Below are 113,517 nucleotides of genomic sequence, written 5' to 3'. Positions count from 1 at the left end.
GACGAGCCGATATGCGAGTGCAGGCCGAGCAGCTCGAGCGACGCGCTGGCGCGGATGCTCGCGACGGCATCGAGCGCGGCCTCGCGCGTGAGCCCAAACTTCTGGTCTTCATGGCTCGTCGCGAGGTAGTCGTGCGTCGAGGCGTGAATGCCGACGTTGATGCGCACCATCACCCGCTGCACTCGGCCGAGTGAGGCGGCAACGTCGGCGAGCAGTTCGATCTCGCCGAGCGAGTCGATGATGATGCAGCCGACTCCGGCGCTCACCGCGCGCTCGAGTTCGGCCCGCGACTTGTTGTTGCCGTGCATCCCGATCTTGGCGGGGTCGATGCCCGCCGCAAGTGCTACCTCGAGCTCGCCGCCGCTCGCGACGTCGAGGCCGATGCCCGACTCGGCCATCCAGCGGGCGATGTCGATGGTGACAAGCGCCTTGCTCGCGTAGTGCAGCTCGACCTCGGCGCCGATCGCGCCGAAGGCGTCGGTGAACGCCGCGAGGGTCTCGGTCGCGCGACCCCGCGCATCCTGTTCGTCGATGACGTAGAGGGGCGAGCCGTGGGCGGCGAGCAGCTCACTCGCCGCGACGCCACCGAGTTCGAGCTCGCCGGAGCCATTTCGGCGCGCGGTGACGGGCCAGACCCCCTCGTCGAGCGCTGCGGTGTCGCTGGGCAGCTCGAGCCAGTCGGGCGCGAGCGGGGCGTTCTCGGAAGCGTGCATCCTCGTCATCCTACTTGGGCGTCACGGGTCAGGTGCAGCTGCCGAGTTCGGCGAACGCGGTGTCGTCGAGCGGGATGGCTTTCGTGCTGCGGAAGCTGATGTCGACGTGCTGCGCCGAGGGCTGCACGCTCGTGAGTTGGACCTCGGCGGGCAGGTGCTCGGCGAGGCACATCTCGAAGCTGAAGCGGTCGGCGTCGAGGTCGACCTGGGCCGAACCGATGCCCGAGGTGATCGAGACTTGCTCGGCCACGACGCGCAGGCGCCCGCCGCTGCGGGGTTCGAGGTTCGCGACGACCGAGAGCCCAACGGTCTCGCCAAACACCTCGATCTCGGTGCCGTACGAGATGCCGTCGTCGCGCAGCTCGATCGAGTGGATCTCGATGCCGGACTGGGCCGCGACCTCCTGCAGCAGCGCATTGAGCTCATCTTCGTCAATGCCGATCGAGCCGTTCAGGCTGCCAACGGAAATCGGCGAGCCGAGTTTCACGTCGTGCGCGTCGACACTTGCGGCGCCCGTCACGTCGCCGAACGTGACGTCATCGCTCGTCACGTGAATGCCCGAAATAGTTCCGCCGAGCAGCTCGCAGGTGACACAGGTGCCGGTCGCGGCGGCGCTCACGTCGGCCGAGAGGCCATCGGGCAGGCTCTGCTCAACCTGGTTCGCCGTGATGCGCCCGACGAGCACCCGCGCGACAATTTCGACCACGACAAGCAGCACCACCACGGCGATCACGATGATCGCCGCGACGATGCCGGGTCGGGCGCGTCGACGCGTTGCTGCCATCGACTACATACGCTCGGGCGCCGTGACGCCGAGCAATTCGAGGCCGCTGCGCAGCACCTGCGATGCCGCCTGGTTCAGCACGAATCGGCTGTGATGCAGCGCCCCGACCTCGGCGTCGCCCTGCGGCAGCACGCGCGTCTGGTCGTACCAGCGGTTGTAACGCGCCGCGAGGTCTTCAAGATAGCGGGCGACGCGGTGGGGCTCGCGTTCGAGCGCCGAGAACTCGACGATGCGTGGGAACTCGCGCAGCTGACCGAGCAGCTCGTTCTCGCTCGCGTGTGTGAGCAGCGCGGGGTCGAAGCCGCTGCCGTCGATGCCCGCCGCCTCGGCGTTGCGCGCGACGGCACGGGTGCGCGCATGGGCGTATTGCACGTAGTAGACGGGGTTGTCGTTCGTGCGGCTCACGAGCAGGTCGAGGTCGATGTCCATCGACGTGTTCGTCGAGCCGCGCACGAGCGCATAGCGCGCCGCGTCGACACCCACCGCATCGACCAGGTCGTCGAGCGTAACGATCGTGCCCGCGCGCTTTGACATGCGCACCGGCTGGCCATCCTTCACCAGGTTGACCATCTGGCCGATCAGCACCTGCAGATTGACGTTCGGGGTGTCGCCGAAGGCCGACACCATCGCCATGAGGCGACCGATGTAGCCGTGGTGGTCGGCGCCGAGCAGCATGATGCACTCGTCGAAGCCGCGCTCGCGCTTGTTCACGTAGTAGCCGATGTCGCCGGCGAAGTAGGTCGGTTCGCCGTTCGAGCGAATGATGACGCGGTCCTTGTCGTCGCCGAAGTCGGTCGAACGAAGCCAGGTCGCGCCGTCCTCGACGAACACCTCGCCGCGCTCGTTGAGCCGTTCGACGGCGAGGGCGACCGAGCCGTCCTCGTGCACGGAGTCTTCGTGGAAGAAGACGTCGAAGACCACGCGGAAGTCCTCGAGCTTCTGCTTGATCTCTCCGAACATGCGCTCGACGCCGCGGTTTCGGAAGAACTCCTGCTGCGCTTCGCGCGACTCGGCCGCCGCGAGTTCGTCGGCAAACTCGGTGGCAACCGCGGCCGCGATCTCACCGATGTAGGCCCCGCCGTAGCCGTCCTCGGGCGTTGCCTCGCCCAGGTGCGCGGCGAGCAGCGACTTCGCAAAGCGGTCGATCTGCGCGCCGTGGTCGTTGAAGTAATACTCGCGGGTGACCTGCGCGCCAGCGGCGGTGAGCACGCGAGCGAGCGAGTCGCCCACCGCTGCCCAGCGGGCACCGCCGAGGTGGATGGGGCCGGTCGGGTTCGCCGAGACGAACTCGAGGTTGATGTTGTGGCCGGCAAGGGCAGCCGAGGTGCCGTAGGAGCCGGCCGCCTCGACGATCGTCAGGGCGAGCGCACCCGCGGCCGCCTCGTCGAGCGTGATGTTGATGAAGCCGGGGCCCGCCACCTCGACGCGCTTGACGCTTGGGTCGCCCTCGAGCCCCTCCGCAATTTCCTGCGCGAGCTGCCGGGGGTTCGTGCCCACGCGCTTCGCGTAACGCATGGCAATGTTCGAGGCCCAGTCGCCGTGCTCGCGGTTACGCGGACGCTCGAGCTTCAGGTCATCGTCGCTGAGCTCGAAGGCACCGGCATCGTGACGGGAAAGCGCTGCGGTCGTGGCGGCAGCGAGGACGTGCGAAAGGTTCTGGTCAGTCATCACGCTCAATCGTACGCAAGTTGCGTGCCGGGATGCTGCTACGCTTGTCGCTTGTTCGCCTCCGTAGCTCAGTGGATAGAGCGCCGGTTTCCGGTACCGTAGGTCGCAGGTTCGACTCCTGTCGGGGGCACTCAGTTGTCGCTAGCGAACGCTCACGCAAGTTCGCGAACCTCCGATCGCAGTCCGGTCAAAAGTGCCGGCAGTTGTGAGGGCTCGCTCGACTCCGACTCCGGGTGCCACTGCACCGCGAAGACGGGCGCGCTCTCGTGTTCGAGGCCCTCGGGCGTGCCGTCGTCGGCGCGCGCGCTGATGCGCAGGCCCTGGCCCGGCTCCGCCACGACCTGGTGGTGTGCCGACTCCACCGCCTCGAGGTGCTCCCCCAGGTACTGCGCGAGCCGCGACCCCGCATCGATGTCGACGGGGTGCCGAATGAAATCGCCGTCGCGGGGCGGCAGGTACCGGTGCGCATCCGAGTTCTCGAGGTGCTGCACGAGCGTGCCGCCGCACGCCACGTTGAGCAGCTGCAGGCCACGGCAGATGCCGAGCAGCGGCGTGCCGTCGTCGACCGCGCGCCGGATGAGCTCACAACTGCGCTCGTCCGCCTCGCGCAGGTGCGTGCCCGACTCGGGGTAGTCGGTGTCCATGCCGTAGAGGCTCGGCGTCACATCCTCGCCACCCATTACGACGATGGCGTCGGCCCGTTCGTAGGCTGCCTCGATCTCCTCGACAGTGACGTCGCCGATCGCGAGGCGTTCCGGAGTGAGCTGGGCCGCCTCGCTCACGCGAACGACCTGTTGACTGAGGGGTTCGAGCTGGCCGGTGAAGCGCGTGTCGGCGCGAAGCATGGTCGCGTCGACGATCAGGACGCGTGGGGAAAGAAGTGACATGGCCACCGTTATAGCAGTCGGCAGGCGCCTGCTACATCACGGTGGCCATGTCGGGTCGTGGAGCGTGATTAGTCTCGCGGTTCGGGGTCTTCGAGGTTTCGGAACGCCGACGCGAGTCGGTCGAGGAAGTCGTCCACATCGTGCTGGTCGTACCCCTCGCTGAGGTGCGTGGGGGTGAACCGAACGTTGTTGACGAGCTGCGAGGTGATCGGCGGGTGCTCGAGGCCTACATCGCTGGTGTGGATGTCGCTGTGCACGGTGCCAGACTCGTAGATTTTGAGGGTGGCGGCCGCCCGGTCGATGAATGTGTCTACTTCTCGCTGGTCGTACCCGTAGGAGTACTTGGTTGCACGGAACTGTTGATTCAATAATTCATCACTGCGCATATTTATTTCTCCGAGATAGTCGTTGCCATCTCGCCACCAGATGGTAGCCCGGGGCCTACGGCGTGACTAGCCACACGCAGGGATACACCAACTGTTCACCTGCGTGCTCTCGCGCGGGAGTCCAGGCGAGGAGGTTCAGATAGATCCCTGCATCGTGACCTAGTTTCGGTAGGGACTACGTTTGATTCCTCTCGAATCCCCCGGTTTGCTGAGGCTCGACATCTGGAGGGACTGGATGCTCACACTCCGCCGCACCGCTGCGCTGTTGCTCTCGCTGTTCTTGGCGAGTTGCCTCGCGCTTCTTCCCGCGCAGGGCGCATCGGCGGAAGAGCCGATGGAACTGGCTGGCCTTGTCACCGACACCACGAACACCCTCTCGGACGGCGACATCTCGGAGATCGAGGATGCGTCGGCCAGCCTCGAGTCGGCCACCGGCAGCAGCCTCTACGTGGTCATCGTCAGCACCTTTGAGAGTCCGAACGTCGGCAACGACTGGGCCAGCGCCGTCGCGCTCGACAGCCAGCTTGGTGTAAACGACATCATTTTGTACATCGGCACCGATGCCGGCGAGTTCGGGCTCAATGTCGACCAGAGCCTCTCGCTCTCGAGTGCCGACCGCGAGTCGATTCAGAACGACATCCTGCCGCTCGTGAACCAGCGCGACTTCGTCGGCGCCTCGGTGCAGGCGGCAAGCGAACTCGAGCAGGCGCTCAACGGCTCGTACTCGGGCGGATCGGGCAACGATACCTCCGGTGCCACGAGCTCGAGCAGCGAGAGCTCGAGCGTCTTCACGATCGTGCTCGGCGTGCTCGTGTTGGTGGTGCTCATCGTCGTCGCGATCGTGTTCCTCAATGGCCGCCGCAAGCGCCAGAAGCAGCTGCGCGAGGCCGAGCAGAAGCAGGCTGCCGAGCTCGAGGCGCGCCTGCAGCAGGCCTCGATCCAACTCGTGCGCATGGACAACCTCATCAAGTCGTCCGACGAAGAGGTCGCGTTTGCGAGCGCCGAGTTCGGTGCCGAAGAGGTCAAGGTCTATCAGAACGAGCTCGGTATGGCGAAGAAGGCGTCGAAGGAGGCCTTCGAGCTGCAGGGCAAGCTGCTCGACCACATCCCCGATGCCCCCGAGGACCGCGAGGCCTGGATCGAGCGCATCTTGTCAATCACCGACACGGCTACGAAGCGGCTCAGCGACCAGGCGAGCCACTTCCAGGAGCTGCGCGTGCGGCAGAACGACGCCCCGAAGCTGCTCGTCGCACTGCGCCAGCGGGCCGAGGCCGCACGACCTCGGCTCACCGAGATTTCGGGCTGGTTCGACGGATTGGACAGCCACTACGACCAGGCGGCGCGCGACCGCATCGGCGCGGACATCAGCCAGGCTCGCCAGCTGCTCGAACTCGCGGACGACGAGATCGAGGGTGCCACCGCATCCGCCGAGGCCGGCAACGCCGGCGCCGCGATCGTTGACATCACCGACGCCGAGAATGCGTTCGCCCAGTTCGACGGGCTTGTGAAGGGCCTCACCGCCACACGCGAACTCTTCGAGCGCGCGCCCCGGCAGATCGCCGACGAGGCCGGCCAGCTCAAGCGAACGCTCGCGCAGGTTGAAGACCTCACCGGCACCGCGTCGGTCACGCCGTCGGCGACCACGGCCGAAACGGTCACCGAGGCGCGCAAGCTGCTCGGCGACATTGACCAGGCTGCGGGCCGATTCACCGACCCGGCCGCCACGATCGAGCGGCTCCACGCGGTGGCGGGCCGACTCGACGACGCGCTCGGCGGCCTGCTCGACGCGAAGGAACGCCTCGACCACGCGCGCGCCCGGCTGCCCGAGGCGCTGCGCAACGCAAGCGCTGAGATCAGCGCCGCGGCGCAGTTCATCAACTCGAAGCGCGGCGCCGTGTCCTCCGGCCCTCGCACCCGCCTCGACCAGGCCGAGTCGCAGCTCGCCCGCGCCGAGGCCCTCCGCAACGACGATCCGGTGCAGGCGCTGCAGCTCGCGAACGATGCCGATCACCTCGCCCGCACCGCGCTCTCGACGGGCAAACAAGAGGTCGACAACACGTACTCGTTCAGCTCGTGGGACTCGACGAGCCACTCCAGCTACGGGCGGCACCGCAGCTCATACAGCGGTGGCGGCGACCAGTTCCTTTCAAGCATGGGCGGGGCAATCCTCGGCGGCATCATTAGCGGCATCTTGAGCGACTCGGGCTCGTCGCGGCGCCACGACAATGACTGGAGCGGCTTTGGCGGCTTTGGTGGGTTCGGCGGCGGAGGAGGAGGCGGCGGTTTCTCGGGCGGCGGCGGCAGCCGAGGTGGCTTCGGCGGGGGCGGCGGAACCCGCTAGTCGCCGCTATCAGCCAATTGGTCAGACACGCAACATAAATTCAGTTCACGATCACCCACCGATCCGATCACCAAGGAGCATTCCCATGGCCCAGAAGCAGTCAATTTTCGGCCGCATCTCGCAGCTTGTTCGTGCCAACATCAACAACCTGATCGACCAGGCGGAAGACCCGCAGATCATGATCGATCAGCTGATCCGTGACTACTCCGCGAACATCGCCGACGCCGAAGCCGCGATTTCGCAGACCATCGGCAACCTGCGCATGCTCGAGGACGACGCACGCCAGGACGAGCAGGATGCGCGCGACTGGGGGCAGAAGGCACTCGCCGCGTCGAACAAGGCCGACGAGTTCCGCAACAGCGGCGACACCGCGTCGGCCGACAAGTTCGACAACCTCGCCAAGGTCGCGATTCAGCGCCAGGTCGAGGAAGAGGGCAACGTCAACACGGCCCGCCCGCAGATCGAGCAGCAGACCCAAGTCGTCGACCAGCTGAAGAACGGCCTCGAGGGCATGCGCGGCAAGCTCAACGAGCTCATCCGCAAGCGCGACGAGCTCTCGGCACGCGCCAAGACGGCAGAGGCTCAGGGCAAGGTCAACGACGCCCTCTCGAAGATCAACGTGCTCGACCCCACCACCGACCTCGGCCGCTTCGAAGAGAAGGTGCGTCGCGAAGAGGCTCGTGTCCGTGGCCAGCAGGAGTTGCAGGCGTCGAGCCTCGACAAGCAGTTCGAAGAGCTCGAGAACGTCGGCCAGATGACCGAGGTCGAGGCCCGCCTCGCCGCCCTCAAGTCGGGCAACTCCCAGTCGAGCATCGCCCAGTAACCCTTGCGACTTCGGCAACTCCTCGGTGAAGTAGCCCTCGATTCGCCACTGTCGCGACTCGGGTGCCGCTTCGCCACGGCGGTGGCGCTCCTCTACGGGGCGCCACTGTCGGTTGGTCGCATTGAGCGCCACGGCCGCATGATCGTGCTCCACGGGCTGCCCAAGTGGGCGTTCAAGCGGGGCGGCGTCTGCATCGGCCGGGTCTATCTCACCGACACGAACGTGAGCCCGCACGTGCTGAGGCACGAGCTCAAGCACGTACGCCAGTGGGAGCGGTACGGCATGTTGTTCCCGTTCCTCTACTTCCTGGCCGGCTCAGACCCGCTGAAGAACCGCTTCGAGATCGAGGCAGGGCTTGCCGACGGCAATTACGTGCGCGCGAGCGGAGGCAGGCGAAAGGCTCGCTGAGCGGCGGCGCCGCGATGTGCGCGCCGCCGCTAGTCCGCGATGGTCCACCCCGGCGCCCGGCGCTCGTGCCAGGCGAATTCGCGCTCAAGGTCGCGCGCGAGGCGCAGCAGCGTCAGTTCGTCGCCCGGGCGGCCAATCGCATGAATTCCCATCGGGAGTGCGCCCTCGTACACCGGCAGCGACATCGCGGGCAGGCCGACGACGTTCACATAGCTCGTAAACGGCGTGTACTGACACTGCTGCATGAAGTTACGCTCGCCGTCGTGCGGGTCGAACCAGCCGAGCGGTCGGGGCAGCATCGCCATCGCCGGCGTGAGCACGACGTCAAACGGTTCGTAGGCGGCGACCATGCGCCGCTCGAACGCCGACAGCGCCGACAGCGCTCGCGAGAGCTCCTGGATGGGCAGCTCGCGGCCGCTGCGCACGAGCCACGCCGTCAACGCCTCCACGCCCTCGAGCTGGGCGTCGTCGAGCGGCAGACCGGCCGCTCCCCCGCGCCAGACGGCGCGGAACGCGTCGAAGTACTCCGGCGCCGCGGGCGGAGTGAACTCCACCACCTCATGTCCGAGTGAGCGCACCGCGTCGAGCCCGGTCTCGAGCGCGGCGACCGCCTCCGAGGCAAGCTCGATGTCATACGCAGGTGCCCATGAGGTCCACGTATTCCAGGCCACGCGCAAGTTCGGGCTGCGCTCGACTTTGCGCAGAGCCTCGACGAAGCTGCGCGGCGGCTCGCTCGCGGCCGCGGTCGCAAACCGGTTCGCGGCACGACCGTCGGCGTCGCGCGCGATCATCGCGTCAAGTAGCAGCGCCGCATCCTCGACGGTGCGAGCGAGCGGGCCGGCGACGCCGAGGCCCGCCAGCGCATCCAGGCCGCTCCCGTCGGGCACGCGGCCCCGCGACGGCTTCAGGCCGACGAGGCCCGTCGCCGCGGCGGGAATGCGAATAGAGCCGCCGCCATCGCTCCCCGGCGCGAGCGGGAGCAAGCCGGCGCTCACCGCGACGGCCGCGCCGCCGCTCGAGCCGCCCGGCCCGCGCTCAAGATCCCACGGGTTGCGGGCAACGCCACCGGGCAACTCGTTTTCGCAGTAGCAGGGGAAGCCGAACTCGGGTGTGTTGGTCTTACCGAGCGACACACCACCGTGCGCGTCGAGGGTCTGCACGAGCGGATCTGAGGCGTCGGGCACGAAGCCGGCCATCAGCCGCGAGCCGTAGCTCGTCGGAACGCCGACTCGGTTCGTGAGGTCCTTGTCGCCGAGCGGGAGGCCGTGCAGCACGCCCGGGCGACCAACCGCATCCAGCTCGGCCGCGCGTTGACGTGCACCCTCGGCATCGACGGACGTGAAGGCCCGCAGCGTGGGGTTCGCTCGCTCGATACGGCCGAGGTAGTGCTCGGTGAGCTCGGTGCTCGTGAGTTCGCCCGCCGCGAGCAGTCGGACCTGCTCGCTTGCCGTGAGTTCGTGCAGCTCGGTCATGGCTATTCCTCCGGTACCTCAACCCGCCAATTGATGGGCTCGGCGCCCTGTTCTTGGAGCAGCGCGTTGACGCGCGAGAACGGCCGCGAGCCGAAGAAGCCGCGCGAGGCCGAAAGCGGCGAGGGATGCGCGGATTCGACCGTCGGCGTCGCGCCGAGAAATTCCTTCGCCTTGCGCGCATCCGCACCCCACAGCAGCGCGACCAGCGGCGTGCCGCGGGCGGCGAGCGCACGCAGGGCGGTCTCGGTCACGGCTTCCCAGCCCTGCCGCCGGTGCGACGCGGGCGCCCCTGGCCGAACGGTGAGCACGCGGTTGAGCAGCAGCACGCCCTGCTCGCTCCAGCCGCTGAGGTCGCCGTGGGCGGCCGGCGCAATGCCGAGGTCCTCGTCGAGCTCCCGATAGATATTGCTGAGCGAACGAGGCAGCGGGCGCACGTCGCGGTTCACGGCAAACGACAGGCCGATCGGATGCCCGGGCGTCGGGTACGGGTCCTGTCCCACCACCACGACACGCACGTCGGCAAGTGGCCGGGCGAACGCGCGCAGGATGTTCTGGGCCGCCGGCAGGTACTCGCGGCCGGCCGCGACCTCGCTGCGGAGGAACTCCCCCGCACGGCGCAGCTCGGACTGCGCCGGTTCGAGCGCCACCGCCCAGTCGTGGGCGATCACGCCCTCGGCGGCGAGCTCCCCCAGCGACCTCGCCGTCACACCGAGGCTCGACTCGTGCGTACGAGCACCCCGTCGTCGACCCGCAGGAGCTCCCACATGCTGCCCGGGCCGAGCAACTCGAGTGCGCCGTCGCGGATCGACAGGGTGGTCGCGTCGTCGAGCCCGACGATGCGATCGGTGAGGCCCGCCTCGATCGTCGCCACGCCGAGGCCGATGCGCCCCGATGCCGCCGCGTGCGGCAGCACCGTCAGGTCGATGAGTCCGAGCCCGGCAGCGAATTCAACCTCGCGCTCGGTCTCGCTCGTCGCCGGCGCGACGGGCACCGAGCCGACCTCGCTACCGCCCAGCAGCGCTTGTTCCGCCGCGATAGCTGCGCCCGAGCCGATACCGGCGTAGCTGGCGCCGCGATGCACCAGCCCGCGCAGATCGCTGATCGTCTCGCCAAACGCCATGAGTTGCTGCGCCGCATCCCCGTCGCCGACAAGGACACCCGCGAGCGTCAGCAAGTCGCCGGTCTGCGGGGTCTCGGACAGGTGCACCGCGTCGACACCGAGCGGCGGCGCCACGGCGTCGACGACCTCGCGCGTCACGGGGTCGCCGCTGGCGAGAACACCGAGCCGCGGCGCCACGGCACCCGCCTTGCTCGCGAGCTCTCGACAGAGCCGATCAACAACCCGGCGCACCGCCTTGCGGTCGCCACCTCCAGACAACAGCACAGTCACCCCTCCATCGTCCCACACCCGGTGTCTCCGTATTACAAGCGGATTTCGCATCCCCTCGCCGCCTCGGTGATGATTGGGGTGCGCCGGCACCCCTCCGTGTCACCGCTGCCACCTCTAGGAGATTTCATGTCACAGCGCTTCGAAACCCGCCAGATTCACGCGGGCACGCAGATTGACCCCTCGTCCAACTCCGTCATCACGCCGATCGTCCAGACGACCGCGTACGCCTTCAACGACGCCGATCACGCCGCGAACCTGTTCGCGCTCACCGAGACCGGCAACATCTACACGCGAATCACCAACCCGACTACCGCCGTGCTCGAAGAGCGCGTCGCCGCGCTCGAGGGCGGCACCGCCGCGCTCGCGGTCTCGAGTGGTCAGGCCGCCGAAACGCTCGCGATCCTCAACATCGCGGCCTCAGGCGATCACGTCGTCTCATCGACCTCGATCTACGGCGGCACCTACAACCTCTTCAAGTACACGCTCGCGAAGGCGGGCATCGAGGTGACGTTCATCCTCGACGAGAACGATCCCGAGCAGTGGCGCAACGCGGTTCGCCCGAACACGAAGGCCTTCTACGCCGAAACGATCGGCAACCCCGCCATCAACGTGCTCGACATTGGCACCGTCGCGGACGTCGCCCACGAGGCAGGCGTGCCGCTCATCGTCGACAACACCGTCGCGACGCCGTACCTCATTCGCCCCTTTGAGCACGGCGCCGACATCGTCGTGCACTCGGCAACGAAGTACCTCGGCGGTCACGGCGCCGTGGTGGCTGGCCTCATCGTCGACGGCGGCTCGTTTCCCTGGTCGCAGCACGCCGAGCGCTTCCCCGGCCTCAACGAGCCTGACCCCAGCTACAACGGGCTCAAGTACGCCGAGGCCGTGGGAGACGGCATCGCCTACATCATCAAGGCTCGCGTGCAGCTGCTGCGGGACGTCGGTGCGGCGCTCGCGCCCGCCTCAGCGTGGCAGGTGCTCCAGGGCATCGAGACCCTGAGCCTGCGCCTTGAGCGACACGTCCAAAATGCCCAAGCCGTTGCGGAGTGGCTCGATGGCCACCCGGACGTCGTCAGCGTCAATTACGCGGGTCTGCCCGGCAACCAGTGGCACGAGCTGGCACGCAAGTACGCGCCAAACGGCGCGAGCGGCCTGCTCGCCTTCGAGCTTCGCGGCGGCGTCGACGCCGGCCGTCGCCTCGTCGAGTCGGTGAAGCTGTTCCGCCACGTCGTGAACATCGGCGACGTGCGCTCGATCGCGACGCACCCCGCGTCGACGACGCACGCGCAACTGACCCCCGAGCAGCAGCTCGAGGCGGGCGTCACGCCCGGTCTCGTGCGGCTCTCCGTCGGCCTCGAACACATCGACGACATCATCGCCGACCTCGAGCAGGCGATCGCGGCCGCGGTCGCCGCCTAGGCACGGGAAGGCAATAGACTCCAGGGATGCAGTGGTCTGACGATGATTTCCGGGTCGGCGTTCGTTCGCAACGCGTCGACCTCGAGACCCGTCAGCCGGCGCGGATCCGTCCTCCTGCCACAGGCGCGTGGCTGGAGGGCGATCACCCGGGCAACCGGCAGTTTGCCGCGCTCGACGACTTCACCGTCGAACAGGGTGGCACCGTGCCGTTGCGCATCGCCTACGAGTCCTGGGGCACGCTGAACGAGGATCGTTCGAACGCGGTACTCATCTTTCATGCGCTCACCGGCGACACGCACGTCGCTGGCACCGCGGGCCCCGGCCACGCGAGCGCGGGTTGGTGGCCCGGCATGGTCGGCCCCGGCATGCCGTTCGATACCGACGAACTCTTCGTCATCGCGCCGAACATGCTCGGCGGTTGTCAGGGCACGACCGGCCCCGCTTCCATCTCGCCCGATGGGAGCGAGTGGGGTGCGCGGTTCCCGCGCACGAGCATCCGCGACCAGGTGCGGGCGCAAGCTGCCCTGGCAAACGCCCTCGGCATCCGCAAGTTCCACAGCGTCGTCGGTGGTTCCATGGGCGGCATGCAGGCCCTCGAGTGGGCGATCATGTACCCGGATCGCCTCGAAAACCTCGTCGTGCTATGCGCACCCGCGGCGATCGACGCGATGAACATTGCGCAGAACACGCTGCAGGGCGACGCGATTCGGCTCGACCCGGCCTGGCGCCACGGCAACTACTACGACGCCGGCGCGGGCGAGGGCCCATATCGCGGCCTCGCTCTGGCTCGACGCATGGCCATGCTCAACTACCGCAGCGACAGTGAGCTCGAGGACCGCTTCGGTCGCGCCTGGCAGTCCTCAGTCTCGCCCGCGGGCGGTCACGGTCGCTACTCGGTCGAGTCGTACCTCGACTTCCACGGCAACCGCTTCACGCGTCGCTTCGACGCGAACACATACATCGTGCTCGCCAACGCGATGAGCACGCACGACGTCGGCCGCGGCCGCGGCGGGGTGGATGCGGCGCTCGAGCAGGTGCGCGCCCGCACGCTCGTCATCGGCGTCGACTCCGACACCCTCTTTCGCATCGACACCCAGCACCGCATCGCGGCCGGCATCTCGACCTCGGTCACCGGCGACGTGGCATTCACGGTGCACTCGCCATTCGGCCACGACGGCTTTCTGCTCGAAATCCGCGAGGTCGGCAGCGCCGTGCGCGCATTCCTCGCGCACGAGCCCCTGCCGCCGCACGCTGCAGCGACCCCCTAGCTGGCGACCGTACCTTCTTCGGAGCTCGCGTCCGCGTCGTCCACGCTCGAGGCCGGCTCGGTCGCTGAGCCACCCACGGCCTTCGTGACTCTTTCTGCCTTGAGCGGTCGCATGTACAGGACCGCGGCCACGAGCAGCACGACGAGCAGCGCGTTGCGGATGAACAGCGCGAACGCGCCAATCGGGGCGGCGCCGACGACGGTCCAGTAGAACCACGGGTAGATGTACTGCGTGAGCCCCGCGATAACAAGCGAGATCCACGCGAGTGGCGCGAATCGACGGCCGTCCCAGACCAGCCCGAGCACGATGATTGGCGCAAGCCAGGTCATGAACTGCGGCGAGCCGACCTTGTTGAAGACGATGAACGAGGTGACGAGCGCCAGCAGCAGCGCCGGGAAGACGCGGGCCATGCCGGCGCCCTTGCGGTGCCACCAGAAACCAAGCGCGAGCAAGATCAGCACCATCACGAACATGAGCGGCGTGAGGAGGTCGCCCACGAGGTCGACGCCGGGGCCCGAGATCTGCTGCGTCAGGATGTCGTAGTCGAAACGCACCTCGTAGTCGCTGTTGCCGAGCGACTTGAACACGAGGAAGACGCTCGCGGCGGCCGATTCGAGTTGGAGGCCGCGGCCAGTCTGACCGGTGACGAAGCTAAACGCGTTGCGAAGGCCGTCGGTGCCGTTGAACACCATGACCGGAAGCAACACCACGACGCAGCCGATGAGTGCACCCTGCACGAGCTTCCAGCGCCGCTCAATGACCGCGAACGCGCCAGCAAACGCGGCGGCCGGCCAGACCTTGAACCAGGCGCCGATCGTGAGCCAGAAGCCCGAGGTGCGCACCCGCGAGCGGATCTCGAGCAGCGCGATGAGCACGATCGGCACCGTCAGGGTATCGATGCGGCCGAGGGCGATGGGCCCCAGCAGCACGAGGAACGCGAGCCACCACCACGCTGCCGTGCGCCGCATCCCTGCCGAGACGTTCGTGTTCTGCCGCATCGTGAGCCACCACAGGGCGATGCAGTCGAGCACGATGACGATGATCATCCAGGCGAGGCCATACGCCTCGCCCGGCCCGATCAGGTTGGTCAGCAGCATGGGCCCGAGCGCGCCGACCGGGTATACGAATGGTTCATGCACGCCGGGGAACGAACCCGTGGCAATCGCCGATTCCACCCAGCCGCGGTAGACGCCCGTGACGTCGTTAAACGGCACCGAGGGGTGCCACGAGGCCACCCAGCCGTATAAGGCGTGCACCCCGATGAAGAGCAGCCAGAGCGTCCAAAGCTCGTTCTCGAGCGTCCACCGGCGGGGTCGGGCCGGGGCAAAGTTCTGTGTCGTCATTTCGCGAGCACCGCCGCGATCACGCCGGGCAACGCGGTTGCGACATCGGAGGCAAGGATCGGTCCGCCGTGCGGGCCGTGGTCGAGCATGCTCAGCGGCGCGTGCACCGTCGTCGCGGCCACCTCGATGCCCGCGTTGCGCTGCGATGCAAGCCAACCGGCTCGGGCGTGCAGCCAGGCGCCGGCGGCGACCGTCGTCGCCAGGCAGAGCGGTGCGCCCCGGCCGGCCTGGCCGGCGACGATGGTGCCAATGATGCCCGCGAGCACATCCCCTGTGCCAGCCGTCGCGAGCCACGAGTTCGGTGCCCGTAGCTTGCGACGGTCGGTGCCCTCGACGACGTAGGTGACGCGGCCCTTGAGCAGCACGGTGCAACCGAGCAGCTCCGACGCCTCGATCGCGGCTTCGCCTTCGGAGCACGCGACGTCTTCGGCTGACCAGTCGGCAAGGCCGAGCCGACGCATGAGCCCTGCGAGCTCGCGGGCGTGCGGGGTCACGACGACGCCCTTCATGCCCGGTTCGACGAGCGTGAGCGCGCCGGCATCGACGATGGCCGGGACGCCCCGCTCGAGGGCTTCAGCGAGCAAGCCCGCGCGGTCGTCCTCGCGCGCATCCGGAATGCCCGAGCCGATCACGAGGCACTGGTAGTGACCGTGGCCGTGCACGACTTCGGGCCGAACCGCAAGCACGGCCGCAGCCACGCGCTCGGGGCCCGCGTAGCGAACCATGCCCGCGCCAGCGCGGCAGGAGGCCTGCGCGCTGAGCACGGCCGCGCCCGGATATGTCAGCGACCCCGTCGCCAACTGCACGACGCCCCGACGGTACTTATCGTCCTCTTCGCCTGGCAGCTCGAGGGTCGATCGCACATCGGCGGCCAGCACTGCCTGGAACCGCTGCTCATCATCTGACGCAATCATCCCAGCCAATCTACCGGCAATGACGCTAGCGCCGTGCCGTGGCGTCGTGCACTTCGCCGACGAGCACCTCGATCACGTCTTCGAGGAAGAGCACCCCGATGGTGGTGCCGGTCTTCCCGACGACCCGCGCAAGGTGCCGCCCCGTGCGGCGCAGCGAGGCCAGCGCGTCCTCGAGGTCGGTGCCCTCATAGAGTGAGGTGAGCGACCGGATGCTCGCGGGCGGCAGCGGCGCGTCGAATGCGTCGTCGGGCACATCAAGCACGTCCTTGATGTGCACATAGCCGACCGGCCCGCTCGCGTCGGCAATGACGTACCGCGAGAAGCCGTACTCGGCGACGGCACGCTGGAGGTCGTGCGGCGTGCAGTCGCTCGCGAGGGCGCGGATCGCGCCGACCGGCACAGCCACCTCACCCACGCGCTTCGACGTGAACTCGAACGTGTTCGCGAGCGTGCCGGCGTCGTCGGTGAGGATGCCCTCGCGGGTCGACTGTTCGACGATGCCCGCGACCTCGTCGAAGGTAAACGCGCTCGTCGCCTCGTTCTTCGGTTTGACCCCGACCGCCCGCAGCGAGAGGTTCGCGAGTTCGTTGAGCACCCAAATGACTGGCCGGAACACCTTCGAGATGAACACGAGGGGTGGCGCCAGCAGTAGCACCGCTCGGTCGGGCACCGAGAACGCGAGGTTCTTCGGCACCATCTCGCCGAACACGACGTGCAGATAGGTGACGAGCACGAGCACGATGACGAACGCGACAATCGTGACCCACTCGGTGCTGAGCCCCAGCCAGCTGAGCGGCCCCTCGAGCAGATGGTGCAGCGCAGGTTCGGAAACGTTGAGAATCAACAGTGAGCAGATGGTGATGCCGAGCTGCGTGGTCGCGAGCATGAGCGTCGCGTGCTCCATCGCGAACAGTGCCGTGCGAGCCGACTTCGAGCCACGGTCGGCTCGGGGCTCGATCTGCGAGCGGCGCGCCGAAATGACGGCAAACTCGGCGGCTACGAAGAAGGCGTTGCCCAGCAGCAGCACTACGAGCCAGACGATTCCCATGAAATCGCTCATCGGTGACTCCCCTGCGCGTCGTCGCCCCGCTCACGTCGAAGCTGTTCTTCTCGGCTCACGTAGCGCTCCCCCGGAATGAACGCGAGGCGGGCCGCGCGACGTCCGTCCATGGCCTCCACCTCGAATCGCCCCTCGGGATGCTCCACGACGTCGCCGACAGCAGGCACACGGCCGAGTTCCCGCATGACGTAGCCGCCGAGCGTTTCGAACGGGCCGTCCTCGTCGAGGTGCACGTTGAGTCGCTCGCGCAGTTCGTCAGGACGTAGCAGTCCGTCGATGCTGATGCGATCGCGGCGACGAATAATCTCGACCGCCGCGTGGTCGTGCTCGTCGACCAGGTCGCCCACGATCTCCTCGACGAGGTCCTCAAGCGTCACGATGCCCGCCGTGCCGCCGTACTCGTCGAGCACAATCACCATCTGGAATCCTTCGCGGCGCACCTGGCCGAGCACCGCATCCACCGCCAGCGTCTCGGGCACGAATTCGGCATCGTTCTTGATCGCGCCGACTGGTACGCTCGCCCGCCGCTCGCGCGGCACGGCGAGGGCGTGCTTGAGGTGCGCAATGCCGGTGATGTCGTCGACGTCCTCATCGACCACTGGGAACCGGGAGAAGCCCGTCGCGCGGGCGAGCTGGATGAGCTGGGCCACCGAGGCGTCAACCTGGATCGATTGCACGCGCGAGCGCGGCGTCATGACGTCCTCGGCCGAGAGCTCGCTGAACCGCAGCGTGCGGTTCAGCAGCACGGCTTTGTCGGCTTCGAGCACACCCACGAGCGCGCTGCGGCGCACGAGGCTCGAAAGTTCCTCGGCTGACCGGGCGCCCGAGAGCTCTTCCTGCGGTTCGACCCCCATCGAGCGGATCACGCCGTTCGCCGAGCCGTTGAGCACGCGAACAGCGGGGCGGAACACCGCGGTGAACGTGTTCTGAATTGGCACCACGATCTTCGCGAGTTGCAAGGGCAGCGAGAGCGCGAAGTTTTTCGGGATCAGCTCGCCGATGACCATTGAGAGCACCGTCGCGATGATCATCGCCACGATCGTGCCCACGGCCGAGACCCAATCCGCGGGAAGTCCGAGGGCGATAAAGAAGTCACCGAGCAGGTTGGTGATGGCCGGCTCCATCGTGTACCCGGTGAGCAGCGTCGTCAGCGTGATGCCGAGCTGTGCGCTCGAAAGGTGCGTCGACGTGTGTTTCAGAGCTGAGATGACCGGCCCAAGCCGCTTCTCACCTCGCTGCTGCCGCAGTTCGAGGTCGTTGCGATCGAGATTCACGAGCGTGAACTCGGTCGCAACGAACACCCCGGTGCCGAAGCAGAGAAGAATGCCGACGGCGAGGAGTAACCAGTCCATAGTCGCGCGGAACTCTACCAGCGGTGTCTACCACGACACCGGCAGCGCCTTGCCTTCCTCGTAGCCGGCGGCAGACTGCAGGCCGACCTTCGCGCGTTCGTGGAACTCTCGAATCGAGCTCGCCCCGGCGTAGGTGAAGCTCGAGCGCAGGCCGGTCGTGATCATGTCGACCAGATCGTCGATGCTCGGGCGCTCCGGGTCGATGAGGATGGTCGAGTTCGAAATGCCCTCCGCGAACAGCAGCTTGCGTGCGCGCTCGTAGGGGTCGAGCTTGCTGAAGCGACCCGCAACGGCGCGCGACGAGGCCATGCCGAACGACTCCTTGTAGAGCCGCCCCTGAGCATCGGTGAGCACGGTGCCGGGCGCCTCGACGGTGCCCGCGAACCACGAACCAACCATGACCGCGCCAGCACCCGCCGCGAGGGCAAGCGCCACGTCGCGGGGGTAGCGCACCCCGCCGTCGGCCCACACGGTCGCGCCGTACTTCGCCGCTTCATCAGCGCTCTCCAGCACCGCGGAGAACTGCGGCCGGCCGACGGCCGTCATCATGCGCGTCGTACACATCGCGCCGGGGCCGACGCCAACCTTGATGATGTTCGCACCAGCGTTCACGAGATCGCGGGTACCGGCCGCAGACACGACGTTGCCCGCCACAATCGGCACACCGAGTTCAGCGCCACGCACGCCCTCGATCGCGCGGAGCATCGTCTCCTGGTGACCGTGCGCGGTGTCGAGCACGAGCACATCGGCGCCGGCCTCGACGAGGCGGCGGGCGCGACCCACGACGTCGCCGTTGATGCCGACCGCCGCGGCGACGCGAAGGCGACCCTGCGCATCCAGCGCGGCCGGGTAGATGCTCGAGCGCAGCGCGTCGGCCTGCGAGAGCGAGCCGATGAGCTCGCCGTCGCGGCGCACCGCGGCAAATTTGCCCGGAAGTTCTTCAAGCTCATTGAATGCAGATCGGGCATCCTGCGATACCGATAGTTCGGGAGCTGCAAGGTGCGCGAGGTCGTCGAGGGTGGCATCGGCGGGGATGCGCTCGAGGTCGTTCGCTTGCAGGATCATGCTGATCTCGGCACCGCGTTCAACGGCGATCGCCTGACCGGCAACCGCGGGAACGTACGTAAGCACCTCGGCCACAGTCGTGTCCCCGCTAAAGCGGAACGGGCTCGTGACGAGGGGGTCCTGCCCCTTTACCCAGGCGAGCTGTTCGAGCACCGCCTCGTCATCAAGGTCTTGCGGCAGCACGGCAAGGCCGCCGCGGCGAGCGAGCGCTGCGGCCATGCGTTCGCCCGACACCGCGTTCATGTTGCTGGCGACGAGCGGGATGCGCATGCCGGTTTCATCGGGCGTCGAAAGGTCGACGTTGAGTCGCGAACCGACGTCCGAGCGCGAGGGCACGAGGAAGACGTCGGAATAGGTGAGGTCATGCTGGGGCACTTGGCCGTAGAACTGCATACCACCAAGCCTAATCTTTCCCACAAGTGTGCCTGGGGACTGATGTAGGTGTCCGCGAGGAAATGTCGTTAGTCTTGACAACCGGACGCTACCTCTTCTCGGTGGCGTCAAGAACGTCAATTTGAGTAGAAGGCGGCGATTTTCGCGTGTCGACGACCACCGGTCCGGAATCCACCAGCTCAGTGCCTGACTTCGGAGCCAATGACTGGCTCGTAGAAGAGATGTACGCGAAATTCAAAGAGGATCGGAGCAGTGTCGACGAGGCCTGGTGGCCGACGCTCGAGCGCTACGCCGCATCCCAGTCAGCCTCGGCACCCGTGAGCGCGTCAAAGCCGACCGCGCCCGCCCAGCCGGCAGCCCCCGCCGCGGCACCGACGCAGCCCGCCGCGAGCAAGCAGAGCCGCACGACGGCTCGCCCGGCGACCGAAGCGCCGATCCCCGCCGAGGCCCCCGCCAAGGCAGAGAAGAAGGATGCGGCGCCCGCCGCCGAGCGCCAGGCGGAGACCACGGCACTCAAGGGCATGGCGAAGGCCATCGCCAAGAACATGGACGACTCGCTGTCGATCCCGACCGCGACGAGCTACCGCGAGATTCCCGCGAAGCTCATGATCGACAACCGCATCGTCATCAACAACCACCTGCGTCGCACGCGCGGTGGCAAGATCTCGTTCACGCACCTGCTCGGCTACGCGCTCGTGCGTGCGCTCGACAAGTTCCCGAGCCAGAACGTTTACTACGACATCGTCGACGGCAAGCCCTCGGTGGTCCAGCCAGCGCACGTCAACCTCGGTATCGCCATCGATGTGCAGAACAAGGACGGCTCGCGCGGCCTCGTCGTGCCGAGCATCAAGGCCGCCGAGGAGATGAACTTCCGCGAGTTCCTCGAGGCGTACGAGGAACTCATCAAGAAGGGCCGCACCGGCAAGCTGACGGCAGCCGACCACGCGGGCGCAACGATCTCGCTCACGAACCCGGGCGGCATCGGCACCGTGCAGTCGGCCCCGCGCCTCACGCGCGGCCAGGGCGCCATCATCGGCGCCGGTGCCCTCGACTACCCCGCCGCGTTCCAGGGCATGGCGCAGGAGACGATCGACAACCTCGCGATCTCGAAGCGCCTCACGGTGTCGTCGACCTACGACCACCGCGTCATCCAGGGCGCCGGCTCGGGCGAGTTCCTCAAGATCGTGTCGGAGCTGCTCACCGGCAACGACAACTTCTACGAAGACATCTTCGCCGCCCTGCGCATCCCCTACAAGCCCATCACCTGGTCGAAGGACGTCCACGTCGACGTCGCATCGGCCGTGAACAAGACAGCCCGCGTGCAGCAGGTCATCAACATGTTCAGGGTGCGCGGCCACATGATGGCCGACATCGACCCGCTGACCTACGTGCAGCGCACGCACGCCGACCTCGAGATCGAGTCGCACGGCCTCACGTTCTGGGACCTCGAGCGTCACTTCGTCACGGCGGGGTTCGGCACGAAGCGCACCATGAAGCTGCGCGACATCCTCGGCATTCTGCGCGACACGTACTGCCGCACCATCGGCATCGAGTACATGCACATCCAGGACCCCGAGCAGCGCACCTGGTTCCAGGAGGAGCTCGAGCACCCGTACGTCGCGCCGACGCACGACGAGCAGCTGCGCATCCTCACGAAGCTCAACCAGGCCGAGGCGTTCGAGACCTTCCTGCAGACCAAGTACGTCGGCCAGAAGCGCTTCTCGCTCGAGGGTTCGGAGTCGGTCATCGCGCTGATCGACCAGATCGGTCAGGATGCGGTCGACGACGGCATCGAGCAGATCGTCATGGGCATGGCCCACCGCGGTCGCCTCAACATGCTCACGAACATCGCGGGCAAGACCTACAACCAGATGTTCCGCGAGTTCGAGGGCGCCAAGGCCGGTCGCGTGACCGGCTCGGGTGACGTCAAGTACCACCTCGGCATCGAAGGCACCTACACCTCGCCCAAGGGCGGCGAGATTCCGATCTACCTCGCCGCGAACCCGTCGCACCTCGAAGCCGTCGACGGCGTGCTCGAGGGTATCGTCCGCGCGAAGCAAGACCGCAACGACGCCCAGACCTACAATGTCCTCCCCGTGCTCGTGCACGGCGACGCGGCCATGTCGGGTCAGGGCATCGTCTACGAGACCATGCAGATGTCGCAGCTGCGCGGCTACCGCACCGGCGGCACGATCCACGTGATCATCAACAACCAGGTTGGGTTCACCACGTCACCGCAGGACGGCCGCTCGTCGATGTACTCGTCGGACGTGGCGAAGTCGATTCAGGCGCCGGTGTTCCACGTGAACGGCGACGACCCCGAGGCCGTGGCTCACGTCGCGTCGCTCGCGTTCCGCTACCGTCAGCGCTTCAACCGCGACGTCGTCATCGACCTCATCTCGTACCGCCGTCGCGGTCACAACGAGGGTGACGACCCGTCGATGACGCAGCCGCTCATGTACGACCTCATCGAGAACAAGCGCTCGGTGCGGAAGCTCTACGCGGCGAACCTTGTCGGTCGCGGTGATCTCTCTGAGGAGGAATACGAGAAGGCACAGTCGGACTTCCACTCCGAGCTCGAGCGTGCCTTTGCCGAGACGCACGAGGCGCACACCGCCTCGATCTCGGCGCAGGAGCTCTCGACGGTCGGTGCGAACGAGGAGCAGAGCCCCTCGGAGCCCGAGTCGACCGCTGTCGCGAACGACGTCGTGACCACCATCGGCGAGGCGTTCAGCACGCCGCCCGAAGGCTTCACGGTGCACCCGAAGCTGCAGCGCGTGCTCGACAAGCGCGCGAAGATGTCGCAGGAAGGCGACATCGACTGGGCCTACGGCGAGCTGCTCGCCCTCGGCTCGCTGGTCATGGAGGGCACCTCGGTGCGCCTCTCGGGCCAGGACTCGCGCCGCGGCACGTTCACGCAGCGTCACGCCCTGCTGCACGATCGCAAGACCGATCAGAACTGGATTCCGCTCCAGAACCTCTCCGAGACCCAGGCGAAGTTCACGGTGTACGACTCGCTTCTGTCGGAGTACGCCGCGCTCGGCTTCGAGTATGGCTACTCGGTCGAGCGCCCCGACGCGCTCGTGCTCTGGGAGGCCCAGTTCGGTGACTTCGTGAACGGCGCCCAGGTCGTGATCGACGAGTTCATCTCGTCGAGCGAGCAGAAGTGGGCGCAGCGCTCGAGCGTTGTGCTGCTGCTCCCCCACGGCTACGAGGGCCAGGGTCCCGACCACTCCTCGGCCCGCATCGAACGCTTCCTGCAGCTTGCCGCGCAGGACAACATGACGGTCTCGCAGCCGTCGACGCCGGCGAACTACTTCCACCTGCTGCGCCGCCAGGCGTACGCCCGCCCGCGCAAGCCGCTCATCGTCTTCACACCGAAGTCGATGCTGCGCCTACGCGGCGCGACCTCGCCGGTCGAGGCGTTCACCACGGGCAAGTTCCAGCCCGTGCTCGACGACACCCGTGTCGCCGACAAGGCCGCCGTGAAGCGCGTCGTGATCCACTCGGGCAAGCTCCACTACGACCTCCAGCAGCAGCTCGAGAAGTCCGGCGACCAGTCGGTCGCGCTCGTGCGCCTCGAGCAGTACTTCCCGCTACCCGTCGAGGAACTCAAGCAGGCGCTCGCGCAGTACCCGAACGCCGAGCTGGTCTGGGCACAGGAGGAGCCAGAGAACCAGGGTGCGTGGGGCTTCCTGCTTGCGGCCCTCGCACCGAAGCTCGACCGGCCGCTCACCGCCGTGACGCGACCCGAGGCATCCGCCCCGTCTGTCGGCACCATGAAGGCGCACCAGGAGCAGCAGCAGACGCTCATCAACGGCGCCCTCGGCCACTAACATCCACACACAAACGTCCGACTCGCAGCACCAGCTGCGGGCCGGACGTTTCGTTTCCCTGGAGCAGTAGTTCGTAACCCTTGACGAACTTCTTGTTCGGCGCGATTTCGCAACCGCCAGAGCGGTCCACCTCGCCCCGCAGGTACCGCGCCTCGAGGCCGGTGCCCTCGCGCACCTGGCCGACCATTACGCCCTTGGCCCAACGCGGCACGCCGTCGTCATCGACGAACTGCACCGTCGCTTGCATGAACGTGCCGTTGCTGAACTGGCTTGCGCGCTCCCGAGCGTCGGTCACCTTGCCCGTCGTGACAATCCCGGCGGTCTTGAGGCGGCGGCTTCGCTCGTTGCACCGGGTGGCGCGTCGCCTGATCGCCCAGGCGCCCATGGCGAGCACGCCGAGCCCCGCGCCGAGACCACGAGCAGCCGTCGCGGCTTCGCTTGCTTAGAGAAGCGGTTCGCGGGGTTCGTGGTGCTCATGCGGTTGAGCTTTCCGCGGATCTCGCCGCCGTACAAGTTGGGCCGCAGTCGCAGCAGCAACGAAGACCGGCCCCGCAGCGCGCTGCGGGGCCGGTTCAGTCTCGGCCTCGGGTGCCGAACGCGGGGTCTATGCGGTTGCGCCACCGCGCAGCGAGCTGAGGACGCGGGCGCGCAGCTCCTCCGGCGCGACCTCCTCGTTGCACGAACGCCGCACGACCTGCGTGATCACCTGGTTGACGTGAGCCTCACCAGAGCAGTCCTCGCACGTCGCGAGGTGCTCCTTGATGGCCTCACGATCCGTGGTGCACATTTCCTGACGCAGGTACTCTTCGAGTTCCTGGCGTGCTTTATCGCAGCCACAGTCGGTCATGATTCCTGCTCCCTTCCAATTCCGTATTCCCCGGCGTAGTCCCGGAGCCGATCCCGCAGCAGCTTGCGCCCGCGGTGCAATCGGCTCATCACCGTGCCGGTGGGGGTGTCCATAATTTCGGCGATTTCCTTATAGGAGAAGCCCTGCACATCGGCCAGGAGCACCGCGACCCGAAACTCTTCGGGGATCTCGGCCAGCGCATCCTTCACGGCGTCGGAGGGCAGATTGTCGACCGCTTCCGCCTCCGCCGAGCGCGAGGTGGTCGTCGAGGTGTACGACTCGGCCCCGCCGAGCTGCCAGTCCTCAAGCTCTTCGAGCGGGTTTTGGTACGGCGTGCGCTGCTGCTTGCGGTAGTTGTTGATGTAGAGGTTCGTCTGGATGCGGTACAGCCACGCCCGCAGGTTGGTGCCCTGCTTGAACGACGCGAACGACTGGAACGCCTTCGTGAAGGTCTCTTGCACGAGGTCTTGGGCATCGGCCGGGTTCCGCGTCATCCGCATCGCGTGTCCGTACAGCTGGTCGAGGAGCGGAATCGCCTGTTCCTCAAAGAGCGTTGCGAGGCTCGTCGAGTCGCTGGCTCGCCGCGGTGCATCATCACTGGAATTCATCGCAGACGAGTCTACGGCGAGAACGCTTGTTAGCACGGCGCTCATCGTCCTCCGTTCGCGGTCTGCTGGTGCGGTGCTTCATCCTTCGCGCGCGGTTGCGCGATAGTGTGTGTAACCGATGGAGATCTTCAGATATTCCGGCGATGAGTTCGATTTGTACGGCGACGGCGTGCACGAGGCGACTTCTGGCGAGCCCGGCTATTGGCGCGCGCCGATTGCCGAGGTTCCGCTCGACGCCGACATCGAGGTTCCCGGTTCGAAGTCGCTGACGAACCGCGAGCTCGTGCTCTCAGCGATTGCGCACGAGCCGACGACGCTGCACGCCCCGCTGCACGCGCGCGACACGATCCTCATGGCGCAGGCGCTCGAGGAGCTCGGCACCGGCGTCGAACGCGTGGCGAGCACGCACAACGCGGCCGACGACCTCGTCATCACGCCAGCTGAGGAGCTGTCCGGCGGAGTGTCGATCGACTGCGGCCTCGCCGGCACGGTCATGCGCTTTGTACCTCCGCTCGCGGGCCTTGCGCTCGGTCCGGTCACCTTTGACGGTGACGAGGGCGCGCGACGCCGCCCGATGGCGGCCACGCTCGAGGCCCTGCGCGGGCTCGGCATCAAAGTGAGCGGTGACTCGGGCGGGCGCCTGCCGTTCTCGGTGCAGGGCATCGGGCGCATCGCGGGTGGCGAACTCGAGATCGATGCCAGCGCATCCAGCCAATTCGTTTCGGGCCTGCTGCTCGTCGCGCCCCGCTTCGAGCAGGGCCTCACGCTCACGCACACCGGCGAATCGCTGCCATCGCTGCCGCACATCAACATGACCCTCGACGTGCTCAAGGGCCGCGGCGTCACCGCCGACGCGGTCGACGCGCGCACCTGGCGCGTCGAGCCGGGCGAGATCGGTGGCGGCGAGCTCACGGTCGAGCCCGACCTCTCGAACGCGGCGCCGTTCCTCATCGCGAGCATCATCGCCGGCGGCACGGTGCGCATCCCCAACTGGCCCGAGTCGACCGCCCAGGTCGGCGACCTGCTGCGCGAGATCCTGCCGCGCTTCGGCGCGCAGATCACGCTCGAGGATGGGCTGCTCACCTGCACCGTCGAGCAGGGCATTGTCGCGGGCGCCCGACCGGCCGGAGTCGACCTCGACCTCTCGGTCGGCGGCGAGCTCGCCCCGAACATCGCAGGCCTGCTCGCCCTCTGCGAGGGCGAGAGCGTCATTCGCGGCGTCGGCCACCTCCGCGGTCACGAGACCGATCGCCTCGCCGCCCTCGCGACCGAGCTCGGCCGCGTCGGCGCCGACGTCGAAGAGACCGACGACGGGCTCATCATTCGCCCGGCCCCGCTCCACGGCGCGCTGTGGCAGTGCTACGCCGACCACCGCATGGCCACCACGGGCGCGCTGATCGGCCTCGCCGTCGACGAGGTGCAGCTCGACGATGTCGAGTGCACCACGAAGACGCTGCCCGACTTCCCCGGCATGTGGCGCACGCTGCTCGGCGAGCGCGACGAAGCCGACGCGCCGATTTCGCTCGATTCGCTGCTGGACCTCTGATCGTGGGGTGGGACCGCACCGACGCGTTCGATGCGTACGGCGACTTCGACGAAGACCGCGTGCGCGTACGCGCGCCACGCCGCGGCTCGCGGCCCCGCACCAAGCAGCGCCCCACCCACGAGAATGCGGTGCCCGGCTTTGTCACGACGGTGAACCGCGGGCGCTACACGTGCCTCGTGGGTGACGGTGCCCCGGTCATCGCCGGGATGCCCGAGGGCTCGGCGCGCAGCGTGGTCGCGACCACGGCGCGCGAGCTCGGCAAGAAGTCGGTCGTCGTCGGCGACACCGTGTGGCTCGTCGGCGATGTCACCGGCGGCGAGGGATCGCTCGCCAGGATTGTTCGCGTCGAGGCGCGCCGCACGCTGCTGCGCCGCTCGGCCGATGACTCCGACACCGTCGAACGCATCATCGTTGCCAACGCCGAGCAGCTCTGCGTCGTGGTCGCCGCGGCGAATCCCGAACCACGCCCGCGCCTCATTGACCGGTACCTCGTGGCCGCCTTCGATGCCGGCATCTCGCCGCTCGTCATGATCACCAAGACCGACCTTGCCGACCCCGAACCGGTGCACCAGCTCGTCGAGCCGCTCGACGTGCCCGTGTTCACCTCGGCACTCGACCAACCTCCGCATGAGGAGTTTCTCGCCTCGCTCGCCGATCGCGTGACCGTGATGGTGGGCCATTCGGGCGTCGGCAAGTCGACCCTCGTCAACGCCATCTCGCCCCACGCGCAGCGCGCCACGGGGCACGTCAACGAAGTCACCGGCCGCGGACGCCACACGAGTTCGTCTTCGCTCGCCCTGCCTGTCAATCCCTCCGGTTGGATCATCGACACGCCGGGCGTCCGCTCGTTCGGGCTCGGGCATGTCTCCCCCGACGCGGTGTTCGCGCCGTTCGACGAGCTCGCGCAGATCGTCGCCGAGTGTCCCCGCGGGTGCACGCACCTCGCGGATGCACCCGACTGCGAACTCGACGCCGCGGCCGCCCGCGGCGATCTCGACGCGCTCGGGCGGGCCCGCGTCGCCTCGCTGCGCCGACTCATTGTGTCGATGAGCGCGTCCGAGGGCTAACTTCGCGGGCCTGCTGCGATAATCCAGCTATGGCCCTCGAACTCCTGCATCCCATCACCGCCGACCTTCGCCTCGCCCGGCAGCTCGCCGATCTCGCGGACGAGATTTCGATGCGGTACTTCACGTCGCGCGACCTCGGCGTGTACGTCAAGGAGGATCGCACGCACGTCACCGACGGCGACCGGGCGGTCGAACAGGCCATTCGCGAACGGCTCGAGCAGGAGCGCCCGAGCGATTCAGTCTTTGGCGAGGAATACGGCACCCAGGGCAACTCGCGCCGTCAGTGGATCATCGACCCGATCGACGGCACCGCAAACTTCATGCGCGGCGTGCCCATCTGGGCGACGCTCATCTCGCTCGTGATCGACGGCCGCCCCGCGGTCGGCGTCGTCTCGGCGCCCGCGCTCAACCGCCGCTGGTGGGGCGCCACCGGGCTCGGCGCCTACCTCGACGACGACCTCGCCGACTCGAACACCGCGACCGACCGCCGTATCGAGGTCTCGGGCGTGGAGTCGTTCAACGAGGCGCAGATCAGCTATGGCTCGCTCAAGTACTGGCAGGAAGAGGCCTCGGTCGAGCCGATTCTCGAGCTCAACGAGCGCGCCTGGCGCTCACGCACCATCGGTGACTTCTGGCCGTACATGCTCGTGGCCGAGGGCTCGTTCGAGCTCGCGTGCGAGGTGGGCCTGCAGCCCTACGACATGGCGGCCCTCGTGCCGATCATCGAGGAGGCCGGCGGCACCTTCACGGCAATTGACGGCGCCGAGGGCCCCTGGCACGGCACCGCCCTCGCGACGAATGGCCTCCTGCACGACGAGGCCCTGCGCCTCTTCCGCAGCTAGTCGAGCCCGCCTGCCGCGTCGCGTCCCCCGATGGCCCGCGTCGAGCGTCGGTGGGCGGCGAAGTCGAGCGCGGCGATGATCACGGCCACCACCGCGACGCCGATGACGAACACCATCGCCCACGAGAACGCGGAGCGGTATGCGGTCTCCGTGCCCTCGTTCGAGAGGGCGAAGTAGATCGAGGTGCCGATCGCGATGCCCATCGCGTTGCCAAGGCGCTGACCAACCTGCATGAACGAGCCGGCGACGCCCGCGGATTCGAGCGGCACATCCTTCACCGTGCGCATCTGGTTGGCGGGCATCACCATGCCCGGCGCGACACCCGCGGCGGCGAGCACGATGGCCATGAGGATGGGCATGGTCGCGCCGTCGGCAAACGCGCTGAGCAGCGCGAGTGCGACCAGCGCGAGCGTGAACAGCGACACTCCGATCAGCACCATCGAGGCAGCATGCCGGTAGGTATACCGACCCGCGAAGGCCGAAATGATCGCCGAAATGATCGCGTAGGGAATCGTGATCATGCCGACGACGACCGCCTCGTGGCCGAGACCCTGCTGGTTGAACAGGGTCATGAGGAAGAACATCGGGGGCATGATCGCGAAGAACAGCGAGGTGAAGATGACGCCGTATCGGTACGACGGATGCTGAAAGAGCGTGAAGTCGATGACCGGGCTCTTGCCCGCGCGCACGTACCGGCGCTCCCACAGGTAGAACGCGACGGCGAACGCCACGGCGCCGAGCAGCATCCACCAGCGCGCCGGGCTGTCGGCCGACGTGCCGGTGGTCAGCACGAACGGCAGCATGATGAGCAAGACCGTGCCCGCCATGAGGAAAACACCGGGCAGGTCGAGGTCGTTGCTCGAGTTGTGGCGCTGACGCCCCGGCAGCAGCCAGATCGCGAACGGCAGGATGACGAGACCGATCGGCACGTTCATACCGAAGATCCAGCGCCAACCCCATTCGTCGCCAAAGGCGCCGATGAAGAGGCCGCCGATGGTCGGGCCGAACGCCGTGCCGAGGCCGATCGCGGCGCCGAAGATGCCGAAGGCCGACCCGCGCTCCTTGCCCTGGAACAGGTTCTGAATGAGGCCGATCACCTGCGGCATGAGGATGCCCGCGGCCACACCCTGGAGCAGGCGCGACAGTACGAGCACGCCCGAAGTGGGGGCGAGCATGCACGCGAGGCTCGCGGTCACGTAGACCGAGAGGCCGATGACGAACATCGCTTTCCTGTTCCAGATGTCGCCGAGGCGGCCCGCGGGAACCAGACAGATGCCGAAGGCGAGGATGTACCCGGCGACGATGAGCTGCGCTTCGGACGACGATGCCCCGAGCGTCGTCTCGATCGGCGCGATGGCGACGTTGACCTTCGCGAGGTCGAGAATCGTCGCGATCGCGACGGCGATGCAGACGATGAAGGCGGGCCAGCGGTTCTGCTCAGTCGAACGGGTTTCTTGCACCTGTGCAGTCTAGGCCGCCGCGGCGACACCATAGGACATCCGGCGCTGCAAACGAAGCTCGTTGTGGAATGTGACCGAGTTTGACACCGTGGCCGGCGGCTCAGGCGCCGGGCGATACGGTGAACGAACCAAGACTGAAGGGTAATTATGTCGATCGAACGGATCCGCACGAGCCACGTTGGCTCGCTCCCCCGCACCAAGCGCCTGCTCGAAACGAATGCGCGTCACCACGAGGGCGCGCTCAGCTGGGATGAGTTCACCGGTGTTCTGCATGAAGAGGTCGTCGGCGTCGTGAAGCGCCAGATCGACACCGGTATCGACATCGTCAATGACGGCGAGTACGGCCACCTCATGACGCAGTCGGTCGACTACGGCGGGTGGTGGAACTACTCGTTCACGCGCCTCGCGGGCCTCACCCCGAGCGACAGCGCCGACCGCTGGGACGACACCGACGAGGTCATTACCTCGGAACCTGGCAAGGTGCGCCTCGCGGCCTTCGCCCACCGCCGCGACCGCACGCTGTTCCGGGACGCCTACCTCGACCCAGAGAACGGCGTGCTGGCCGGCCGATCGAAGGCAACGCCGCCCGCGATCACCGGCGAGTTGAACTACATCGGCCAGGACGCCGTCGCCGCCGACGTCGCGGGCCTCCGCTCGGCACTCAACGAGCTCGGCGTCGCGAACGACGGCTTCGTTGCTGCGCTCTCGCCCGGATCGGCCGCGCGCCTCAAGAACACCTTCTACGAGACCGACGAAGACGTCGTCTGGGCGAGCGCCGAGGCGCTCAAGGAGGAGTACAAGGCCATCGTCGATGCTGGCTTCATCGTGCAGATCGACGACCCGTCTATCGCCGAGAGCTGGGACCAGGTCGTGCCCGAACCGACCGTCGAGGACTACCTCGCGTTTACGCAGGTGCGTGTCGACGCGCTCAACCACGCGCTTGAAGGCCTGCCCGAGGATCGCGTGCGCTTCCACCTCTGCTGGGGATCGTGGCACGGCCCGCACACGACCGACATCGAGTTCCGTCACCTCATCGACCAGATGCTCACCATCAACGCCGGCACCTACTCGTTCGAAGCGGCCAACGTCCGTCACGCGCACGAGTGGAAGCTGTGGCGTGACGTGAAGCTGCCCGCCGGCAAGCAGATCGTGCCCGGCGTCGTGTCGCACTCAACGAACGTGGTCGAGCACCCGGAGCTCGTCGCCGACCGCATCGAGAACTTCGCGTCGGTCGTCGGCGCCGAGAACGTCATCGCCTCGACCGACTGCGGTCTCGGCGGTCGCATCCACCCCGACATCGCGTGGGCGAAGCTCGAGGCGTTGACCGCGGGCGCCGAGCTCGCGTCGCAGCGACTCTTCGGCTAGACCCCGCGAGGGCTAGGCCGACGGGTTCTTGTCCTCAAAGGTAATATCGCGCAGGTCCTTGATGCGGTCGAACGGCAGTCCGTTCGACCGGGTCGAGGGCGTGTCGCGTTTCTGGTGCCGCTCCACGAGGTATTCGATGGCGAGCTCGTAGCCGAGCGTGCCCGCGCCGGCGATCACCGCATCCGACTGCGGTGAAACGTACGACGTGCGCCGGAACGCCTCGCGCCGGTGCACGTTCGAGATGTGCACCTCGACGGTCGGCGTCTCGGCGTACTCGAGCGCGTCGTGAATCGCGACGGAGGTGTGCGTGTAGGCGCCGGCATTGAGCACGATGCCCTCGGCCTCGCTGCGGGCGCGCTGGATGAGCTCGACGAGCTCGCCCTCGTGGTTCGTCTGGTAGCACTCGACGGTGGCCCCGTGTTCCGCCGCGCGGCGCGCGCAACGCGCCTCGACATCGTCCAGGGTTTCGGTGCCGTAGACCTCGGGGTTGCGGGTGCCGAGCGTGTTGAGGTTCGGGCCGTTGAGAACGAAGATGCGCATGCTCGCAGTGTAGGCGGGCGACGCCGCTTCCTCGCGCGGCCAATCGGTATGGCGCGCGACGACACGAAAAAACCCGAGCCACCTCAGTGCTTTCACGCTGAGGCGGCTCGGGCTGTTGGTGGAGGTGGAGGGAATTGAACCCTCGTCCATCGCGACGAGTCTGCGGCTTCTCCGGGTGCAGTCTGCCAAGCGCTTTACTCGGTTCCGACCATTGGGGCAAACACCTTGGTCGACGAACCCAGTCACAGTGAGAGTCCCACGAAACCCTGCAACACAGTTTCGCAGCAAGCGTTCAAAATGACGCCAGGATCTAGGTCGAACGCAAACCTAGGCTGACGGACTCGGGCTCGCTACTTAGGCAGCGAGGGCGAAGTCAGTGCGCTTGTTATTGGCACTTATGTTTTGCGAGGGGCGTTTACGAGATAACCCCGCGTCCTCGACCCGCTTCACGCAGTTTCCCCAACGATGTCGAAACCGATCACCCCCGAGACTGCGAAGCTCGTGCATCGCTATTGAGTTGTACCCGATGAAACATCGGGACGTTCAACTCTATTCCATTTCGACGTGCAACCCAAGCCTGATTTGTGCACAGACCAACGTCATTTCGCCCGCCGACTCCGTAGAGTTAGGTCTATGAGTTGGAACGATGGCAGCGCCGGGCCGTTCGGCCGCAACAATAACGACGACAGGCCCGAACACGAGGCCGAGCAGAACAACCCCGTGACGGGTGACGCGAGCGACGACGCCGCGGCTTCGACCCCCGCGATGCCCGACCTTCCCCCGCTGCCTCCGCTCGCATCCCCCGAGCCGGATGCGGCGAGCGAGACCCCGGAATCGCCCGAGACCCCCGCCGGCAGCGACGCGCCGCAGGGCGACTCCTCGGGCGGCGGTTGGTCGGCCTTCGCCCCGCCCACGTTCGGGTCGAGCTCAAACGACTCTGCCGAATTCGGCGACGCAGCCGCGCAGGGCGAGCCGGCACCAGCTCCGTCGATCGGTAACGACTCGAGCAACGCCGACGACAACGCGAACGAAGGCTCATTCGCGGCTGCCCTCGGCGCCAACGGCGATGCCCACGCTGCGCGGGAAGAGGCGCCTCACGACGAGGGTGCAACCCAGTCGTATCCGACCGCCGGGTTCCCGGCCGGCGTCGCGGGCGATGCGCCCACGACGCCCTACGACCGCGAGCACCTCAGCGAGGGTGCAGCCTCGTCACCCGACGCGCAGCCCACGCAGGCCTACAACATGCCTCCGTTCCAGGCTGAGGCTCCGGCAACGCAGTCATTCGGCGCTCCGCCGGCCGCGTTCCCCGGCGACTCGGGCAACCGCCCGGGCGCAGCGTACGGAGCGCCGGTGGCTGGCCCAGGCGGCCCCGGTGGCGCCGGCGGCAACGAGCCACCCCGCAACGAACCGAAGAAGAAAAAGCCGTGGTTCCGCCGCACCGGCTTCATCGTGACCGCAATCGTGGCGGTCGTGGTTATCGCCGCCGCCGCGATCGGCATTCCCTGGTTCATTCACAGCCAGAACGTCCAGCGCGGTGACGACCTCGCCGCCGCGTTCCAGCAGGAGCTGAGCGATTACAACGGCTCGTGGAATGCCGAGAACCTGGCCGCCGTGACCGCCCCGGAAATCTCTTCGGTGCTCACGGCCTCGAGTCAGACGTTCTTCGACCTCACGACCGACGGCGTCGACTCGCTCAGCGCCGCGTGCGGTGACATCGCGGGCGGCCAGGACACGCGCCAGCACCTCGCCGACACGACGGTGCCGGAACTGCCCGCCGACGAAGGCGCCGAGGCGTCCGAGGCGTACCAGCAGGCGCAGGCTGACGCAGATGCGCTCGCCTCGTCGCGTGAGCAGGCCGAGACCTTCCTCACCCAGTCCGACTCCTACCTTGCCGCTCAGCAGCAGGTCTGCGACTCACTGCCGGCCTACGCCGAGTTGCAGCAGAACTACCGCGACGACCTCAACACGACCATGCCCGACGCCTACGTCATTGAAAATGGTGGCGAGATCACGACGAACGACGGCGCGATCTACTTCCCCTGCTCGAACGCCTCGGGCTGCCCCGACCTCTACAACGACGACACGCGCGAGACGTTCGCCTCGGCCTACGAGTCGACCTACGTCGACTACTACGCCGGCCTCGCGAAGCAGTACAGCGAGAACTGCTTCCTCGACGCGTTCCAGTCGGTCTGCGATGTCGCGGCGACCGAGTACCAGAACGCGGCCGATGCGAACCAGGCGGTCGTCGACCACCTGCGCAACACCGAGCCGACGGTCGAGGTTGGCCAGACCCTCTACCCGGACCTCGACGGCCTGATCCAGGACGCCCAGTCGGCTGAGGACGCGGCGAACAGCGCCGTGCTCACCGAGTGGCAGTCGGTCGAGCCGAACGTCGGTTCTTCGCTCACCCGCACGGGTGCTTCGCTCGCGACCTACCTCGACGGTCTGAAGAGCGACGCGGACTCGACCGCGAGTTCGATCGTCGGCTAGCGCCGCACGAGTCCCAACGCAGAAGGGGGCCGCACCAGATGGTGCGGCCCCCTTCTGCGTTGCCGATCGTCGTGACGCGCCTGCGTGGTTAGCCCTCGCCCACGTAACCGCGCGACCGCATCGCGCGGCGCGCCTCGAGGCTATCCTGTCGCTCGCGGAGCGCCTGGCGCTTGTCGAACTCGCGCTTACCCTTGGCCACCGCGATCTCGACCTTGGCGCGGCCGTCGATGAAGTAGAGCTGCAGCGGCACGATCGTGTAGCCACCCTCACGGGTCTTGCCCGCGATCTTGCGGATCTCGTCACGGTGCAGCAGCAGCTTGCGCTTGCGTCGGGGCGCGTGGTTGTTCCAGGTGCCCTGGAAGTACTCGGGGATGAAGACCGCCTCGAGCCACATCTCACCGTTCTCGACGTGCGCAAAGCCGTCGATGAGCGACGCGCGACCCTGCCGCAGCGCCTTCACCTCGGTGCCAGTGAGCACCATGCCGGCCTCGTACGTGTCTTCGATGTTGTAGTCGTGGCGAGCCTTGCGGTTCGATGCCACGACCTGGCGACCGTCGTCCTGCTTTTTCGCCATTGCGTCCTCCTCTCCCGGCTCGTCGTTTTTCCGGGCAAAGTCCTAGCTTAGGGCCTTGCCACGGAACCGAACAACCGCGACGTCAGACGCGGAGGTAGCGACGAATCGAGATGCTCGATGCCAGCCCCGCCAGCAGGACGCCGATGGCCACCACTACCCCCGCCGAGATGGCGGCCTCGGGCCAAATCGAGACCAGCTGCATCCCCGGCATTCTGGGTTGCAGGTAGCCCTGCACGAAGAAGTGCGTGCCGCCGAACACGGTTGCCGCCGCGAGCAGCGAACCCACCAAACCGGCGAACACGCCCTCGAGGATGAACGGGGCTTGGATGAAGCTGTTCGACGCGCCGACGAGGCGCATGATGCGCAGCTCGCGGCGGCGCGAGAAGGCCGAGAGCCGGATGGTCGTGGCGACAAGGAGCACGGCCGCGACGAGCATGACGAGCGCGATCGCGAACGCGGTGATGCTCGCGCCGTTGAGCACCGCGAAGATGCCGTCGAGGAACTGCCGCTGATCAGTGACCGACTCGACGCCCGGCATGCCGGTGATCGACTGGATCACGATGTCCGAGTCCTCGGGGTCAACCATGTTCACCCAGAACGCCTCATTGAGCTGGTCTGGGGTCACGAACGACACGAGCGGGTCGTCCTGGAACTGCTCGACGAATCGCCCGTACGCATCGTCCTGCGACTCAAAGAAGTACTCGTTCACGTAGGGCGAGAGCGCCTCGCCCTGCAGCTCAGTTTCGACCGCGTCGATCTGATCCTGCGTGGCGATACCGCCGGTGCAGTTCGGTGACTGGGACTGCTCGGTGCAGAAGTCGATCGCGACCTGAGCCCGGTCGTACCAATACGTCTTCATGCTCTGGATTTGAAACTGAAGCAAGATGGCGGCGCCGACGAACGTCAGCGACACGAACGTGACGAGGATCACCGAGATGACCATCGAGGTGTTGCGACGCAGGCCCTGCCACATTTCGCTCATGATGAAGCCGAACATTAGCGGTCACCCCCGTCGCTCGTGGTGCCGTCGATGTCGTGCTCGAGCTCTTCGCCGTCGTCGTGCTCGGTGAGGCGGGACGTCGGCGAGTCAATGTCCGAGTCGGCCCGGTGTGCCCGCTGGTCGGGCTCAGCGACCCGCGCGGCCATCGACTCGGCGATGGTCGGCTTGCGTTTCGTCGCGACCTCAGGGGCCTCCGGCTCTTCGTAGATGACGATCTCGGGCGTGTAGACGCCGCCCGCCTCGTCGCGGACGAGCTCGCCGTCGGCGAGTTCGAGCACACGCTGGCGTTCCTCGTCGACGATCGAGACGTCGTGGGTCGCCATCAGCACGGCGGTGCCGTTCTTGTTGATGCGCCGCAGCACACGCATAATCTCGCGCGACGTCGTCGGATCGAGGTTGCCGGTGGGCTCGTCGGCGAGCAGGATCGCGGGCTTGTTCACGACCGCGCGGGCAATCGCGACGCGCTGCTGTTCACCGCCTGAAAGTTCGTGCGGGAAGCGATCTTCTTTGCCAGCCAGACCAACCGTGTCCAGCACATCCGCCACCGAGCGACGAATGTGTGCGCGTGAGCGACCGATCACCTTCTGCGCGTACGCGACGTTCTCGTAGACCGTCTTGTTCACGAGCAGACGGAAGTCCTGAAACACCATGCCGACGTTGCGGCGGTAGAACGGCACCTTGCGGTTCGAGATCTTGCTCAGATCTTGTCCGAGCACGTGCACCTGGCCGTCGGTCGGGTGCTCTTCGAGCAACACGTGCCGCAGCACGGTGGATTTGCCGGAGCCCGAGGGCCCGACCAGGAAGACGAATTCGCCTCGGAGAATCTCGAAGGTCACGTCGTCGAGCGCAGCGCCGTGCTGCTCGCGGTAGACCTTGGAGACGTGATCGAATCTAATCATGACGCCCCATACGCTACGGGGCGCCACCGCGATTAGCCGCGCGACGCGCGGTTAGTCGTCACCATCTGTTCCGCGCTGGCGCAGGTTGAAGAAGGCTCCAACCATGCCGCCCCAGATCACGACGATTGCCACGACCATCATGGTGATTGCTTCGCCGCTCATGAGCTGGCCTCCGTTCCGTTCTTACTGCCGCCCTCGCCGAGTTCGCGGGCGAGTCGTGCTTGATAGATCGTCTCGATCTCGGCGTCTTCCTCCGCCTCGTCGAAGCTCGTGTCGATGCGCCTCGACCACGGCAGCGCGGCGAGGATGATCGCGACCACGACGAGTGCGATGACCATGCCCCAGCCGAACACCGCGACAAACTCGGGCGGGTAGCCGCCGTAGACCTCCGAGAGGTCCTTCGTGAGCTGCGTGTAGAGCATGTAGGCGAGGGCGAGCGGCACGATGGCGCCAACGAAGAGGATCCAGACCCAGTTCGCGGGGATGCTCGAGAGCTTCGAGAGGTGACGCGAGAAGAGCGGCAGCTTGCCGCAGATCCAACCGACGCAGATGATCGCAACGAGCGCGGCAGCGAGGATGCCGTACTGGTTGACGAACGCATCGAAGACGTCGAGGAAGTAGAGGCCCGCGGTCGTCGGGAAGAGCAGCAACGAAATGATCGCCATTGGCACGATGACGACAAGCGCCGCGACCTGACGAGTCAACCCGAGCTTGTCGCGCACGCCAGCGACGACGACTTCGATGATCGACACCATCGACGTGAAGCCGGCGAACACGAGCGAGCCGAAGAAGAGCACGCCGATGAGCGCGCCGAGGGGCGCCTGCGAAATGATGGTCGGAAACGCGACGAACGCGAGACCGATGCCCGATGTCGCCGTCTCAGACACCGAGGTACCCGCGGCCTGCGCCATGAAGCCGAGCGCAGCGAAGACGCCAATGCCCGCGAGGATCTCGAACGCCGAGTTCGAAAAGCCAACGACGAGGCCCGACCCGGTGAGGTCGGACTTGCGCTTGAGGTACGACGCGTAGGTGATCATGATGCCGAAGCCGACCGAGAGCGAGAAGAAGATCTGCCCCACCGCTGCGGCCCACACCTCGCCGCGCCCGAGCGCCGACCAGTCCGGGGTGAAGAGCGCGTTGAGGCCGTCCATCGCGCCCGGAAGGAAGAGAGCCTGCACGACCATGATCACGAGCAGCGGCATGAAGATGAGGTTGGCGCCGGCGATGCCCTTGTTCACGCCAAGGAAGATGACGATGAAGGTCACGATCCACACGAGCAATTCTGGCCAGAAGATGTGGCCGACGAACTCGCCCGTGAAGGCGACGGTGTCGCTCATCTGCAGGAAGTCGCCGAAGAAGAAGCCGTTCGCGTCGTCGCCCCATGCCCCGGTGACCGAGTAGATCATGAACATCGCCGCCCACGCGACGATGACGGCGTAGTAGAGGCCGATGATGAAGCAGATAAGCACCTGCCACCAGCCGATGCTCTCGAGCCAACGCGAGATGCGGGCCATCGACAGCGGCGCCGAGCCACCGTAGCGGTGCCCGATCACGTAGTCGAAGAACAGCAGCGGGATGCCCGCGCAGACCACCGCGATGACGTACGGCACGATGAAGGCGCCGCCGCCGTTCTCGTAGGCGACGTAGGGGAAGCGCCAAATGTTGCCGAGACCAACGGCCGAACCGATGGCGGCGAGGATGAACATGTTGCGTGAGCCGAAGAACTCGCGCTTCTGGCGTGGCTGCGGCGTATCTAGTTCATGCGACACGGTCATGCTCCTTTGCAGTGGCCGGCTGGCTCGTTCGAAGTTACCCGTTCGCGCCGATGCTACATCGATTCCGCCTGCGTCGTCTTTCGCCAGCGGATGCCCGACGAGATGAACTCATCGAGGTCGCCGCCGAAGACGCGGTCGGGGTTGCCCGACTCGTGGCCGCTGCGGAGGTCCTTCACCATCTTGTAGGGGGCCAGCACGTAGGAGCGCATCTGGTCGCCCCAGCTCGCGGTGATGTTGCCGGCCAGTTCTTTCTTCTTCGCCTCTTCTTCTTCCCGGCGCTGCAGCAGCAGACGCGACTGGAGCACGCGCATCGCGGCCGCGCGGTTCTGAATCTGCGACTTCTCGTTCTGGCAGCTCACGACGATGCCGGTGGGCAGGTGCGTGATGCGCACGGCGGAGTCGGTCGTGTTCACCGACTGGCCGCCGGGGCCCGACGAACGGAACACGTCGACGCGAATGTCGTTGTCGGGGATGTCGATGTGGTCGGCCTGCTCAATGAGCGGCACGACCTCGACGGCCGCGAAGCTCGTCTCGCGCGAGCCGGCCGAGTTGAACGGGCTCATGCGCACGAGACGGTGTGTGCCGGCCTCGACCGACAGCGTACCGAAGGCGTAGGGCTCGTCGACCTCGAAGGTAGCCGACTTCACGCCCGCCTGCTCGGCGTACGAGGTGTCGAGCACGTTGACGCGATAGTCGTGCTGCTCGGCCCAGCGAGTGTACATGCGCAGCAGCATCTCGGCGAAGTCGGCGGCGTCGACGCCACCGGCGCCGGCGCGAATGGTGATCACTGCGGGGCGCGGGTCGAACTCGCCGTCGAGCAGCGTCTGCACCTCGAGGTCGCCGATCACCTTCGTGACCGACTCGAGCTCCTGCCTCGCCTCGTTCGCGGTGGCCTCGTCGTCGCCCTCGTTGGCGAGTTCGACGAGCACCTCGAGGTCGTCGAGCCGTGCCTCAATGCTCTGAATGCGCTTGAGGTCGGTCTGCGCGTGCGAGAGGTCACTCGTGACCCGCTGCGCGTTCTCGACGTCGTCCCAGAGGTCGGGTGCCGAAGCGACGGCCTCAAGCTCTTGTGCCCGAGCGGCGAGCGCCTCCGGGTTGAGCACCTCGGTGATCGAGGCAAACGTCGACCGCAACTCGGCGATCTCGGCGGAAAAGTCGAGATTGATCATGATCCCCTAAGCCTACTCGGCGAGGCGGGGTCAGTCGTCGTGTTCGCGTCGCGCGGCCGAGGCGAGCAGGTGTGCCCGCATCGCCGCGTTCGCACCCACCGCATCCTGCGCCTCAATGGCGGTGAGCACGGCACGGTGTTCGGCGAGCATCGCGGCGGTCGCCGCGCGATGCGCATCGGTCAGCCGCGAGGGTGGCAGCACGATAGCGCGAGGCCCCAGGCGGTCGATCGCCTCGAGCAGGTAGCGGTTCGCGCCCGCTTCGGCGACGGCGCGGTGAAACGCGATGTCGGCCTCGACGGTGTCGGCCGGTCGGCTCGCGTCGCCGAGCCGTTCGAGCGCGCGGGCGATTGCCGCCCGCTGCCGACTCGTGGCGCGGCGAGCCGCGAGGGCCGCCGACTCTGCCTCGAGCGCGATGCGGAACTCGTGCAGTTCGGCTCGCTCTTCCGAACCGGATGCGCTGAGCCAGTCGGCGTCGTCGGCGCGGGGCGCAGGTGGGGCCAGGGCATAGCTGCCCGACCCCATCTTGGTGTGCACGAGCCCCTGAGACTGCAGCCGGTGAACGGCTTCGCGGATCACCGTACGGCTGGCGCCGTACGCCTCGGTGAGTCGCTGCTCGCTCGGCAGCCGCTCCCCGGGTGCGATCTCGCCCGCGATAATCTTCGCGGCGAGGTCGTCGGCAATCTCTTCGGCTCGCGTCATGCGATTAGCTAACCACGCTCGGTGACGGTGACCGACTCGGTCACCCAAGCGCGAGCCTGGTCGCTGAACGTGATGCCGAGACCCGGACGCTCGGGCACGAACATGCGGCCGTCGCGGGTTTCGAGGCGTTCCTCGAACAGCGGGTCGAGCCAGTCGAAGTGCTCGACCCAGGTCTCGCGCGGGTAGCACGCCGCGAGGTGCACGTGGATCTCCATCGCGAAGTGCGGCGCGATGTCGAGGCCGGCCTCGTCGGCGAGGGCGAGGATGCGGAGGAAGTTCGTGATGCCGCCAACGCGCGGGGCGTCGGGCTGCAGCGTGTCGCAGCCGCGGGCGGCGATGAGCTGCTTGTGGTCGCCGACCGAGGCGAGCATCTCGCCGGTCGCGATCGGGGTGTCGAGCGCGCGGGCGAGCTCGGCGTGGCCTTCGAAGTCGTAGGCGTCGAGCGGCTCCTCGATCCACACGAGGTTGTACTCCTCGAGCTGGCGGCCAAGGCGCATCGCGGTCGCGCGGTCCCACTGCTGGTTCGCGTCGACCATCATCGGCACGTTCGGGCCGATGTGCTCGCGCACGCGGCGCACGCGCTCCATGTCCTCGTTGCGGTCGGGCAGGCCAACCTTGATCTTGATGCCGCCGATGCCGGCCTCGAGCGACTTCGAGGCGTTCTCGACGACCTCGTCGATCGGCGAGCTCAGGAAGCCGCCCGAGGTGTTGTAGGTGCGCACCGAGTCGCGGTGGCTACCGAGCAGCTTCGCCAGCGGCAGGTTCGCGCGGCGTGCCTTGAGGTCGTAGAGCGCAATGTCGATCGCGGCGAGCGCCTGGGTCGCAACGCCCGCGCGGCCGACAGAGGCGCCGGCCCAGAGCAGCTTCGTGTAGAGCTTCTCGATGTCGTTCGGGTCTTCGCCGATGACGCTCGAGGCAACTTCCTTGGCGTGGGCGTACTGGGCGGGGCCGCCGGCGCGCTTGGAGTAGCTAAAGCCGTGGCCCTTGAAGCCCTGCGCGGTTTCGATTTCTGCGATGAGGAAGATGACCTCGGTCATCGGCTTCTGCCGGCCGGTGAGGACCTTCGCGTCGGAAATCGGGCGTGCGAGGGGCAGCCGCAGCGTCGAGAGCGTGATCGAAGAAATGGTGTCGGGCGTGTATGTCATGGTTCCTTCGCCGTTGAGGTGACCTGTCTGATCGCTTCCAAAGTTATCAGACAGATATCCAATTAGTCATACAGATTCGGTATTGATGGCGAAGTTGTTGGGCAACTACTGCAAATCGGCCACGGCAATCGCCGTGACGGTGACTTCGATGGCGGCGGGAACGACATCGTTGACGAACGGCGCCTGCCAGGTGCCGGTCACTGTGATCGCGACCGTGTCACCGTCTACCCGCACCTGCGTCACGCGAGCGTCGTCTGGCCCGTAGCGCTCGACGTAGTCAGCCGCGCGCTCCCGCACCTGTTCCGGATCGAGTTGCACCCGCACGCCGTCGCCGTCGAGGTGCACGGCGTCGAGGTCGAAGGACTGTGCGGCGGCCAGCGCGGCCGCATCAGCAAGTTCCAGCAATTGCTTCCGCTCGAGATAGAGGCTGCCGGCCCCGGCGAGCACGAGCGCCGCCAACAACGCGACCGCGACGTAGATGATCGCGAGCGGCGTGATCGAGCCCCGCTCGCGGGCAAGCAGTTGCCGCATCACTCCCCCGTCGCGAATCGCTGTTGCGGGAAGGTGCTGCTCGCCTCGATGGGCACCCTGAGCCACTCGCTCGTGCCCGCAAGCAGCGGCAACTCGAGCTCGTAGCGCACCGTGACGGTGAGGGTCTCCCCCGCCACCGTGCAGTCAGGGGTCGGTGAGCAGCGCACCTCGACGCTCGCGGCGTCGGGGTCGAGTCCGTGATTCTCGAGCGCGAGGGCGATGTGCTGCTCGGCGGTGGCGAGCGCCACGGTGCCGTCAGCCGCCAGCACGCGCGCGGCGTTGCGTGCCCCGAGCTCGCTGCCGAGCACCGCCTGTTCGACTTGCCCGAGCGTCAGCGCACCGTAGGCGAGCGGCACGAGTAACAGCACGCCGACGCCGAGAAACTCCAGGCTTGCCGACCCGCGTTCCTCGCCGAGTCGGCGGCGGAGTTGCGCCGCGAGATCATTCCAGCGGGGCATGCGCGACCACCTCCATCCCATCGGGAAAGCCAAGCAGACCAATAAACGGCAGGGGCGCGGTCACGCGCACTTCGATGAGTCCGCCGGTTTGGGCGACTACGATGTCGTCCGCATAAGCCGCCGACAGCGCCGTCGTCACAAGGTATTCCGTGCGTTCGGCGCCCGCCTCGGGCGAACTCTCGCGCAGCCCGGCGACGCGGGCTCCCTCGGCGGCGGCGTCGATGATCGTCGTGCGCACGTGCATGACGAAGGCGAGCTGCAGCACGGTGAGAAACAGGATCGTCAGCAGCCCCGCGACGAGCGACCACTCGGCTGGCGCCGCGCCCCGATCAGAAGTTACTCGTGACGCGATTGACCGCATCTTCGAACACCTGCGTGAGAAGCGGGCCGGCGAGCGCCCAGATGAGCACGACCAGCCCGGCGCTCATAATCGCGATGAGAATCCAGCCGGGCACATCGCCGCGTTCCTCGTCGCGCGCACGCGCGGACACGCTGATGAGGGTGGTCTGGAGCCAGAGAAGAAGTTGCACGGTGGTTCCTTTCAGGGGAGTAATTCGAATAGCAGCGACTAGAAGGAGGTCGAGATGATGAAGAACGACGGGTACAGGGCAAACAGCACGGTGACGGGCAGGATGAGCATGACGAGCGGCACCATCATCCGTAACTCGTTGCGGCCCGCCACTTCGAGCAGCTCGCGTTTGCTCAGGTCGCGCGCGTCGCTCGCTTGTGCCTGGAGCACTTCCACGAGCGGAGCGCCGCGCTCCATGGCCGTGAGCAGGTGATCGCACGTGCGGGCGAGCGGCACGTAGCCAAGGTCTCGTCCCAGCTCGCGCAGCGATGGCCCGAGCGCCGCTCCCGCGCGCACGCGGCGCACCACGCCAGCGAATTCGCGCCCGAGCTCGCTGTTACCGAGAGAACTCACCCGCACGAGCGAGTCGAAGATGCCTTCGCCGGCTGCGAGCGAGAGGCTCAGAAACTCGAGCACGGTCGGGTACTCACTCGCGATTCGACGAATGCGCGAGCTCGCCGCGTGCCGCAGCAGCAACTCGCGCGCCCCGACGGCGATCACGCCGCCGAGCAGTGGCATCAGGGCAAAGACGAGCACCTGGTTGGCCGCGCTGCGAAAGCTCGCGAGGGCGAACACCAGTCCAAGCACGACACCGACGAGCGCCCAGACGGCCTGCTGTGTGCGAAACCGTTCGACACTCACCACCTGGCCCGCCTGACGCAGGCGCGTCGACACGAGCTCGTTGCCGCCGATCACCTCGCCGAGCACGCGGCGCAGCCACCCGATCAGCGGCGACAGGAGCTGCCCGAGGATCGGGAGCGGGTCGATCACCCGGCGCCGCGCGTGCTCGCGGGCCGCCGGGGCGATGTCGACCAGGTGGGGTGCGACCCGGTCGATCAATCGCGGACGCCGCAGCTGAGGCAGGGTCGCGACGACCGACCACAGTCCGAGTCCGAGCACCGTGCCGAGCAGCAGTGCCAACGCGAGCGGTTGCGACGAGATCACGCGAACCACCGCCCCTCTTCGGGGATCCGCCCGAGCATGATCATGAGGCGGTACGCCAGCACCGTGACGACCAGTCCAATCAGAATCACGACGAAACCGACGGGCGTGTTGTAGGCGGCCGCGGCCTCGGGGCGGCTCACGAGCAACAACAGCACGAGCCACGGCGCGACCGCACCGAGGCGCGCGGCGTTCACGACCCATCCCTGCCGCGCCTCAGCCTCGTGGCGCACCGCCTGCGCCTCGCGCAGATGCTCCGAGAATGCCCGCAGCACCGGCACGAGCTGGGTTCCGCCGACATCCCGCGCCATCCGCAGCGTTTCGAGCAGCCGGTCGCCGATCGGGTCGGCGAGGCGCTCCTTCACATCGTCAACCGCAGTGGCGAACGAGCCGGTGGCCCGGTAACGACGCACAAACTGCGCGAAGTCCTCGCGCAGCGACTCGGGGCCGTTGGTCGCCAGCTGAGCCACGGCATCCGGCAGGCCGAGGCCGCTGCGCACCGACGCGATGAGGTGGTCGACCGCGTCGGGCCACGCACCCCTGTGCACCGCGCGTCGCTTGCTCGCCCGCACGCGGATGGCGAGCACCGGCAGCCAACAACCGGCGACGGCACCGAGCACCCCGAGCGCAATGACGCCGCTCAGCGCCAGCGCGATCGCGGCGCAGGCGATGCCACACACGAGCACGAGGGCGAGAAAGGCCAGCGCCGGAAACTTCGGCAGGCCGGCGCGGAGCAGTGCCTCTTCGACAAAGCCGAGGCGGGATCGCGCAATGAGCTCATCGTCGTGTTCTCGCGGCCAGATCCACGCCGACACGCAGAGAGCGACCCCAAGCGCGGCGACGACCGCGAGCAGCCAGGCGGTCATCTGCTGGCCCCGATCAGTTGGGCTGCGTCGATGCCGTGGCGACGGAGCTTGTCGTCACGCTGCAGGGTCATGCCGGTCGCGATCAGTTCTTCGCGTTCACGGCGGAACAGGCTCGTGGCTTCGATAACCCCGGCATGCACCGCGCCCGTCGGCGCAAGTATCTCGGCCACGCGGCGCCCGCCGCGCGGCGTGTGTTCGAGATGCACTACGAGGTCGATGGTCGAGGCGATGGTTGGCACGACGAAGCTCGCGTCGATGTTGCGGCCCGCGAGCAGCGGTAGCGTCGCAAGTTTCACGAGCGCATCGCGGGCGGAGTTCGCGTGGATGGTGCACATGCCCGGGATACCCGAGTTCAGCGCCACGAGGAGCTCGAGCGCCTCGGCCTCGCGCACCTCGCCGACCACAAGCCGATCGGGGCGCATGCGCAGCGCCTCCTTCACGAGCCGCCGAAGCGTGATCTCGCCGCGGCCCTCGAGCGAGGGCGGTCGGCACTGCATCGCGACGACGTCTCGCGCGACCACGTCGAGTTCGAAGGTCTCTTCGACGGTGATGACGCGATCGCTCGCCTCGCCCGCGGCGAGCAGTGCGCCGACCATGGTGGTTTTGCCCGTGTGTGTGGCGCCAGAGACGAGGATGTTCAGGCCGCAGCGCACTGCACCACGAAGAAAGACCGCGGCCTGCGGCGTCAGCGAGTCGCGCTCGACGAGGGCCTGCAGGTCGCGGATGCGCCGGATGAACTTGCGGATGTTGATGGCCGGGTGCCGCCGCGAAATCTCTGGGATGGCGACGTGCAGCCGGCTGCCGTCGGGCAGCGAGGCGTCGACGAACGGACTGCTCAGGTCGAGTCGGCGACCGGTCGACCGCAGCATGCGCTCAACGAGGTCGCGGAGCTCGCTCTCGGAGATGAGCGTGTTCGTCAGCTCGGACTGGCCGTTTCGCGCGACAAAGATGCGGCTGGGTGCGTTCACCCAGATCTCTTCAATTTCCGGGTCGTCAAGATAGGGCTGCAGCGCGCCGAACCCCGTCACGTTTGCCAGCACGTCGCGCACCGCCGCATGCTCGTCGTGGAGCAGCCGGGCTTCCTCGCCAGTCGCCTGCTCACCGTAGGCACGCACTTCGGCGCGCACAAGGTCGACGGCTTGCTTCGACCCGGGGGCAAGTTCGATGCCCTCGCGTTCGACGCGGTCGCGGACCCGGTCGGCGATGGCGCTCACGGCAATGTTCACGAGAGCATCATGACGAAATCGCGAAATCGATGTTCGAGTTATCCACAGGCGGCGCAAATGCATAGACTGGCCAGGTGATTGACTTGCATGCTCGCCGGCTGCCCGTCGTTCAAGCGCCGATGGCAGGAGGCCCCACCACGCCGGAGCTTGTTGCCGCCGTGAGTAATCTCGGCGCCCTCGGGACTCTGGCAGGTGGCTACCTCTCAGCCGAGGCATTCGAAGAAAAGCTCTCCGCGACGCGCGGCCTCACCGACGAGCCGTTCGCTGTCAACCTGTTCGCGCCCGAGGCCACGGCCCCCGATGTTCCGGCGGCCGAACGATTCCGAGAACGGCTCCTCCCCTTGGCCGAGCGACTCGGCGTCGAGGTGCCCGAGGTCCGAGTGCCGGGCGACGACACATTCTTCGAGAAGCTCGCGACGCTCGAGGCGTCGCCGGTTCCTCTCGTCACCTTTACCTTCGGCATGCCCGATCACGCTGTCGTCAAGCGGCTGCGCGCGGTCGGAACCGCGGTCGGCATCACCGTGGCGAGCGTCGAGGATGCGGTGCTCGCGTTCGAGGTCGAGCCCGAAGTGCTCATCGTGCAGGGACCGTCTGCGGGCGGGCACCGCGCCAACTTCGATCAGGCCGCGCTCCCCGACCAGCTCTCGCTCGACCAGCTGCTCGCGCGCATTCTGCCCCTCGCCCGCGTCGCGCGGGCGAGCATCATCGCGACCGGCGGCATCGACACGCCAGAACGCGCCCGCACGCTCCTCGATGCCGGCGCGGATGCGGTGGCCCTCGGCACCGCGTTCCTCACCGTTCATGAGTCGGGCACGCGCCCACCGCACCGCGAAGCGCTCCTGGCGGGCACGCGCGAGACCGTTGTGACCCGCGCGTTCTCGGGCCGAAATGCCCGGGGCCTCCGGAACCGATTCATTGATGAGTTCGACCTAGTTGCCCCGGCGAGCTACCCGATCGTGCACTTCTTGACCAAGTCGATCCGCGACGCCTCGAGCGACGGACCCGAGTACCTCAACCTCTGGGCTGGCGAGAACTACCGAAGCTGCCGCGACGAGACTGCCGAAGAGCTGCTCGGTCGCTTCGCGGAAGCCCTGTGACGCCGCAGCAGCCGACAAACCCTTAAGATGGGGAGTTGCGCGGGAGTGGTGAAATTGGCAGACACGCAGGATTTAGGTTCCTGTGCTTTCGAGCGTGCGGGTTCAAGTCCCGCCTTCCGCACTGAGTGTGACGGCCCGACCCATCAGTAGTTCACTGGTAAGTCGGGCCGTCTCCCGTTTCCGGCAATTTCGCTTGCCCACAAGCTGCCCACGGTCGTCGCTCTCGAGTTTGCTCAGGCGCCGGACGCGTGTGTCGCTACGCCTCGCTGAGTACGCGCTGCAGCTGCGGCGCAATCGCCTCGAAGGCGCGGCGGCGGTGGCTCAGGCTGTCCTTGCGCTCCGGTGACATCTCGGCGGCCGACTGCGATTCGCCCTCGGGCAGAAACACCGGGTCGTAGCCGAAGCCGCCGGCGCCGCGAGCCTCGCGCACGATCTGCCCCGGCCATTCGCCGCGCACCGTGAATTCGCGGCCGTCCGGCAGCGCCACCGCGGCGACCGCAACGAACTGCGCGGCGCGGGCCGAGTCGGGCACATCGCTCAGCTGCCAGAGCAGCAGGTCAACGTTGTCGGCATCCGAGCGATCGGGCCCCGACCAGCGGGCCGAGAAGATGCCGGGCATGCCGCCGAGCACCTCGACGCAGATGCCCGAGTCATCAGCGATCGCCGGCAGGCCGGTCGCCTGCGCGGCCGCCCGGGCCTTGATGAGCGCGTTCTCCTCGAAGGTGAGCCCAGACTCCACCGGCGCCTCGCCGTCGTACGGCAGCAGTTCGAGCTCGGGCAATTGGGCCCCGAGGATGCGCTGCAGTTCCGCCAGCTTGTGGGCGTTCTTCGACGCGAGCACTGCCTGCAACGTCATCGGGCGAGCACCTCAGACTGGATACGCGCGAGGTCCGCATTGCCCTTGATCGCGAGGGCGAGCAGTTCGTTCAGCTCGGTGCCGTCGAACGGAGCTTTCTCGGCCGTGCCCTGCACCTCGACGAACTTACCGGTACCCGTCATCACGACATTCATGTCGGTCTCGGCCCGAACATCCTCGTCGTAGGGCAGGTCGAGCATCGGTGTGCCGTCGATGATGCCCACCGAGATGGCCGACACCGACGCCGTGAGCACCTCGGCTTTGCGCGGGATGTGCTTCTGCGAGCGGGCCCAGTCCACGGCATCCGAGAGCGCGACGAACGCGCCCGTGATCGCAGCGGTGCGCGTGCCGCCATCGGCCTGCAGCACATCGCAGTCGAGCACGATCGTGTTCTCACCGAGCGCCTGCATGTCAATGGCGGCGCGCAACGAGCGGCCGATAAGCCGCGAGATCTCGTGCGTGCGGCCGCCAATCTTGCCCTTGACCGACTCGCGCTGCGAACGCTCGTTTGTGGCGCGCGGCAGCATCGAGTATTCGGCCGTGACCCAGCCGGTCCCCTTCCCAGTGAGCCACCGCGGCACCCCGGGCGTGAACGACGCGGTGCAGAGCACGCGGGTGCGACCGAACGAGATCAGGGCCGATCCTTCGGCCTGCTCGCTCCAGCCACGCTGGATGGACACTTCGCGCAGCTCGTCGACGGCGCGACCATCAGCACGAGTGGTCATGAGTTCTCCTTCAGAGTGTGCCCGGCGAGGTCAATCACGCCGGTCGGATGGTGTTCAACTCTCGACACCTCGCCACCAAGGATGCGGCTCGCGAGGGTGACGAAGGCAGCGGTGTTCTCGCCGGTTGCCCGGTATTCGTAGGTGGCGTTGGTGGTGCCGTCGTGCAGTAACCCGCGCGTGAGCAGCGTGCGGTAGACGTCTTTCGCCGTCTCCACATCGCTCGACACGAGCCGCACGTCGCCGCCCATGACATAGCCGAGCACGCCCTGCAGCAGCGGGTAGTGGGTGCAGCCGAGCACGAGGGTGTCGATCTCTTCCCGCTGCAACGGGGCAAGGTACTCGCGCGCGATCGCGATGAGCTCCTGGCTCGTCGTGTCGCCGGCCTCAACGTGTTCAACGAAGGCCGGGCAAGCCTGCGAGAACAGCTGCACGTTCACGGCGGCGGCGAACGCGTCGTTGTACGCGCGCGAACTGATGGTTGCGTGCGTGCCGATCACACCGACGCGGCCCGAGCGGGTGGCGCTCACCGCGGCGCGCACCGCCGGCGCGATGACCTCGATGACCGGCACCGAATACCGTTCTCGGGCGTCGCGCAACACGGCCGCGGAGGCCGAGTTGCAGGCGATCACGAGCATCTTCACGCCCTCGTCGACGAGCTGGTCGAGAATCTCGAGCGAGAACTTGCGGATCTCGGCAATCGGCCTCGGCCCGTACGGCGTGTGCTCGGTGTCGCCGATGTACACGATGGACTCGTGCGGCAGTTGGGCGCGCACTTCGCGTGCAACCGTGAGACCGCCGACTCCCGAGTCGAAAATGCCAATCGGTGCGTTACTCACAACCGGCAATCGTACCCGGCCGACGCGCGCAATGTCTGCGGATGCGACCAGGTACAGCGGCGCTCCGCCCCCGATTCGTTACTCTGTGCCTATGTCGAACCCCGAAGCACGACCGGCGCTCCCCTCAGCCACGTCGCTCCTCACCGACCACTACGAACTCACGATGGTCGAGGCCGCCCTGCAAGACGGCACCGCCGACCGCGAGTGCATGTTCGAACTCTTCGCGCGGCGCCTGCCGAACGACCGCCGCTACGGCGTCGTCGCTGGCTTCGGCCGCGCCATCGAGCTGCTCGAACGATTCCGGTTTGAGGATGCGGAGCTCGAGTTCCTGCGCGACGCGAACGTCGTGTCGGCGACGACGCTTGACTGGCTCGCCAACTACCGCTTCTCGGGCTCGATTCGGGGCTATCGCGAGGGCGAGGTCTACTTTCCCCAGTCGCCACTGCTCGAGGTGCACGCAACGTTTGCCGAGGGCGTGATCCTCGAGACCCTCCTGCTCAGCGTGTTCAACTACGACTCCGCGGTCGCGTCGGCGGCCGCACGCATGGTCTCGGCCGCGGAGGGCAGACCGCTCGCCGAGATGGGCTCGCGCCGCACCGGCGAGCGCAGCGCCGTCGCCGCCGCGCGCGCCGCCTACATCGCCGGCTTCTCGGCCACCTCGAACCTCGAGGCCGGCCGCAGCTGGGGCGTGCCGACTATGGGCACCGCCGCCCACTCCTGGACCCTGCTGCACGAATCCGAGCGGGCCGCATTCCAGGCGCAGGTGGATGCACTCGGCGTCGGCACGACGCTGCTGGTCGACACCTACGACGTCACCGAAGGCGTGCGCCTGGCCGTTGAGGTCGGGGGCACGGAGCTCGGCGGCGTGCGCCTCGACTCGGGCGACCTGCCGGTGCTCGTGCGCGAGGTGCGCGAGCAGCTCGACGACCTCGGCGCCGTCAACACGAAGATCACCGTGACGAACGATCTCGACGAATACACGCTCGCCGGCCTCGCCGCGGCGCCCGTCGACTCCTACGGCGTCGGCACGAGCGTCGTCACCGGCTCCGGCTCGGTCGCCTCCGGCATGGTCTACAAGCTCGTCGCCCGCAAGAACGACGCCGACGAGTGGGTTCCGGTCGCCAAAGCCTCGCCCGGCAAGAAGTCGGTGGGCGGGGTGAAGTTCCCGCTGCGCCGCCGCGAGAACGGCGTCGCGACCGGCGAACTCATCTCGCTCGGCGGAGCACCGATCGGTGACCACGACGACCGCCCCCTCTACGTCGACTACGTCGTTGACGGTGAGATCGACCGTCAGTGGCTCGGCCACGCCGGTGTCGCCGCGGCCCGCGAACACTGCGCCGCCGCCCTAGCCGAGCTGCCGCGCACCGCGCGCCGCCTCGGAAAGGGTGATCCCGCCCTCACGACGCTCTACGTCTACGAGGACGGGACCACGACCCGCGCGTAACGACTACGAGTCGCGCATCCGTTCGTAGATGCGCTTGCAGTCGGGGCAGATCGGGAACCGGTCGGGGTTCGAGTTCGGCAGCCACTTCTTGCCGCACAGGGCTCGGACCGGTTTGCCGGTCACGGCCGACTCGACGATCTTCTCCTTGCGCACGTAGTGCGCAAATTTGTCGTGGTCGCCGTCATCGTACTGCTCATCTTCGATGAGCTTTTCGAGTTCGCGGTCGAGCACATCGGTGCTGCCGCCCGACCCAATCGAGCCGGGATCTTCGGTCCGTGCGAATCCAGTCATGGCCCAAGACTACTCGGGCCGTCGGATCTCAGTCGATGAGGGTTGCGCGGTTGAGCAGGTGGGTTCGCCGAGCGGTGAATACTTGGCCGCCGATGAGGATGCCGGCGACGCACGCGAGCACGCCGGTGCCGAGCGCCACACCCATCGCGAGCAGCGCATCCGCCCAATCACCCGACAGCAGGGCGAGCACGCTGAGCCAAATCGCTGGCGCGCAGATGGCGAGCTCAACAAGCAGGCTGATGCCGTGCACGGCGAACGAGCCGCCCCACGTCGAGACGGGTTGCGACCAGGGCGATTCGCCGGGTCGTGCGACGGGATACGGCGAGACGGCCGACATGATCGACGAGCCGCCGACCCCGGTGCCGAGCAGCGCCAGCGAACCCGCCGCGACGAGCGAGGCCCGCAGCGCATCGTCGGTGACCCAGAGCACGAGGGCCGAGCCGGCAAGGACGAGCACGACGCCGGTAATGAGCGTTGGGATGGCGCGGCCGAGTCGGTCGGCGCGGCCCGGCAGCCCGCCGGTGACGTGGAGCCAGAGCGCGGTCGAGTCGTAGGCGATGTCGTTGTGCAGGGCCCAGCCGAACAGCAGCGCGAAGATCGGCACCGGCAGCAGTACGAGCTCGGCGGCGCCGACGCCAGCAATCCACGAGGGAATCACGAGCAACGGCGGCAGGATCGCGATGGTGATGAGTGTCAGGCGGTATCGGTCGTCGCGCAGCCAGGCGAGCCAGGTGCGCGCCGCGATCGACCAGGTGGCCGAACCGGGAGCCGACGCGAAGATGCCGAGATTCACACGGCCGCCGCTGCCCCGCACGTACATGGCGCGCTGCGCATCGCGGCGTGAAAGCAGCCATTCGAGCAACCCGACCAGCACCACCACGGCAACGTTGACGCCGACGATCGTGCCGAGGTCGCCCACCGAGCCGGCCAGCGCCAAGCTCGCTCCGGGCACCCAGTCGAGGCCGCGAGCGATAAGCTGGGCCGCCTCGTCGGCGACCTCCTGCCAGGGCAGGAACAGCAGCGCGAATGCCACGGTCGCGCCGAGCAGCGACACCGCGTACCAAAAGACGGCGCCCACCTCGCGGGTGGTGCGACGCGTCGACACCGCGCGGCCGGCACGGGCGCCGAGGCGATGCGCGAGCACGCAGCCGATCCACCCGACGACGGCGAGCAGCCAGGCGATGCCGGAATCAACGCGTTGCTGCAGTGCGAGCCCGAGCACGCCGTATGGCACGAGGGCGACGAGCGAGGTCGGCTGCACGAAGCCCAGCGCGAACGTGGTGCTCGCCGCGCGGGCGGCGCCGCGACCGTGCACGGCGATGCGGCGCGCGTCGAGGGCATCACTGGGATGCCCGAGCACGCCGAGCCCAAACGCCGCGGCCGGCATGAGCAGCACCAGGAGCGGGGTCCAGAGCAGCGCGACGGCGCCACTGCCGGCGGTGCCGAGGTAGATGAGCGCGCCCGCGGCGAGCGAGCCCACCACGGTGAGCAAGAGCATCCAGAACGTGGCGGCCCCGACCTGCGCGCGCGGGCGCAGGGCTGCTGCAACGCTCCCCCAGCTCACCCGAAGGAGATTTCGAGCCAATCCAGCCCCTCCGTCTGCCCCGGGCCGCGAACGAGGTCGCGGAATCGTTCTTCGAGCGACACGTTGCCGCGAACGTCGTCGACGGTGCCCTCGGCGAGCAACTCGCCCTTGGCGATGACCGCGACGTGGTCGCACACTCGCTGCACGAGGTCCATCGAGTGGCTCGAGAGCACGACGGTGCCGCCGCGGTTGACGTAGCTATTGAGCACGTCGATGAACGTGCCGGCCGACACCGGGTCGATCGCCTCGAACGGCTCGTCGAGCACGAGCAGCTTCGGGGCGTGGATGAGCGTCGCGGCGAGCGCGAGCTTCTTGCGCAGGCCGAGCGAGTAATCGACGACCAAGCGATTCGCCTCGTCGCGCAGCCCGAAGTCGTCGAGCAGGTACTCCATGCGCTCGCGCAGCGTCTCGCCCTTGACCCCGCGCACCGCAGCGACATACGACAGGAACTGCGCGCCCGTGAGCTGGTCGAACATTCGCAGGCGGTCGGGCAGAATGCCGATAAGCTGCTGGGCCTTCGCACGGTCGCGCCAGGCGTCGATGCCAAACACTTCGACGGTTCCGTGGCTCGGCGGCAGCAGGCCGGCGATCATCGACAGCGTCGTGGTCTTGCCCGCCCCGTTCGGGCCTACGATGGCTGAGAACGAGCCCTGCGGAATCGTGAAGCTGAGGTGATCGACTGCCGTGCGCCGACCAAAGTTCTTCGTCAATTCGGCAAGAAAGAGCGCCTCACCGCCGTGCGTTCGCTGCTCTGCCTCGGTCTGACGCGCCATCGGCGTCATGGTCGACAGGCCCTCGGCCGTCTTCTTGCCGAGGCCGAGATCGCGGTTTTCCCCGCGCTCTCCCTGTTCGTCTGTTTTCGTCACATCTTCCAAGCTAGCAATCCCCCGCAGCCAACTTAGTCGGACGCGCGCACCGAGTACTTACGAAGGCGTAACGCTGGGTTCTGGTCACGAGCCGAGGCGACCTCTTCCGGGTCCAGCCAGGCCAGGGCCACGCCGTTGTCGGTGCCGAGCGTCGCGATGGTGACACCGCGCGGGTCGACGATGCTGCTGCCACCCACCCCGATCGGTGCGGGGTGGTCGGCCGCGACAACGTAGGCAACATTCTCGATCGCCCGCGCGCTGAGCAGCGTGCGCCAGTGGTGTTCCTTGAGTGGACCGCGCACCCACTCCGCCGGCACCGCGAGCACGTCGGCACCCGCGTCGACGAGCCGGCGACTCGACTCCGGGAACCGGAGGTCGTAGCAAGTCTGCAGGCCGATCGTGAGGCCGTACGCCTCGAACACGGCGGGATGCTCGCTCGGGTCGCCGGCGGTCAGCCACTCGCTCTCGCGCCCGGCAAACGCGTCGTAGAGGTGCACCTTCCGGTAGGCCGCGAGCCGCTCACCCGTGTCACCGAACGCGACGAGCGTGTTCGCGACGCCGTCGCCTACTTGCTCGAGCATCCCCGCCACGAGCGTGACGCGGAACTCGGCCGCAAGCTGCCCGAGTGCCGTAGCGAACTCGCCGTCGAGCGGCTGCGCGACCGAGTGCATCCAGTCGCCGTAGTCGCGGTCGAAACCCGAGCTGTACTCGGGGGCCACGAAAATGCGGGCGCCACGGTCGGTCGCGATCGCGAGGTGGTCGCGGAGCAATCGCAGATTCTTCGACGCGTCGAGGGTTGGTGCGAACTGACTCACTGCGCATGCGATTGACTCAGACATGCCGCCAGCCTACGGGCATTTCCCTAAATCCCCTGCGCGGCCACCGAGTCACTTGTTTCCCACGGAATAGCGCGCTAGCGTCAGTCGTGGTCGCGACGCACCGGGTGTCGCCGTTGAGAGGAATCCCCCATGCCGAAGTATGCCGTGATGCTGCGGTACGAGGTTGTCTCGGGTCTCGTCGTCGAGGCCAAGGACGAAGACGAAGCCGCCATGCTCGCGACCGAGCACGAAGCAAACTTGCACGACAGTCTCGAGGACACCGAGGAGATCGAGGTCGTCGTGCGCAGCTGGGGCGGTGGCGACGTCGAGATCGAAGAGGCCGCCGACGCCGACGAGGCTGCCGAACTGCTCGACGAGTGGGCCGACGACTACGAGGTCGGCGACGATTACGACGAGGACGACCTCGACGACGAAGAGTTCGACGACATCGACGAGGGCGACGTCGAGCTCGATGAAGGCGAAAAGCGCGACTAACGCGCAACACCAAGGGGCGGCGCCACCGATCGGTGGCGCCGCCCCCTTTATGTCGTTGCCGTGCCTAGGAGGCGAGCATCGTCTTGTCGTCGATGACCGCGCCCTTGATGGCGGCGAAGCGACCGAGGAGGTCTTCGACGGTCGTCTTCGACTTCGCCTCGTCCGCGACCTCATAGATGATGCGGCCGTCGTGCATCATGACGAGGCGGTTGCCCAGGTCGATCGCCTGCTGCATGTTGTGCGTCACCATCAGGGTCGTGAGCCCCGACTCCGACACGATGCGGCGCGTCAGCTCCGACACGTGCGCAGCACGCGCCGGGTCGAGGGCCGCGGTGTGCTCGTCGAGCAACAGGATGGACGGGTTAGTAAAGCCCGCCATGAGCAGCGACAGCGCCTGCCGCTGGCCACCCGAGAGCAGCCCGACCAGCGTGGTGAGGCGGTTCTCGAGCCCGAGGTCGAGGTGGGCGAGTTCGTCACGGAACAACTGCTTGCGCTTCGAAGTGATGCCCATGCCGAGGCCGCGGGGCTTGCCGCGACGCAGCGCGAGGGCAAGGTTCTGTTCGATCGTAAGATCGGGCGCCGTGCCCGCCATCGGGTCTTGGAACACGCGGCCGATGTAACGCGCGCGGCGGTAGTCGGGCATCCGCCGCACCGAGGTGCCGTCGATGCGCACATCGCCGCGGTCGACGTTGAGCTTGCCCGAGACGGCGTTGAGCAGCGTCGACTTACCGGCGCCGTTCGAGCCGATGACGGTCACGAAGTCGCCGTCGGCAAGGTGCAGGTCGAGGTCGACCAGCGCCTTTTTTTCGTTAACGGTGTTCGGGAAGAACGTCTTGGAGATCTTGTCGATGTCGAGCATTACTGCTGTGCCTCCTTTGCCGGAACGCTTGCGGCCACGGACTCGCGTGCGGGCGGAACCTCGGCCGGTTGTGTCTGTTTGCCGCGCATGAGGCGGTCGAGGCCGAGTCGCTTGCCGATGCCGAAACGAGGAATCAGCAGCGCGATGACCACGATGACCGCGGTGATGAGACGGACGTCGGTGTTGCTGAGGCCCGCCGAGAGCGCCGCGAAGATGACGAGGCGGTAGAGCACGGCGCCGACGATGACGCCAAAGCTCGCGAGCCACACCCAGCGGTTACCGAAGAACGCCTGGCCGAGAATCACCGAGGCGAGACCGATCAGGATCAGGCCGACGCCCATCGAGATGTCGGCGGAGCCGGTGTACTGCGCGACGAGCGCACCGCCGACGGCGACGAGGCCGTTCGAGAGCGCCAGGGTGAGGATCTTCATGGCGTCGGTGTTCACGCCAAACGAGCGAATCATCTGCTCGTTGTTCCCCGTCGCCTGAATTGACAGGCCGAGGTCGGTCGACAGGAACCAGTCGATCACGAGCTTGAGCACGAACACGGCGACGAAGAGAATGCCGACGGCACCCCAGGTGCCGAGCAGGCCGGCCTCGCGCAGACCGCTAAACGCGCTCTCCGAGCTGCGAATACCGACGTTCGACAGCGCGGGCGTTCCGTTCGATATGCCCATGATGCGCAGGTTGACCGACCAGAGCGCGATCATCGTCAGGATTCCGGCGAGCAGGCCGTCGATCTTGCCGTAGGTGTGGAGCACCCCGGTAATGGCTCCCGCGATGGCTCCCGCCGCGAACGACAGCAGGAGTGCCAGGACGGGGTTCATGTCGTAGCTCAGGCACACGGCGGCAACAGCGGCACCGGTCGTAAAGCTACCGTCGACCGTGAGGTCGGGGAAGTTCAGGATGCGGAAGGTGAGATACACGCCGAGCGCCACCACGGCGTAGATCAGGCCGAGTTCAAATGCACCAATCACGTGCGTCTCCTCTCAAAAATGGTTGGTTTTGAGCACAAACGGGTGGCCGCAATTGTGGCGCGGCCACCCGTTTGCACGTGGTTGTGAAGTTATTCGACGACCGTCGCGGCCTCGTCGAGCAGCTCCTGCGGAATCTCGAGGCCGACGGCCTCGGCACCCGCGGGGTTGACGACGAGGTCAAACTCGGTCTGCTCCTCGACGGACATCGTCGCGGGGTCTTCGCCGTCCTGGAGGATGCGAATCGCCATCTCGCCGGTCTGCACGCCGAGCTTCGTGTAGTCGAGGCCGAGCGTGGCCACGGCACCCGACTCGACCGGGCCGGTGTCGCCCGAGACGACGGGCACCTGGTGGTCGGCGGCGTAGGTCAGCACGGTGTCGATGCCCGAGACCACGGTGTTGTCGGTCGGCACGTAGATCGAGTCGACGTCACCGAGCGAGTCAAGCGCGGTCGGCACCTCGCCCACGTTCGTCACGGTGGCGGTCTTCAGCTCAAGGCCGAGCTCGTCGGCCTTCTCCTGTGCCAGGTCGACCTGCACCTGCGAGTTGACCTCGCCCGAGGAGTACACGACGCCCACCGACTCGACCGACGGATCGAGCTGGGTGATGAGGTCGATCTGGTCGGCCACCGGGTTGAGGTCGGTGGTGCCGGTGACATTGCCACCCGGCTCCTCCGCGCTCGCGACGAGGTCGGCGGCGACCGGGTCGGTAACGGCGGTGAACAACACGGGCACGTTGGTGATGGCCGTCGCGGCGGACTGCGCAGCGGGCGTCGCCACGGCGAGCACGAGATCGATGTCCGGGTCGCCGGCGAAACCAGCGGCGATGGTTGCCGCGGTCGACTGCTCGCCGTTCGCCACCTGCACGTCGAATTCGACGTCGATTCCAGCATCGGTGAAGGCCTGCTCAAAGCCCGCGGTTGCTGCGTCGAGCGCCGGGTGCTGCACGAGCTGAATCACGCCGACCTTGAACGAGTCGCCCGAGGCAGCGCCCTCAGTCGAGGCGGCGTCGCCGCCCCCGTTCGAGCAGGCGGAAAGCGCCAGCGAGCCAACAGCCAACATGCCGAAAGCGGCAAGAGATTTACGGATACGCATTTTCTACGACCCCTTTGTCAAATACGTGTCTGTCCCTAGTGGGATTAACACTGAAAACTAGCAGGAGATTGCCGGGATGGCCCAACTAGTTATACATTCTGTCAACAGTCCTCATGAATGCAAAGGTGCACCTATGGATCGACTCGACTTTCAGATCGTGGAGCTGTTCACACGCCGGCCCGAATCCAGTGTGTTGTCGGCTTCGCGGGACTTAGGCGTCGCCCGCCCTACCGTGCAAGCGCGCCTGAATCGCCTGCGCGAACGCGGGATCCTCGTGGACATCCTGCCGAAACTCCAGCCGAGCCAGATGGGCTATCCGGTCCAGGCCATGGTGATGTTGCAAATTGATCAGCGAGTGGGCCATGAAGGCTTACACGATCGACTCTTAGCCATCCCCGAGGTGATCGATTGTTCGACCATGGCTGGCCCCTGGGACATGCTGCTTCGAGTCGTGGCACACTCGAACACCGACCTGCAGCGCGTGATCGACCGGATCGGATCGCTCGAGGCCGTCGGCCGAACCAGCACCTCAATCGTGCTGCGAGACCTCGCCCGTGACCGAGTGCTGCCGCTCATGGATGACGCGACACAGGACGGAAAGATCACCGAATAAATGCCCCTTCCCCACACCGGCACTCACCCCCTGCCCGACGGTCGCTGGCTGCAGTGGGCGCGCTTCGGTGATGCGCAGGCACCTCCGGTCCTCTCCTTCCACGGCGCGCCCGGCTCGCGCTTCGAGGCCGCCATGTACACCCGCGCGGCCGCACATTTTGGCGTTCAGGTCGTCTGCCTCTCGCGCCCCGGGTTCGGTCTGTCGACTTGGCGCCCGCAGCGCCGGATTGCGAGCTTCGTTGAGGACGTTGCCTCATTCGTCGACGCGAGAGATTGGCCTCGATTTGCCGTCGTCGGCTATTCCGCCGGCGGCGCATACGCGCTCGGAACCGCGCTCGCCATGCGAGAGCGCGTCAGTCGCGTCGGCCTGCTCGCGCCAGCGGGCCCGATGCAATACACCGGGATGCCCATGGGCCCGAACCTTGCGATCTTTGCGGGCGCCGCGGCGAGCGTTGGCGCGCTCGGCCACAACTCGCTGTTCACCTCCGCCCGACACCGCGCCGGGGTTGGCCTCGACCGCAGATTCGGTCTGCCAGACGCGTCGGGCGACGCCTTCCTCGACTCGGTCGTCGGTGCGTTCCGGCGCGGCCCACGCGGGGTGGTGCGTGATTTGTCGTTGGTGCTCTTCGACTGGGGGTTTGATCCGGCAGAACTCGACCCGAGCATCGCGGTGATCATGTGGCAGGGTAAGCGCGACCTTTCGGTGCCCTGGCGAGGGAGTATGCAGCTCGCCCGCCGCATCCCGAACTGCGAGTTTCATCTCGACCGCACTGCCAATCATTTTTCTGTCTATACCCGGCACGCCGACGAGGTTCTCGGGAAGTTAACGCGCTAGCGTTGCGCGACATGACTGAGCCATCCGCTACTGAACGAACCTCATCGCGCGGCGACGTTCTCGTGCGCGCGCTCGATCAGGCGCTCAGGGTGCAACGCCCTGCAGCGCTCGCCTTCGCGCGCCGACTCCGACGGGTGGCCCCTGACGCGACGCCCGACGACCTCCTCCGCATCGCAGAAAAGTGGTACCGGCGCACCGCGATGGGCGCAGGCGGTGGCGTCGGCGCAGCGAGCGCCATTCCGGGCATCGGCACCGCGACCGGCATCGCCCTCATCAGCGCCGAGGTCGTCTCCTTCCTCGACCTCACGGCGCTGTACGCCCTGACCGTGGCAGAGCTCCACGGTGACGCTACCGACGACCCCGACCGCGCGCGGGCACTCGTCACCGGCATCCTGCTCGGCGACCGGGGGCGCAAACTTGTCACCGAATTTGTGCGCACACGCGCACCGCAGACCCTGCTGAAGAACGCTGCGTGGGGCGAACTGGTCACCGAAGCGCTCCCCCAGGTGTTTGTGGGTGAGCTCGGCCAGCGCCTCTCAACGTCGTTCCTGAGCAAGTTTGCGGGCACGCATCTCGGCGGACTCGTGGGCAAATTGCTGCCATTCGGCATCGGCGCTGCCGTCGGCGCACTTGGCAACCGCGCGCTCGCCAACGAGGTGATCCGCACCGCTGACGGCGCCTTCGGCCCGGCACCACAATGTCATGTAGGCGATCTCAGCGATGAGACGCTGGCCGAGCTCGATGCCGCAAATCCGAGATTTCAGCGGAGGCAGGCGAAGCTGCAGGCCAAGCTTGAGCGTGGCGCTGAACGCAAACAGCTTCGCGCAAAGAAGTCGAAATAGTCACAAATTTACTTGTTTCTGCAAGTAAATTTGTGGCAGAATCGGCCTATGGCGCGAGAAGAACCACAGTGGCTGTCCGTAGAAGAACGTGCCGCATGGATGCGCCTACTCGGCGTCCTGCAGCTTCTACCGAGTGCCCTTGACTCCCACATGCGCAAGCACGCGCACCTCACCCTCACCGAGTATTACGCACTCGCGATGCTTTCGGATGCGCCGGCGCACCGCATCCAAACCAAACAGCTCGCGGTGTTCACGAGCACGACACTCTCACGCCTCTCTCGGGTGATTTCGGGCCTCGAGGACGAGGGTCTGCTTCGCCGCGTGCCGAACGAGAATGACGGCCGGGCGACCGACATCGAACTCACCGACGCTGGGGCGGCGCGCCTCATCGAATCGGCGCCTGCCCACGTGAATTTCGTGCGTGAGGTGGTATTTGCCCCGCAGGGGCGTGACGGCATCGGCGAGTTGCGCCGCTCGATGGATGCGATCCTCAACGAGCTCGACCCCGAGCAGGAGCTGCATCGAGACCCCCTCGAGCTGCAGCCGGGATGCTCTGGTGGCAACCCCGAGGAGGCCACGACTTAGCAAGCTCCGCGCGCGGGTTGGTGAACGTCGTTCAAAAAACTTGAACGGGAATTTTGACAGAATTCCGAAGGACCACTCTGGGTTGATCCCACCTGCAAAGGAGCTTGCTACATGGAACCCCCTGCCACTGGCGCGATTCCGACGATTGACGTCGTCACCGCACAGATGAACCAGCTAGTCGAGCGCAAATCGGCCGGTCATCAGATCGTCGAGTCGCTCGAGGCGCACGGTGTGAAGCGCGTGTATGTGGTGCCGGGTGAAAGCTATCTCGACGTGCTCGATGGCCTCCACGGCTCATCGATCGACACGATCGTCTGCCGCCACGAGGGCGGCGCGGCCTACATGGCCGAAGCCGACGGCAAGCTCGGCGATCTGCCTGGCGTGGCCATGGTGACCCGCGGCCCCGGTGCCGCCAACGCCCACGTCGGACTGCACACCGCGTGGCAGGACTCGACCGCGATGGTGCTGTTCGTTGGCCTCATTCCCTTCGAACACCGCGAAAAAGAGGCTTTCCAGGAGTTCGACCCGAAGCGCTGGTTCGCCTCGGGCGCGAAACGCGTCATGGTGCTCGACCACCCGGCCCGCGCGAGCGAGGTTGTCGCCGAAGCAATGTTCTCGGCTTCCTCCGGTCGCCCCGGCCCCGTCGTCGTCGGCCTGCCCGAGGACGTCATCACCGAGCTCGTCGACACGCCGATTCACCCGACGATTCCCGTCGCCCTTGGCGGCATGACGGTCGACGACTGGAAGTCGCTGCGCACGGCGCTGCTCGAGTCGGAAAAGCCGCTGTTCGTCACCGGTGGTAACGACTGGACTGTCCAGTCGACCGAGGCCCTCACCACCTGGCTCGAGGAGCACTCGCTCCCGGCGGCGGCGGAGTGGCGCACAGAAGGCACGGTGCCCTTCGACTCGCCGTCGTACGTCGGGCCCCTCGGCTACGGTCGCCCGAACTTCTCGGCCGACCTCCTCGACGAGACCGACCTCATTGTCTTCGTCGGCACAGTCCCCGGCGACGTCATCACGAGCGGCTTCACTTCGCGCCAGAACTGGAACCAGCGCAACTTCATCGTGACGATCGACCCGTCACTGCGCGGTCGCAGTGGCCCGATCTCACATCAGATCGTCGCGAAGCCGCACAGCTTCGTGCGCGACCTCGTGCGCATGGACCTGCCCGAGAAGGACTCGTGGCGCGAATGGACGCAGCGCCTGCGTGCGAAGCAGCAGACCTGGTCGGCCGCGCCCAGCTCGACGCCAACCGACGGCAAGGCGACCATGGAGACCCTCATGGGCAACCTGGTTGAGCGCCTGCCCGAGGATGCCATGGTCACCTTCGGCGCCGGCGAGCACACCAACTGGGCACACCGCTACTTCCCCACTCGTGGATACGCGTCAATGATCTCGGCTCGCAACGGCTCGATGGGCTACTCGGTGCCCTCGGCCGTGAGCGCTGCGCTGAACTTCCCCGGCCGCATCGTCGTGACGATCGCGGGCGACGGAGAGTTCCTCATGAACGGGCAGGAACTCGCGACTGCTGCGCAGTACGGCGCGACGCCGCTCGTCATTGTCATGGACAACGGCGAGTACGGCACGATTCGCACTCACCAGGAGGCGCACTACCCGGGTCGTATCTCGGGCACCCAGCTGAAGAACCCCGACTTCGCGAAGTTCGCTGAGTCGTTCGGCGGAGTGGGCATCCGTGTTGAGACCGATGCCGAGGTGCCCGCCGCGGTCGAACGCGCCCTCGAGACGGTGCAGGCCGGCGAGACCTTCGCACTGATTCACCTCATCGTCGACCAGCGACAGAAGGCGTTCTAGCCACCAACGAGGGCGGGCGGGGAGATCGACTCGATCTCCCCGCCCGCCCTCGTTGCCGGAGCAACCCGTTGCTTAGACCCAGTCGCGGGCGCGCTCCGCGCCGATCGTGGTGTCGTCGCCGTGGCCGGTCTTCACGACTACCTCGTCGCCGAGCGGGAAGAGCTTCTCGCGAATCGACTGCTCGAGGGTGCCTCGGTCACTGAAGCTGCGACCGGTCGCTCCCGGCCCACCCTGAAACAGCGTGTCACCGGTAAATACGACGCCGAGTTCGGGCACCGCGAGGCACACCGCGCCGGGCGCGTGGCCCGGCGTCGACAGCACGCGGATGGTGGTGCCGGCGATCTCGAGGGTGTCACCATCGTGCAACTCACCGTCGGGGCTACGCTCCGGGTGCGTCAGGCGCCACAGCTGCAGGTCGTCGGGGTTGAGCAGGATGCGCGCGCCAGTTCGCTCGGCAAGCTCGGGCGCCACGCGCACGTGGTCATCGTGCGCGTGCGTGCAGACGATGGCCCGCACCTCGCGATCGCCGACGACCTTGAGGATCTCGTCGACGTCGTGGGGAGCGTCGATGACGAGGCACTCCTTGTCGTCGCCGAGCACCCAGACGTTGTTGTCAACGTCGAAGGTCTCGCCGTCGAGCGAGAAGGTGCCGCTGATGACGCCGTGGTCGATGCGTGCGGTCACTGCTGCGCCTCCTCGAGAATCACGACGCTGCGGAGCACTTCGCCGCGGTGCATCTTCTCAAACGCGGCGTCAATGTCGTTGATGCCGATTTCCTCAGAGACGAACGCGTCGAGCGGCAGGCGGTCCTGCAAGTAGAGGTCGGTGAGCATTGGGAAGTCGCGCTCGGGCAGGCAGTCGCCGTACCAGCTCGACTTCAGCGCGCCGCCACGGCCGAATACCTCGGCGAGTGGCAGCTTGAGTTCCATCTCGGGATTGGGCACGCCCACGAGCACGACGCGGCCCGCGAGGTCGCGGGCGTAGAACGCCTGCTCGTAGGTCTCGGGTCGACCAACCGCCTCGATCACCACATCCGCGCCGAAGGTGTCAGTCGCCGCGCGGATCGCCTCGACCGCATCCACCTCGCGCGAGTTCACGGTGTGCGTCGCGCCGAGCTCCTTCGCCTTGTCGAGCTTGCGGTCGTCAACGTCGACCGCGATGATCTTTGTCGCGCCAGCGAGCTTGGCGCCGACGATCGCCGCGGCGCCGACGCCCCCGCAGCCGATGACCGCGACCGATTCGCCACGCTGCACGGCGCCGGTGTTGATGGCGGCGCCGATGCCCGCCATGATGCCGCAGCCGAGCAGACCTGCGGCCGCAGGGCGCGCTGCGGGGTCAACCTTGGTGCACTGGCCGGCCGCAACGAGCGTCTTCTCGATGAAGGCACCGATGCCGAGTGCGGGCGAGAGCTCCGTGCCGTCCTCAAGGGTCATCTTCTGCGTCGCGTTCGAGGTGTCGAAGCAGTACCAGGGCTGGCCGCGCTTGCACGCGCGGCACTCCCCACACACGGCACGCCAATTGAGCACGACATAGTCGCCCGGCGCCACGTTGGTGACGCCCTCGCCGACCGCTTCGACGATGCCCGCGGCCTCGTGGCCGAGGAGGTACGGGTAGTCATTGCCGATGCCGCCGCGCACGTAGTGGAGATCGGTGTGGCACACGCCGCAGGCCTGCACTCGTACAACCGCCTCGCCCGGGGCGGGGTCAGGGACATTGATCGTGACGAGTTCTACGGGCGCGTCCTTCGCCCGGGCGATGACGCCCTGTACTTGCTGCATGAGTGCTCCTTTGCGCGTGCCTACGAATTCAGATTACGGGTGAACAGCGACAGTGGCGGGGTGATCGAATGATCACCCCGCCACTGCTGCGGACGATTTACTTGCCGCGAAGCTTATCGATGCCTTCCGAGATGCCGTCCTTGACATTCTCGAGGCCCTGCTTGATGTTGGCCGAGGCCTGGTCGGCTTTGCCCTCGTTCTCGAGGTCCTTGTTGTCGGTCGCGGCGCCGACGCCTTCCTTGCCCTTGCCAAGAAGTTCTTCGCCCTTGTTGCGGGCGTCATCAGCGAATCCCATACAAACCTCCTTCGGTGATTACCACCACTGGTGCGGCGGAAGTCCTCCGATCTTTACAGGTGAGTCTGGGCGGAACCTCCAATGGTGCGGCGAGTGCCCAACGAGTTAGGCCGAGGGCTGCTCGTCGTTCTTGTCGCCCTCGTTGCCAAGCTTGCCGTCCTTGATGTCCTCGACAAAGTCCTCAACCTTGTCCTTCGCGTCGTTGACGAAGTTGCCGACGTTTTCCTTCGCGTCATCGAGAAAGCCCATGATCACTCCAATTCTTTGGTTTGGCGCCACGGTTGTGACACAGGGATGCTGGCACGTCTGCCCGCACGTTTTCCTGAGTTCGTGAACCCGATTCAATATTGACGATCGCGGGATCCGCCACGGCTACATCGCGGCGCGTGCAAGGCGGCCAGGCCGCGTCCGGGGATGCGCGGATCGAATTCAGTACGCTGTTGCCAACTTCCTCCCTCCACCGAAGTAGGCAGACCATGACGAACTGGCGCATCCGCGATCTCCAAGCCTCCGACCTCGACGGCTTCCTGCGGCTGTGGGAGGGCTATGCCGCCTCGGGCGTCGACCCCGTCTACTCGCTCAACGAGGTGCTGGCCTCCACTCGCGTCGACACCGCGGTGGTGGCGACCGCGGGCGATGAGCTCGTCGGGGCGGCCGTCGCGCGGGCGGCACACGACCAAGCCTGGGTCGTCTTCATCGCCGTGGCCCCGACCTGGCGCCGGCGCGGCATCAGCGGAGCTCTGCTCGGCGCCCTCGAGCGCAGGCTCGCGTCGCAGGGCATCTCGCAGATGTCGATCCTCGTGCCCGACGGGGAGGAACACGCGGGCTCGCTCACGCAGGCGGGGTTCATCGACAAGCGGCACCTGCGCTACTTCGAGCGGGCGATCCCCATCCGGCAGGAGCAGGTGCTTGTGCTCCGCGAACTCGGTGGTCGGGTGCTCGATCGCAACCGGTGGGACGGCATCGGTGGCATGCAACACGAGAAGCAGATCCTCGAGCGTCGCCTCGTGCTGCCGCTATCCGACCCGGAGCTTGCGGAACAATTCGGCGTCGTACCGCCGCGCGCAATCGTGCTGTTCGGGCCTCCAGGCACCGGCAAGACAACGTTTGCGAAGGGCATCGCCTCGCGGCTGGAGTGGCCGTTCGTCGAGGTGTTTCCTTCGCGCTTGGCCGCGTCACCGAAGGGGCTCGCCGGCGAGCTGCGCGAAACCTTCGAGAAGATCGACGAGCTCGATCACGCGGTGGTATTCATCGACGAAGTGGAAGAAATCGCGGTGCGCCGCGGCGGCGAGCCACCGTCGCCGATGCAGGGTGTCACCAACGAATTGTTGAAGATCATCCCCAACTTCCGGGAGAAACCCGGCCGCCTGCTCATCTGCGCGACCAACTTCATCCGCGCCCTCGACCCGGCGTTCCTGCGGCATGGACGCTTCGACTACGTGATTCCGATCGGCTTGCCCGATGCCGAGGCCCGGGCGGCCATCTGGCGAGGCTTCGTGCCCGAGCGGTCGAAGGATGCGGTGGACTACGCCGCGCTCGTCTCCGCCACCGAGGGTTTCTCCCCCGCCGACATCGAATTCGCCTCGCGCAGCGCCGCCCAGAACGCATTTGAGCGGGCGGTCGAGACGGGCGGCGAGGCCCTCGAGCGGGGCCCGAGCCAAGCTGACTTCGAGGCGGCGATCCGCCAAACGCGCACGACCGTGTCGGCGGAGGTCGCGGCCGAGTTCGAGGAGGACATCACGAGCCTCGCCAGGCTCTAGCGGGCGTGCCGCGCGCCCGAATTCGTCGTTTCGTGCGATTGCTGGCGGATACTCGCGGTGGCGCGAATGTGGTGGAATCGTCTGCGTAATTATTTGGCGTGGTTGGGGTGTGCTGGCATTTGCCTATGGCGCGGTGACGATGATGCTCTTTGCTGGGCTTGGCAGCACGTTCTTTGACGAGGGCGCAATTCCCTTGTCAGCGGCGATCGGCCCCAGTCTCGCGGCCGTCGCGACCTGGTTTACCGGCCGAGCGATGAACGTCACCGGCCCGCTTCGGAAGGTCGAAGAGTGGCGCGTACACCGCGAGCTCCAGCTCGCGGCGCTCGCCGTGTTCGCACTCGTGTCGAGCATCATCGGCGCCACGTCGTGGCCGCAGCGACTCAGTCTGCCTCGATCTGGTAGGCGCCCGAGTCGTCGTCGAATCGCGCCGTTTCACCGACACGGCCCCGACGCAGGAACTCCTCGACGAACGGGAATCGATCGACAAACGAGACGCTCGCCCAGATCTCGTGATTCGCGCTGTCGGCCATGTAGGCGTCGGATTCGAACCCGGTGACCGACTGCAGCCCTCGGCGGGTGATCGTGACCCAGCGTGGCGGATGCTCGTAGTGAAGCTTCGACAGCATTACCGGAGCGTTGTCGGCAACACCGCTCGGCTCGACGGATTCTTCACGCTCGACGTCGAGGAGCGCGTCGACTGAACCGACCCTGGTACGGAGCGCGTCGAACCCCTCGCTCGCGACAACGTCGGCCTCGACGTCGGTGAGCAGTCGCAGGGTTCGCACGTGACCGACCACCGTGCCGTCATCGGCCCGCACATCGTCAAACTCTGCACCCCAGCGCGACCCGGTCGCGACGATCGACGTGATCGCGGTGCCGGTGAGGAACGGCTCGGAATTGCGCCACGGCGCGCCGACCGGAGGCACGCGCCGGTTCTGCGCGATGTCATCGCAGACGATTCGCAATGCGATGAAGCCCGCGCCCTGCTGACCCTCGACGACTTCGACGGCAAGTTCCAAGGCGTCGCCGGTGTCGGTCGGCAGATTCGAGGCACCGGCCGTCATGAGGGTGATCGGCCCACCCTCGGGTCGCTTCTCGACGACCATGATGACGCCACCAAGTTTCTCCTCGAAGATGCGCGGCGCTTGGCAGAAGGCGTTGAAGATGTGGTTGGGGAACGCGTCGTGTCCACTCATGGCTGCCAGCCTGCCAGACGCCACGATGAGCTTCCAGGGGTGGCCCGGCAGACGACGCGTCGCCGCGGAAAACTCGGAACGCCCCGGCTCGTAAGAGCCAGGGCGTTCGTGCCGCTTCTGCGGAATTGGTTGCGGGGGCAGGATTTGAACCTACGACCTCCGGGTTATGAGCCCGGCGAGCTACCGAACTGCTCCACCCCGCGGCACAAGAGAAAACATTACCGGATGCTTTCGTCGTTGTCCAGTTCACGTCCACTTCACCGACGTTTTCCCGCCGCTACCGCAGAAAATGGCCTCGCGGCGCGCCCCGAGAACGGGGCGCGCCGCGAGGCCGACAAGCCGAGCTGGGGCTACTCGCCGTTGTTGATGCGGTCCTGCGCCTCCTGCGCGCGCTCGAGCGCCTCGGTCATACGCGCATCCGCCTCGGCCGCCGCAACGAGGTCGTTGTCGGCGTAGGCGTCCGTGCGGTCCTGGAGTGCCTCGGAGGCGTCCGCAAGTGCCTGGTCGAGGTCTTCCTGCGCGCTGCCGCTCGAGCCCCCCGTGCTGCCGTCCTGCGTCGCGTCGGGCGTCGACGTGGGTTCGGGCGTCGCCGTCGGTTCGGTCGTCGAGTCCGTTCCGCTGGTGTCATCGGGAACGTCCTGCGAGTTGTCACCGCCAGTGTCCGGCACGATCACGTTCGGGTCCTCGGGCACCTCGTCGGCGTTCTGGTCTCCCGCATCCGCGCCAGCATCACCGGCGAAGAGCTCGTCGAGCGCCGCATCCAGGGTGTCCTCGAACGCGATCTCGTCACCGAAGGCAACGAGCACGCGGCGCATGAGCGGGTAGCTCGTCTCACCCGTCGACTGCACGTAGACCGGCTGCACGTAAAGGAATCCTTCGCCGACGGGTAGCGTCAGCAGGTTGCCTCGCAGCACCTGGGTCTGACCGCCTCGCTCAAGCAGGTTGAGCTGGTTCGCGACCGTCTCGTTCGAGTTGAAGATGTTCTGCACCTGACCCGGGCCATTCACCGAGTCGTTCTGAATCTTCAACAGTGTGAGCGTGCCGTAATCGTCTGACACTTCACCGTCGGTCGACCCCGCATTCGCATTGGCCGAGAGATAGCCCGTCAAGACGTTTCGAGAGGTTGAACCGCTCGACACCATCGGGATGTACGTCGAGTAGATCGAGAACGCCGGCTCCTGGCCCGGCATCTGCATGGTCAGGTAGTAGGGCGGCTGACGGAGTTGCGCATCCGCCGCCGAGGTCGGGTCAACCGGGATCTGCCAGGCGTTCGTCTGGTTGTAGTACTCACCCGCGTTCGTCACGTGGTAGGTCGAGAGCATCGCTCGCTGCACCTTGAAGAGGTCCTGCGGGTAGCGCACGTGGCTCAGCAGGTCACCCGACATCTCGCTCACGGAGTGCAGAGTGTTCGGGAAGATCTTCTGCCAAGTCTGGAGGATCGGATCCTCGGTGTCCCAGGCGTAGAGCGTGACCGAGCCGTCGTACGCGTTCACGGTCGCCTTCACCGAGTTGCGGATGTAGTTGACCGCCTGGTTCGGGCCGGCCGTAGCAGGCGTGTTTGAGTCGGTCGCTGCCGCCTCGATCGAGGTCTGCGTCGAGTAAGGGTACGCGTCGCTCGTCGTGTACCCGTCGACGATCCACACGAGCTCGCCGTCGACTACCGAGGCGTACGGGTCGCCGTCGATCATCAGGTACGGCGCCGCGGCCTGCACGCGCTGCGTGGGATCACGGTCGTAGAGGATCTGCGAGTTCTCGTTGATCGCGTCCGAGAGCAGGATCTGCTCGGACTGGAACTTGATGGCGTACACGAGGCGGTTGAAGATGTTGCCAAGCGACGGTCCGCCCTCACCGGTGAAGGTGTAGTAGCTCTGCGAGGCACCATCGGCACCCGACACGTGGTCGAACTCGACCGGGTCGGAACCATCCGGCGCACCAACGATCGAGTACTCGGGCGAGTTCTCACCGAAGTACACGCGGGGCTCGAACTCGTCGAGCGCGCCCTCCTGCGGCATGCCCGCCTCGAAGAACAGGGGCTGACCGTCGGGGCCGCGCTGCGAACCGTAGGCGGCCACGAGACCGTAACCGTGGGTGTAGACGATGGCCTGGTTCACCCACGACTGGGCATCGGCACCAAGACCGTCGACGTTGATCTCGCGCAGCGCCATGACGGCGTCCTGCGTCTTGTCGTCAATGTCGTAGCGGTCAACGTCGAGCGTGCTCGGGAACTGGTAGTACGCGCGTTCCTGTTCGAACTGCGCGAAGGTTTGGCTGATCAGGGCCGGGTCCATGATGCGGATGTTGGCCGTGGTCTCAGCGTCCTCGCGCAGCTGACCCGGCTCGGCCGTCGTCACGCCGGCGTAATCGACCTCCTGCACGTCCGCCACGTCGTACGCGTCGCGCGTGGCCGTGATGTTGCGGTCGATGTACTCGGACTCGAGCGACTGCTCGTTCGGGCCCACCTGCAGGTTCTGCACGAACCACGGGTAGACCATGCCGACGACGAGGCCGACGATCACGAGGCCCGCGACTCCCATGGCCGGGAGCGTCCAGCGGCCCGCAATGGCAGCAAAGATGAACAGCAGCGCGACGATGATCGCGACGCCCGCGAGGATCGCGAGTCCGGGTACGCGCGCATGCACGTCGGTGTAGAGCGCACCCGACCAGCGACCGTTCGACTCGGTCAGCGAGTTATAGCGATCGAACCAGAACGACACACCCTGTGTCGCGACGAAGAGCGCCGCAACGATGGCGATCTGGATGCGCGAGGCCTTCGAGATGACGACCTCGCGGCCCGAGATGTGGATGCCGCCGTAGAGGTAGCTCACGGCCACGGTCAGGACGAGGCAGACGAGCAACGTCGAGCTGATGAACGTAACGACGCCACGCCAGAACGGCAGCTGGAAGATGTAGAAGCTGACGTCGTGACCAAATTGCGGGTCCGCAACGCCAAACGGCGTCGAGTTGAAGAACGCAAGCACGCTTTGCCAGCTGCCCGCGACCGAGAGACCACCGAGCACGCCGAGGAAGATCGGAATGACGATGAAGACGATGCGGCGCACGGGCTCGAGCGCACGCTGGTACTCCCCCAGCTGCTGCGAGAGCTTCGCATAGGTGGGCCGCGTGCGGTACGCGAGCTGCAACATCACGTAGCTCGGCACCGCGAGGCCGATGAGGCCGATCAGGAACATCGCGCCGGTGGCGATCCACTGCGTGAACAACACCTGCTCGTACCCGAGCTGCTGGTACCAGAGAACATCGGCGTAGATGCCCGAGAACCAGAAGAACACGATGATGAGCGCGACGACGATGGCAATCGTCGTGATGAGCGGTCCGAAGCGACGCGCCCCGGGGCCGCGCTGACCACCGTCCCCTGAATTACTTGCGGATGGACGTGGTGCTGCCGTTGCGCTCACTGAGGTCCCGTCGTTGTCGCTGTCGACACCGCTGGCACGTGCAATTCGTCGCGAGCCCGCGGCGTTATCTTGCCTATCCTATCGGCTCGCTACGACTGCGGGACGCCCTCGTCGACCGCATCCTGGCACGAGCGCAGATCGTCGGTGGGCTCGTTGGCGGCGTTCGTCTCGACGACGTTCAGCGCCTCCTCAAGGTTTCCCACGGCATACACGGTCATGTCGCCGGGGATGCCGCCGTCGAGCACCTCGGCACAGTTCGCCTCAGGCGCAATAAAGTAGTCCGCGCCGAGCGACACCGCCTCGTACATCTTCTGCCGAATGCCGCCGATCGCGCCCACGGTTCCGTCGTCCGACATCGTGCCGGTGCCGGTCACCTGGTCGCCGCCCGTCAGGTCGCCCTCGGTCAGCTTGTCGTAGGTGGCGAGCGCGAACATCATCCCGGCGCTCGGGCCGCCGACGTCGCCGAGGTCGATCGAGACGTCGATCGGGAATTCATACTCGTACTGCAGCTGGATGCCGAGCAGCGGGACCTCGCCATTGTCGGTCTCGGTGAGCTGCGGCGTGATCTCAACGCTGTGTTCTTTGCCGTCGCGCGTAAACACGACCTCGGTCGGGTCCTCCGTCAGCTCGAGCGCGCTGAGTTCCTCGGTGTTGGTGATCGGCATGCCATCGATCGTGACGATGACGTCGCCTACCTCGAGCTTGCCGGCGGCCGCCGCATCCTCGCCGACCGAGGCCACGCTCATCTGCTCGGTGACGTCGTAGTCGAGCTCCGTGAGCGCCGCCGCGATCGCCGTGTCCTGCGCCTGCGTCATCATCAGCGCCGACTCTTCGTTGCGCTGATCGACGGTCGTGCCCTCGGGGTAATAGGCCTCCACCGGCAGCACGTCCTTGCCCGGGGTCAGCCAGGCGCCGAGCACCTGGAGCCAATTCGGCTGCGATTGCGGGTTGCCAACGATGTTCACCGTCATGACGTAGAGCGAGCCGTCGCCGGTGTCGTACGTCTCGGCACCAGAGATCTGGATGACGTCCTGCTGCGTGCCGTCGTCGTTCTCTTCCTGCCCGAGCGCGTTGAACGCCGGGCCGGGCTGACGAATGACATAGGGCGCGGGCGAAACCGCAAGGATGACGAGGGCCACGACCCCGAGAATCAGACACCAGCGCCCGAACCGCTCCCGACTCCAGCGGCGACGCACTGGTTTCTCGTCACCGATCCCGTCGGGCGTTGCGGCTTCGGGATGCTGGTGGCTTGCGGTCATGAATGAGCTTTCGCGAGATGGCTGATCGCCCTCGGTGAACGGAGCCGGTTTCCCCGGCGCCACCAGGGGCACCCTGGCTACTCTAGAGCGAACCCCTGAGAGGAACGAAGCCGATGCCGAATAGCAATGGCCCCCAGAACAACGAGGACGACAACCGCTCGCCCGAAGAGGAAATGCGACGGATGCTTGAGCAGATGCTCGGCGGCGGCGGGATCGACTCTGACAAGCTTGCCGGTGCCGCCGGATTGCCCGCCGACCCGCAGGCGCTCGCGCACATGCTGATGCAGCTGCAGCAGGCGATGCAGAACCCGACCGACGGGGTCGACTGGAACCTCGTGCGTGACGCCGCCCGTCGGGCCGCGACACCGAACGAAGAGGTCGACGACGAGGATGCGCGCGCGTACGACCGCGCGTTTCAGGTCGCCGGCCTGTGGCTCGGCGACGCCATGGGTGAATCCTTCGGCGCGTTCTCGGGCATCCCGCAGACAATCACGCGCTACGAGTGGCTTGAGCTCACCCTCGATGGCTGGGCGGAGCTGACGAACCCAGTCGCCACGAGCATCTCGAATGCCCTCGTCGAGGTGCTCGCCGAGCAGGCACCGGAGGAGATGAAGGACATGGTCGCGCGCTCCGGCCCGATCGTGCGCTCGCTCGGCCAGTCGATGTTCGCGATGCAGCTCGGCCAGGTGCTCGGTCAGCTCGCGAAGGAGGTGCTGTCGGGCGGCGACATCGGCATGCCGGTGCTGCCTGACCACAAGGCCGCGCTGCTGCCGCAGAACCTGCAGGAGTGGTCGACCGACCTCGAGCTCGACCGCGACGAGGTGCTCATCTACTTTGCGCTGCGCGAGCTCGCGCACGCACAGCTGTTCGCGCACGCGCGCTGGCTGCGACTGCACCTCGTGTCGTCGATCGCCGAGTTTGCCCGCGGCATCCGCATCGACACCGATCGCATCGAGGAGACGATTCGCGAGCTCGACGTGTCGAACCCTGAGGAGATTCAGCTCGTGCTCAAGTCGGGCCAACTGATTCCGCCCCGCACCCCCGAGCAGGACCAGGCGCTCGAGCGGCTCGAGACCGTGCTCGCGCTCATCGAGGGCTGGGTCGACGTCGTGACCGAGGATGCGACGAGCCGCCTGCCGAACGCCGGCGCGCTGAGCGAGATGGTGCGGCGCCGCCGTGCCACCGGTTCCCCCGCCGAGCACGCTTTCGGCTCGCTGGTCGGCCTCGAGCTGCGGCCGCGCCGCCTGCGCGAGGCGATGAGCATGTGGCGCCTCGTGACCGAGAAGCTCGGCGCCGCCGGGCGCGACGCGCTCTGGGACCACCGCGACGCGCTTCCCGGCGCGGAGGATATCGACGACCCGTTCGCCCTCGTCGAGCGGCTGCAGGGCGGCGGCGCCGAGCCGGATGAGCTCGACAACGATCTCGCCCGCCTGCTCGGCGACCCCGGTTCGTTCGGCGATGCGCCTGCCGGCGGCGACGTCGGCGACAGCGACGACGACACGAAGTAGCAAGCACGCCTGAGCCGGCGCCTGTGGATAACTCCACGGGCGCCGGCTCTTTTTCGCAATGATGCGAGGGTGCAATATCGACTCGCCGCAGACACCCCCGTTACCTGGGTCGGCAACGACCGGGTCCGCGTGGGCGGGGTGGTGCGCGCCGTCACGGTCGCCGACACGCAGCTCACCCACGACCTCATCTCCGAGCTCCGCAAAGGCGCCGAGCGGGAGTTCCTCGAGCGCATCGCCGCGACGCATCCCGACCGAAAGCGCGCCAACGAGCTCCTCGTCGATGCGTTGCTGTCGGTGTGCTCACCAGTTGCCGAGCACCCCGCCCGGCGCGCCCGCGTGCTGGTGCGCACCCCAGCATCGGCCGCGGCCTTCGCCCGGAGCATCGCGGCCGAGTTCGCGCGACGCGGGCACCACGTCGTCTTCGCCGCGGCCGAGGCGCGACCGGCGGCCGACACCGATCTCGTGGTCGAAGTGGCCGAGCGGGTACTTTCACCCCGCCGGTACCTGCCGCTCATGGCCGACGACCTCGCTCATCTCGTCGTCGCGAGGGACGACGACGGCATCCTGCTCGGGCCGTTCGTGCTGCCGGGCCGAACCCCGTGCCTGCGCTGCGACGACCTCCGCAACGCAGCCGACGACGAAATGTGGATCGCGACGGCCACGCAACTGCACGACCTGCCGCCGCCGCATCCGCCGCTCGAGCTCGAGTGGCTCGCCGCGGTCGTCGCTGCCCAGAGCGTCGGCCCCTTCCTCGCCGGCGTGCATCCTGCCCCAGGCGAGGGGCTCGCGTTCCGGCGCGAACGCCTTACCGGTCTGCGTCGGGATGGTGCAGAGGTGGAGTTCCAATCCGGATGCGGTTGCCGAGCTCCGGCAGAAAGCGCGTTGGCGGCTGCACCAGCGCATGCGATAGGTGCAGTTGGTCTCGAGCTCGCGTGAGCGCCACGTAGAACAAGCGACGCTCTTCGTTGACGAGCTCGGGTTCGTTCGCGGCGGCCGTGGTCGGGAGGAGCCCCTCGCGCAGGCCGACGACGTAGACGTGGTCCCACTCGAGGCCCTTGGCCGCGTGCATCGTCGAGATCGTCACGGCGTCGATTGGGAGCTCAAACTGGTGCGCGGCGCGGGACTCGAGCTCGGCGCTGAATTCCGCGAGCGTCGTGCCCGCATGGGCCTTATCGGCGAAACGCATAATCGCATCCATGGCGCCCCAGGCCTCGCGCAGCGGGCCGGGCTCGACCGGGCGCTGCTGCTGCCAGCCCCGCGAGCGAAGCACGTTACTCACGGTCTGAAACAGTGGACCCGAATCCTGGCCCGCCACGACCGCCGCGTGCAGCCCCGCGAGCACGGCTCGCACCTCCGGCCGGCGGAAGAATGGCATCCCGCCCGCGAGCCGGAACGGCACGTCGACCGCTTCGAGCGCCCGCTCGAGCACGCCGACCTGCGCGTTCGTCCGCACGAGAATCGCGATGTCGCCGGGGGCACGCCCCGCTTCGAGGTCGTGGCGGATGCTCCGGGCCACGCCCGCCGCCTCGGCCTCATCGCTCTCGTACGAGCGGACGTCGGGTTGCGGGAACTTGCCCGTGTGCGCCCGCAGGGGGTCAAGTTGAATCGCGTGCGAGATGTGCTTCGCGAGCTCATTTGCCGCAGCGATGATCGGTGGCGTCGAACGGTAGGAACCGTCCACCCGAATCACTCGGGCATCGGCGAACTCGCTCGAGAACCCGGTGAGGTAGTCGGCGTTCGCACCCGCGAACGAATAAATGGTCTGGGCGGGGTCGCCGACCACGCAGAGTTCGCGGCGATTGCCGAGCCACAGCCGCAGCAGCTTGTGCTGCAGCGGCGAGATGTCCTGGTACTCGTCCACGACGAAGAAGCGGTATTGGGACCGCACCTGTGAGGTAATCCAGGGCTCGCTCTCGAGCATGCCCGCGGTCGCGAGCAGAACATCCTCGAAGTCGAGCTGGTGCCGCGACTCCTTCGCCCGCTCGTACTGCACCGCGAGGTCGTGGAGCTGCTCGGCGGGCAGGCCCGTCTCGTTCGGGTGTCGGCCCGAGGCGAGGTCCTCGCCAAACTGGTCGAGCGTACGCTCCGATACCTTGCGCCACTCGAGCTGCTCGGCGACCTTCCGCAGCAGGGGTGGGCTCAGCCGCACACCGGCGCGGTCGGCGGCCTCCGAGATGATGGGCGACTTGCTCGAGACGATGCCCGGGAAGCTGCCGCCCACCACCTGCGGCCAGAAGAAGCTCAGCTGTCGCAGCGCCGCGGAGTGGAAGGTGCGGGCCTGCACTGCCGACGCGCCGAGGGTGCCGAGTCGGCCGCGGAGCTGCCCCGCGGCACGGTTCGTGAAGGTGAGCGCGAGCACGCGGTCCGGCGCATAGACGCCAGTGCGCACTCCGTACGCGATGCGCCGCGTGATCGTGTGGGTCTTGCCGGTGCCCGGCCCGGCAAGGATGCAGACGGGGCCGACGACCGCGAGGGCCGCTTCGCGCTGGGCGGGGTTGAGATCGGCGAGCAGGCTGGCGCCGGCTGAATCAGCCGATCGGTCCGCCATACCACTCCTCGATAATCGCGCGGGCGATGGAGATTCGGCCGGGCAGCTGATCGACGTGGTCGACGATTTCCTCGCGGGTGAACCAGCGCACCTCCGCGATCTCGACGCCGTCGCCGACGACCTCGGCCGGGTCCTGGCTCGGGTCGAGTTCAGCGAGGAAGCCGAGCATGAGGCTCGCGGGGAACGGCCAGGGCTGCGAGCCGAGGTAGCGCGGGTTGCGCACACGCGCGCCCGATTCCTCGGCGGCCTCGCGAATCACGGCGTGCTCGAGCGACTCGCCCGGCTCGACGAAGCCCGCGAGCACCGAGTAGCGCTTCGGGGTCCAGTTCACGTTCGCGCCGAGCAGGATGCGGTCGTTTTGGTCGATGACGCCGACGATGATAGCCGCGTCGGTGCGGGGAAAGGTCGGGTCGCCGCCCTCCTCTCCGCGGAGCACCCAGCCATTGTGCTCGGACGCCACGCGGGCGCCGGTCGACGGCGAGAACCTGTGGGCAGAGTGGAAGTTGCGCATGGCGAGCGCCTGCGCTGCGAGGCCCGTGTCGAGATCGTCGAAGTCGGCGCCACGCTCGCGGAGGTTCGCCCAACGCTCGCTGTCGGGCTCGAGTTCGCCCGCCTCGAAGTCGGAGATCGCGACGGCAAAGATTGGGGTGCCGGCCGCGTCCACGCGGCCGCCCGGATTCCCGCGCGGCTCCGTGAGCTTGCCGAGGTAGATCACGGCCGGGCCCTCGCGCAGCTGCTCGACGCCGCCGAGCTGCTCGACGGGGCGAAGATCGAGCTGCAGCGCGCGATCCGACGCGGCCTCGCCGACGAGGGTCGCGTCGCGTCGCTGTACGAGAATGCGCGCATCCGGGTGTTCGAGCAGTGTCGCGTCGCCGCGATGGGCATCGTCACGATCGTGGGCTGCGCGGGACAGGGCAAGGCGATCGACAAACTCGTTCATGATGTAGCCATCCTAGGTCGGTGTGGCAACGCGGCTCCTGGATCCCCTCCCCCTAGGCTTTCGGCTATGAGTGGTCAGTTCCTCCAGCTTGCCGGCCTCGCGACCGCGGCCATCGAGAACCTCTACGTCAATGAGGCGGCCGACTGGGGCTACGACGACACCCACGACTACGACTCGGCGCTGCTGCGCACGCGCGACCACGGCAACCTGCTCGTCCGCCGCGCCGCATCGCCGTCGGCCGCCCAGGAGCTGCGCAGCCGCAGCGCCGCGCTGCGCGCGCTCACGCCCGGCGTGCGGGCCCGCCTACCTTTCGACGTGCCCCGCGAACTCGGCGGCAGCCTTCGCAGCGACCCGCCGTTCGCGGTGTACTCGTTCGTGAAGGGCTCGCCGGCCGACCGCACCCCGATGGACTTCGATTCCGAGCTCGTGCCCGAAATCGGGCGCGCCATCGCCGCCATCCACGGCCTGCCGAAGCAGACGCTCGTCGATGCCGGCCTGCAGCAGTGGTCGGCCGCCGACGTGCGCGAGTCGACCGAGACGCTCATCCGCCGAGCGGATGCGACGGGTCGCCTGCCCGGCGCCCTCGCCGACCGCTGGGGTAGCGCCGTCGACGACCCGCAGCTGTGGGAGTTTTCGCCGAGCGTGATCCACGGCTCGCTCGAGCGCTCATCGTTCTTAGTGACCGGGGCGACAGTCTCGGGCGTGCTTGGCTGGAGCGACCTGCGCATCGGCGACCCGGCGGCAGACATCCGCTGGGTACAGACCCTCGATGGCGCCGTGATGCGCGCCCTCCTCGACGAGTACACCGATGCGCGCGGCGCCTCGGTCGACCGGCAGCTGCGCCAGCGCTCCCTGCTCTATGCCGAGCTTGAGCTCGCGCGCTGGCTGCTCTTCGGCGTAGAGCACCGCAACCCCGAGGTGGTGGCCGACGCGGAGCAGTTGCTCGACGGCCTCGTCACTCGCGTTCGGAGCCTCGACGAGTCCGAGTTGCGGCACGACACCCTGCCCGTGCTCGACCTCGAAGAGGTGCAGCAGTTGCTCGCCAACGCCGGCGACCGCTCCCGCGCCCAGCAGTTCCAGCGCCGCCGTGCCGAGACCGAGGGCGCGCCCGAGGACCTCGGCGACGAGCCCGACGACGACCTCCCCACTGAGGCTGAGGAAGCGCCGTCGGCCGCGTCGGAGCGCGACGGGCTCTAGCCCGCCTGCGCGACCCTCCCCTGCGCATCCCGCAGGAGCTCCACGAGTTCGTCGACGCTGAGGAGTTCGGTCACGCTGATCTCCAAGTCGTCGGCCACGTAATAGAGGGTGGCCCGGATGCGCTCGATCGGCTCGTCGAAGCTGGCCGCGTAGGCGTGGGCATAGCTCATGAGCTGATACTCGCGCCCACGGCGCTCCTCCGCGGTGCGCGGCGCCCGGCCGGTCTTCCAATCGACGATTTCGATGGTGCCGTCATCATCGCGGTAGACGGCGTCAATCTTGTTCACGACCGTGAACTCGCCGAGCGGCGCGTCCACCGGCAATTCGACCGCACTCGGGCGGCGGCCGCCCGCCGTGAACCGGCTCGCGAGGAAGGTCGACTGCAGCTGCTCGAGCCGCTGCCGGTCGTCGTCGTCGAGCTGCGTCAGGCTGGCCGAGCTGAAGTCGGCGTCATCGAGGTCGGCGCCCTCAAGCGCGGCCCCGCCGCCAGCGACGTCCTCGTAGAGGCTCTCGACCCAGCTGTGGAAGAGGTTGCCCACGAGCGTGGCCCGGTAGGGCCGGCTCGGCATCGGCCGGGCCGCATTGCGGGCGATCGCCGCCGGGTCGTCGAACAGGTCGTGCAGCAGCGAGGCGCCGAATCGCGACGGGAGCCGAAGCTCGGGCGGCCTGTTCGCCTGCTCGCGCTCGGCGACGAGCAGCTCGATGAGCGTGTCGTAGGGCGACTCGACCTCAGCCGACTCGGCCGCCGCGCCCACCGCGCTCGCGAGCTCGGTCGCGGTCGCGAGGTCGCCGCGCGCCATCGGCGACGGCGGCCATGCCTGCGGTACGGCGTCACCCTCGAGTGGATTCGTCGACAGTGCGTCCTTGATTGCTTTGAGGTCTTCGTCTTTCTCTTCTTCGAGTTGCGCGAGCGTGAACACCACGGGCTTATCGTCGATGCGAGCCCAGGGCGCGTCGAACTCGGTGTGCTCGAGCGGCAGTGAATCACGAAGTTCGAGCTGGAACATTGACGGCGTCGACGGTGTTTTGAGGCCGGCCTTCCAGCGCGCGCTCGTGAGCAGCAGCCCGTGCTTCGCCCGGGTCATCGCGACGTAGGCGAGGCGGCGGTCCTCGCGGATCAGCTGGAGGAACTTCTGCGTCACGAACGGCTGCTCGCGCTCGTTCCCTGCGCCCGCGCGGTCATGGGTCGGAGCACCCTTGAAGTGCCACTTCAGGTCTTCGTCGGTTTCAATCTTGCCCAAGGGCAGGTGCGGCAAGTCTTCGCGGTCTTCTCGCAGCGCATTCGGCAACTGGCCGCTGCCCACGAGCTGGTTGACGCCCTGTGGGCCAGGCAGTTTGCCCTTCGCGAGATTGCCGAGGGCGACGTAGTCCCACTCGAGCCCCTTCGCGGAGTGGATCGTCGTGAGCTGCACGATGCCCTGCTTGGGCGGCGTGGGCGAGTATTCGGCGAGCTGGTCGTCGCGGAAGGTCAGCTCGAGCCAGTCGAGGAACTCGTGCACGTCGGCGTCGGGCACTGCCGAGGCATATTGCACCACGGCCTCGACGAAGGCGTCGAGGTTCGCGGCCGCAACGGCGTTGCGCGGGTTCGCCGCGGTCTCGATGCGCAGCCGCGACAACGAGATCGTCGTCGTGACCCAGTCGACGAGTGGGAGGTCCATGGCGCCGCGCACCCGGCTGATGAGCGTGCCGGCGTCGCGCAGCCGGCGTTCTCCCTTGTCCGTGAGTTCGGGCACGAACCTGCGCACGGTCTCGGAGGTCGCCGTGCGAACGAACTCGAGTGCTTCGGCGAGCGAAGTGCCCGTCTCGGTGTCGCGAATGTCGTCGCGCACGGCACGCCTGCGCTGCTCGTCGAGTTTGCGGCCGTCGGCCCCGAGGCGGGTGAGCGCTCCGGCAAGTTCGCTGAGCTGGTGCACATCGGCGAGGCCGAGCTCGAAGCGGGCGCCCAACAGCAGACGTAGGAGTTCGGAGCCCGCAAACTCGTCTGCCGCGGCGCGCAGCAGCGAGGTGAGGTCGACGACCTCGGGCGTGCGCACGAGCCCGCCGAGCCCGATCACCTGGTGGGGCACGCCCGCCTCGTGCAGGGCCTGCGCGTATGCGGCCATGCTGCTGCGGGCTCGCACGAGCACCGCCCCCGTCGCATCCGGTGCCTGTTCGAGCTTGCCCGCAAACCACTCGGCGACGTGCTTGGCCTCGTCGGGTTCGGTGAGGAAGTGCCGGATGTGCACCTCGCCCTCACCCGCCTTCGCCGCGGCCTTGAGCTCCTCGCCGCGCTCGATGGCGGGCAGAGGCGCCGCGATCGTGTTGGCCACGCGCAGGATCTCGCGGTCGTTGCGCCACGAGGTCGTCAGCGTGAATTGGTGGTACTCGCTGCCGTTCGCGAAGTCGGCTGCGAAGCGCTTCATGTTCGCCGCGCTCGCGCCGCGCCAGGCGTAGATGGACTGTTTCGGGTCGCCCACGGCCATGACCGCCTGCTGGCCGAAGAGCTCGGCGAACAGTCGAGTCTGGCCGACCGAGGTGTCCTGATACTCGTCGAGAATCACCTGACGCGTGGCGCCCCGCACCTCCTCGGCGATCGCCGGGTCGAGGGCGATGATCTGCGCGGCGTAGGCCACCTGGTCGGTGAATTCAATCGCGCCGAGTTCGACCTTGCGCGCCTCGTAGACCTCGGCGAGGCGGGCATACACCGAGAGTTGGTCGAGTCGTTCGAGCTGGAGGTTCGTACCGCGCAGGGCCTGCGTGAAGGGCTTTGCGGAGCGTGCCTCGATCTCGTCGGCGGCCGCGGCAACCTCGGCGGCGTAGTCGGCGACTTCTCGCGCGTTGCGGCCGTTCTCGCGCATTGCCCGCGCGATCTTGAGGGCGCTTGCTGCGACGGAGCCAACGGAAGTCGTGCCGAGGCGTTCGAGGCCAGGGTCGTCGGAGGCGAGCACGACCGAGCGCATGAGCGAGAATGCGCTCGGCTCGTCGAGCAGCAGGGCATCGGGTTCGCGGCCGACGAGCAGGGCGTACTGCTTGTAGATGTCACTCGCGTACGAGTTGTAGGTCGACACCTGCGGCAGGTTGAACTCGTCGACGTCGATGTGCCCGGCGAGCCGCAGCCGTTCGAGCCCGGCCTCGACCCGCTCGCGGAGTTCGCCGGCGGCCTTGCGGGTGAAGGTGAGGCCGAGCACCTCTGAGGGTGCGACTCCGCGGTTCGCGACGAGCCAGAGGATGCGCAGCATCATCGTGTGAGTCTTGCCGCTTCCCGCACCGGCGGTCACGATGGTCGGCGCGAGCGGCGCATCGACAATGCCGCGCTGCTCGTCGGTGATCGGGTGCACGGTGTCGCCGGGCTTCGTGGTGAGCTCGGCGAGCTGCTCGAACGTGATCGGGCTCATTCGGTGACCTCTCCGATGGCGTGAATTAGGCAGGAGCGGGAGCCGTCAAGGCAGTGCCCCTCGGGTTCGTAGAAGTACTGCGCAGGTGCGGAAGTATCGGGCGCATCGCCCTCAAGCTGGTACGCCGCCTGCTGGATGGCAACGGTGACGAACTCATCGATCGCCGCGTCGACGTCGTTCTCGGTCGGCCGTTCTTGCAGGACGACCTTCCACGGCACCTTCGATTTGCCCCGGCCGCTGGCGATGCGGGGGTACACCAACGCCGCACCCTCGAGGGCAATGCCGCCGAGGTCGAACTCACTGATGCCGTTTCGGAGCGCGGCCACCTGGTACGCCCGCAGCTGGTCGTTCTCGTCGGCCTTCGTCTGCGCGGTCGTGCCGGTCTTGAAGTCGACGATGCGGATGCCGGTGTCACGGTGTTCTTCGATGCGGTCGATCCGCCCGCGAATCTGCACCTCGACGTCGGTGCCCTGCTCGTCGTGCGCGGGGCGCTCGAGTTCGAGGAGCATCGCGCGCTCCCCGGCCAGCGGCGTGACGCCCTCGCGCTTGAGGTAGTCCCAGAGGGAGATTGTCGCGTCGCGAATGAGCTGCCGGTTCGAGGCGAGCAGCCACGGTGCGTCGAACTCGAGCTGCTCGAGTTGGTGCAGGGTGAACTCGATCATCGCCTCCAGGGTGGCGAAGTCGGCCTCGTGCTCGGCCGCGCTGTGGATGATCGTGCCGAGCGACATCGCGAGGTTCGAGGCACCGCCCGCGTGCTGGTCAATAAACCAGTTCACCGAGCACTCCTTGAACGACTGGATGCCTGACGGGTAGAGCTTGAGGTGCAGCGCGTGCTCGGCTGGCGCGACGAGGGGCGCGGTCGTCGAACGACCGTGAATGCCGAACCAGTTCGCCGGGTCTGCCGCCTCGACCCCGTGCCGCGTGAGCTGCGCGAGCGCCGCGACGCGCTCGGCCCGCTGTTGCGGCGCGCAGCCCGCGGCCTCGCGCCGGAGCCGAGCAGCGAGCTGATCGAGGCTGAGGTGCGCGTATTCGAGCCCCTCGATGCCCGTGAAGGCGAATCCAGGCGGGAGCTCGGGCAGACCGAGGCGATGCACGAACTGCGACGGCGCGTTCTCGTCGTCGCGCACGGCGGTGAGCAGGAGCCGTTCGGTGGTGCGCGACACGGCCGCGGCGAGCAGCCGCTGTTCGTCGGCGAGCACGCCCGCCCTCCGGTCGAGGTGGGTGGGTGCCTCGGCCGCAGTTTGTGCCTCGGTGAGCCGGCCGGCGCCGAGGAGCGAGTCGCGCACGCGCAGGTTGGGCCACGCACCCTCGTTGATGCTCGCCACCACGACGACGCGCCACGTGCGCCCGATCGCACCGGCCGGCGTCGTCAGCGTGACGGCGTCGATCGCGCCCCGCCGCGCGAGCGAGTCGTCGACGACCGAGTCGCGCTGCCAATCCACCAAGAAGCCGTCGAGCGAGACGGTGGGCTCGCGTTCAACCACTCGTTTGGCCCGATCGAATAGGGCGACCACCGCGTCGAGGCGACGGTTCATCGCGACCGCGTCCTCGCCCACGCCGAGGGCGATATCGCGCCAGCGCTGCTCGCGCCGCGCATCCGCCCAGGCCTCGAACAGCACGGCGTCGATCGTCGCGCCCGCGGTGTGGGCCACGTTCATGCGCCCGAGTGCCTCGAGCAGCTTCGTGACCGAACGCGCGGCATGCGCCGCCGCCGAGGCTGCGAGCGAGTCGATCGCGGCCTGCGCCGACGCATCCGAGCCACCGCGCAGCGCGGCGTTGACGTGATCGGCGAGCACCTCGCCGCCGCCGCGGCCCAGGCCGGGGGTGTCGCCAATGCCGAGGTCGGCGAGGTAGCAGGCCCGACGCAGGCGCCGCAGCAGGAGCGAGTCAACGCGGTACAGGGGCGATGCCAACACCGAGAACAGCTCCTCCTCGGCAAACTCGCCGCGCACGATACCGGCGGCCATCGTGAGGATGGCCCGGACGGTCGCATCGTTCGCCGCTGGAATCGGCGCGGAGTCCTGCGCGGCGACGCCGGCCCGGTCGAAACCGCGGCTCAGCGCCTCGAGCCGAGTCGAGTTGCGCGCGATCACGGCCATGTCGCTCCACGGCACGCCATCGATCAGGTGCGCGTGCCGCAGGTAACCGGCGATGAGCTCGGTCTCGTGGTTCGCCGATTCGAGCACGGCGTGTTCAGCACGGCCCGCCGCGGTTACCGTCTCACTCGGGCCGGTGCGTCGGCGGTCGCTCGCGCCTAGCGGCGGCAGGCCGTTCACGGCGCGCGCCACCACGCCGCGAAGCACCTCGTCGTGTCGGTACTGCTGCTGCAGGGTGAGCGTCGCTGGCGCCGGATCGCCCGCATCGCGCCAGTTCACCGCGAATGCCGCGTGGCCGGCGTGGAAGCTGCCCGTGGCCGTGTCAGGGTCGCCGAAGGTGACGATGCGGGCGCCCTGTCGCTCGAACTGGGCCACCAGCGCGCGGGCTGACTCGGTGAGTTCTTGCGCATCGTCAACGCAGACAAGGCGCACCCCGTCGAACACGTCGACGCCGGTTCGGCCGAGCGTGCGGCGCGACAGCAGCTGCGTGGCGAGCATGAGCGCGCTCGCCGTGTCGAACGCCTCACGCTCGTCGGCGCCCGAGATCGAGCGGTCGAAGCGCGAGTTCTCGTAGTCGCGGATGAGCGCGGCGGCCCCGGCCCAGAGCGCACGGTGGCGTTGCCCAGTCGGCACGGCCGCCCCCGGCTCGAGGGCGAGCGCGGCGAGGTCGTCGGAGCTCATGCCCCGCTCGGTGAGGGCGGTAATGAGGTCGCGCAGCTCGCCTCGGAATCCGGCCAGCGACATGGTGTCGGCGCTAAACCACTCGGGCCAGGGCAGTCGGCGACCGAGCCGTTCCATCGTGCCGTCGAGATACCCCTCGATGAGCTCCGACAGGATGTCGTCCTGCGCCGAGCCGGTGAGCAGCACAGGCCGCGGCCCGCCCGAGCGCACTCGCGCGTCGGCGATGATCTCCATCGCGATCGAGGCCGGGGTGCGGCCGAGCGTCGCCCCGCGCGTCGCCCTCGCGAGCCGACGCTGGACGCGCTCCCGCAAGAGATCAGCGCTGCGACGGTTCGCCGCGAGCACGAGCAGCTCGTCGGGCCGCAGACCCGCCTCGACGCGCTCGGCAACGAGTTCGACCAGCGTGCTCGTGCGGCCGGAACCTGGCGCGCCGAGCACGCTCAACGACTGGTCTTTGGCTGCCGAAAGCACCTCGATCTGGCTCGCATCGAGTGCCGTCGCCGGCCCCGCTGCCTCTCGTGCATCCTGCTGCATCCCTACCCCTCTCGGACTGTGCGCACAACGCTATCGGCACCCACCGACATGAATCGCTCAGCCTCGACTGCACGCCACCGGCGAACGCCGAGCGGATGTGATGGGAGCGGCAAGTAGGCTAGGGCCACACGCCATATCGATCAGGCGAAGACGCATAACGAAAGGCCTAGACGTGGAACTGCGCATTGGCATCCTGCACTCCCCTCGCGAACTCGCGTTCGAGACCAACCAGACGGCGGCCGAAGTCGAGCAGGCGCTTGCCGACGCGGTGGCGAGTGACAACGGCATCGCGCGCTTCACCGACGACCGCGACCGCGTGTTCCTCGTGAACGCCGAGAAGATCGCCTTCGTCGAAATCGGTGAAGAGGCTCAGCGTCGCGTCGGATTCGTCGCATAGCGATGGAGGTCTTCTTCGCCGGCATCTTCGGCATCGTCATCGGCCTCATCAGCTATTCCTTCGCGAAGCCGAAGGATGCGGTTGGCAGCGCCCTCCTGCCCGCGCTCGGCGGCATCACCGCCCTCCTCTGGTGGGTCGTCGCGACCTGGGGCGCTCGCCTGCTCGGGCTCACCTGGCTCCACTACGACGCGTTCTGGATCTGGGCGCTGCTCGTCATCTTGACCGCGGCGGTCACCGTGCCCGTCGCGCTGTCGCTGCCCCGCCAGCGTGCTGCGGCCGATGCCGACCTGCTTGACCGTCTCAGCCACCGGAGTCGCGTGCGTGCGTAGTCTGTTCGCATGGCGAATGACTCCGTTGATCCCGTAGCAGCTGCCCGCGAGGCCCTCGAAAAGGCCCAGGCCGAACTTGCCGCCGCGGAGGCGGAAGCACAGCAGGCCGCCGACCCCGCCGTCGAGGGACAGGCTTCCGAAACGACCCCCGAGCCAGCGCTGGAAGCGCCCGCTGCGGACGCGAAAGCGGAGTCACCGAGCGGCCCGCTCACCGACGCAGACGTTGAGGCGATCCGCTCGGGCTACTCGTTCGACGCGCCCGCGCTCGAACTCGGCGCGCTCGTCAACGGTGAGGTTGACGCCGGCGTGCCCGTGCGCATCCCGCTGGCGATGACCAACCGCCACGGCCTCGTCGCCGGCGCGACCGGAACCGGTAAAACCAAGACGCTGCAGGTCATGCTCGAGCAGCTCTCGGCTGCCGGCGTGCCGGTCTTCGCGGCCGACATCAAGGGCGACCTCTCGGGCGTCGCGAGCGAGGGCACATCGAGCGATGGCCTGCTCGCCCGCACGAAGTCGATCGGTCAGGACTGGCAGCCGACCGCGTTCCCGAGCGAGTTCTACAGCCTCGGCGGGCGCGGCACCGGCGTGCCCATCCGCGCGACGGTGTCGGGCTTCGGCCCGCTCATGCTCGCCAAGGTGCTCGGCCTCAACGAAACGCAGGAGTCGAGCCTCGGGCTCGTCTTCCACTATGCCGACCAGCAGGCCCTGCCCCTCGTCAATCTCGACGATGTGCGCTCGCTGCTGCAGTACCTCACCTCCGACCTCGGCAAGAGCGAGCTCGAGGGCATCGGCGGCGTCTCGAAGCAGACCGCTGGCGTGATCCTGCGCGAGCTCACGAACTTCGCCGCGAACGGCGCCGACGAGTTCTTCGGCGAGCCCGAGATCGACACCGCCGAATTCCTCCGCACCGCAGCGGATGGGCGCGGCATCGTCTCGCTGCTCGAGCTGCCGAGCGTCGCGCAGCAGCCGCAGCTGTTCTCCACATTCCTCATGTGGCTACTCGCCGACCTGTTCTCGGCGCTGCCCGAGGTCGGCGACCTCGACAAGCCGAAGCTCGTGTTCTTCTTCGACGAGGCGCACCTGCTGTTCGCGGACGCGTCGAAGGAATTCGTCTCACAGATCGTGCAGACCGTGCGACTCATTCGCTCGAAGGGCGTCGGCATCTTCTTCGTCACGCAGACACCGAAGGATGTTCCCGACGACGTGCTCGCGCAGCTCGGCTCGCGGGTGCAGCACCAGCTGCGCGCGCACACCCCGAACGACGCGAAGGCCCTCCGCGCGACGGTGCGCACCTACCCGAACTCGGGGTACGACCTCGAGCAGGTGCTGACGCAGCTCGCGACCGGTGAGGCGATCGTCACGGTCATGAACGAGAAGGGCGCGCCCTCCCCCGTTGCCTGGACGCGGATGCGGGCGCCGCAGAGTTCGATGGACCCGACGCCCGCCGCACAGATCGAAGCGACCGTGAAGGCGTCGCCGCTGCTCGCCAAGTACGGCACCGCGGTCGACCCCGAGTCCGCCCACGAGATCCTCACCGAGAAGATGAACGCCGCATCGAAGGCGGCGCAGGAGGAGGAGGAACGCGAGGCGGCCGAGAAGCAGCGCGCGAAGGACGAAAAGGAGCGCGCCGCCGAGGAGAAGGCGCGAGAGCGCGCGAACCGCGGCTCCACGACGCGCAACCGCACGAGCTCGCGCCGCGACAAGTCGGTTGTCGAGGAGGTGCTTGGCTCGCGCGCGGCACAGAGCGCGGTGAAGGAAGTCGTGCGCAGCGTGTTCGGCACGCTGTTCAAGAAGCGCTAGGCGCGGCGCAGGACGTCCTTCGGGTCGTCGATGTGCAGAGGGTGTCCGTCGAGGCCAAGTCGGCGGATGCCCTCGTTGATCATTCGGAGGGCCACCCGGTCGGCCGAGGTCACGCGCGAAAAGTCGAGGTGCACCGGCAGCTCGTTGATGGGGATCTCCTCGAAGGCGCGCAGCACGCGCTCTGACTGGGCGAAGCGCAACGGCCCCTGGAACGCGAGGACGACGCGCGTTTCGGGGGCTTCGTCGATCGTGAACGTGTGCACCGCGGCGTCGCTCGCGGGCGGCACGCCCATGAGGTGAAGTCCCATATCTTGGCTGAGCCGTTCAAAGAGCGCGACGCCGCGCACCGAGTTGCCGAAGCCGTCGAGCCGCGGCGAAAACGTCGCGGCGCCGACCTGGCCCGGCAGCACGCCGAAGATGCCGCCGCCGACGCCGGACTTCGCGGGGATGCCCACGTCGGTCATCCAGTCGCCGGAGGCGTTGTACATGCCGCAGGTGCTCATGACCGAGAGCACACGCTGCGCGGTCTCCTCGCTCACAACTCGCTGGCCGGTTACCGGGTTCACGCCTCCAGTGCCGAGGGTCATGCCCATCACCGCGAGGTCGCGCGCGGTGACGCGGATCGCGCACTGCCGGGTGTACCCCGCGACGACCTCGCTCGGCTCCAGCTCAAAGTGCCCGATCGAGCGAACGAGGTAAGCCAACGACATGTTGCGATACGACGTGCCGATCTCGGAGTGATACACGTCGAGGTCGACCGAGAGCTCGCGCCCCGCGAACGCCGACAGACCGGCCCGCACGTGCTCGAAGCGCTCCGCCGCTGTCCAGTCGTCGGGCGCCGTGAGCGCGTACGTCGTGATCGCGCCGATGTTGATCATCGGGTTGTCGGGGCGGCCCGTCTCTTCGTCGACGCTCGCCGAGTTAAACGGGTCGCCGCTCGGCTCGACATTGACGTGTGCCTCGACGCCGGCCGCGCCGCGCGTCTCGAGCGCAAGTGCGTAGGCAAAGGGCTTCGACGCAGACTGGATCGAGAACTCGACCTCGGCATCCCCCGCCTCGTACTGGGTTCCTTCGGGCGTGCAGAGCGCGACGCCGAACTGATCGGGGTCGACATTCGCGAGTTCGGGAATGTAATCGGCCACCGCGCCGCCGTCGAAGCACCCGAGCATCGTCTCGCTCAGGTAGTCGGGCAGCGGCGTCTTCATGCGGCGAGCTTGAGCGCGTTCATGCGCCGCGAGTGATTGGCGAGCAGGACTCCGGCGAACTTCTCGGCCCCGGCTTCGGCACCCTCGACGAGCGAGTCGGCGCTCTTGCCCGGTTCGATACCGGCGAGTTGGCGGGCCCACACGACGGCGTCGCCGGCGATCCGGCGCCCCCACATCGCGAGGCGGTCGTCGACGTGAATGTCACGCTCGAAGAGGGCCTTGAGCGTTTCGATGATCGCGTCGTGCCACGGCGCCCAGTCGAGCTCGTCGCCGAGGTCAACCGGGGGCTCGCCCAGCTCGCCGAAGCCGACCAGCGCATCCCGCACGATGCCGTTGACAATAAAGAGGGAGAGGAGTTGCTCGTAGGCGTTGCGCCCGCTGACACGCGCCCAGAGTTCGTCGAGCTGCTTCGTCACGAGGTCGGAGTCCTCGCCGTTTGCCGGTGCCGGCACGAGTTCGCGGATGCGCGCCATCTCCTCGCCCTCGGGGCTCGTCGAGAGTTCGCGTTCGAGGTCGCCGAAGGAGCTCCGCGCGCGGCGCAGGGTGCCTGCCGCAACGTCTCGGAGGTGCTGCGGCGCGGGCGCCAGCTGCGCGAACGGGTTCGACTCGGTAGCCGAGGACTGGGTTTCGTCGTCACTACTCACGGCGTCATCCTCTCACGCGCGGGATGCGAAATCGCAGCCCGGAGTAGGCTGGTGCGCGGTGCTGTCGACCGCACCCGTGCGCCCTGGAGATTTCGGGCGCCCATGATCCACCTGAATAAGGGCTATTTGTGAAGTTTTCTGAACTCGGAGTCGCGCCCGATCTTGTCGCGACACTCGCCGAAGACGGCATTGAAGAAGCGTTCCCCATCCAGGAACAGACCATCCCACTGGCGCTCAAGGGCCAGGACATCATCGGCCAGGCCAAGACCGGTACTGGCAAGACTCTCGGCTTCGGCCTGCCGCTGCTGCAGCGCCTCGGCAAGAACCCCGAGCCCGGCGTGCAGGCGCTCGTTGTCGCACCGACCCGCGAGCTCGCGATGCAGGTGTTTGAGGACCTCGACCGCGCGGCCGCCCAGCGTGGCACCGTCGTCGTGCCGATCTACGGTGGCAAGGCCTACGAGGGCCAGATCGACCAGATCAAGGACGGCGCGCAGGTTATCGTCGCCACGCCCGGTCGCCTCATCGACCTCATGAACCAGCGCATCATCTCGCTGAAGAACGTGCACGAGATCGTGCTCGACGAGGCCGACAAGATGCTCGACCTCGGCTTCCTCCCCGACATCGAGAAGATCTTCGCCGCCGTGCCGCAGGTGCGCCACACGATGCTGTTCTCGGCGACGATGCCCGGGCCGATCCTCAACCTCGCCCGTCGCTTCATGACGCAGCCGGTGCACATCCGAGTCACCGACCCCGACGAGGGCGTGCTGCAGAAGAACATCCGCCACATCGTCTACCGCGCGCATCCGCTCGATAAGGACGAGCTGATCGCGCGCATCCTGCAGGCCAGCGGCCGCGGCAAAACCGTCATCTTCATGCGCACGAAGCGCGCCGCCGCGAAGCTGCTCGAGGAACTACGCGACCGCGGCTTCTCGGCCGCCGCCGTGCACGGCGATATGAACCAGGAGCAGCGCGAGCGCTCGATGGCCGCGTTCAAGGGCGACAAGAAGGATGTGCTCATCGCGACCGACGTCGCGGCGCGCGGCATCGACGTTGACGACGTCACCCACGTCATCAACCACACGATCCCCGAAGACGAGAAGACCTACCTGCACCGCGTTGGCCGCACCGGGCGCGCCGGCAACTCGGGCATCGCCGTGACGTTTGTCGACTGGGACGACCTGCACCGCTGGTCGCTCATTTCGAAGGCGCTCGAGCTCGGCGAGGATGACCCCCGCGAGACCTACTCGTCGAGCCCACACCTGTTCGAAGAGCTCGACATTCCCGAGGGCACGAAGGGTCGCCTGCCCGGCGCGTCGACGCGCGGCAACGACACCCCACCGAAGGAGGCAAACCGTTCGCGCTCGCGTTCGCGCAGCCGCAAGCGCACGATCGGCGGTGCCGCCAAGGGCGCCCGCGGCGAGGGCACCTCCGCGGAGGGCGCTACCACCGAGGGTGTCGAGCCGTCTCGCGCGCCGCGTCGTCGCCGTCGTCGCCGCCGCGGTGGCGGCTCGGGCGAGGGCTCGGCGGCCGCCGAGACCAGCGCCGAATAGGCGCTATCGTTCTCGGTGCGGCACGACGGGCTTCGTGCCCGTGGCCCGCGCAATAATTCGTTCCAGCTCGGCGGGATCCGTAGTGTTCTCGCCGAGCTGGTTCGGCTTTCCGGCGCCGTGGTAGTCGCTCGAGCCGGTCACGATGAGCTCGTGCTTGCGCGCGTAACCACGCAGCAGCGACCGCGCGAGCTCGTCGTTCTCGCGGTGCCCGATTTCGACGCCGTCGAGGCCCGCCGCAACGAGCTTCGGGAAGTTGCCGTCGCTCATCGCGCGCCGCCCGCGGCTCCCGCCGTGCGCAAGTACGGCGACGCCGCCCGCCTCGTGGATGAGCTCGATCGCGTGCGTCGGATGCGGCGCGCGGTGCGGCTGAAAGTACCCGCCCTGCCAGTGCAGGATCGACGCGAACGCCTCGTTGCGGTCGGCGACGAGGCCCTTGCGGGCGAGCGCATCGGCAATGTGCGGTCGGCCGATCGTCGCGCCCTCTTGCGCCTCCGCGAGCACGTCATCCCACTTCAGCGGGAAGTCGCGGCCGATCGCCTCGACCATCCGCTCGGCTCGGGTCACGCGATCGTTGCGGATGCGGTCGAGTTCGGCAACGAGGTGCCGGTCGTGCGGGTCGAGCAGGTACCCGAGGATGTGCACCGACGCGAGCTCGATCTGCGTCGAGAATTCGATGCCTGGGATGAGCGTGAGGCCGAGCCGGCGCGCGGCGGCGCCCGCCTCATCCCAGCCCGCCATCGTGTCGTGGTCGGTGAGCGCGATCGTGCCGAGCCCCGCATCCGCAGCCGCCTGAACGACCTGAGCCGGCGACTCCGTGCCGTCGGACTCGTTCGAGTGCAGGTGCAGATCGATCGGCTTGGCGGGGTCGAAGGGGCGCGTGCTCATGCTTCATGGTAGGCCGAGTTCACGCGCCGCTTTCGGCAGCCGGCCCAGGTACCCTTGAGCGGTCATGTCGAAACGCAAACGAATCTCGCCGGCGTGGGGCATCATCGGCGGCCTGCTCGGTGTTGTTGTTCTCATCTGCGGTGTTGTGCTCATCTGGCCGCAGTTGTTTGGCTTGCAGCGCACGCTGCCCTTTACCCAGCTCATTTCCTTCCGCCTGGTAGGGCTGCTCTGCCTCGGCGCGGCGCTGATTCTCGTGCTGATCCTGCTGCTCATCTCGCGCCAGACGCGCGCGCTGTTCGGCACGACCGCCGTCATGCTCACGCTCGTGCTCGTCGTCGGCAGCGGCATTTACCTCGTGCGTGGCCTCGCAACGAATGTGCCGGTGAGCAACGTCGAGGGGTCGATCAAGGTGCTGAGTTGGAACACGCTTGGCAATGAGCCGGGCTCGCCGACGATCGCGCAACTCGCCCTCGAGCGCGAGGCCGACGTCGTCGTGCTGCCCGAAACCACCGAGGACATGGGCGTCGAGATCGCTGGCATCATGTCGGAGCAGGGCAGCCCGATGTGGGTGCTCTCGAACAGCGGCGCGCCCGGCTACGCGGCGGCCGAGACGACGATTCTCATCTCGTCCGACCTCGGCGAGTACCAAATCAACTCAGAGCTCGGAGACACGTCGGCGCTGGCCACGGTCATCGCCGAACCAGTCAGCGGCGACGGCCCGCGGTTCGTCGCGGCGCATCCGATCGCCCCGACGCCGCAGTACATGGACCAGTGGCGTTCCGACCTCGAGTGGCTCTCGACCGTCTGTGACGGCAACACGATTCTCGCGGGCGACCTCAACGCGACGATCGACCACATGTGGGGGCTCGGCACGAGCGATGGCGCGACCCTCGGCGAGTGCTTCGACGCGGCGCAGGCTGCCGGCGCTGCCTCGTCGGGCACCTGGACGAGTGGCCGGCCGCCCATGCTCGTGCCGGCGATCGACCACGTGATGTCGACGTCGCAGTGGGAGGTCACCGGCTTCGAGGTCGTCACATCGGCCGACCGCGCCGGCTCGGACCACCGCCCCGTCTTCGCCGAACTCTCCCCCGCCTCCTAAAGAAGGGGGTTGAGTGGTCACTTGTTGTAGTTCTGGCGGTGCCAGAACTACAACAAGTGACCACTCAACCCCCAGTGGGAGAATGGGGGTATGAGTGAGACCGCCACAAGCAACCACGACCGCGCCGCCGCGGAAGGCGACGCACAGACTAAGAACGCGAACCGCAGCACCACCCCCGGTTCGACGTTCTTCCGCGACTACATTTCGCAGGGCTGGGAGGCCCGCCAGGACGAGCCGACCCCGCGCTCCGAGGTGGCTCCGTACGCTAAGGCCCGCCGCGACGCCATTTCGGCGCTGCACCACGGTGAGCGCCTCGTCATCGCCGCGGGCGACACGAAGGTGCGCTCGAACGACGACGACTACGCCTACCGCGCGCACTCGGCGTTCGCGCACCTCACCGGCTGGGGCTCGGCAACAGTGCCTGGCTCGCTGCTCGTGTTCGAGCCGACCGCCGACGGCCACGAGGTCACGCTGTTCTTCCGCAAGGCCGCGGGCCGTGACACCGACGAGTTCTACGCGAACCCGGGCATCGGCGAGTTCTGGACCGGCCCCCGCCCGAGCCTCGAGCAGGTGAGCGCCCAGCTCGACATCGCGACCCGCGACCTCGGTGAGTTCTCGGCCACCCGCGGCGACGTGAGCGAGGCCGACCCGCAGCTCGCGCAGGAACTCAGCGAGCTCCGCCTCGTCAAGGACGAGTGGGAGGTGCAGCAGCTGCGCGACGCCGTTGCCGCGACCTCGAACGGCTTCGACGACATCCTGCGCGCCCTGCCTCGCGCCACCGAGCATCCGCGTGGCGAGCGCGTCGTCGAGGGCGCGTTCACGGCCCGCGCGCGCCTCGAGGGCAATGATCTCGGCTACTCGACCATCGCCGCGTCGGGCCCGCACGCCTGCTACCTGCACTGGTCAACGAACGACGGCCCCGTGCTGCCGGGCGATTTGATTCTCGTCGACGCCGGCGTCGAGGGCGATTCGTACTACACCGCCGACATCACGCGCACGATGCCGATCGACGGCACCTTCACGCCGGTGCAGCGTCGCGTCTACGAGGCCGTGCTCAAGGCGGCCGACGACGCGTTCGCCATCGTCAAGCCCGGCATCACCTTCCGCGAGGTGCACGAGACGGCGCTCGCCTCCATCGCGAAATCGCTGGATGCGTGGGGCGGGATTCTGCCGATGTCGCTCGAGGAGGCGCTCAAGCCCGAGCACCAGCCGCACCGTCGCTACATGGTGCACGGCACGAGCCACCACCTCGGCCTTGATGTGCACGACTGCGCCCAGGCCCGCCGCGAAATGTACCTCGACGGCATCCTCGAGCCCGGCAACGTGTTCACGATCGAGCCGGGCCTCTACTTCCACCCGGGCGACCTCACGGTGCCGGAGGAGCTGCGCGGCATCGGCGTGCGCATCGAAGACGACATCGTCGTCACCGAGACCGGCGCCGAAAACCTCTCGGCCGGCATCCCCCGCTCGGCCGACGACGTCGAGGCATGGCTCGCCGCCCACCGCTAACCAAGAGCAGTTGAGTGGTCACTTTTTGTAGTCTCACCGCCGGCGGATTCGTGGGGTGAGTGCAACTCCCTGATTGTCAGGGGTGTTGGATGTATCGGCTTGCGGATCGGGTTCGGGCGATTGAACGGGTGTTAGACGGCACTCCGGTACGGTCGCGCCAGTTGTGGCCAGGGGTGGGCGTGCGAACGTTGTTCCGATGGCTTCGATGGGCAGGAGTACGGATGCAACGAGGGCGACCCAGTGACACCCGCTCGAGTGTGGTGTTTCCCGACCCGATCGATCCGGCGTCCTCGCCGGGCACGGGACACGGCCGGCGGCTGCAACTTGGGGACCGGATACTGATCCAGCTCGGGCTGGAACAGGACCTGTCCCAGGCACAGATCGCGGAATTGATCGGGTTCTCTCGTGCGACGGTGTCGCGAGAAATCTCGCGCTACCAGCTCGTGTTGACCACGGGCGCGGGGCAAGAAACGCAGTACAGCGCCAAACTCGCGCAGTACCGTGCAGACCATGCACGCGCTCGTCCGAAACCCCGAAAACTTGACCACGACCCGCGGTTACGGCGGGTCGTGGTCGGGTTCCTCAACAAGCAGGTGTCCCCGCCACAGATCTCGGCCCGGCTCCCGGTCGAGTACCCGCGGGATGCGGCGATGAGGGTCAGTCACGAAACGATCTACCAAGCCTTGTACGTCCAAGGTGCGGGGTCGTTACGGCACGAGTTGAAGGTCGAACACGCGTTGCGGTCGAAACGTACCGGCCGCAAGCCCCAGTCGAGACTCCCGGCCCGGAATCAACGGCCGTGGTTGGACGGGTACCGACTCGCGGACCGTGATGAGCAACTCGCGGCCGCGCATGCGGGGCGTGCGGTGCCCGGGCATTGGGAGGGTGATCTCGTGGTTGGCCCGAACAATTCCGGGATTGTCACGTTGATGGAACGCGCGAGTCGGTTGTGTCTGCTCGGGCGTCTTCCCGGGGTTCGGGACTCCGCGACCGTGATCGAGGTCCTCACGGGCATGGTCGCGCAACTGGCGGATGCGGTGTTGGCATCGTTGACGTGGGATCAGGGCACGGAGATGGCGCAGCATCGTCAGTTCACGGTCGCGACAGGGTGTCCGGTGTTTTTCTGTGATCCGCACTCGCCGTGGCAGCGGCCGAGTAATGAGAACTTGAACGGGCAGTTGCGGTGGGACTTTCCCAAGGGCACGGATTTCAACCGGGTCACGGACCGGGAGTTGCGGCTGGTGCAAGACCAACTCAACTCCCGGCCTCGTGTCGTGTTGCAGGGCTACACCCCGGCTGAAAGACTTCAGCAACTCATCGATGGAGTTGCACTGACCACCTGAAGCCCCCGGCGCCAGAACTACAAAAAGTGACCACTCAACTGCTGCTTAGACGGGGCGGGGTTAGGTGTCGGTGGTGTTGCGGATCGAGTGGATGAGCGTGGCGATGAACGCAAACAGGATGCCCGCGACCGGCCAGACCATCCACGAGATGTGCCAGGCGTTCCAGCCGAAGCTCCAGACGAGGAACGCGGCAACCATGAGCAGCCAGTACGGCCCCGCGATGCGCGAGATCATCGAGTTCGACTTCTGCTGCTCCTCGTTCACGAGCGCGAAGTTGCCCTCGCCAAGCAGTCGCTCGAGCGCGCTGCGACGCAACGAGGCCTGCAGGATCAGCCCGACGCCGAGCGCGACGCCGACGAAGATCCAGACCGCCGCCCCGTCGCCGACGCCGAGCCCATTGAGCGTTGCTGTGCCAGCGACGCCGAGGATGATGAGCATGATGCCCGCCACGAGCATCGTCACAAACAACGTCTGCCCGGCACGCTTACGTGCGCGAACCTCTCGCTCGTACGATTCGTCGAGCTGAATGCGCTGGCCCACGAAGTGCTTGAACTCCTGGCCCTGCATACCGCCGACCACGAAGAGCCCGACCGCGATGGCGACCGACACGAGGAAGATGCCCCCGCCAAACGGAGAAAGCTCGGACTCGCTCGCGCTCAGCAACACGTTCACGCTGAGACCGGCCATGATGACGGCAAGCCCACCGCCGATCAGCCACGCCATGCGGCCCCGGCTGCGAATCAGCGCCTCGCCCTCCTCGCGACTGACGTAGACGACGTTCTCTGCCTCGGCCGCGCCCTCGAGGTGGGTGCGAATGCCGAGGTCGTCGGCGAGGTCGTCGAGGTTGCCAAACTGCGTGATGACACGGCCGACGGCCTCGTTCTCGCTGACTCCCTCGGCGAGCAGTTCCTGGTAGCGGTCGAGGCTCATCTGCTCGAGCTCACCGCGGGCGCGCAAAACATCGGGCGTGCGCGGAAGCCCGCGGAACATGTGGTCAAGGTAGATGGTGATGGCGTCCATGGCTATGCCCCCTGTTGCTGGCTGGATGCGGTTGGTGCGGGAATGTCACGAATAAAGCGGCGGATGAGGTCGACAGTGCGATACCACTCGGCCACTTTGTCGCGGTAGCTGCGTTGCCCCGCCTCGGTGAGGCGGTAGTAGGTGCGCGCACGACCGTGGGTCTCGGAGCCTTTGAACGAGGTGATCGCCCCGGCCTTCTCGAGCCGCCGCAGGGCCGAATAAAGCGTCGTTTCCTTGAGCTCGTATTCGCCCTGTGCGAGCAGTTCGATGCGCTTCGAGATTGCGTAGCCGTACGACGGCTCGTCGAGCAGCGACTCGAGCACGAGCACGTCCACATATCCGCGAATCACTTCTGCGCTGATCATCTGTAGCTCCTATGTCTGACGTAGTAGTTACTTTGTCACACGTACTACGTCACGTCAAGTACTTTCCGGACAAAGAAAGACGCGGCACGAAGATCGACTCCGTGCCGCGCCGTTCCAGGCCCCGCTCGACCTACGCTTCGCCACGCTCCTGCTTGCGCCGCAGCTCATCCTGCATCTCGCCATATGTCTTTGGCGGGCCCGCGGGTGCTGCCGGCTTCGGCGCATCCTCACCGCTCGCCTCGGGCGCGCCCGCCTGCGGCGACGCAGCGGGCTGCCCGGGCTCCACCGACTGACCGGGCCACTGCTGCTGTTGTTGCTGCGCACCGGGCCAAGCCTGCGGTGCGACAACCCGCTGCCCCTCCGCGTGGCCGCCACGCAGGATGCTCGTGGCATCGTTCGCGAGCTCGTTCGGCACGATGATGTCGAATCGCCCCGCCGTGAGCTGCATCATCGAGGTGAACTCGCGCTTGTTTGGTGTCATCGCGTAGACGATGAGCGACCAGATCACGCCGAAGGCGATCGAGAGCAGGAAGATGCCGACGAGCACGATGAAGTTCGTGATCGGGTTGACGATCATCCACATGAGCGACATGAACAGACCGATCATGACACCGGTCATGACGCCGTTGAGCGCCGTGCGACCGACGCTCATGCGCCCGGTCACGCGCTCGACCGAGCTGAGGTCGCTCCCGATGATCGAGATCGACTGCGCCGAGAAGCCCTCGTTCGCGATCAACACGTCGACTGCGTGCTTCGCCGCTTCATACGTCTGGTAGGAGCCGACGGTGCGGCCTTGCGGCAGCGTCGGGAATTGCGAGTTCAGAGCAGGACCGGGAGATGTCATACCGAAATTATCCCGCCAGATCAGGAGAAGAATCTGGGACACCACTAGCATTGGGCAGGTGAGTGCTTCGAAGGTTTTTGTCGCGCGCCTCGCCAACACCCCGGTCTTCGATCCCGACGGTGATCGGGTGGGACGCCTGCGAGATGTGATCGTGAATTTCCGCTCCGAACACGCGCCCCACGTCAACGGCTTGCTCGTCGAGGCCAGCGGTGCGCGCCGTCTCGTCTTCGTGCCGATGCAGCTCGTCACCGCGATCGGCTCAGCGCAGCTCATCGTCGAGTGGGACGAGGTCGACACCCGCACCTTCGAGCAGCGCGGTGAAGAGGTTCGTGTGCTCGCCGACGTACTCGACCGCACCGGCGTGCTGCGCGACAAAAAGGTCCGAGCGACGATCGAGGACGTCGCGATCGAAGAAGACGACGCCGGCGATTGGTCAATCGGCCAGCTCTACCTGCGCCTCCCCCGCACATCGAAGTTCACCTTTGGCAAAGCGCCCACGCGCTACGCCGATTGGGACGAGATCGAGCTCGACATCGAACCCGGCGACGAGGCCCAGGCCACCCAGTTCCTCACCGCGCACTCCGAGATGGAGCCGAGCGACCTCGCGGATGCCCTGCTCGAGTTGCCCGAGGGGCGTCGCCTCGCCGTCGTCGAAGAAATGCCGGATGAGCGGCTCGCCGATGTGCTCGAAGAGATGCACGAGGACGACCAGCTCGTCATCATCGAACACTTCGACCAGGAGCGCGCCGCCGACGTGCTCGACCAGATGCAGCCGGACGACGCGGCCGACCTGATTGGCCGCCTCGACGCAGCCAAGTCGGCCGCCCTCCTCGAGCTCATGGAGCCCGAGGAAGCCGAAGACGTGCGCATGCTGCTCGAGTTCGAGCCAAACACGGCCGGTGGCCTCATGACGACCGATCCGATCATCGTCTCGGCCGACACGACGATCGCCGAGGCGCTCGTGCTCATTCGCCGCAGCGAAATCGCGCCCGCGCTCGCCACCGCGGTGTTCGTGACCGCCTCGCCGTACGAACCGCCCACGGGCCGCTACCTCGGCCTCGTGCACTTCCAGCGGCTCCTGCGCTACCCGCCTCACGAACGCGTCGGGTCGATCCTCGACAACCGCGTCGAGCCCGCCCACACCTCCACCCGAGATATCGACGTCGTGCGTTCCCTCGCGCGGTACGACCTCGTAGCGCTGCCCGTCATCGACGATGACGACCGCCTCGTCGGCGTCATTACGGTCGACGACGTGCTCGACCACATCCTCCCCGACGACTGGCGCGCCAAGGCCGCGGCCGACGACAACACGGAGGGCCTCGGCCCCGTGACGGCCGCGATCTCGCTGCCCAAGCAAGCAAACCCCACGCCCATCGCCACCGAGGTGCGCCAGCGCACCGGCGGCACGGGGCGTCCGCCAGGAGGTGACCGTGGCTGAAATCGATCGCAACGATGAACTCTTGAGCGTGCCCAAGACGGCCAAGGCACCGAAGGCGAACCGCTCGCGCTCGAAGTCTCGCGACCGCACCGACCAGCGCGAGCAGCCGAAGGGCGATTTCGTTGGCCGCGTCATGGAATCGGTCGCGCGCGGCATGGGCACCCCGGCGTTCCTCATCATCCTCACGGTGTTCGTCGCGGTGTGGATCGCGTGGAACTCGCTCGCACCCGAGGCCTGGCGATTCGACTCGGCGGCCCTCGGCTTCATCGCCCTCACCCTCGCGCTCTCGCTCCAGGCGTCCTACGCCGCGCCGATGCTGCTGCTGGCCCAGAACCGGCAGGATGACCGCGACCGCGTCCAGATCGAGCAGGACCGCCAGCGCGCCGAGCGCAACACGGCCGACCTCGAGTACCTCACGCGCGAGGTTGTTGCGCTACGGATGCTCGTGAACGAGCTCGCGTCGAAGGACTTCATCCGCGCCGAGATCCGCGCGCTGCTCGAAGACATCGAGGAGCTGGGCGACGAAGACGACGAGCTGCCCGTGTCGGTCCAGGAAGGCACCGCGAAGCATGACTGAGTCGCGCGAAGCGAGAATCCTCGCCGAGCTCGCGACCGTCATCGACCCCGAACTGCGGCGTCCCCTCACCGAGCTCGACATGATCGGCGGCGTCACGGCCGAGCCGGGTACGCACGCGCACATCGACCTCCGGCTCACGATCGTCGGCTGCCCCGCCGCATCCCAAATCGAGCGGGATGTGCGGGCCGCGATCGAGCGCGCGATTGGCACCGACCCGTACGACCTCGACGTGGGTGTGATGACCCGCGAGCAGCGGGATGCGCTGACCACGCGGATGCGCGGCTCGCGGCCGAAAACGCATCCGTTCGGCAAGGACTCGCTCACCCGCGTGATTGCCGTCTCGAGTGGCAAGGGCGGCGTCGGCAAGTCGACAGTCACCGCGAACCTCGGCGCCGCCATGGCGGCCGAGGGGCTCGCCGTCGGCATCGTCGACGCCGACGTCTACGGCTTCTCGATTCCGGGCCTGCTCGGCATGGCGCCGGGCACGCAGCCGACACAGGTTGGCGAGCTGATGCTGCCGCCGGTCGCGCACGACGTGAAGGCGGTTTCGATCGGGATGTTCCTGCCCGACCCCGACGAAATCGTCGCCTGGCGCGGGCCGATGCTGCACCGCACGCTCGAACAGTTCCTCCGCGACGTGTTCTTCGGCGAGCTCGACGTGCTCCTGCTCGACTTGCCGCCGGGCACGGGCGACGTCGCGATCTCGCTCTCGCAGCTGCTGCCCGGCAGTGAGGTCGTCGTCGTCACCACCCCGCAACCTGCCGCCGCAGACGTCGCGTGGCGCTCGGGCGCGCTCGCTGCGAAGACCGGCCAGCGCGTGGTCGGGGTCATCGAGACCCTCTCGCCGGCTGCGCTGCCGAACGGCGACACCCTCGACCTTTTCGGCGCTGGCGGAGGCGAGGAGGTCGCGTCGCGCCTCGGCGCTCCCCTGCTTGCCCAGGTGCCGATCTCGACCGTGCTGCGCACCGACGGTGACGCCGGCACGCCGATCGTGCTCGCGCATCCCGACGCCCCCGCGGCCATCGCCCTGCGCGACGCCGCGCGCGCCCTCGCGACCCGCCCGCGCGGCCTCGCGGGTCGCTCGCTCGGCCTGCGGCCGAACTAACCCGCGGCTACGTCGCCTCGCTGTCGAACGGCGCCATACCGGGCACAAGCTGCTCGGCGGCCGCGGAGGCGCCGAGCGACGATGCCCAACTCGGGGCCGAATCGGCCGTGGTCGCCGCCGCGCTGCCCGCCGCAATTGCGGTCGCGGCACCGGCCGTCGCGCCCGAACTGGCTGCCGGCCCCGCGTCGTTCCAGGCGTCGCGCACGATGCGCCGCGGGTCGTACTGACGCGGGTCGAGCTTGCGCCAGTCCTCCTCGGTGAAGTCCGTGCCCATTTCGTCGGAAACGCGCTGCTTCGTGTCGTCAACCCAGTGCCGGGCACGCTTCACGAGCTTCGCGGCGCCCTCGGCGAGGCCGGGAAGCCGCTCGGGCCCAAAAATGAACATGGCGATGACCGCGATCACGAGAAGTTTCTCGAACGTCAATCCGCCCATACCCTTCAGGGTAGCCTGGTGCAATGGCCGAATTCGAACTGGCAAGGCGCTATCTCGACGAACAATCAGTCGAGTCCAAGGCGCAGCTCGCGGCCCGTCGCTATGCGCAGGCGGAGGGGCTCCCCGCGCTGAGCCCCACCCTGGGCAGCCACCTCGCGTTTCTCGCGGCGGCAACGAGCGCAACTCAGATCATGCAGATTGGCACGACGTCGGGCCAGGCGAGCTGCGCGTTTCACCGCGGCGCGCCCGAGGCTACCGTGACGTCAATTGATGACGATGCCGAGCGGCTCGACCAGGAGCGACGCTCGCTGCTCCAGGCCGGGCACGCGCCGGCGTGGATTCGCAACATCAGCGGCGATCCACGGGTGGTGCTCCCGCGCATGAGCGAGTCGAGCTACGACCTCGTGCTCATCGCGAGCGACCTCGAGCACATCGCGGCGCATCTCCAGCACGCGCTTCGCGTCATCCGCTCGGGCGGCAGCATCCTCGCCCTCAACGCCCTCAATTCGGGCAGGGTCGCCGACCCCGCGCGCCGCGACCCCGTCACGAACTCGCTGCGGGCCCTCATCCGCGAATTCGGGCGACACCCCGACCTGATCTGCAGCGTTTTGCCCCTCGACGGCGGCGTGCTGCAGCTCACCACACCGGCCAGGCGCTAACCGCCAGCCGCAAACGAACGAGGGGCGCGCATCCGGTCGGATACGCGCCCCTCGTGCTCGTCAGTAACCTAGCTCTCGACGGCGCCGCTCAGGGCCGAGGCGAGCTCCTTCGCCTCGTCGTCGTTGACAGACACGACCAAGCGGCCGCCACCCTCCAGCGGTACCCGTACGATGATGAGTCGGCCCTCGCGGACCGCTTCCATTGGTCCGTCGCCAGTGCGCGGCTTCATTGCAGCCATGAGTCTTCTGCCTTCCGTAGTTGTAGGGACGACCTCTATTATCCCACTTCCCTGCAATGGCGCCGATGAATGGCCTTCACTTGCGTCATAAACCATGCGTGGGAATGATTTTCGGGCCGGTCGGGTTGCATCAAGAAGCAGGCGATAGTCTCGAGGAAGTTGATCCGGCACACCCGTTGATTAGCTTTGTCCCGCGACATCGTGTTTCGCGTCCCTACGAAAGGAAATGCCTCCTCATGGCTGAGTTCACGCTTCCCGACCTTCCTTACGACTACAGCGCTCTCGAGCCCCACATTTCGGGCAAGATCATGGAGTTGCACCACGACAAGCACCACGCGACCTACGTCAAGGGCGCGAACACGGCCCTCGAGCAGCTCGCCGACGCGCGCGACAAGGGCGACTTCGCGAACATCAACAAGCTCGAGAAGGACCTCGCGTTCAACGCCGGTGGCGTCAACAACCACTCGATCTTCTGGACCAACCTCACCCCCGACTACGAAGAGCCGGCCGGCTCGGCCAAGGAGCTGCTCGACACCGAGTTCGGTGGCCTCGAGAAGTTCCAGGCGCAGTTCACCGCGGCTGCCCTCGGCATCCAGGGCTCGGGCTGGGCGGTGCTCGGCCGCGACAACGTGACCGGCAACGTCTCGACCTTCCAGCTCTTCGATCAGCAGGGCAACGTGCCGTTCGGCGTCACCCCGCTGCTCATGCTCGACATGTGGGAGCACGCCTTCTACCTTGACTACCTCAACGTCAAGCCCGACTACGTGAAGGCCTTCTGGAACATCGTCAACTGGAAGAACGTCGCCGAGCGCATCGACGCCGCGAAGTAACTCCGCTGACGACTTGGGGCGGGTGGCAATTGCCACCCGCCCCAACTCGTTTCCGAAGCGCCGTACTAGCCCTTCAGCCCCGGGAAGTCGGACTCCCGATATTCGTTCGGGATGCGCTCGTTGCGGCGCGCAAACTGCTGCTCGCGGTCGCGTAGCTCGACCCGGCGGATCTTGCCGCTGGCCGTCTTCGGCAGCTCGTAGAACTCGATGCGGCGGGCGCGGAGGAACGGCGGCAGCGACTCGCGCGCGTGCTTGAGAATCGCGAAGGCGACGTCCGCGCTCGGTTCGAAGCCCGGGGCGAGCTGGATGTACGCCTTCGTGATGTTGAGGCGGGTGTCGTCTGGCGCGCCGACCACCGCGGCCTCGGCGACGAACTCGTGCTCGATCAGCGCCGACTCGACCTCGAACGGCGAGACCTTGTAGTCGCTCGACTTGAAGATGTCGTCGGTGCGGCCCACAAATGTGAGCCGCCCCGAGTCGTCACGCTGGGCGACATCGCCGGTGTGGAACACCCCGCCCCGGCGCCGGTCCGCGGTCGCCTCGTCGTTGCCGAAGTAACCCGACATGATCGAGATCGGCCCGCCGCCGGCCAAGTCGATGCACACCTCGCCCTCGACGCGCATCCGGTCATCGGGGATGCGCTCGTCGGTGTGTTGGTCAACGAGCACGGCCCGGATGCCCGGCAGCGCCTTGCCCATCGAGCCCGGCGCGACCACCGAGCCGGGCGGGTTGCCGATCGCCGCCGTCATCTCAGTCTGGCCGTAACCGTCGCGAATCTCGAGTCCCCACCATTCGCGGATGCGCGCAATCACCTCGGGGTTGAGCGGTTCGCCCGCCGAGATGGCCTCTCGCAGGCCCGAGGGCCGCTGCGTCTGGCCATGCTTGATCAGCATGCGCCACACGGTCGGCGGCGCGCAGAAGGTGTTGACGCCCGCGCGCTCGAGGTGCTGGAGCAGCTGGTCGGGGTCGAACTTCGCGTAGTTGTCGACGTAGATCGTGGCCTCGGCGATCCAGGGGCCGAAGAATGCGCTCCACGCGTGCTTCGCCCAGCCCGGCGACGAGATCACCATGTGAGTGTCGCCCGGCTGCACGCCGATCCAATACATCGTGCTGAGGTGGCCGACCGGGTACGAGCGGTGCGAGTGAATCACGATCTTCGGCTTCGAGGTCGTGCCCGACGTGAAGTAGGCCAGCGCAGGAGCCTCGCCGCCCGCACCCCGCTCGACCGGCGCATCCGAGACGCCCTGCGACGCCGCGTAGTCGTGCCGCTCTCGGTTAAGGTCAAAGTCGTTGCTGATGCCGATCGCGACGCGCTCGGGGCCGCGCGCCTTGGGCACCGCGATGACCCTGATGTCACCCTCGAACCAGTCGAATTTCTCAGCGTCGGCCTCGTCGGTGATGACCCACTTCGCCTCGCCGCGCTCGACCCGGTCTTCGAGGTCGCCCGAGGCGAGCACGACGACGGTCGGCATGACGACGGCGCCGAGCTTGAGCACCGCGAGCATCGACTCCCAGAGCTCGACGCGGTTCGCGAGCATGAGCATGACGGCGTCGCCCGGGCGCACCCCGAGTTCGAGCAGCCAGCGCGCGACCTGATTCGACCGGCGGCGCAGCGTGTCAAACGAGTACTTCGCCTCGGACTCGTCGTCCTCGACGATCCAGAGCGCGGTGGTCTCGTTGCCGTCGGCGATGACGTCGAACCAGTCGTGCGCCCAATTGAAGGAGTCGCTCACCTCGGGCCAGGCGAACTCCGCCTGCGCGGCTGCCGCGTCGGTGCGGTGGCGCAAGAGGAGGTCGCGGGCGGCCCGAAAGCGCTCGGTATCGGTGGATGCGGGGGCTGCGGTGGGGTCCATTTCGCCAGTTTACGGCGGGGTCCAGTCGCGTCCGATGACAAACCACATCCAGTGCAGCCAGAGCACCTGTGCGAGGAACGCGCCAAGGGAGAGGAGCGCGCGATAGAGCGGGGATCTCGGCAGGGCGAGCGGCGCGGCGGCCGGGAACAGTAGGAACAGGAGGCGGAACGTCGACGACTGCGGGAAGAACACGGCGAAGACGTAGCTGAAGTAGGCGATGCCCCAGAGTCGAATCTCGATGCCGAAGCGGCTCAGCGTGCGCGAGCCGAACCAAATGATCATGACCGCAACGATGGCGAGCACAAGCAGCGCGCCAACCACCGGCCCGAACCAGAAGTCGGCGCCGAAGAACCAGGCGGTGAAGGGTGGCGTGTGCACGCCGCCGGTGTAGTGCCGGCGCCACGCGAACTCGGTCTCGAGATAGGCGTCGAATCTGCCCGTCGCGATCGCGGCGATAATGAGCCACGCAAGCCCCATGATGCCCGAGAAGATCGCCGCGAGCCACGCCTGCTGCTGCTCCTTGCGGTCGAAGCGCTCGACCCGCGCGCGGTAGCGGTTCCAGTAGCGGTAGAGGATGTAGAGAAATAGCGTGAAGGCCCACGCGAGGCCCGTGGGCCGGGTGAGCGAGGCGATCGCGACGAGCGGCAGCATCAGCAACCAGCGGCGCTCGACCAGCAGGTTGAGGAGCGTCACGAGCATCCAGAGGTGAAGGCTCTCGGCGTAGGCCACCTGGAACAGCGGCGAGACCGGGCCGATGCAGAGCAGCGTCACCGCGAAGATCGCGACGTTCTGGCTCACGAATCGGCGCAGCAGCTTGTAGAAGCCGAGCGCGACGCCGAGGCCGGCGACGGCCGACACGAGCACCGTGCAGACCTCGAACGGCAGCGTCGTGATGATCGAGATGCCGCGCACGAGGAACGGATAGACCGGCATGAACGCCCAGGCGTTCTCGGTCACGAGCCCCTGCTCGTTGACCGGCAGTTCGGTCGGATACCCGGCAAAAGCGATGTAGGTGTACCAGTCGCCGTCCCAAATATTCGCAAAGGGGAAGTAGCCGGGGTTGGCCGGCGTCTGCCAGGTCTCCTCCTGATTGCCCGCGTAGATGAGCATCACAATGGTCGTCAGCACGCGCGACGCAACGTAGATGAGCACGATCTTGAGCCAGGCGGGCACGCCGCGCCACCAGTTGAGCACCGGGCCGGTGGCGGGGGTTCTCGTGATCTCAAAGTCGCGGCGATCGACGGCCGGTGAGACGTAGCGCGCGGGCAGGGTCGGCAGGGCGGCACGGATGCTCAAGCAACGACCTCCGTGTCCGCGCCGGTCAGCCAAGCACGCAGACCCGCCTCGACGGCGCGAATCTCGTCCACGAGCACACGCTCATCGTCGGCGTGGGCCTTCTGCGGGTCGCCGGGGCCGTAGTTCACGGCGGGCACCCCGAGCGCGCTGAAGCGAGCGACGTCGGTCCAGCCCTGTTTGGCGACGGCTTCGCCGCCGACGCTCGCGAGGAACGAGAGCGCGAGGGGCGCATCCAGGCCGGGGCGAGCCGCTGACGAGCGGTCGAGGTACTCGAGCTCGAAGCCGTGGAACACCTCGGCGAGGTGCGCCTCGGCCTGCTCGAGCGACTTATCGGGCGCGAAGCGGTAGTTCACGTGCACCCGGCACTCATCGGGAATCACGTTGCCGGCGATGCCGCCGGTGACGCCGACGGCGTTGAGACCCTCGCGGAACGTCAGACCCTCAACGGGCACATCGGCGGGCTCGTAGTCGGCCAGGCGGCGCAGCACCTCGGCCGCGTCGTGGATCGCGTTGTGGCCCACCCACCAGCGCGCCGAGTGCGCGCGACGGCCGCGGGTGACGACCTCGGCCCGAATCGAGCCGTTGCAACCGCCCTCGACGCGCGCGTTCGTGGGCTCGCCGAGGATCGCGAAGTCGGCTTCAAACAGCTCGGGATGCGTGGCCGCGAGCTTGCCGAGGCCGTTCGCGTCGGCCGCGACCTCTTCGTTGTCGTACCAGAGCCAGGTGATATCGGCGATGGGCTCGCGGAGCTCGGCGGCCAGCTTGAGCTGCACCGCGACGCCGGCCTTCATGTCGACCGTGCCGCGCCCGACGAGGTACTCCCCCGGCTTCGCGACAGGAACGGCCGAGGCCGCCTCCGACTCGCTCAGCGTCGTGAACGAGGTGGGCAGGTTCTGGTTGATCGGCACGGTGTCGATGTGCCCCGCGATCGCGACTCGCTGCGCGCGGCCGAGCTCGGTGCAGGCCACGATCGTGTTGCCGTGGCGAAGCACCCGCAGGTGCGGCAGGCGGCGGAGCGCCTCCTCCAGCGTGTCGGCGAGCGTCGCCTCTCGACCCGATTCCGAGGGGATGTCGCAGATCGTCTGCGTCAGGTCCACGACATCTGCGGTCAGGTCAAGGGATCCATCCGTCGTGAGTGCGGGCATGCGCACCAGTCTAGAGCGTCTCGAGTGTGCGACCTCGGTAGGCTTCATGGCATGACCGATTCTTCGAATGCCCCCGCACGTCTTGCCTGGGCCGATGGCCTGGCCACCCTGACCGAATCCGGGCAGATGCTCGACTGCTGGTTCCCCGCACCGCAGCTCGGCGGTATCCCCGCCGGCCGTGACCGGTCGATCGCGCCGCGCGAGCTTGAGGACGCCGCGAGCGTGGATGCGCGCCGAGGCGTGCGCCAGACTCCTGTCGTCGTCGAAATCGACCTCGACGCCCCCGTCGCCTCGACGCAGGACGCATACCTGCGCCTGCACTTGCTGTCGCTGCTCCTCGTGCGCCCCAACGAGCTCAACCTTGACGGCATCTTCGGCCACCTGCCCACAAACGCGTGGACCAACGTCGGCCCGACGAGCCCCGAGTTCGCGGCGTCGCGCCGTGCGCTGCTGCGCCGCGAGGGCATCCAGGTCTATGCCGTCGACAAGTTCCCTCGCCTGCTCGACTACGTCATTCCCGAGGGCGTGCGCATCGGTGACGGCGGCCGCGTGCGCCTCGGCGCCCACCTCGCGCCCGGCACCGTCGTCATGCACGAGGGCTTCGTCAATTTCAATGCCGGCACCCTCGGCACGTCGATGGTCGAGGGCCGCATCTCGCAGGGCGTCGTCGTCGGCGAGGGCAGCGACATCGGTGGCGGCGCCTCGATCATGGGCACCCTCTCGGGCGGCGGCACGCAGCGCGTGCGCGTCGGCGAGCGCTCGCTGCTCGGCGCGAACTCGGGCGTCGGCATTTCGATCGGCGACGACTGCATCGTCGAGGCCGGCCTGTATGTGACCGCCGGCACGAAGGTTCGCCTTGCCGACGGCTCAACGGTGAAGGCCGTCGAGCTCTCGGGTGCCCCGAACCTGCTCTTCCGCCGTAACTCGCTCTCGGGCGCGGTCGAGGTCGTCTCGCGCGATGGCCAGGGCATCGAGCTCAACGCTGCCCTGCACTAGTACCTCGCGCCCCTAGGACGCAGAAACGGCGCCCACTCCTTCGGGAGTCGGGCGCCGTTGTTGCGAATGCGCGCTAGCGGGTGATGAACTCGCGGCCCTGCGGGTACTCGCGCTCGGTCTCGCCGAGGTAGAGCTGCTGCGGGCGGCCGATCTTCGACTTCGGGTCGAGGTTCTGCTCGCGCCACTGGGCGATCCAACCGGGCAGTCGACCGATCGCGAACAGCGGGGTGAACATGCGGGTCGGGAAGCCCATCGCCTTGTAGATGATGCCTGTGTAGAAGTCGACGTTCGGGTACAGGCGGCGGTCCTGGAAGTAGCTGTCGTTGAGAGCGACCTGCTCAAGCTCCATCGCGATCTCAAGCAGCGGATCGGAGACGCCGAGCGCCTCGAGCACCTCGTCGGCCGACTCCTTGACGAGCTTCGCGCGTGGGTCGTAGCTCTTGTACACCCGGTGGCCGAAGCCCATCAGGCGCACGCCGTCTTCCTTGTCCTTGACTCGCTGCACGAAACGAGCGACGCCGTCGCCCGAGTCGCGGATCTCGCCGAGCATCGTCAGCACGGCCTCGTTCGCACCACCGTGGAGCGGGCCGTAGAGGGCCGAAATGCCGGCCGAAATCGAGGCGTAGATGTTCGCCTCGGTCGAGCCGACGAGGCGCACGGTCGAGGTCGACGCGTTCTGCTCGTGGTCGGCGTGCAGAATGAGCAGCCGGTCAAGGGCGCGCGAGAGCACCGGGTTGACCTCGTAGGGCTCGGCGTAGTTGCCGAAGTTCAGCTTGAGGAAGTTCTCGACGAAGCTGAGCGAGTTGTCGGGGTACATGAACGCCTGGCCGACCGACTTCTTGTGGGCGTAGGCCGCGATCACTGGCAGCTTCGCGAGGAGGCGAATCGTGTTGATCTCGATCGCCTCGGGGTCCTTCACCGACAGCGAATCCTCGTAGTACGTCGCGAGGGCTGCGACCGCGCTCGAGAGCACCGACATCGGGTGCGCGTTGAAGGGCAATGCGTCAAAGAGCATCTTGAGGTCTTCGTGCAGCAGCGTGTGGCGAGTGACGCGCTGCTCGAAGTCCTGGTATTCGCTTTCGCTCGGCAGGTCGCCGTAGATCAGCAGGTAGGCGACCTCGAGGAAGGTCGAGCCCTTGGCCAGCTGTTCGATGGGATACCCGCGATAGCGCAAAATGCCGTTGTCACCATCGATATAGGTGATGTTCGACTGCGTCGACGACGTGTTCACGAAGCCGTAGTCGAGGGCGGTGTACCCGGTCTGCTTCATGAAGGTCGACACGTCGATCGCGCCGCGGCCTTCAGTTGCTTCAAGAATCGGGAACTCGGCGGTGCCACCGGGGTAGTTCAGGGTTGCAACGTTCTTCGGTGCATCCTGGTTCGCGTTCTGCTCGCTCACAAAACCTCCTGGATAGGTGGGGCAAGGTGGCACAAGCCGCTTGTGACGGGCAGCGCCTCGTCTAGCCTACTCGCCCGAACCCCGTGTTCACGGGTTGCACAACAGGTGCCCGGAAGTGATTGACGTTCACTACAACGATGAGTGGCCAAGGCGCCGAACGGCTTCGGAAATGGCCGCATCCGACGCCGTCAGCGTGAGGCGCACGTGCTCGCGTCCGGCCTCGCCGTAGAACTCGCCGGGGCCGATCACGATGCCGAGCTGCGCGAACCATTCGACGGTGCGCCAGCAGTCCTCGCCGCGGGTCGCCCAGAGGTAGAGGCCGGCCTCGGAGTCGTCGATGCGCAGGCCGGCCGCCTCGACCGCGGGCAGCAGGGCCTCGCGACGGTGCCGGTAGCGCAGGTACTGCTCGCGGGCATCCGTCGGGTCTTCGAGCGCGGCCACGAGCGCGTGTTGCACCGGCGCCGGCACCATGAGCCCGGCGTGCTTGCGGCCGACGAGCAGGCGCGCGAGCACGGCCGCGTCGCCCGCGACGTAGGCGGCGCGATACCCGGCGAGGTTCGAACGTTTCGAGAGCGATGAGCAGGCGAGCACGCCGGCGCGATCGTCGCCGACGACCTCGGGGTCGAGGATCGAGGGGATGCGGCGGTCGGCCCAGGCATCCCAGCCGAGTTCGGCGTAGCACTCGTCGTTGACGATAATCGCGCCGAGTTCGCGCGCGCGGGCGACGGCCTCGCGCAGTTGACCGGCGTCGAGCACGCGGCCGTTCGGGTTGCCCGGCGAATTGAGCCAAACGAGCTTGGTGTGCTCTGGCCAGTCGGCCGGGTCGTCGACGCGCACGAGCTGCGCACCGGCAAAGACCGCGCCCATCTCGTACGTCGGGTACGCGACCTCGGGCTGCACCACGGCATCCTGCTCGCCGAGGCCGAGGAAGAACGCGGCCGTCGCAACGAACTCCTTCGAGCCGACCGTGAGCAGCACGTTCTCGCGGGTCAGGCCGGGCACGCCGCGGTCGCGCGAGAACCACGCGGCCACCGCATCGCGCGCCTCGGCGCTGCCCGCGCTCGTCGGGTAGCCGTGCGCGTCGGTCGCCTCGGTGAGGGCGTCGCGGATGCGCTGGGGCGTCGGGTCGACGGGCGAGCCGACGGTGAGGTCGACGACGTCAACGCCGGCCGCTGCGGCGCGCTCGGCCGCGGTGGCGCGGTACGGCGCGAGTCGGTCCCAGGGGTATTCGGGCAGCGCGCCGAGGCCCACGCTTAGGCCTCAGCCTGCGGCGGCAGCGCCTGAATGAGGGGCACGTCGAAGCTCTGCGGGCCGAGCTTGGCGGCGCCGCCGGGCGAGCCGAGCTCGTCGAAGAAGTCGACGTTGGCCTGGTAGTAGTCAGACCACTCTTCGGGGAGGTCGTCTTCGTAGTAGATGGCCTCGACGGGGCAGACCGGCTCGCACGCACCGCAGTCGACGCACTCGTCGGGGTGGATGTACAGCGAGCGCTCTCCCTCGTAGATGCAGTCGACAGGACACTCATCCACGCAGGCGCGGTCCTTCACGTCGACACAGGGCAGCGCGATCACGTACGTCACGACCGAATCTCCTTGAATGTGGTTCGAATTGGGCTGCTCCCAGCCTATCCCTTGCGGGCGGCGGGCTCGCGCTTGGCGCCCCGCACATCCGGCGAAATCACTGGCAGGAAGGCGGCGATCGCCGAGCCGAAAGTCCAGATTTCGCCGACGCCGAATCCGGATGCGCTGGCCGGCACGAGCACCGAGTGTTCGGCTCCCGGCATGCTCAGCGCGAAGACCGCGGCAACGACCCCGATGGCGTAGGCGAGCACCCACGCGCGGTCTTCGAGGTACATGCGCAGGCCGACGGCGACGAGGAGCACTCCGAGCAACGCGACCACGATGCCGAGCCAGAGGTCAATGCCCCACAGCTCGAGCCGTGCCCGGTGGCCGACGGTGCCGATGGCACCGGCGACCAAACCGAACACGAGGTACGCGGCGAAGGAGAGCACGCGCTCGCCGACCTGCTTCAGGCGCATCCGCCTACGCCTCACCGCGCTTCGCGCGCGCGGTGGCCCGGGCGCGCGTGGTCGCGTCGAGGTTGATCTTGCGGATGCGCACCTTCTCGGGCGTCACCTCAACACACTCGTCCTCGCGCGCGAACTCGAGCGACTCTTCGAGCGTGAGCTGGCGCGACGGCGTAAGTCGCTCGAGCTCATCGGAGGTCGAGGAGCGCATGTTCGTGAGCTTCTTTTCCTTCGTGATGTTGACGTCCATGTCGTCGGCGCGCGAGTTCTCGCCGACCACCATGCCCTCGTACACCTCGTCGGTCGGCTCCACGAAGAACGACATGCGCTCCTGCAGGCCCATCATGGCGAACGGCGTCACGACGCCCGAGCGGTCGGCAACGATCGAGCCGTTCGTGCGGGTGGTGATCGTGCCCGCCCAGGGCTCGTACTCGCCGGCAATCGAGTTGACGATGCCGGTGCCGCGAGTGATGGTCATGAACTCGCTGCGGAAACCGATAAGGCCGCGGGCCGGCACGGTGAACTCCATGCGGATCCAGCCCGAGCCGTGGTTCTCCATCGAGTCCATGCGGCCCTTGCGGGCAGCCATGAGCTGCGTGATCGCACCAAGGTGCTCCTCGGGCACGTCGATCGTCGCGTGCTCGAAGGGCTCGTAGGTCTTGCCGTCGATCTGACGGGTAACCACCTGCGGCTTGCCCGCGGTCAGCTCAAAGCCTTCGCGGCGCATGTTCTCGATGAGGATCGCGAGCTGGAGCTCGCCTCGACCCTGCACCTCCCATGCATCCGGGCGGCCGATGTCCTCGACGCGAATCGAGACGTTACCGATGAGCTCGCGGTCGAGGCGGTCCTTCAGCATGCGTGCCGTGAGCTTGTGGCCCTTCACCTTGCCGACGAGCGGCGAGTTGTTCGTGCCGATGGTCATCGAAATGGCCGGCTCGTCGATCGAGATCTGCGGCAGCGGTCGCACGTCGTTCGCGTCGGCGATGGTGTCACCGATGGTGATGTCTTCGATGCCCGCGATGGCCACGATGTCGCCGGGCGCGGCCGATTCGGCGGGCACGCGGTCGAGGCCCTTCGTCTCGAGCAGCTCGGTGACGCGAACGCTGCGCGTCTCGTCGCCGTGCACCCAGGCGACGGTTTCGCCCTTCTTCAGCGTGCCGTTGTGGATGCGCAGCAGCGCGAGGCGGCCG

At 67.3% G+C, this 113,517-nt stretch carries 105 protein-coding genes, 3 tRNA genes and 1 other RNA gene (2 of these 109 only partly in view); 37 read left to right on the top strand and 72 right to left on the bottom strand.

The genetic code is table 11. The features are described 5' to 3' along the window. The 3 genes in view from lysA to argS are tightly spaced (at most 28 nt apart) and all read right to left on the bottom strand, a layout consistent with a single transcriptional unit that may run on beyond the window. A protein-coding gene (gene lysA / locus M3M28_RS05505) for a diaminopimelate decarboxylase (protein WP_249387808.1) crosses the window boundary here: on the bottom strand, positions 1–713 show its 5' portion. Its footprint begins 703 nt before the window's first position; only the first 713 of its 1,416 coding nucleotides appear in the window; its start codon is at positions 711–713; the stop codon falls past the left edge of the window. A gap of 28 nt (positions 714–741) precedes the next feature. Next, entirely contained in the window at positions 742–1,497 is a 756-nt protein-coding gene (locus tag M3M28_RS05500; protein WP_249387807.1) for an LmeA family phospholipid-binding protein, read from the bottom strand. 3 nt (positions 1,498–1,500) lie between these two features. After that, entirely contained in the window at positions 1,501–3,165 is a 1,665-nt protein-coding gene (argS, locus tag M3M28_RS05495) for an arginine--tRNA ligase (RefSeq protein ID WP_249387806.1), read from the bottom strand. 57 nt (positions 3,166–3,222) lie between these two features. On the opposite strand from argS, the gene M3M28_RS05490 reads away from it, so the two are divergent. After that, positions 3,223–3,295 (top strand) — tRNA-Arg (locus M3M28_RS05490). A 22-nt stretch (positions 3,296–3,317) separates the two neighbouring features. Here M3M28_RS05490 and M3M28_RS05485 read toward each other — a convergent pair. Then, positions 3,318–4,052 (bottom strand): gamma-glutamyl-gamma-aminobutyrate hydrolase family protein, encoded by a 735-nt coding sequence (locus tag M3M28_RS05485; protein WP_249387805.1) that lies wholly within the window; start codon positions 4,050–4,052, stop codon positions 3,318–3,320. Positions 4,053–4,120: 68 nt separating this feature from the next. After that, complete coding sequence (locus tag M3M28_RS05480) at positions 4,121–4,438, bottom strand: DivIVA domain-containing protein (RefSeq protein ID WP_249387804.1); 318 nt, start codon at positions 4,436–4,438, stop codon at positions 4,121–4,123. A 235-nt stretch (positions 4,439–4,673) separates the two neighbouring features. Here M3M28_RS05480 and M3M28_RS05475 point away from each other — a divergent pair, with 235 nt between their 5' ends. The 3 genes from M3M28_RS05475 (at position 4,674) to M3M28_RS05465 (ending at position 8,010) form a co-directional block, all read left to right on the top strand. After that, positions 4,674–6,779 carry a TPM domain-containing protein gene (locus tag M3M28_RS05475; RefSeq protein ID WP_249387803.1) on the top strand — a complete coding sequence of 702 codons (2,106 nt, stop codon included), beginning with the start codon at positions 4,674–4,676 and terminating at the stop codon, positions 6,777–6,779. 85 nt (positions 6,780–6,864) lie between these two features. Further along, the gene (locus M3M28_RS05470; RefSeq protein ID WP_249387802.1) at positions 6,865–7,602 is read left to right on the top strand and encodes a PspA/IM30 family protein; all 738 of its coding nucleotides are present in this window, start codon (positions 6,865–6,867) and stop codon (positions 7,600–7,602) included. Between the two features lie 81 nt (positions 7,603–7,683). Next, positions 7,684–8,010, top strand: a complete 327-nt coding sequence (locus M3M28_RS05465) for a Fe-S oxidoreductase (RefSeq protein ID WP_249387801.1) — start codon at positions 7,684–7,686, stop codon at positions 8,008–8,010. Positions 8,011–8,039: 29 nt separating this feature from the next. On the opposite strand, the gene M3M28_RS05460 is transcribed toward M3M28_RS05465, so the two are convergent. From M3M28_RS05460 to M3M28_RS05450, 3 genes are read right to left on the bottom strand one after another with little or no spacing between them, the layout of a single operon-like run. Further along, entirely contained in the window at positions 8,040–9,482 is a 1,443-nt protein-coding gene (locus M3M28_RS05460) for an amidase (RefSeq protein WP_249387800.1), read from the bottom strand. A gap of 2 nt (positions 9,483–9,484) precedes the next feature. Beyond that, the gene (locus M3M28_RS05455; protein ID WP_249387799.1) at positions 9,485–10,189 is read right to left on the bottom strand and encodes a uracil-DNA glycosylase; all 705 of its coding nucleotides are present in this window, start codon (positions 10,187–10,189) and stop codon (positions 9,485–9,487) included. Then, positions 10,186–10,866, bottom strand: a complete 681-nt coding sequence (locus tag M3M28_RS05450; RefSeq protein ID WP_249387798.1) for a Type 1 glutamine amidotransferase-like domain-containing protein — start codon at positions 10,864–10,866, stop codon at positions 10,186–10,188. The genes M3M28_RS05455 and M3M28_RS05450 overlap by 4 nt, the downstream gene beginning before the upstream one ends. Before the next feature lie 132 nt (positions 10,867–10,998). On the opposite strand from M3M28_RS05450, the gene M3M28_RS05445 reads away from it, so the two are divergent. Together M3M28_RS05445 and metX are read left to right on the top strand one after the other, a co-directional pair. Then, the gene (locus tag M3M28_RS05445) at positions 10,999–12,291 is read left to right on the top strand and encodes a bifunctional o-acetylhomoserine/o-acetylserine sulfhydrylase (protein WP_249387797.1); all 1,293 of its coding nucleotides are present in this window, start codon (positions 10,999–11,001) and stop codon (positions 12,289–12,291) included. 26 nt (positions 12,292–12,317) lie between these two features. Continuing rightward, the gene (gene metX, locus M3M28_RS05440; protein WP_249387796.1) at positions 12,318–13,559 is read left to right on the top strand and encodes a homoserine O-acetyltransferase MetX; all 1,242 of its coding nucleotides are present in this window, start codon (positions 12,318–12,320) and stop codon (positions 13,557–13,559) included. Here the strand turns inward: metX and M3M28_RS05435 are convergent. The 5 genes from M3M28_RS05435 to guaB1 are packed head-to-tail and all read right to left on the bottom strand — an operon-like array spanning position 13,556 to position 19,686. Beyond that, on the bottom strand, positions 13,556–14,902 hold the full coding sequence (locus tag M3M28_RS05435; RefSeq protein ID WP_249387795.1) for a glycosyltransferase 87 family protein: 1,347 nt from the start codon (positions 14,900–14,902) through the stop codon (positions 13,556–13,558). The two genes, metX and M3M28_RS05435, sit on opposite strands and share 4 nt — an antisense overlap. Further along, entirely contained in the window at positions 14,899–15,816 is a 918-nt protein-coding gene (locus tag M3M28_RS05430) for an ADP-dependent NAD(P)H-hydrate dehydratase (protein ID WP_249387794.1), read from the bottom strand. Before M3M28_RS05430 ends, M3M28_RS05435 begins: the two co-directional genes overlap by 4 nt. Before the next feature lie 25 nt (positions 15,817–15,841). Further along, entirely contained in the window at positions 15,842–16,876 is a 1,035-nt protein-coding gene (locus M3M28_RS05425; protein WP_249387793.1) for a hemolysin family protein, read from the bottom strand. After that, complete coding sequence (locus tag M3M28_RS05420; RefSeq protein WP_249387792.1) at positions 16,873–18,228, bottom strand: hemolysin family protein; 1,356 nt, start codon at positions 18,226–18,228, stop codon at positions 16,873–16,875. Before M3M28_RS05420 ends, M3M28_RS05425 begins: the two co-directional genes overlap by 4 nt. A 27-nt stretch (positions 18,229–18,255) precedes the next feature. Beyond that, positions 18,256–19,686, bottom strand: coding sequence for a GMP reductase (guaB1, locus tag M3M28_RS05415; protein ID WP_249387791.1), 1,431 nt, complete (start codon positions 19,684–19,686; stop codon positions 18,256–18,258). A gap of 221 nt (positions 19,687–19,907) precedes the next feature. On the opposite strand from guaB1, the gene M3M28_RS05410 reads away from it, so the two are divergent. Continuing rightward, entirely contained in the window at positions 19,908–23,522 is a 3,615-nt protein-coding gene (locus M3M28_RS05410) for a multifunctional oxoglutarate decarboxylase/oxoglutarate dehydrogenase thiamine pyrophosphate-binding subunit/dihydrolipoyllysine-residue succinyltransferase subunit (RefSeq protein ID WP_249387992.1), read from the top strand. Here M3M28_RS05410 and M3M28_RS05405 read toward each other — a convergent pair. The 3 genes from M3M28_RS05405 to M3M28_RS05395 all read right to left on the bottom strand — a co-directional run bounded on the left by M3M28_RS05405 (position 23,500) and on the right by M3M28_RS05395 (position 24,977). Next, positions 23,500–23,916 carry a hypothetical protein gene (locus M3M28_RS05405; protein ID WP_249387790.1) on the bottom strand — a complete coding sequence of 139 codons (417 nt, stop codon included), beginning with the start codon at positions 23,914–23,916 and terminating at the stop codon, positions 23,500–23,502. The two genes, M3M28_RS05410 and M3M28_RS05405, sit on opposite strands and share 23 nt — an antisense overlap. Positions 23,917–24,126: 210 nt before the next feature. Further along, positions 24,127–24,369, bottom strand: coding sequence for a mycothiol system anti-sigma-R factor (gene rsrA / locus M3M28_RS05400; RefSeq protein WP_249387789.1), 243 nt, complete (start codon positions 24,367–24,369; stop codon positions 24,127–24,129). Continuing rightward, complete coding sequence (locus M3M28_RS05395; protein ID WP_249387788.1) at positions 24,366–24,977, bottom strand: sigma-70 family RNA polymerase sigma factor; 612 nt, start codon at positions 24,975–24,977, stop codon at positions 24,366–24,368. The genes rsrA and M3M28_RS05395 overlap by 4 nt, the downstream gene beginning before the upstream one ends. Positions 24,978–25,095: 118 nt before the next feature. Between M3M28_RS05395 and aroA the strand changes: the two genes are divergently transcribed. Genes aroA through M3M28_RS05380 form a run of 3 tightly spaced genes read left to right on the top strand, consistent with a single transcriptional unit; the run spans position 25,096 to position 28,432 of the window. Then, positions 25,096–26,523 carry a 3-phosphoshikimate 1-carboxyvinyltransferase gene (gene aroA, locus M3M28_RS05390; RefSeq protein ID WP_249387787.1) on the top strand — a complete coding sequence of 476 codons (1,428 nt, stop codon included), beginning with the start codon at positions 25,096–25,098 and terminating at the stop codon, positions 26,521–26,523. Positions 26,524–26,525: 2 nt separating this feature from the next. Continuing rightward, the gene (rsgA, locus tag M3M28_RS05385) at positions 26,526–27,590 is read left to right on the top strand and encodes a ribosome small subunit-dependent GTPase A (RefSeq protein WP_249387786.1); all 1,065 of its coding nucleotides are present in this window, start codon (positions 26,526–26,528) and stop codon (positions 27,588–27,590) included. A gap of 29 nt (positions 27,591–27,619) precedes the next feature. Next, entirely contained in the window at positions 27,620–28,432 is an 813-nt protein-coding gene (locus tag M3M28_RS05380; RefSeq protein WP_249387785.1) for an inositol monophosphatase family protein, read from the top strand. On the opposite strand, the gene M3M28_RS05375 is transcribed toward M3M28_RS05380, so the two are convergent. Then, positions 28,429–29,892, bottom strand: coding sequence for an MFS transporter (locus tag M3M28_RS05375; RefSeq protein ID WP_249387784.1), 1,464 nt, complete (start codon positions 29,890–29,892; stop codon positions 28,429–28,431). The two genes, M3M28_RS05380 and M3M28_RS05375, sit on opposite strands and share 4 nt — an antisense overlap. Positions 29,893–30,039: 147 nt before the next feature. Here M3M28_RS05375 and M3M28_RS05370 point away from each other — a divergent pair, with 147 nt between their 5' ends. Then, positions 30,040–31,257 (top strand): cobalamin-independent methionine synthase II family protein, encoded by a 1,218-nt coding sequence (locus M3M28_RS05370; protein WP_249387783.1) that lies wholly within the window; start codon positions 30,040–30,042, stop codon positions 31,255–31,257. A 12-nt stretch (positions 31,258–31,269) separates the two neighbouring features. Here M3M28_RS05370 and aroQ read toward each other — a convergent pair whose 3' ends face one another. Both aroQ and ssrA read right to left on the bottom strand, forming a co-directional pair. Beyond that, entirely contained in the window at positions 31,270–31,797 is a 528-nt protein-coding gene (gene aroQ / locus M3M28_RS05365) for a type II 3-dehydroquinate dehydratase (protein WP_349305346.1), read from the bottom strand. 116 nt (positions 31,798–31,913) lie between these two features. After that, positions 31,914–32,283: a transfer-messenger RNA gene (gene ssrA / locus M3M28_RS05360) on the bottom strand. Positions 32,284–32,430: 147 nt separating this feature from the next. On the opposite strand from ssrA, the gene M3M28_RS05355 reads away from it, so the two are divergent. Continuing rightward, positions 32,431–34,287, top strand: a complete 1,857-nt coding sequence (locus M3M28_RS05355) for a hypothetical protein (protein ID WP_249387782.1) — start codon at positions 32,431–32,433, stop codon at positions 34,285–34,287. A gap of 88 nt (positions 34,288–34,375) precedes the next feature. Here M3M28_RS05355 and smpB read toward each other — a convergent pair whose 3' ends face one another. The 15 genes from smpB to M3M28_RS05280 all read right to left on the bottom strand — a co-directional run bounded on the left by smpB (position 34,376) and on the right by M3M28_RS05280 (position 46,139). Beyond that, a complete protein-coding gene (gene smpB / locus M3M28_RS05350; protein ID WP_249387781.1) occupies positions 34,376–34,861 on the bottom strand; it encodes an SsrA-binding protein SmpB in 486 nt (161 codons plus the stop codon). A gap of 82 nt (positions 34,862–34,943) precedes the next feature. Continuing rightward, positions 34,944–35,858, bottom strand: a complete 915-nt coding sequence (gene ftsX, locus M3M28_RS05345) for a permease-like cell division protein FtsX (protein ID WP_249387780.1) — start codon at positions 35,856–35,858, stop codon at positions 34,944–34,946. Further along, positions 35,858–36,760: a cell division ATP-binding protein FtsE gene (gene ftsE / locus M3M28_RS05340; RefSeq protein ID WP_249387779.1), complete on the bottom strand. Its 903-nt coding sequence runs from the start codon at positions 36,758–36,760 to the stop codon at positions 35,858–35,860. The genes ftsX and ftsE overlap by 1 nt, the downstream gene beginning before the upstream one ends. 51 nt (positions 36,761–36,811) lie before the next feature. Next, entirely contained in the window at positions 36,812–36,922 is a 111-nt protein-coding gene (locus M3M28_RS05335) for a methionine/alanine import family NSS transporter small subunit (RefSeq protein ID WP_249387778.1), read from the bottom strand. Beyond that, positions 36,919–38,535, bottom strand: coding sequence for a sodium-dependent transporter (locus M3M28_RS05330; protein ID WP_431193860.1), 1,617 nt, complete (start codon positions 38,533–38,535; stop codon positions 36,919–36,921). Before M3M28_RS05330 ends, M3M28_RS05335 begins: the two co-directional genes overlap by 4 nt. A gap of 53 nt (positions 38,536–38,588) precedes the next feature. Continuing rightward, on the bottom strand, positions 38,589–39,704 hold the full coding sequence (prfB, locus tag M3M28_RS05325; RefSeq protein ID WP_249387777.1) for a peptide chain release factor 2: 1,116 nt from the start codon (positions 39,702–39,704) through the stop codon (positions 38,589–38,591). Between the two features lie 30 nt (positions 39,705–39,734). Further along, entirely contained in the window at positions 39,735–40,403 is a 669-nt protein-coding gene (locus M3M28_RS05320; protein WP_249387776.1) for a FadR/GntR family transcriptional regulator, read from the bottom strand. 8 nt (positions 40,404–40,411) lie between these two features. Beyond that, positions 40,412–41,548 carry an L-talarate/galactarate dehydratase gene (locus M3M28_RS05315; protein WP_249387775.1) on the bottom strand — a complete coding sequence of 379 codons (1,137 nt, stop codon included), beginning with the start codon at positions 41,546–41,548 and terminating at the stop codon, positions 40,412–40,414. A gap of 105 nt (positions 41,549–41,653) precedes the next feature. Further along, on the bottom strand, positions 41,654–42,079 hold the full coding sequence (locus tag M3M28_RS05310; protein ID WP_249387774.1) for a pilus assembly protein TadG-related protein: 426 nt from the start codon (positions 42,077–42,079) through the stop codon (positions 41,654–41,656). Beyond that, positions 42,079–42,537, bottom strand: a complete 459-nt coding sequence (locus M3M28_RS05305; RefSeq protein ID WP_249387773.1) for a TadE/TadG family type IV pilus assembly protein — start codon at positions 42,535–42,537, stop codon at positions 42,079–42,081. Before M3M28_RS05305 ends, M3M28_RS05310 begins: the two co-directional genes overlap by 1 nt. Next, positions 42,521–42,898: a TadE family protein gene (locus M3M28_RS05300; protein WP_249387772.1), complete on the bottom strand. Its 378-nt coding sequence runs from the start codon at positions 42,896–42,898 to the stop codon at positions 42,521–42,523. Before M3M28_RS05300 ends, M3M28_RS05305 begins: the two co-directional genes overlap by 17 nt. After that, the gene (locus tag M3M28_RS05295; RefSeq protein WP_249387771.1) at positions 42,867–43,067 is read right to left on the bottom strand and encodes a hypothetical protein; all 201 of its coding nucleotides are present in this window, start codon (positions 43,065–43,067) and stop codon (positions 42,867–42,869) included. The genes M3M28_RS05300 and M3M28_RS05295 overlap by 32 nt, the downstream gene beginning before the upstream one ends. Before the next feature lie 38 nt (positions 43,068–43,105). Beyond that, positions 43,106–44,050, bottom strand: a complete 945-nt coding sequence (locus tag M3M28_RS05290) for a type II secretion system F family protein (RefSeq protein WP_249387770.1) — start codon at positions 44,048–44,050, stop codon at positions 43,106–43,108. Beyond that, on the bottom strand, positions 44,047–44,913 hold the full coding sequence (locus tag M3M28_RS05285; RefSeq protein WP_249387769.1) for a type II secretion system F family protein: 867 nt from the start codon (positions 44,911–44,913) through the stop codon (positions 44,047–44,049). Before M3M28_RS05285 ends, M3M28_RS05290 begins: the two co-directional genes overlap by 4 nt. After that, positions 44,910–46,139, bottom strand: a complete 1,230-nt coding sequence (locus tag M3M28_RS05280; protein WP_249387768.1) for a CpaF family protein — start codon at positions 46,137–46,139, stop codon at positions 44,910–44,912. The genes M3M28_RS05285 and M3M28_RS05280 overlap by 4 nt, the downstream gene beginning before the upstream one ends. Before the next feature lie 74 nt (positions 46,140–46,213). Between M3M28_RS05280 and M3M28_RS05275 the strand changes: the two genes are divergently transcribed. Together M3M28_RS05275 and M3M28_RS05270 are read left to right on the top strand one after the other, a co-directional pair. Further along, on the top strand, positions 46,214–47,236 hold the full coding sequence (locus M3M28_RS05275) for a nitronate monooxygenase (RefSeq protein ID WP_249387767.1): 1,023 nt from the start codon (positions 46,214–46,216) through the stop codon (positions 47,234–47,236). Between the two features lie 39 nt (positions 47,237–47,275). Beyond that, positions 47,276–47,357 (top strand) — tRNA-Leu (locus M3M28_RS05270). A 135-nt stretch (positions 47,358–47,492) separates the two neighbouring features. Here the strand turns inward: M3M28_RS05270 and rdgB are convergent. The 3 genes from rdgB to murI are packed head-to-tail and all read right to left on the bottom strand — an operon-like array spanning position 47,493 to position 49,653. Then, on the bottom strand, positions 47,493–48,092 hold the full coding sequence (gene rdgB / locus M3M28_RS05265) for an RdgB/HAM1 family non-canonical purine NTP pyrophosphatase (RefSeq protein WP_249387766.1): 600 nt from the start codon (positions 48,090–48,092) through the stop codon (positions 47,493–47,495). Beyond that, entirely contained in the window at positions 48,089–48,817 is a 729-nt protein-coding gene (gene rph / locus M3M28_RS05260; protein ID WP_249387765.1) for a ribonuclease PH, read from the bottom strand. Before rph ends, rdgB begins: the two co-directional genes overlap by 4 nt. Then, complete coding sequence (gene murI / locus M3M28_RS05255) at positions 48,814–49,653, bottom strand: glutamate racemase (protein WP_249387764.1); 840 nt, start codon at positions 49,651–49,653, stop codon at positions 48,814–48,816. Before murI ends, rph begins: the two co-directional genes overlap by 4 nt. A 91-nt stretch (positions 49,654–49,744) precedes the next feature. Here murI and M3M28_RS05250 point away from each other — a divergent pair, with 91 nt between their 5' ends. Further along, positions 49,745–51,097, top strand: coding sequence for a nicotinate phosphoribosyltransferase (locus M3M28_RS05250; RefSeq protein WP_249387763.1), 1,353 nt, complete (start codon positions 49,745–49,747; stop codon positions 51,095–51,097). A gap of 3 nt (positions 51,098–51,100) precedes the next feature. Here the strand turns inward: M3M28_RS05250 and M3M28_RS05245 are convergent, their stop codons facing one another. The 4 genes from M3M28_RS05245 to M3M28_RS05230 are packed head-to-tail and all read right to left on the bottom strand — an operon-like array spanning position 51,101 to position 54,678. Then, positions 51,101–51,388 (bottom strand): DUF3039 domain-containing protein, encoded by a 288-nt coding sequence (locus M3M28_RS05245; RefSeq protein WP_249387762.1) that lies wholly within the window; start codon positions 51,386–51,388, stop codon positions 51,101–51,103. Between the two features lie 28 nt (positions 51,389–51,416). Next, entirely contained in the window at positions 51,417–52,952 is a 1,536-nt protein-coding gene (locus M3M28_RS05240) for a hypothetical protein (protein WP_249387761.1), read from the bottom strand. Then, on the bottom strand, positions 52,949–53,839 hold the full coding sequence (locus M3M28_RS05235; RefSeq protein WP_249387760.1) for an ABC transporter ATP-binding protein: 891 nt from the start codon (positions 53,837–53,839) through the stop codon (positions 52,949–52,951). Before M3M28_RS05235 ends, M3M28_RS05240 begins: the two co-directional genes overlap by 4 nt. 32 nt (positions 53,840–53,871) lie before the next feature. Beyond that, a complete protein-coding gene (locus M3M28_RS05230; RefSeq protein ID WP_249387759.1) occupies positions 53,872–54,678 on the bottom strand; it encodes a carbon-nitrogen hydrolase family protein in 807 nt (268 codons plus the stop codon). 129 nt (positions 54,679–54,807) lie between these two features. Here M3M28_RS05230 and M3M28_RS05225 point away from each other — a divergent pair, with 129 nt between their 5' ends. Then, positions 54,808–55,152 (top strand): hypothetical protein, encoded by a 345-nt coding sequence (locus M3M28_RS05225; protein WP_249387758.1) that lies wholly within the window; start codon positions 54,808–54,810, stop codon positions 55,150–55,152. Between the two features lie 64 nt (positions 55,153–55,216). On the opposite strand, the gene M3M28_RS05220 is transcribed toward M3M28_RS05225, so the two are convergent. From M3M28_RS05220 to M3M28_RS05210, 3 genes are all read right to left on the bottom strand, one after another. Then, positions 55,217–56,011: an ABC transporter ATP-binding protein gene (locus M3M28_RS05220; protein ID WP_249387757.1), complete on the bottom strand. Its 795-nt coding sequence runs from the start codon at positions 56,009–56,011 to the stop codon at positions 55,217–55,219. Beyond that, on the bottom strand, positions 56,011–56,988 hold the full coding sequence (locus M3M28_RS05215; protein WP_249387756.1) for an ABC transporter permease: 978 nt from the start codon (positions 56,986–56,988) through the stop codon (positions 56,011–56,013). The genes M3M28_RS05220 and M3M28_RS05215 overlap by 1 nt, the downstream gene beginning before the upstream one ends. An 89-nt stretch (positions 56,989–57,077) precedes the next feature. Next, a complete protein-coding gene (locus tag M3M28_RS05210; protein WP_249387755.1) occupies positions 57,078–58,046 on the bottom strand; it encodes an ABC transporter substrate-binding protein in 969 nt (322 codons plus the stop codon). A gap of 166 nt (positions 58,047–58,212) precedes the next feature. Here M3M28_RS05210 and M3M28_RS05205 point away from each other — a divergent pair, with 166 nt between their 5' ends. From M3M28_RS05205 to M3M28_RS05185, 5 genes are all read left to right on the top strand, one after another. After that, a complete protein-coding gene (locus M3M28_RS05205) occupies positions 58,213–58,692 on the top strand; it encodes an Lrp/AsnC family transcriptional regulator (RefSeq protein WP_249387754.1) in 480 nt (159 codons plus the stop codon). Then, positions 58,693–59,526 (top strand): alpha/beta fold hydrolase, encoded by an 834-nt coding sequence (locus M3M28_RS05200; RefSeq protein ID WP_249387753.1) that lies wholly within the window; start codon positions 58,693–58,695, stop codon positions 59,524–59,526. It abuts the gene before it with no gap. A gap of 11 nt (positions 59,527–59,537) precedes the next feature. Continuing rightward, positions 59,538–60,368, top strand: coding sequence for a hypothetical protein (locus M3M28_RS05195; RefSeq protein ID WP_249387752.1), 831 nt, complete (start codon positions 59,538–59,540; stop codon positions 60,366–60,368). A 150-nt stretch (positions 60,369–60,518) separates the two neighbouring features. Next, positions 60,519–60,953 (top strand): MarR family winged helix-turn-helix transcriptional regulator, encoded by a 435-nt coding sequence (locus tag M3M28_RS05190; protein ID WP_249387751.1) that lies wholly within the window; start codon positions 60,519–60,521, stop codon positions 60,951–60,953. 165 nt (positions 60,954–61,118) lie between these two features. Next, complete coding sequence (locus M3M28_RS05185) at positions 61,119–62,765, top strand: thiamine pyrophosphate-dependent enzyme (RefSeq protein WP_249387990.1); 1,647 nt, start codon at positions 61,119–61,121, stop codon at positions 62,763–62,765. A gap of 72 nt (positions 62,766–62,837) precedes the next feature. Here M3M28_RS05185 and M3M28_RS05180 read toward each other — a convergent pair whose 3' ends face one another. The 4 genes from M3M28_RS05180 to M3M28_RS05165 form a co-directional block, all read right to left on the bottom strand. Beyond that, positions 62,838–63,449: an MBL fold metallo-hydrolase gene (locus tag M3M28_RS05180; RefSeq protein ID WP_249387750.1), complete on the bottom strand. Its 612-nt coding sequence runs from the start codon at positions 63,447–63,449 to the stop codon at positions 62,838–62,840. Further along, positions 63,446–64,543: an S-(hydroxymethyl)mycothiol dehydrogenase gene (locus M3M28_RS05175; protein ID WP_249387749.1), complete on the bottom strand. Its 1,098-nt coding sequence runs from the start codon at positions 64,541–64,543 to the stop codon at positions 63,446–63,448. Before M3M28_RS05175 ends, M3M28_RS05180 begins: the two co-directional genes overlap by 4 nt. A gap of 97 nt (positions 64,544–64,640) precedes the next feature. Next, positions 64,641–64,838: a CsbD family protein gene (locus M3M28_RS05170; RefSeq protein ID WP_249387748.1), complete on the bottom strand. Its 198-nt coding sequence runs from the start codon at positions 64,836–64,838 to the stop codon at positions 64,641–64,643. Between the two features lie 105 nt (positions 64,839–64,943). Then, positions 64,944–65,087, bottom strand: a complete 144-nt coding sequence (locus M3M28_RS05165; RefSeq protein ID WP_249387747.1) for a hypothetical protein — start codon at positions 65,085–65,087, stop codon at positions 64,944–64,946. Positions 65,088–65,314: 227 nt separating this feature from the next. Here M3M28_RS05165 and M3M28_RS05160 point away from each other — a divergent pair, with 227 nt between their 5' ends. Further along, positions 65,315–66,598 carry an ATP-binding protein gene (locus M3M28_RS05160; RefSeq protein WP_249387746.1) on the top strand — a complete coding sequence of 428 codons (1,284 nt, stop codon included), beginning with the start codon at positions 65,315–65,317 and terminating at the stop codon, positions 66,596–66,598. Between the two features lie 380 nt (positions 66,599–66,978). On the opposite strand, the gene M3M28_RS05155 is transcribed toward M3M28_RS05160, so the two are convergent. The 4 genes from M3M28_RS05155 to M3M28_RS05140 all read right to left on the bottom strand — a co-directional run bounded on the left by M3M28_RS05155 (position 66,979) and on the right by M3M28_RS05140 (position 72,466). Then, on the bottom strand, positions 66,979–67,794 hold the full coding sequence (locus M3M28_RS05155; RefSeq protein ID WP_249387745.1) for a suppressor of fused domain protein: 816 nt from the start codon (positions 67,792–67,794) through the stop codon (positions 66,979–66,981). A 126-nt stretch (positions 67,795–67,920) separates the two neighbouring features. Next, a tRNA-Met gene (locus tag M3M28_RS05150) sits at positions 67,921–67,997 on the bottom strand. 147 nt (positions 67,998–68,144) lie between these two features. Beyond that, on the bottom strand, positions 68,145–71,207 hold the full coding sequence (locus M3M28_RS05145) for a UPF0182 family membrane protein (protein ID WP_249387744.1): 3,063 nt from the start codon (positions 71,205–71,207) through the stop codon (positions 68,145–68,147). Between the two features lie 89 nt (positions 71,208–71,296). Continuing rightward, positions 71,297–72,466: a YlbL family protein gene (locus M3M28_RS05140; RefSeq protein ID WP_249387743.1), complete on the bottom strand. Its 1,170-nt coding sequence runs from the start codon at positions 72,464–72,466 to the stop codon at positions 71,297–71,299. 113 nt (positions 72,467–72,579) lie between these two features. Here M3M28_RS05140 and M3M28_RS05135 point away from each other — a divergent pair, with 113 nt between their 5' ends. Next, entirely contained in the window at positions 72,580–73,974 is a 1,395-nt protein-coding gene (locus tag M3M28_RS05135) for a zinc-dependent metalloprotease (protein WP_249387742.1), read from the top strand. 805 nt (positions 73,975–74,779) lie between these two features. On the opposite strand, the gene M3M28_RS05130 is transcribed toward M3M28_RS05135, so the two are convergent. After that, positions 74,780–76,522 carry an ATP-dependent helicase gene (locus M3M28_RS05130; protein ID WP_249387741.1) on the bottom strand — a complete coding sequence of 581 codons (1,743 nt, stop codon included), beginning with the start codon at positions 76,520–76,522 and terminating at the stop codon, positions 74,780–74,782. Beyond that, entirely contained in the window at positions 76,503–77,462 is a 960-nt protein-coding gene (nudC, locus tag M3M28_RS05125) for an NAD(+) diphosphatase (protein WP_249387740.1), read from the bottom strand. The genes M3M28_RS05130 and nudC overlap by 20 nt, the downstream gene beginning before the upstream one ends. A gap of 66 nt (positions 77,463–77,528) precedes the next feature. Here nudC and M3M28_RS05120 point away from each other — a divergent pair, with 66 nt between their 5' ends. Beyond that, positions 77,529–78,659, top strand: coding sequence for a phosphotransferase (locus M3M28_RS05120; protein WP_249387739.1), 1,131 nt, complete (start codon positions 77,529–77,531; stop codon positions 78,657–78,659). On the opposite strand, the gene M3M28_RS05115 is transcribed toward M3M28_RS05120, so the two are convergent. Together M3M28_RS05115 and M3M28_RS05110 are read right to left on the bottom strand one after the other, a co-directional pair. Further along, on the bottom strand, positions 78,656–82,033 hold the full coding sequence (locus M3M28_RS05115; protein ID WP_249387738.1) for an ATP-dependent helicase: 3,378 nt from the start codon (positions 82,031–82,033) through the stop codon (positions 78,656–78,658). The genes M3M28_RS05120 and M3M28_RS05115 overlap by 4 nt on opposite strands. Beyond that, complete coding sequence (locus tag M3M28_RS05110) at positions 82,030–85,344, bottom strand: PD-(D/E)XK nuclease family protein (protein ID WP_249387737.1); 3,315 nt, start codon at positions 85,342–85,344, stop codon at positions 82,030–82,032. Before M3M28_RS05110 ends, M3M28_RS05115 begins: the two co-directional genes overlap by 4 nt. 172 nt (positions 85,345–85,516) lie before the next feature. On the opposite strand from M3M28_RS05110, the gene M3M28_RS05105 reads away from it, so the two are divergent. Genes M3M28_RS05105 through M3M28_RS05095 form a run of 3 tightly spaced genes read left to right on the top strand, consistent with a single transcriptional unit; the run spans position 85,517 to position 87,870 of the window. Continuing rightward, a complete protein-coding gene (locus M3M28_RS05105) occupies positions 85,517–85,741 on the top strand; it encodes a DUF3107 domain-containing protein (protein ID WP_249387736.1) in 225 nt (74 codons plus the stop codon). 2 nt (positions 85,742–85,743) lie between these two features. Further along, complete coding sequence (locus tag M3M28_RS05100) at positions 85,744–86,070, top strand: hypothetical protein (protein WP_249387735.1); 327 nt, start codon at positions 85,744–85,746, stop codon at positions 86,068–86,070. Between the two features lie 9 nt (positions 86,071–86,079). Further along, entirely contained in the window at positions 86,080–87,870 is a 1,791-nt protein-coding gene (locus M3M28_RS05095) for a helicase HerA-like domain-containing protein (protein WP_249387734.1), read from the top strand. Here M3M28_RS05095 and glsA read toward each other — a convergent pair. Together glsA and M3M28_RS05085 are read right to left on the bottom strand one after the other, a co-directional pair. Next, positions 87,867–89,075, bottom strand: a complete 1,209-nt coding sequence (gene glsA / locus M3M28_RS05090; protein ID WP_249387733.1) for a glutaminase A — start codon at positions 89,073–89,075, stop codon at positions 87,867–87,869. The genes M3M28_RS05095 and glsA overlap by 4 nt on opposite strands. Continuing rightward, positions 89,072–89,719 carry a hypothetical protein gene (locus tag M3M28_RS05085; RefSeq protein WP_249387732.1) on the bottom strand — a complete coding sequence of 216 codons (648 nt, stop codon included), beginning with the start codon at positions 89,717–89,719 and terminating at the stop codon, positions 89,072–89,074. The genes glsA and M3M28_RS05085 overlap by 4 nt, the downstream gene beginning before the upstream one ends. A 128-nt stretch (positions 89,720–89,847) precedes the next feature. Here M3M28_RS05085 and M3M28_RS05080 point away from each other — a divergent pair, with 128 nt between their 5' ends. Beyond that, positions 89,848–91,269, top strand: a complete 1,422-nt coding sequence (locus M3M28_RS05080; protein WP_249387731.1) for a DEAD/DEAH box helicase — start codon at positions 89,848–89,850, stop codon at positions 91,267–91,269. A 3-nt stretch (positions 91,270–91,272) separates the two neighbouring features. On the opposite strand, the gene M3M28_RS05075 is transcribed toward M3M28_RS05080, so the two are convergent. After that, a complete protein-coding gene (locus tag M3M28_RS05075) occupies positions 91,273–92,154 on the bottom strand; it encodes a PHP domain-containing protein (RefSeq protein ID WP_249387730.1) in 882 nt (293 codons plus the stop codon). 64 nt (positions 92,155–92,218) lie between these two features. On the opposite strand from M3M28_RS05075, the gene M3M28_RS05070 reads away from it, so the two are divergent. The 3 genes from M3M28_RS05070 (at position 92,219) to M3M28_RS05060 (ending at position 96,105) form a co-directional block, all read left to right on the top strand. Continuing rightward, positions 92,219–93,253 carry an endonuclease/exonuclease/phosphatase family protein gene (locus M3M28_RS05070; protein WP_249387729.1) on the top strand — a complete coding sequence of 345 codons (1,035 nt, stop codon included), beginning with the start codon at positions 92,219–92,221 and terminating at the stop codon, positions 93,251–93,253. 90 nt (positions 93,254–93,343) lie between these two features. Beyond that, positions 93,344–94,762, top strand: coding sequence for an aminopeptidase P family protein (locus M3M28_RS05065; RefSeq protein WP_249387728.1), 1,419 nt, complete (start codon positions 93,344–93,346; stop codon positions 94,760–94,762). 89 nt (positions 94,763–94,851) lie between these two features. Further along, positions 94,852–96,105, top strand: a complete 1,254-nt coding sequence (locus tag M3M28_RS05060) for an IS30 family transposase (protein WP_431193859.1) — start codon at positions 94,852–94,854, stop codon at positions 96,103–96,105. 60 nt (positions 96,106–96,165) lie between these two features. On the opposite strand, the gene M3M28_RS05055 is transcribed toward M3M28_RS05060, so the two are convergent. The 3 genes from M3M28_RS05055 to M3M28_RS05045 form a co-directional block, all read right to left on the bottom strand. Then, the gene (locus tag M3M28_RS05055) at positions 96,166–97,125 is read right to left on the bottom strand and encodes a permease prefix domain 1-containing protein (RefSeq protein WP_249387726.1); all 960 of its coding nucleotides are present in this window, start codon (positions 97,123–97,125) and stop codon (positions 96,166–96,168) included. A gap of 2 nt (positions 97,126–97,127) precedes the next feature. Continuing rightward, the gene (locus tag M3M28_RS05050) at positions 97,128–97,490 is read right to left on the bottom strand and encodes a PadR family transcriptional regulator (RefSeq protein WP_249387725.1); all 363 of its coding nucleotides are present in this window, start codon (positions 97,488–97,490) and stop codon (positions 97,128–97,130) included. A gap of 130 nt (positions 97,491–97,620) precedes the next feature. Continuing rightward, complete coding sequence (locus M3M28_RS05045) at positions 97,621–98,334, bottom strand: YflT domain-containing protein (RefSeq protein WP_249387724.1); 714 nt, start codon at positions 98,332–98,334, stop codon at positions 97,621–97,623. A gap of 58 nt (positions 98,335–98,392) precedes the next feature. Here M3M28_RS05045 and M3M28_RS05040 point away from each other — a divergent pair, with 58 nt between their 5' ends. From M3M28_RS05040 to M3M28_RS05030, 3 genes are read left to right on the top strand one after another with little or no spacing between them, the layout of a single operon-like run. Next, the gene (locus M3M28_RS05040) at positions 98,393–99,772 is read left to right on the top strand and encodes a magnesium transporter MgtE N-terminal domain-containing protein (RefSeq protein WP_249387723.1); all 1,380 of its coding nucleotides are present in this window, start codon (positions 98,393–98,395) and stop codon (positions 99,770–99,772) included. Continuing rightward, positions 99,765–100,349: a DUF1003 domain-containing protein gene (locus M3M28_RS05035; RefSeq protein ID WP_249387722.1), complete on the top strand. Its 585-nt coding sequence runs from the start codon at positions 99,765–99,767 to the stop codon at positions 100,347–100,349. The genes M3M28_RS05040 and M3M28_RS05035 overlap by 8 nt, the downstream gene beginning before the upstream one ends. After that, entirely contained in the window at positions 100,342–101,454 is a 1,113-nt protein-coding gene (locus tag M3M28_RS05030; RefSeq protein WP_249387721.1) for a P-loop NTPase, read from the top strand. Before M3M28_RS05035 ends, M3M28_RS05030 begins: the two co-directional genes overlap by 8 nt. 7 nt (positions 101,455–101,461) lie before the next feature. Here M3M28_RS05030 and M3M28_RS05025 read toward each other — a convergent pair whose 3' ends face one another. Then, positions 101,462–101,887: a twin-arginine translocase TatA/TatE family subunit gene (locus M3M28_RS05025; protein WP_249387720.1), complete on the bottom strand. Its 426-nt coding sequence runs from the start codon at positions 101,885–101,887 to the stop codon at positions 101,462–101,464. A 23-nt stretch (positions 101,888–101,910) separates the two neighbouring features. Here M3M28_RS05025 and M3M28_RS05020 point away from each other — a divergent pair, with 23 nt between their 5' ends. Beyond that, positions 101,911–102,546 carry an O-methyltransferase gene (locus tag M3M28_RS05020; RefSeq protein WP_125106173.1) on the top strand — a complete coding sequence of 212 codons (636 nt, stop codon included), beginning with the start codon at positions 101,911–101,913 and terminating at the stop codon, positions 102,544–102,546. A 68-nt stretch (positions 102,547–102,614) separates the two neighbouring features. On the opposite strand, the gene M3M28_RS05015 is transcribed toward M3M28_RS05020, so the two are convergent. Further along, complete coding sequence (locus M3M28_RS05015; RefSeq protein WP_125106174.1) at positions 102,615–102,785, bottom strand: DUF3117 domain-containing protein; 171 nt, start codon at positions 102,783–102,785, stop codon at positions 102,615–102,617. Between the two features lie 236 nt (positions 102,786–103,021). Here M3M28_RS05015 and M3M28_RS05010 point away from each other — a divergent pair, with 236 nt between their 5' ends. Further along, positions 103,022–103,615: a superoxide dismutase gene (locus M3M28_RS05010; RefSeq protein ID WP_125106175.1), complete on the top strand. Its 594-nt coding sequence runs from the start codon at positions 103,022–103,024 to the stop codon at positions 103,613–103,615. 65 nt (positions 103,616–103,680) lie between these two features. On the opposite strand, the gene M3M28_RS05005 is transcribed toward M3M28_RS05010, so the two are convergent. The 3 genes from M3M28_RS05005 to dapE are packed head-to-tail and all read right to left on the bottom strand — an operon-like array spanning position 103,681 to position 107,909. Beyond that, entirely contained in the window at positions 103,681–105,468 is a 1,788-nt protein-coding gene (locus tag M3M28_RS05005) for an AMP-binding protein (protein ID WP_249387719.1), read from the bottom strand. A 9-nt stretch (positions 105,469–105,477) separates the two neighbouring features. Continuing rightward, entirely contained in the window at positions 105,478–106,764 is a 1,287-nt protein-coding gene (locus M3M28_RS05000; protein WP_249387718.1) for a hypothetical protein, read from the bottom strand. After that, on the bottom strand, positions 106,761–107,909 hold the full coding sequence (gene dapE / locus M3M28_RS04995; RefSeq protein ID WP_249387717.1) for a succinyl-diaminopimelate desuccinylase: 1,149 nt from the start codon (positions 107,907–107,909) through the stop codon (positions 106,761–106,763). Before dapE ends, M3M28_RS05000 begins: the two co-directional genes overlap by 4 nt. A 51-nt stretch (positions 107,910–107,960) precedes the next feature. On the opposite strand from dapE, the gene dapD reads away from it, so the two are divergent. Next, on the top strand, positions 107,961–108,905 hold the full coding sequence (dapD, locus tag M3M28_RS04990; protein ID WP_249387716.1) for a 2,3,4,5-tetrahydropyridine-2,6-dicarboxylate N-succinyltransferase: 945 nt from the start codon (positions 107,961–107,963) through the stop codon (positions 108,903–108,905). 73 nt (positions 108,906–108,978) lie between these two features. On the opposite strand, the gene M3M28_RS04985 is transcribed toward dapD, so the two are convergent. From M3M28_RS04985 to typA, 5 genes are all read right to left on the bottom strand, one after another. Further along, complete coding sequence (locus tag M3M28_RS04985; protein ID WP_249387715.1) at positions 108,979–110,304, bottom strand: citrate synthase; 1,326 nt, start codon at positions 110,302–110,304, stop codon at positions 108,979–108,981. 129 nt (positions 110,305–110,433) lie between these two features. Next, a complete protein-coding gene (gene dapC, locus M3M28_RS04980) occupies positions 110,434–111,555 on the bottom strand; it encodes a succinyldiaminopimelate transaminase (protein WP_249387714.1) in 1,122 nt (373 codons plus the stop codon). Between the two features lie 2 nt (positions 111,556–111,557). After that, positions 111,558–111,881, bottom strand: a complete 324-nt coding sequence (gene fdxA, locus M3M28_RS04975; RefSeq protein WP_249387713.1) for a ferredoxin — start codon at positions 111,879–111,881, stop codon at positions 111,558–111,560. 44 nt (positions 111,882–111,925) lie between these two features. Further along, positions 111,926–112,339, bottom strand: a complete 414-nt coding sequence (locus M3M28_RS04970; protein WP_249387712.1) for a hypothetical protein — start codon at positions 112,337–112,339, stop codon at positions 111,926–111,928. 4 nt (positions 112,340–112,343) lie between these two features. Beyond that, positions 112,344–113,517 carry the 3' portion of a translational GTPase TypA gene (gene typA, locus M3M28_RS04965; protein WP_249387711.1) on the bottom strand. 743 nt of this gene lie beyond the right edge of the window, so only the last 1,174 of its 1,917 coding nucleotides appear in the window; its start codon lies off the right edge, out of view — the gene reads right to left on this strand; it ends in the stop codon at positions 112,344–112,346.

The organism is Gulosibacter sediminis (assembly GCF_023370115.1).
Taxonomy (GTDB): domain Bacteria; phylum Actinomycetota; class Actinomycetes; order Actinomycetales; family Microbacteriaceae; genus Gulosibacter; species Gulosibacter sediminis_A.
Note: the sequence above shows the minus strand (reverse complement) of the source record. Positions and strands in the feature narration are given on the sequence as shown.

Bases quoted from the DNA above. Each gene is read 5' to 3' on its own strand.
- M3M28_RS05500 (WP_249387807.1), bottom strand. From the start codon at position 1,497: ATGGCAGCAACGCGTCGACGCGCCCGACCCGGCATCGTCGCGGCGATC.
- argS (WP_249387806.1), bottom strand. From the start codon at position 3,165: ATGACTGACCAGAACCTTTCGCACGTCCTCGCTGCCGCCACGACCGCA.
- M3M28_RS05485 (WP_249387805.1), bottom strand. From the start codon at position 4,052: ATGTCACTTCTTTCCCCACGCGTCCTGATCGTCGACGCGACCATGCTT.
- M3M28_RS05480 (WP_249387804.1), bottom strand. From the start codon at position 4,438: ATGCGCAGTGATGAATTATTGAATCAACAGTTCCGTGCAACCAAGTAC.
- M3M28_RS05475 (WP_249387803.1), top strand. From the start codon at position 4,674: ATGCTCACACTCCGCCGCACCGCTGCGCTGTTGCTCTCGCTGTTCTTG.
- M3M28_RS05470 (WP_249387802.1), top strand. From the start codon at position 6,865: ATGGCCCAGAAGCAGTCAATTTTCGGCCGCATCTCGCAGCTTGTTCGT.
- M3M28_RS05460 (WP_249387800.1), bottom strand. From the start codon at position 9,482: ATGACCGAGCTGCACGAACTCACGGCAAGCGAGCAGGTCCGACTGCTC.
- M3M28_RS05445 (WP_249387797.1), top strand. From the start codon at position 10,999: ATGTCACAGCGCTTCGAAACCCGCCAGATTCACGCGGGCACGCAGATT.
- metX (WP_249387796.1), top strand. From the start codon at position 12,318: ATGCAGTGGTCTGACGATGATTTCCGGGTCGGCGTTCGTTCGCAACGC.
- M3M28_RS05435 (WP_249387795.1), bottom strand. From the start codon at position 14,902: ATGACGACACAGAACTTTGCCCCGGCCCGACCCCGCCGGTGGACGCTC.
- M3M28_RS05430 (WP_249387794.1), bottom strand. From the start codon at position 15,816: ATGATTGCGTCAGATGATGAGCAGCGGTTCCAGGCAGTGCTGGCCGCC.
- M3M28_RS05425 (WP_249387793.1), bottom strand. From the start codon at position 16,876: ATGAGCGATTTCATGGGAATCGTCTGGCTCGTAGTGCTGCTGCTGGGC.
- M3M28_RS05420 (WP_249387792.1), bottom strand. From the start codon at position 18,228: ATGGACTGGTTACTCCTCGCCGTCGGCATTCTTCTCTGCTTCGGCACC.
- guaB1 (WP_249387791.1), bottom strand. From the start codon at position 19,686: ATGCAGTTCTACGGCCAAGTGCCCCAGCATGACCTCACCTATTCCGAC.
- M3M28_RS05410 (WP_249387992.1), top strand. From the start codon at position 19,908: ATGTACGCGAAATTCAAAGAGGATCGGAGCAGTGTCGACGAGGCCTGG.
- rsrA (WP_249387789.1), bottom strand. From the start codon at position 24,369: ATGACCGACTGTGGCTGCGATAAAGCACGCCAGGAACTCGAAGAGTAC.
- M3M28_RS05395 (WP_249387788.1), bottom strand. From the start codon at position 24,977: ATGAATTCCAGTGATGATGCACCGCGGCGAGCCAGCGACTCGACGAGC.
- aroA (WP_249387787.1), top strand. From the start codon at position 25,096: ATGGAGATCTTCAGATATTCCGGCGATGAGTTCGATTTGTACGGCGAC.
- M3M28_RS05380 (WP_249387785.1), top strand. From the start codon at position 27,620: ATGGCCCTCGAACTCCTGCATCCCATCACCGCCGACCTTCGCCTCGCC.
- M3M28_RS05370 (WP_249387783.1), top strand. From the start codon at position 30,040: ATGTCGATCGAACGGATCCGCACGAGCCACGTTGGCTCGCTCCCCCGC.
- aroQ (WP_349305346.1), bottom strand. From the start codon at position 31,797: ATGCGCATCTTCGTTCTCAACGGCCCGAACCTCAACACGCTCGGCACC.
- M3M28_RS05355 (WP_249387782.1), top strand. From the start codon at position 32,431: ATGAGTTGGAACGATGGCAGCGCCGGGCCGTTCGGCCGCAACAATAAC.
- smpB (WP_249387781.1), bottom strand. From the start codon at position 34,861: ATGGCGAAAAAGCAGGACGACGGTCGCCAGGTCGTGGCATCGAACCGC.
- ftsX (WP_249387780.1), bottom strand. From the start codon at position 35,858: ATGTTCGGCTTCATCATGAGCGAAATGTGGCAGGGCCTGCGTCGCAAC.
- ftsE (WP_249387779.1), bottom strand. From the start codon at position 36,760: ATGATTAGATTCGATCACGTCTCCAAGGTCTACCGCGAGCAGCACGGC.
- M3M28_RS05335 (WP_249387778.1), bottom strand. From the start codon at position 36,922: ATGAGCGGCGAAGCAATCACCATGATGGTCGTGGCAATCGTCGTGATC.
- M3M28_RS05330 (WP_431193860.1), bottom strand. From the start codon at position 38,535: ATGACCGTGTCGCATGAACTAGATACGCCGCAGCCACGCCAGAAGCGC.
- prfB (WP_249387777.1), bottom strand. From the start codon at position 39,704: ATGATCAATCTCGACTTTTCCGCCGAGATCGCCGAGTTGCGGTCGACG.
- M3M28_RS05320 (WP_249387776.1), bottom strand. From the start codon at position 40,403: ATGACGCGAGCCGAAGAGATTGCCGACGACCTCGCCGCGAAGATTATC.
- M3M28_RS05315 (WP_249387775.1), bottom strand. From the start codon at position 41,548: ATGACATACACGCCCGACACCATTTCTTCGATCACGCTCTCGACGCTG.
- M3M28_RS05310 (WP_249387774.1), bottom strand. From the start codon at position 42,079: ATGCGGCAACTGCTTGCCCGCGAGCGGGGCTCGATCACGCCGCTCGCG.
- M3M28_RS05305 (WP_249387773.1), bottom strand. From the start codon at position 42,537: ATGCCCCGCTGGAATGATCTCGCGGCGCAACTCCGCCGCCGACTCGGC.
- M3M28_RS05300 (WP_249387772.1), bottom strand. From the start codon at position 42,898: ATGCGGTCAATCGCGTCACGAGTAACTTCTGATCGGGGCGCGGCGCCA.
- M3M28_RS05285 (WP_249387769.1), bottom strand. From the start codon at position 44,913: ATGACCGCCTGGCTGCTCGCGGTCGTCGCCGCGCTTGGGGTCGCTCTC.
- rdgB (WP_249387766.1), bottom strand. From the start codon at position 48,092: ATGACGTTGCAGGCAGTGCTCGCGTCGAAGAACGCCCACAAGCTGGCG.
- rph (WP_249387765.1), bottom strand. From the start codon at position 48,817: ATGACCACTCGTGCTGATGGTCGCGCCGTCGACGAGCTGCGCGAAGTG.
- M3M28_RS05250 (WP_249387763.1), top strand. From the start codon at position 49,745: ATGTCGAACCCCGAAGCACGACCGGCGCTCCCCTCAGCCACGTCGCTC.
- M3M28_RS05245 (WP_249387762.1), bottom strand. From the start codon at position 51,388: ATGACTGGATTCGCACGGACCGAAGATCCCGGCTCGATTGGGTCGGGC.
- M3M28_RS05230 (WP_249387759.1), bottom strand. From the start codon at position 54,678: ATGTCTGAGTCAATCGCATGCGCAGTGAGTCAGTTCGCACCAACCCTC.
- M3M28_RS05225 (WP_249387758.1), top strand. From the start codon at position 54,808: ATGCCGAAGTATGCCGTGATGCTGCGGTACGAGGTTGTCTCGGGTCTC.
- M3M28_RS05220 (WP_249387757.1), bottom strand. From the start codon at position 56,011: ATGCTCGACATCGACAAGATCTCCAAGACGTTCTTCCCGAACACCGTT.
- M3M28_RS05210 (WP_249387755.1), bottom strand. From the start codon at position 58,046: ATGTTGGCTGTTGGCTCGCTGGCGCTTTCCGCCTGCTCGAACGGGGGC.
- M3M28_RS05205 (WP_249387754.1), top strand. From the start codon at position 58,213: ATGGATCGACTCGACTTTCAGATCGTGGAGCTGTTCACACGCCGGCCC.
- M3M28_RS05200 (WP_249387753.1), top strand. From the start codon at position 58,693: ATGCCCCTTCCCCACACCGGCACTCACCCCCTGCCCGACGGTCGCTGG.
- M3M28_RS05195 (WP_249387752.1), top strand. From the start codon at position 59,538: ATGACTGAGCCATCCGCTACTGAACGAACCTCATCGCGCGGCGACGTT.
- M3M28_RS05190 (WP_249387751.1), top strand. From the start codon at position 60,519: ATGCGCAAGCACGCGCACCTCACCCTCACCGAGTATTACGCACTCGCG.
- M3M28_RS05185 (WP_249387990.1), top strand. From the start codon at position 61,119: ATGAACCAGCTAGTCGAGCGCAAATCGGCCGGTCATCAGATCGTCGAG.
- M3M28_RS05175 (WP_249387749.1), bottom strand. From the start codon at position 64,543: ATGCAGCAAGTACAGGGCGTCATCGCCCGGGCGAAGGACGCGCCCGTA.
- M3M28_RS05170 (WP_249387748.1), bottom strand. From the start codon at position 64,838: ATGGGATTCGCTGATGACGCCCGCAACAAGGGCGAAGAACTTCTTGGC.
- M3M28_RS05165 (WP_249387747.1), bottom strand. From the start codon at position 65,087: ATGGGCTTTCTCGATGACGCGAAGGAAAACGTCGGCAACTTCGTCAAC.
- M3M28_RS05160 (WP_249387746.1), top strand. From the start codon at position 65,315: ATGACGAACTGGCGCATCCGCGATCTCCAAGCCTCCGACCTCGACGGC.
- M3M28_RS05155 (WP_249387745.1), bottom strand. From the start codon at position 67,794: ATGAGTGGACACGACGCGTTCCCCAACCACATCTTCAACGCCTTCTGC.
- M3M28_RS05140 (WP_249387743.1), bottom strand. From the start codon at position 72,466: ATGACCGCAAGCCACCAGCATCCCGAAGCCGCAACGCCCGACGGGATC.
- M3M28_RS05135 (WP_249387742.1), top strand. From the start codon at position 72,580: ATGCCGAATAGCAATGGCCCCCAGAACAACGAGGACGACAACCGCTCG.
- M3M28_RS05130 (WP_249387741.1), bottom strand. From the start codon at position 76,522: ATGGCGGACCGATCGGCTGATTCAGCCGGCGCCAGCCTGCTCGCCGAT.
- nudC (WP_249387740.1), bottom strand. From the start codon at position 77,462: ATGAACGAGTTTGTCGATCGCCTTGCCCTGTCCCGCGCAGCCCACGAT.
- M3M28_RS05120 (WP_249387739.1), top strand. From the start codon at position 77,529: ATGAGTGGTCAGTTCCTCCAGCTTGCCGGCCTCGCGACCGCGGCCATC.
- M3M28_RS05115 (WP_249387738.1), bottom strand. From the start codon at position 82,033: ATGAGCCCGATCACGTTCGAGCAGCTCGCCGAGCTCACCACGAAGCCC.
- M3M28_RS05110 (WP_249387737.1), bottom strand. From the start codon at position 85,344: ATGCAGCAGGATGCACGAGAGGCAGCGGGGCCGGCGACGGCACTCGAT.
- M3M28_RS05100 (WP_249387735.1), top strand. From the start codon at position 85,744: ATGGAGGTCTTCTTCGCCGGCATCTTCGGCATCGTCATCGGCCTCATC.
- M3M28_RS05095 (WP_249387734.1), top strand. From the start codon at position 86,080: ATGGCGAATGACTCCGTTGATCCCGTAGCAGCTGCCCGCGAGGCCCTC.
- glsA (WP_249387733.1), bottom strand. From the start codon at position 89,075: ATGAAGACGCCGCTGCCCGACTACCTGAGCGAGACGATGCTCGGGTGC.
- M3M28_RS05075 (WP_249387730.1), bottom strand. From the start codon at position 92,154: ATGAGCACGCGCCCCTTCGACCCCGCCAAGCCGATCGATCTGCACCTG.
- M3M28_RS05070 (WP_249387729.1), top strand. From the start codon at position 92,219: ATGTCGAAACGCAAACGAATCTCGCCGGCGTGGGGCATCATCGGCGGC.
- M3M28_RS05065 (WP_249387728.1), top strand. From the start codon at position 93,344: ATGAGTGAGACCGCCACAAGCAACCACGACCGCGCCGCCGCGGAAGGC.
- M3M28_RS05060 (WP_431193859.1), top strand. From the start codon at position 94,852: ATGTATCGGCTTGCGGATCGGGTTCGGGCGATTGAACGGGTGTTAGAC.
- M3M28_RS05055 (WP_249387726.1), bottom strand. From the start codon at position 97,125: ATGGACGCCATCACCATCTACCTTGACCACATGTTCCGCGGGCTTCCG.
- M3M28_RS05050 (WP_249387725.1), bottom strand. From the start codon at position 97,490: ATGATCAGCGCAGAAGTGATTCGCGGATATGTGGACGTGCTCGTGCTC.
- M3M28_RS05045 (WP_249387724.1), bottom strand. From the start codon at position 98,334: ATGACATCTCCCGGTCCTGCTCTGAACTCGCAATTCCCGACGCTGCCG.
- M3M28_RS05030 (WP_249387721.1), top strand. From the start codon at position 100,342: ATGACTGAGTCGCGCGAAGCGAGAATCCTCGCCGAGCTCGCGACCGTC.
- M3M28_RS05025 (WP_249387720.1), bottom strand. From the start codon at position 101,887: ATGGGCGGATTGACGTTCGAGAAACTTCTCGTGATCGCGGTCATCGCC.
- M3M28_RS05020 (WP_125106173.1), top strand. From the start codon at position 101,911: ATGGCCGAATTCGAACTGGCAAGGCGCTATCTCGACGAACAATCAGTC.
- M3M28_RS05015 (WP_125106174.1), bottom strand. From the start codon at position 102,785: ATGGCTGCAATGAAGCCGCGCACTGGCGACGGACCAATGGAAGCGGTC.
- M3M28_RS05010 (WP_125106175.1), top strand. From the start codon at position 103,022: ATGGCTGAGTTCACGCTTCCCGACCTTCCTTACGACTACAGCGCTCTC.
- M3M28_RS05005 (WP_249387719.1), bottom strand. From the start codon at position 105,468: ATGGACCCCACCGCAGCCCCCGCATCCACCGATACCGAGCGCTTTCGG.
- dapE (WP_249387717.1), bottom strand. From the start codon at position 107,909: ATGCCCGCACTCACGACGGATGGATCCCTTGACCTGACCGCAGATGTC.
- dapD (WP_249387716.1), top strand. From the start codon at position 107,961: ATGACCGATTCTTCGAATGCCCCCGCACGTCTTGCCTGGGCCGATGGC.
- M3M28_RS04970 (WP_249387712.1), bottom strand. From the start codon at position 112,339: ATGCGCCTGAAGCAGGTCGGCGAGCGCGTGCTCTCCTTCGCCGCGTAC.